Annotated in this window: 108 protein-coding genes, 2 tRNA genes, 1 pseudogene and 1 riboswitch (2 of these 112 cut by a window edge); of the genes and pseudogenes, 61 read left to right on the top strand and 50 right to left on the bottom strand. The window is 57.9% G+C overall.

Annotated elements, in window-relative coordinates:
* From GTU76_RS18020 to GTU76_RS17995, 6 genes are all read left to right on the top strand, one after another.
* Positions 1 to 293: the final stretch of a PA3715 family protein gene (locus tag GTU76_RS18020; RefSeq protein ID WP_016982776.1), read on the top strand. 436 nt of this gene lie to the left of the window's left edge; the window shows 293 of its 729 coding nt (coding positions 437–729); the start codon falls outside the window, past its left edge; the stop codon is at positions 291 to 293.
* A 4-nt stretch (positions 294 to 297) separates the two neighbouring features.
* A complete protein-coding gene (fos, locus tag GTU76_RS18015) occupies positions 298 to 714 on the top strand; it encodes a fosfomycin resistance glutathione transferase (protein WP_016982775.1) in 417 nt (138 codons plus the stop codon).
* A 60-nt stretch (positions 715 to 774) separates the two neighbouring features.
* Entirely contained in the window at positions 775 to 1413 is a 639-nt protein-coding gene (locus tag GTU76_RS18010; protein WP_180699228.1) for a LysE family translocator, read from the top strand.
* Between the two features lie 79 nt (positions 1414 to 1492).
* A complete protein-coding gene (locus GTU76_RS18005) occupies positions 1493 to 2842 on the top strand; it encodes a sensor domain-containing protein (protein WP_180699227.1) in 1350 nt (449 codons plus the stop codon).
* A gap of 116 nt (positions 2843 to 2958) precedes the next feature.
* Positions 2959 to 3114, top strand: a complete 156-nt coding sequence (locus tag GTU76_RS18000) for a KGG domain-containing protein (RefSeq protein ID WP_007911485.1) — start codon at positions 2959 to 2961, stop codon at positions 3112 to 3114.
* Between the two features lie 76 nt (positions 3115 to 3190).
* The gene (locus GTU76_RS17995) at positions 3191 to 3694 is read left to right on the top strand and encodes a DUF4142 domain-containing protein (RefSeq protein WP_016982771.1); all 504 of its coding nucleotides are present in this window, start codon (positions 3191 to 3193) and stop codon (positions 3692 to 3694) included.
* 44 nt (positions 3695 to 3738) lie between these two features.
* On the opposite strand, the gene GTU76_RS17990 is transcribed toward GTU76_RS17995, so the two are convergent.
* From GTU76_RS17990 to GTU76_RS17980, 3 genes are all read right to left on the bottom strand, one after another.
* Positions 3739 to 4149, bottom strand: a complete 411-nt coding sequence (locus GTU76_RS17990) for a low affinity iron permease family protein (protein WP_007911483.1) — start codon at positions 4147 to 4149, stop codon at positions 3739 to 3741.
* 121 nt (positions 4150 to 4270) lie between these two features.
* Entirely contained in the window at positions 4271 to 4810 is a 540-nt protein-coding gene (locus GTU76_RS17985) for an AidA/PixA family protein (protein ID WP_180699226.1), read from the bottom strand.
* Between the two features lie 125 nt (positions 4811 to 4935).
* Positions 4936 to 5439, bottom strand: a complete 504-nt coding sequence (locus GTU76_RS17980; protein WP_016982769.1) for an inclusion body family protein — start codon at positions 5437 to 5439, stop codon at positions 4936 to 4938.
* A gap of 375 nt (positions 5440 to 5814) precedes the next feature.
* Here GTU76_RS17980 and tam point away from each other — a divergent pair, with 375 nt between their 5' ends.
* Positions 5815 to 6585 (top strand): trans-aconitate 2-methyltransferase, encoded by a 771-nt coding sequence (gene tam, locus GTU76_RS17975; protein ID WP_175555118.1) that lies wholly within the window; start codon positions 5815 to 5817, stop codon positions 6583 to 6585.
* A gap of 43 nt (positions 6586 to 6628) precedes the next feature.
* Here tam and GTU76_RS17970 read toward each other — a convergent pair whose 3' ends face one another.
* Entirely contained in the window at positions 6629 to 7366 is a 738-nt protein-coding gene (locus GTU76_RS17970; protein ID WP_180699225.1) for a class I SAM-dependent methyltransferase, read from the bottom strand.
* 572 nt (positions 7367 to 7938) lie between these two features.
* Here GTU76_RS17970 and GTU76_RS17965 point away from each other — a divergent pair.
* Complete coding sequence (locus tag GTU76_RS17965) at positions 7939 to 8301, top strand: DUF6124 family protein (protein ID WP_180699224.1); 363 nt, start codon at positions 7939 to 7941, stop codon at positions 8299 to 8301.
* Between the two features lie 218 nt (positions 8302 to 8519).
* On the opposite strand, the gene GTU76_RS17960 is transcribed toward GTU76_RS17965, so the two are convergent.
* The 15 genes from GTU76_RS17960 to GTU76_RS17890 form a co-directional block, all read right to left on the bottom strand.
* On the bottom strand, positions 8520 to 9734 hold the full coding sequence (locus tag GTU76_RS17960) for an aldose 1-epimerase family protein (RefSeq protein ID WP_180699223.1): 1215 nt from the start codon (positions 9732 to 9734) through the stop codon (positions 8520 to 8522).
* 363 nt (positions 9735 to 10097) lie between these two features.
* The gene (locus tag GTU76_RS17955) at positions 10098 to 10505 is read right to left on the bottom strand and encodes a type II toxin-antitoxin system HicB family antitoxin (protein WP_180699222.1); all 408 of its coding nucleotides are present in this window, start codon (positions 10503 to 10505) and stop codon (positions 10098 to 10100) included.
* A gap of 36 nt (positions 10506 to 10541) precedes the next feature.
* Complete coding sequence (locus GTU76_RS17950; RefSeq protein WP_007911472.1) at positions 10542 to 10721, bottom strand: type II toxin-antitoxin system HicA family toxin; 180 nt, start codon at positions 10719 to 10721, stop codon at positions 10542 to 10544.
* Positions 10722 to 11035: 314 nt separating this feature from the next.
* A tRNA-Gly gene (locus GTU76_RS17945) sits at positions 11036 to 11109 on the bottom strand.
* Positions 11110 to 11267: 158 nt separating this feature from the next.
* Positions 11268 to 12152: an alpha/beta fold hydrolase gene (locus GTU76_RS17940; protein ID WP_007911470.1), complete on the bottom strand. Its 885-nt coding sequence runs from the start codon at positions 12150 to 12152 to the stop codon at positions 11268 to 11270.
* A gap of 317 nt (positions 12153 to 12469) precedes the next feature.
* A complete protein-coding gene (locus tag GTU76_RS17935) occupies positions 12470 to 13162 on the bottom strand; it encodes a pseudouridine synthase (RefSeq protein ID WP_180699221.1) in 693 nt (230 codons plus the stop codon).
* A gap of 33 nt (positions 13163 to 13195) precedes the next feature.
* Complete coding sequence (locus GTU76_RS17930) at positions 13196 to 13426, bottom strand: cysteine-rich CWC family protein (RefSeq protein WP_016982763.1); 231 nt, start codon at positions 13424 to 13426, stop codon at positions 13196 to 13198.
* Positions 13419 to 14906 (bottom strand): sensor domain-containing diguanylate cyclase, encoded by a 1488-nt coding sequence (locus GTU76_RS17925; protein WP_175555114.1) that lies wholly within the window; start codon positions 14904 to 14906, stop codon positions 13419 to 13421. Before GTU76_RS17925 ends, GTU76_RS17930 begins: the two co-directional genes overlap by 8 nt.
* A gap of 461 nt (positions 14907 to 15367) precedes the next feature.
* Positions 15368 to 17140, bottom strand: a complete 1773-nt coding sequence (atzF, locus tag GTU76_RS17920) for an allophanate hydrolase (RefSeq protein ID WP_180699220.1) — start codon at positions 17138 to 17140, stop codon at positions 15368 to 15370.
* 23 nt (positions 17141 to 17163) lie between these two features.
* Positions 17164 to 20811: an urea carboxylase gene (uca, locus tag GTU76_RS17915; protein ID WP_180699219.1), complete on the bottom strand. Its 3648-nt coding sequence runs from the start codon at positions 20809 to 20811 to the stop codon at positions 17164 to 17166.
* Between the two features lie 281 nt (positions 20812 to 21092).
* Complete coding sequence (locus tag GTU76_RS17910; RefSeq protein WP_175555111.1) at positions 21093 to 21734, bottom strand: urea amidolyase associated protein UAAP2; 642 nt, start codon at positions 21732 to 21734, stop codon at positions 21093 to 21095.
* Positions 21735 to 21745: 11 nt separating this feature from the next.
* Positions 21746 to 22471: an urea amidolyase associated protein UAAP1 gene (locus GTU76_RS17905; RefSeq protein ID WP_175555730.1), complete on the bottom strand. Its 726-nt coding sequence runs from the start codon at positions 22469 to 22471 to the stop codon at positions 21746 to 21748.
* A gap of 25 nt (positions 22472 to 22496) precedes the next feature.
* Positions 22497 to 23285: an ABC transporter ATP-binding protein gene (locus tag GTU76_RS17900; protein WP_180699218.1), complete on the bottom strand. Its 789-nt coding sequence runs from the start codon at positions 23283 to 23285 to the stop codon at positions 22497 to 22499.
* Positions 23282 to 24097: an ABC transporter permease gene (locus GTU76_RS17895; protein WP_077571513.1), complete on the bottom strand. Its 816-nt coding sequence runs from the start codon at positions 24095 to 24097 to the stop codon at positions 23282 to 23284. Before GTU76_RS17895 ends, GTU76_RS17900 begins: the two co-directional genes overlap by 4 nt.
* 18 nt (positions 24098 to 24115) lie before the next feature.
* Positions 24116 to 25183 (bottom strand): putative urea ABC transporter substrate-binding protein, encoded by a 1068-nt coding sequence (locus GTU76_RS17890; RefSeq protein WP_180699217.1) that lies wholly within the window; start codon positions 25181 to 25183, stop codon positions 24116 to 24118.
* A gap of 63 nt (positions 25184 to 25246) precedes the next feature.
* A riboswitch (guanidine-I (ykkC/yxkD leader) is annotated at positions 25247 to 25347 on the bottom strand.
* A 282-nt stretch (positions 25348 to 25629) separates the two neighbouring features.
* Between GTU76_RS17890 and GTU76_RS17885 the strand changes: the two genes are divergently transcribed.
* From GTU76_RS17885 to GTU76_RS30285, 5 genes are all read left to right on the top strand, one after another.
* Entirely contained in the window at positions 25630 to 25893 is a 264-nt protein-coding gene (locus GTU76_RS17885; protein ID WP_093438415.1) for a hypothetical protein, read from the top strand.
* Positions 25894 to 26073: 180 nt separating this feature from the next.
* A complete protein-coding gene (locus GTU76_RS17880) occupies positions 26074 to 26460 on the top strand; it encodes a hypothetical protein (RefSeq protein WP_016984717.1) in 387 nt (128 codons plus the stop codon).
* A 195-nt stretch (positions 26461 to 26655) separates the two neighbouring features.
* Positions 26656 to 27900, top strand: coding sequence for a glycosyltransferase family 4 protein (locus GTU76_RS17875; protein WP_180699216.1), 1245 nt, complete (start codon positions 26656 to 26658; stop codon positions 27898 to 27900).
* Between the two features lies 1 nt (position 27901).
* A complete protein-coding gene (locus tag GTU76_RS17870; protein WP_180699215.1) occupies positions 27902 to 28756 on the top strand; it encodes a hypothetical protein in 855 nt (284 codons plus the stop codon).
* A gap of 2 nt (positions 28757 to 28758) precedes the next feature.
* Positions 28759 to 34302 (top strand): calcium-binding protein, encoded by a 5544-nt coding sequence (locus tag GTU76_RS30285; protein WP_180699214.1) that lies wholly within the window; start codon positions 28759 to 28761, stop codon positions 34300 to 34302.
* Positions 34303 to 34370: 68 nt separating this feature from the next.
* Here the strand turns inward: GTU76_RS30285 and GTU76_RS17860 are convergent, their stop codons facing one another.
* On the bottom strand, positions 34371 to 35483 hold the full coding sequence (locus tag GTU76_RS17860; RefSeq protein WP_180699213.1) for an enoyl-CoA hydratase/isomerase family protein: 1113 nt from the start codon (positions 35481 to 35483) through the stop codon (positions 34371 to 34373).
* A 132-nt stretch (positions 35484 to 35615) separates the two neighbouring features.
* Between GTU76_RS17860 and ung the strand changes: the two genes are divergently transcribed.
* Positions 35616 to 36308: a uracil-DNA glycosylase gene (gene ung, locus GTU76_RS17855; protein WP_026000577.1), complete on the top strand. Its 693-nt coding sequence runs from the start codon at positions 35616 to 35618 to the stop codon at positions 36306 to 36308.
* Between the two features lie 119 nt (positions 36309 to 36427).
* Here ung and GTU76_RS17850 read toward each other — a convergent pair whose 3' ends face one another.
* Genes GTU76_RS17850 through GTU76_RS17830 form a run of 5 tightly spaced genes read right to left on the bottom strand, consistent with a single transcriptional unit; the run spans position 36428 to position 41809 of the window.
* Complete coding sequence (locus GTU76_RS17850) at positions 36428 to 37462, bottom strand: AbrB family transcriptional regulator (protein WP_016984710.1); 1035 nt, start codon at positions 37460 to 37462, stop codon at positions 36428 to 36430.
* Positions 37455 to 38969: a tripartite tricarboxylate transporter permease gene (locus GTU76_RS17845; protein ID WP_016984709.1), complete on the bottom strand. Its 1515-nt coding sequence runs from the start codon at positions 38967 to 38969 to the stop codon at positions 37455 to 37457. The genes GTU76_RS17850 and GTU76_RS17845 overlap by 8 nt, the downstream gene beginning before the upstream one ends.
* Position 38970: 1 nt before the next feature.
* Complete coding sequence (locus GTU76_RS17840) at positions 38971 to 39429, bottom strand: tripartite tricarboxylate transporter TctB family protein (protein WP_016984708.1); 459 nt, start codon at positions 39427 to 39429, stop codon at positions 38971 to 38973.
* Between the two features lie 56 nt (positions 39430 to 39485).
* On the bottom strand, positions 39486 to 40463 hold the full coding sequence (locus tag GTU76_RS17835) for a Bug family tripartite tricarboxylate transporter substrate binding protein (RefSeq protein ID WP_016984707.1): 978 nt from the start codon (positions 40461 to 40463) through the stop codon (positions 39486 to 39488).
* A gap of 53 nt (positions 40464 to 40516) precedes the next feature.
* Positions 40517 to 41809: an OprD family porin gene (locus GTU76_RS17830; protein ID WP_175555103.1), complete on the bottom strand. Its 1293-nt coding sequence runs from the start codon at positions 41807 to 41809 to the stop codon at positions 40517 to 40519.
* 235 nt (positions 41810 to 42044) lie between these two features.
* Between GTU76_RS17830 and GTU76_RS17825 the strand changes: the two genes are divergently transcribed.
* Positions 42045 to 42716 (top strand): response regulator, encoded by a 672-nt coding sequence (locus GTU76_RS17825; RefSeq protein WP_007898613.1) that lies wholly within the window; start codon positions 42045 to 42047, stop codon positions 42714 to 42716.
* Positions 42709 to 44094, top strand: coding sequence for a sensor histidine kinase (locus tag GTU76_RS17820; RefSeq protein ID WP_016984705.1), 1386 nt, complete (start codon positions 42709 to 42711; stop codon positions 44092 to 44094). The genes GTU76_RS17825 and GTU76_RS17820 overlap by 8 nt, the downstream gene beginning before the upstream one ends.
* A gap of 64 nt (positions 44095 to 44158) precedes the next feature.
* On the opposite strand, the gene GTU76_RS17815 is transcribed toward GTU76_RS17820, so the two are convergent.
* Complete coding sequence (locus GTU76_RS17815; protein ID WP_016984704.1) at positions 44159 to 44980, bottom strand: HDOD domain-containing protein; 822 nt, start codon at positions 44978 to 44980, stop codon at positions 44159 to 44161.
* A gap of 35 nt (positions 44981 to 45015) precedes the next feature.
* Complete coding sequence (gene ygfZ, locus GTU76_RS17810) at positions 45016 to 45957, bottom strand: CAF17-like 4Fe-4S cluster assembly/insertion protein YgfZ (RefSeq protein ID WP_175555101.1); 942 nt, start codon at positions 45955 to 45957, stop codon at positions 45016 to 45018.
* A gap of 150 nt (positions 45958 to 46107) precedes the next feature.
* Between ygfZ and GTU76_RS17805 the strand changes: the two genes are divergently transcribed.
* Both GTU76_RS17805 and GTU76_RS17800 read left to right on the top strand, forming a co-directional pair.
* Entirely contained in the window at positions 46108 to 46362 is a 255-nt protein-coding gene (locus GTU76_RS17805; protein ID WP_007911418.1) for an FAD assembly factor SdhE, read from the top strand.
* Positions 46346 to 46798 carry a protein YgfX gene (locus GTU76_RS17800; RefSeq protein WP_016984702.1) on the top strand — a complete coding sequence of 151 codons (453 nt, stop codon included), beginning with the start codon at positions 46346 to 46348 and terminating at the stop codon, positions 46796 to 46798. Before GTU76_RS17805 ends, GTU76_RS17800 begins: the two co-directional genes overlap by 17 nt.
* Here GTU76_RS17800 and nadB read toward each other — a convergent pair.
* Positions 46767 to 48383 carry an L-aspartate oxidase gene (gene nadB, locus GTU76_RS17795; RefSeq protein ID WP_016984701.1) on the bottom strand — a complete coding sequence of 539 codons (1617 nt, stop codon included), beginning with the start codon at positions 48381 to 48383 and terminating at the stop codon, positions 46767 to 46769. The genes GTU76_RS17800 and nadB overlap by 32 nt on opposite strands.
* Before the next feature lie 558 nt (positions 48384 to 48941).
* Between nadB and rpoE the strand changes: the two genes are divergently transcribed.
* The 4 genes from rpoE (at position 48942) to GTU76_RS17775 (ending at position 52759) form a co-directional block, all read left to right on the top strand.
* Entirely contained in the window at positions 48942 to 49523 is a 582-nt protein-coding gene (rpoE, locus tag GTU76_RS17790; protein ID WP_003172477.1) for an RNA polymerase sigma factor RpoE/AlgU, read from the top strand.
* Positions 49524 to 49553: 30 nt separating this feature from the next.
* Positions 49554 to 50141 (top strand): sigma-E factor negative regulatory protein, encoded by a 588-nt coding sequence (locus GTU76_RS17785; RefSeq protein WP_007911408.1) that lies wholly within the window; start codon positions 49554 to 49556, stop codon positions 50139 to 50141.
* Positions 50142 to 50149: 8 nt separating this feature from the next.
* On the top strand, positions 50150 to 51115 hold the full coding sequence (locus tag GTU76_RS17780; protein ID WP_016984700.1) for a MucB/RseB C-terminal domain-containing protein: 966 nt from the start codon (positions 50150 to 50152) through the stop codon (positions 51113 to 51115).
* Positions 51116 to 51325: 210 nt separating this feature from the next.
* Positions 51326 to 52759 carry a DegQ family serine endoprotease gene (locus GTU76_RS17775; protein WP_016984699.1) on the top strand — a complete coding sequence of 478 codons (1434 nt, stop codon included), beginning with the start codon at positions 51326 to 51328 and terminating at the stop codon, positions 52757 to 52759.
* Positions 52760 to 52841: 82 nt separating this feature from the next.
* Here the strand turns inward: GTU76_RS17775 and GTU76_RS17770 are convergent, their stop codons facing one another.
* Positions 52842 to 54275, bottom strand: a complete 1434-nt coding sequence (locus GTU76_RS17770; RefSeq protein ID WP_180699212.1) for a M48 family metalloprotease — start codon at positions 54273 to 54275, stop codon at positions 52842 to 52844.
* A gap of 98 nt (positions 54276 to 54373) precedes the next feature.
* Between GTU76_RS17770 and GTU76_RS17765 the strand changes: the two genes are divergently transcribed.
* Both GTU76_RS17765 and GTU76_RS17760 read left to right on the top strand, forming a co-directional pair.
* Positions 54374 to 54613, top strand: a complete 240-nt coding sequence (locus tag GTU76_RS17765; protein WP_016984697.1) for a sulfurtransferase TusA family protein — start codon at positions 54374 to 54376, stop codon at positions 54611 to 54613.
* 32 nt (positions 54614 to 54645) lie between these two features.
* Positions 54646 to 55716: an AI-2E family transporter gene (locus GTU76_RS17760; RefSeq protein ID WP_122600680.1), complete on the top strand. Its 1071-nt coding sequence runs from the start codon at positions 54646 to 54648 to the stop codon at positions 55714 to 55716.
* A gap of 138 nt (positions 55717 to 55854) precedes the next feature.
* Here GTU76_RS17760 and GTU76_RS17755 read toward each other — a convergent pair whose 3' ends face one another.
* Both GTU76_RS17755 and GTU76_RS17750 read right to left on the bottom strand, forming a co-directional pair.
* Complete coding sequence (locus tag GTU76_RS17755) at positions 55855 to 56328, bottom strand: peroxiredoxin (protein WP_016984695.1); 474 nt, start codon at positions 56326 to 56328, stop codon at positions 55855 to 55857.
* A 10-nt stretch (positions 56329 to 56338) separates the two neighbouring features.
* Complete coding sequence (locus tag GTU76_RS17750) at positions 56339 to 56899, bottom strand: glycine cleavage system transcriptional repressor (RefSeq protein WP_016984694.1); 561 nt, start codon at positions 56897 to 56899, stop codon at positions 56339 to 56341.
* Positions 56900 to 57228: 329 nt separating this feature from the next.
* Between GTU76_RS17750 and dapA the strand changes: the two genes are divergently transcribed.
* From dapA to GTU76_RS17725, 5 genes are all read left to right on the top strand, one after another.
* Entirely contained in the window at positions 57229 to 58107 is an 879-nt protein-coding gene (gene dapA, locus GTU76_RS17745) for a 4-hydroxy-tetrahydrodipicolinate synthase (RefSeq protein WP_180699211.1), read from the top strand.
* A gap of 17 nt (positions 58108 to 58124) precedes the next feature.
* The gene (gene bamC, locus GTU76_RS17740) at positions 58125 to 59240 is read left to right on the top strand and encodes an outer membrane protein assembly factor BamC (RefSeq protein ID WP_016984692.1); all 1116 of its coding nucleotides are present in this window, start codon (positions 58125 to 58127) and stop codon (positions 59238 to 59240) included.
* A gap of 6 nt (positions 59241 to 59246) precedes the next feature.
* The gene (locus GTU76_RS17735) at positions 59247 to 60008 is read left to right on the top strand and encodes an MBL fold metallo-hydrolase (protein ID WP_007911390.1); all 762 of its coding nucleotides are present in this window, start codon (positions 59247 to 59249) and stop codon (positions 60006 to 60008) included.
* Between the two features lie 28 nt (positions 60009 to 60036).
* Positions 60037 to 60750 carry a phosphoribosylaminoimidazolesuccinocarboxamide synthase gene (gene purC / locus GTU76_RS17730; RefSeq protein ID WP_008077821.1) on the top strand — a complete coding sequence of 238 codons (714 nt, stop codon included), beginning with the start codon at positions 60037 to 60039 and terminating at the stop codon, positions 60748 to 60750.
* Positions 60751 to 60833: 83 nt separating this feature from the next.
* Positions 60834 to 60923, top strand: a tRNA-Ser gene (locus GTU76_RS17725).
* Between the two features lie 372 nt (positions 60924 to 61295).
* Here the strand turns inward: GTU76_RS17725 and GTU76_RS17720 are convergent.
* A complete protein-coding gene (locus tag GTU76_RS17720; protein ID WP_246376070.1) occupies positions 61296 to 63296 on the bottom strand; it encodes an acyltransferase family protein in 2001 nt (666 codons plus the stop codon).
* A 350-nt stretch (positions 63297 to 63646) separates the two neighbouring features.
* On the bottom strand, positions 63647 to 65584 hold the full coding sequence (locus GTU76_RS17715) for an acyltransferase family protein (protein WP_016984690.1): 1938 nt from the start codon (positions 65582 to 65584) through the stop codon (positions 63647 to 63649).
* A 552-nt stretch (positions 65585 to 66136) separates the two neighbouring features.
* On the opposite strand from GTU76_RS17715, the gene GTU76_RS17710 reads away from it, so the two are divergent.
* Genes GTU76_RS17710 through GTU76_RS17690 form a run of 5 tightly spaced genes read left to right on the top strand, consistent with a single transcriptional unit; the run spans position 66137 to position 71734 of the window.
* Entirely contained in the window at positions 66137 to 68302 is a 2166-nt protein-coding gene (locus tag GTU76_RS17710) for a glucosyltransferase domain-containing protein (RefSeq protein WP_180699210.1), read from the top strand.
* A 26-nt stretch (positions 68303 to 68328) separates the two neighbouring features.
* Complete coding sequence (locus GTU76_RS17705) at positions 68329 to 69438, top strand: DegT/DnrJ/EryC1/StrS family aminotransferase (protein WP_180699209.1); 1110 nt, start codon at positions 68329 to 68331, stop codon at positions 69436 to 69438.
* Positions 69438 to 70382 (top strand): glycosyltransferase, encoded by a 945-nt coding sequence (locus tag GTU76_RS17700; protein WP_180699234.1) that lies wholly within the window; start codon positions 69438 to 69440, stop codon positions 70380 to 70382. The genes GTU76_RS17705 and GTU76_RS17700 overlap by 1 nt, the downstream gene beginning before the upstream one ends.
* Positions 70375 to 71319: a WxcM-like domain-containing protein gene (locus tag GTU76_RS17695; protein WP_016984686.1), complete on the top strand. Its 945-nt coding sequence runs from the start codon at positions 70375 to 70377 to the stop codon at positions 71317 to 71319. Before GTU76_RS17700 ends, GTU76_RS17695 begins: the two co-directional genes overlap by 8 nt.
* A gap of 1 nt (position 71320) precedes the next feature.
* On the top strand, positions 71321 to 71734 hold the full coding sequence (locus GTU76_RS17690) for a GtrA family protein (RefSeq protein ID WP_016984685.1): 414 nt from the start codon (positions 71321 to 71323) through the stop codon (positions 71732 to 71734).
* Positions 71735 to 71949: 215 nt separating this feature from the next.
* On the opposite strand, the gene GTU76_RS17685 is transcribed toward GTU76_RS17690, so the two are convergent.
* On the bottom strand, positions 71950 to 72141 hold the full coding sequence (locus GTU76_RS17685; RefSeq protein WP_016984684.1) for a YegP family protein: 192 nt from the start codon (positions 72139 to 72141) through the stop codon (positions 71950 to 71952).
* 277 nt (positions 72142 to 72418) lie between these two features.
* On the opposite strand from GTU76_RS17685, the gene GTU76_RS17680 reads away from it, so the two are divergent.
* The 6 genes from GTU76_RS17680 (at position 72419) to GTU76_RS17655 (ending at position 78111) form a co-directional block, all read left to right on the top strand.
* Positions 72419 to 73384: a glycosyltransferase family 2 protein gene (locus GTU76_RS17680; protein WP_016984683.1), complete on the top strand. Its 966-nt coding sequence runs from the start codon at positions 72419 to 72421 to the stop codon at positions 73382 to 73384.
* A 3-nt stretch (positions 73385 to 73387) separates the two neighbouring features.
* On the top strand, positions 73388 to 74098 hold the full coding sequence (locus tag GTU76_RS17675) for a class I SAM-dependent methyltransferase (RefSeq protein ID WP_180699208.1): 711 nt from the start codon (positions 73388 to 73390) through the stop codon (positions 74096 to 74098).
* Positions 74095 to 74481 carry a GtrA family protein gene (locus tag GTU76_RS17670; RefSeq protein ID WP_175555088.1) on the top strand — a complete coding sequence of 129 codons (387 nt, stop codon included), beginning with the start codon at positions 74095 to 74097 and terminating at the stop codon, positions 74479 to 74481. Before GTU76_RS17675 ends, GTU76_RS17670 begins: the two co-directional genes overlap by 4 nt.
* Complete coding sequence (locus GTU76_RS17665; protein WP_180699207.1) at positions 74478 to 76574, top strand: DUF6311 domain-containing protein; 2097 nt, start codon at positions 74478 to 74480, stop codon at positions 76572 to 76574. The genes GTU76_RS17670 and GTU76_RS17665 overlap by 4 nt, the downstream gene beginning before the upstream one ends.
* 87 nt (positions 76575 to 76661) lie before the next feature.
* On the top strand, positions 76662 to 77582 hold the full coding sequence (locus GTU76_RS17660; RefSeq protein ID WP_016984680.1) for a LysR substrate-binding domain-containing protein: 921 nt from the start codon (positions 76662 to 76664) through the stop codon (positions 77580 to 77582).
* A 163-nt stretch (positions 77583 to 77745) separates the two neighbouring features.
* Positions 77746 to 78111, top strand: a complete 366-nt coding sequence (locus GTU76_RS17655; protein WP_016984679.1) for a 5-carboxymethyl-2-hydroxymuconate Delta-isomerase — start codon at positions 77746 to 77748, stop codon at positions 78109 to 78111.
* Positions 78112 to 78114: 3 nt separating this feature from the next.
* On the opposite strand, the gene GTU76_RS17650 is transcribed toward GTU76_RS17655, so the two are convergent.
* Positions 78115 to 79050 (bottom strand): LysR family transcriptional regulator, encoded by a 936-nt coding sequence (locus GTU76_RS17650; RefSeq protein ID WP_016984678.1) that lies wholly within the window; start codon positions 79048 to 79050, stop codon positions 78115 to 78117.
* Positions 79051 to 79226: 176 nt separating this feature from the next.
* On the bottom strand, positions 79227 to 80420 hold the full coding sequence (locus GTU76_RS17645; protein WP_180699206.1) for a cyanate transporter: 1194 nt from the start codon (positions 80418 to 80420) through the stop codon (positions 79227 to 79229).
* 415 nt (positions 80421 to 80835) lie between these two features.
* On the opposite strand from GTU76_RS17645, the gene GTU76_RS17640 reads away from it, so the two are divergent.
* The 4 genes from GTU76_RS17640 to GTU76_RS17625 all read left to right on the top strand — a co-directional run bounded on the left by GTU76_RS17640 (position 80836) and on the right by GTU76_RS17625 (position 85099).
* The gene (locus tag GTU76_RS17640) at positions 80836 to 82485 is read left to right on the top strand and encodes a phosphoethanolamine transferase (RefSeq protein ID WP_180699205.1); all 1650 of its coding nucleotides are present in this window, start codon (positions 80836 to 80838) and stop codon (positions 82483 to 82485) included.
* Positions 82486 to 82637: 152 nt separating this feature from the next.
* Positions 82638 to 83771, top strand: coding sequence for a ribonuclease D (rnd, locus tag GTU76_RS17635; protein ID WP_180699204.1), 1134 nt, complete (start codon positions 82638 to 82640; stop codon positions 83769 to 83771).
* Complete coding sequence (locus GTU76_RS17630; protein WP_007911350.1) at positions 83768 to 84061, top strand: YcgL domain-containing protein; 294 nt, start codon at positions 83768 to 83770, stop codon at positions 84059 to 84061. The genes rnd and GTU76_RS17630 overlap by 4 nt, the downstream gene beginning before the upstream one ends.
* A gap of 105 nt (positions 84062 to 84166) precedes the next feature.
* Positions 84167 to 85099, top strand: a complete 933-nt coding sequence (locus GTU76_RS17625) for a D-2-hydroxyacid dehydrogenase (RefSeq protein ID WP_175555083.1) — start codon at positions 84167 to 84169, stop codon at positions 85097 to 85099.
* 121 nt (positions 85100 to 85220) lie between these two features.
* Here the strand turns inward: GTU76_RS17625 and GTU76_RS17620 are convergent, their stop codons facing one another.
* A complete protein-coding gene (locus GTU76_RS17620) occupies positions 85221 to 85814 on the bottom strand; it encodes a nitroreductase family protein (protein WP_016984674.1) in 594 nt (197 codons plus the stop codon).
* 280 nt (positions 85815 to 86094) lie between these two features.
* Here GTU76_RS17620 and GTU76_RS17615 point away from each other — a divergent pair, with 280 nt between their 5' ends.
* Positions 86095 to 86544 carry a YcgN family cysteine cluster protein gene (locus tag GTU76_RS17615; protein WP_016984673.1) on the top strand — a complete coding sequence of 150 codons (450 nt, stop codon included), beginning with the start codon at positions 86095 to 86097 and terminating at the stop codon, positions 86542 to 86544.
* 35 nt (positions 86545 to 86579) lie between these two features.
* Complete coding sequence (locus tag GTU76_RS17610) at positions 86580 to 87809, top strand: hypothetical protein (RefSeq protein WP_180699203.1); 1230 nt, start codon at positions 86580 to 86582, stop codon at positions 87807 to 87809.
* 95 nt (positions 87810 to 87904) lie between these two features.
* Here GTU76_RS17610 and GTU76_RS17605 read toward each other — a convergent pair whose 3' ends face one another.
* The 4 genes from GTU76_RS17605 to GTU76_RS17590 form a co-directional block, all read right to left on the bottom strand.
* Entirely contained in the window at positions 87905 to 88282 is a 378-nt protein-coding gene (locus GTU76_RS17605) for a YgaP family membrane protein (protein ID WP_180699202.1), read from the bottom strand.
* Positions 88283 to 88363: 81 nt separating this feature from the next.
* On the bottom strand, positions 88364 to 88834 hold the full coding sequence (locus GTU76_RS17600) for an RNA methyltransferase (RefSeq protein ID WP_007911337.1): 471 nt from the start codon (positions 88832 to 88834) through the stop codon (positions 88364 to 88366).
* A gap of 192 nt (positions 88835 to 89026) precedes the next feature.
* The gene (locus GTU76_RS17595; protein WP_007911336.1) at positions 89027 to 89398 is read right to left on the bottom strand and encodes a YajD family HNH nuclease; all 372 of its coding nucleotides are present in this window, start codon (positions 89396 to 89398) and stop codon (positions 89027 to 89029) included.
* Between the two features lie 48 nt (positions 89399 to 89446).
* Positions 89447 to 90133 carry a spermidine synthase gene (locus tag GTU76_RS17590; RefSeq protein WP_007911335.1) on the bottom strand — a complete coding sequence of 229 codons (687 nt, stop codon included), beginning with the start codon at positions 90131 to 90133 and terminating at the stop codon, positions 89447 to 89449.
* An 80-nt stretch (positions 90134 to 90213) separates the two neighbouring features.
* On the opposite strand from GTU76_RS17590, the gene GTU76_RS17585 reads away from it, so the two are divergent.
* Positions 90214 to 90498, top strand: coding sequence for a hypothetical protein (locus tag GTU76_RS17585; RefSeq protein ID WP_026000574.1), 285 nt, complete (start codon positions 90214 to 90216; stop codon positions 90496 to 90498).
* Here the strand turns inward: GTU76_RS17585 and GTU76_RS17580 are convergent.
* Both GTU76_RS17580 and GTU76_RS17575 read right to left on the bottom strand, forming a co-directional pair.
* On the bottom strand, positions 90495 to 90968 hold the full coding sequence (locus GTU76_RS17580) for a cyclic nucleotide-binding domain-containing protein (RefSeq protein WP_016984668.1): 474 nt from the start codon (positions 90966 to 90968) through the stop codon (positions 90495 to 90497). The genes GTU76_RS17585 and GTU76_RS17580 overlap by 4 nt on opposite strands.
* 201 nt (positions 90969 to 91169) lie before the next feature.
* Entirely contained in the window at positions 91170 to 93224 is a 2055-nt protein-coding gene (locus tag GTU76_RS17575) for a S9 family peptidase (RefSeq protein WP_180699201.1), read from the bottom strand.
* 236 nt (positions 93225 to 93460) lie between these two features.
* Between GTU76_RS17575 and GTU76_RS17570 the strand changes: the two genes are divergently transcribed.
* The 3 genes from GTU76_RS17570 to GTU76_RS17560 are packed head-to-tail and all read left to right on the top strand — an operon-like array spanning position 93461 to position 95305.
* On the top strand, positions 93461 to 93958 hold the full coding sequence (locus tag GTU76_RS17570; RefSeq protein ID WP_180699200.1) for an MFS transporter: 498 nt from the start codon (positions 93461 to 93463) through the stop codon (positions 93956 to 93958).
* A gap of 15 nt (positions 93959 to 93973) precedes the next feature.
* Entirely contained in the window at positions 93974 to 94750 is a 777-nt protein-coding gene (locus GTU76_RS17565; RefSeq protein ID WP_007911322.1) for a class II glutamine amidotransferase, read from the top strand.
* Positions 94751 to 94762: 12 nt separating this feature from the next.
* The gene (locus GTU76_RS17560) at positions 94763 to 95305 is read left to right on the top strand and encodes a DUF2937 family protein (RefSeq protein ID WP_180699199.1); all 543 of its coding nucleotides are present in this window, start codon (positions 94763 to 94765) and stop codon (positions 95303 to 95305) included.
* A 41-nt stretch (positions 95306 to 95346) separates the two neighbouring features.
* Here GTU76_RS17560 and GTU76_RS17555 read toward each other — a convergent pair whose 3' ends face one another.
* Positions 95347 to 96261, bottom strand: coding sequence for a LysR family transcriptional regulator (locus GTU76_RS17555; protein ID WP_175555079.1), 915 nt, complete (start codon positions 96259 to 96261; stop codon positions 95347 to 95349).
* 160 nt (positions 96262 to 96421) lie between these two features.
* On the opposite strand from GTU76_RS17555, the gene GTU76_RS17550 reads away from it, so the two are divergent.
* The 4 genes from GTU76_RS17550 to GTU76_RS17535 all read left to right on the top strand — a co-directional run bounded on the left by GTU76_RS17550 (position 96422) and on the right by GTU76_RS17535 (position 100144).
* The gene (locus tag GTU76_RS17550) at positions 96422 to 97708 is read left to right on the top strand and encodes an MFS transporter (protein WP_180699198.1); all 1287 of its coding nucleotides are present in this window, start codon (positions 96422 to 96424) and stop codon (positions 97706 to 97708) included.
* Between the two features lie 62 nt (positions 97709 to 97770).
* Positions 97771 to 98523, top strand: coding sequence for a 5-oxoprolinase subunit PxpA (locus tag GTU76_RS17545; RefSeq protein ID WP_016986804.1), 753 nt, complete (start codon positions 97771 to 97773; stop codon positions 98521 to 98523).
* A complete protein-coding gene (gene pxpB / locus GTU76_RS17540) occupies positions 98520 to 99224 on the top strand; it encodes a 5-oxoprolinase subunit PxpB (protein ID WP_180699197.1) in 705 nt (234 codons plus the stop codon). Before GTU76_RS17545 ends, pxpB begins: the two co-directional genes overlap by 4 nt.
* Positions 99221 to 100144: a 5-oxoprolinase subunit C family protein gene (locus GTU76_RS17535; RefSeq protein WP_175555075.1), complete on the top strand. Its 924-nt coding sequence runs from the start codon at positions 99221 to 99223 to the stop codon at positions 100142 to 100144. The genes pxpB and GTU76_RS17535 overlap by 4 nt, the downstream gene beginning before the upstream one ends.
* Before the next feature lie 92 nt (positions 100145 to 100236).
* Here GTU76_RS17535 and GTU76_RS17530 read toward each other — a convergent pair whose 3' ends face one another.
* Both GTU76_RS17530 and GTU76_RS17525 read right to left on the bottom strand, forming a co-directional pair.
* Complete coding sequence (locus GTU76_RS17530; protein WP_180699196.1) at positions 100237 to 101415, bottom strand: vWA domain-containing protein; 1179 nt, start codon at positions 101413 to 101415, stop codon at positions 100237 to 100239.
* Positions 101416 to 101427: 12 nt separating this feature from the next.
* Complete coding sequence (locus GTU76_RS17525; RefSeq protein WP_180699195.1) at positions 101428 to 102273, bottom strand: AAA family ATPase; 846 nt, start codon at positions 102271 to 102273, stop codon at positions 101428 to 101430.
* Between the two features lie 279 nt (positions 102274 to 102552).
* Here GTU76_RS17525 and GTU76_RS17520 point away from each other — a divergent pair.
* A pseudogene (locus tag GTU76_RS17520) lies at positions 102553 to 102810 on the top strand (DUF2442 domain-containing protein); the annotation flags it as partial.
* A gap of 7 nt (positions 102811 to 102817) precedes the next feature.
* On the opposite strand, the gene GTU76_RS17515 reads toward GTU76_RS17520, so the two are convergent.
* Positions 102818 to 103894, bottom strand: a complete 1077-nt coding sequence (locus tag GTU76_RS17515; RefSeq protein ID WP_180699194.1) for a DUF748 domain-containing protein — start codon at positions 103892 to 103894, stop codon at positions 102818 to 102820.
* 127 nt (positions 103895 to 104021) lie between these two features.
* Here GTU76_RS17515 and cysK point away from each other — a divergent pair, with 127 nt between their 5' ends.
* Both cysK and GTU76_RS17505 read left to right on the top strand, forming a co-directional pair.
* Positions 104022 to 104996: a cysteine synthase A gene (cysK, locus tag GTU76_RS17510; RefSeq protein ID WP_007911289.1), complete on the top strand. Its 975-nt coding sequence runs from the start codon at positions 104022 to 104024 to the stop codon at positions 104994 to 104996.
* A gap of 183 nt (positions 104997 to 105179) precedes the next feature.
* On the top strand, positions 105180 to 106118 hold the full coding sequence (locus tag GTU76_RS17505) for an aspartyl/asparaginyl beta-hydroxylase domain-containing protein (RefSeq protein ID WP_180699193.1): 939 nt from the start codon (positions 105180 to 105182) through the stop codon (positions 106116 to 106118).
* A gap of 272 nt (positions 106119 to 106390) precedes the next feature.
* Here GTU76_RS17505 and GTU76_RS17500 read toward each other — a convergent pair whose 3' ends face one another.
* Positions 106391 to 106924 (bottom strand): hypothetical protein, encoded by a 534-nt coding sequence (locus GTU76_RS17500; protein ID WP_180699192.1) that lies wholly within the window; start codon positions 106922 to 106924, stop codon positions 106391 to 106393.
* Positions 106925 to 107023: 99 nt separating this feature from the next.
* Between GTU76_RS17500 and GTU76_RS17495 the strand changes: the two genes are divergently transcribed.
* Together GTU76_RS17495 and GTU76_RS17490 are read left to right on the top strand one after the other, a co-directional pair.
* Positions 107024 to 107188, top strand: coding sequence for a hypothetical protein (locus GTU76_RS17495; protein ID WP_171057299.1), 165 nt, complete (start codon positions 107024 to 107026; stop codon positions 107186 to 107188).
* Between the two features lie 95 nt (positions 107189 to 107283).
* Positions 107284 to 108147 carry a DMT family transporter gene (locus GTU76_RS17490; protein ID WP_180699191.1) on the top strand — a complete coding sequence of 288 codons (864 nt, stop codon included), beginning with the start codon at positions 107284 to 107286 and terminating at the stop codon, positions 108145 to 108147.
* Positions 108148 to 108268: 121 nt separating this feature from the next.
* Here GTU76_RS17490 and GTU76_RS17485 read toward each other — a convergent pair whose 3' ends face one another.
* On the bottom strand, positions 108269 to 109177 hold the full coding sequence (locus tag GTU76_RS17485) for a DMT family transporter (RefSeq protein WP_175555071.1): 909 nt from the start codon (positions 109175 to 109177) through the stop codon (positions 108269 to 108271).
* 85 nt (positions 109178 to 109262) lie between these two features.
* Entirely contained in the window at positions 109263 to 110888 is a 1626-nt protein-coding gene (locus GTU76_RS17480) for a methyl-accepting chemotaxis protein (RefSeq protein ID WP_180699190.1), read from the bottom strand.
* A gap of 398 nt (positions 110889 to 111286) precedes the next feature.
* Between GTU76_RS17480 and aceK the strand changes: the two genes are divergently transcribed.
* Complete coding sequence (gene aceK / locus GTU76_RS17475) at positions 111287 to 113008, top strand: bifunctional isocitrate dehydrogenase kinase/phosphatase (protein ID WP_180699189.1); 1722 nt, start codon at positions 111287 to 111289, stop codon at positions 113006 to 113008.
* Positions 113009 to 113277: 269 nt separating this feature from the next.
* Positions 113278 to 113498 carry the beginning of an ATP-dependent RNA helicase HrpA gene (hrpA, locus tag GTU76_RS17470; RefSeq protein WP_180699188.1) on the top strand. Its footprint extends 3691 nt past the window's final position, so only the first 221 of its 3912 coding nucleotides appear in the window; the start codon lies at positions 113278 to 113280; the stop codon falls past the right edge of the window.

Genomic DNA, 113498 nt, shown 5'->3' with positions numbered 1-113498 from the left:
AAGGCAACAAGTTGCGCCCGGTGCTGGAAGGCTTGGTGATTCGCAAGGAGTTCGGCGAAGGGACGGATGAGTGTGCCACCGAAGACACGCAAATCCGCAGGACTGTTGATATCGGCGCGACGAGCCACCATGGTTTTGCCGATCTGATCGTCAGCTCGAGTGGTTCAGTTTACAAATCCTTCCTGTCGGGCAAGGAGTGCATCTCGAAAACGATCGATATGAAGAAAACTCGCGTCGTCCTGACCTACGACGGCCAGCAATACATCGTCCCCGAAGACCTCAGAGGTTACTGACCGTATGCTCACCGGCCTCAACCATCTGACCCTCGCGGTCAGCGATTTGCAGCGCAGTCTGGCGTTCTATCGCGATGTGTTGCAGCTGCGCGTCGAAGCCACGTGGGACGCCGGTGCTTACCTTTCGCTGCCGGGGCTGTGGTTGTGTCTGTCGCTTGATCCGCTGCGTTCAAGCGAACCGTGCGTCGACTACACCCATTACGCGTTTAGCCTCACTGCAGCCGATTTTTCAACGTTCGTGCAGACGCTAAAAGGCGCGAACGTGCGGGAATGGCGCGACAACCGCAGCGAAGGCGCGTCGTTCTACTTCCTCGATCCCGACGGCCACAAGCTCGAAGTTCACGTCGGCGATCTCGCTTCACGGCTGGCAGCGTGTCGGCAAAAACCGTACGCCGGCATGCGTTTTTACGACGAGTCATGATCAGACACATTTGTCTGTTATAGACTGGCGGCCACGTGTTCTGCCGCTTGCAGGTTTTCCATGACTCCATCGTTGCTAATGGCCGTGCTGGCCTCGGGTTTCATTTATGGCATTACGCCCGGGCCGGGTGTGCTGGCGGTATTCGGCATCGGCGCAGCCCACGGGCGGCGGGCCGGGGCGGGGTTTCTTTGCGGACATCTGCTCGGCGATGTGGTCTGGTGCAGCACGGCGCTGATCGCGATTGTCGGCGCTCGGGAAATCGGCAGCACCGCGTTTGATGTGCTCGGTGTGCTCAGCGGTGTGTACCTGTTCTGGCTTGGCTGGCGCGCGGTGCGCGCCCAGCGCAGCAACGGTGACGAACCGCAAGGCGCGGCGCGCAAGCCGTTCTGGCACGGCATTCTGTTTGGCTTGACCAATCCCAAGGCCTACCCGGTGGCGGTCGCGACCTTCACCGCGCTCCTGTCGAGCCGCGCCGAACTGCTCAACTGGTCGATGCTGCCGGCGCTGATTGCCCTGAGTTTCCTCGGCGGCTTGCTGGCCTACGCTATTCTGATTGGCGTGGTCGGCGCGCAACGGGTACGCACGCTGTATCAGCGTCACGAATTGTTGATCACCCGCCTGTGTGGCGTGATGTTTATCGGTTTCGCCATCAACGCGCTGGTGCATGCGCTGCCGGGACTGATGCCGAACAAGGCTTGAAGGTGTGTGCAGGGAGGCGCAATCAAGAGGTCAGGGATGGTTGATCAGTGCTGCATTACCCGGACACTCACGCCGAACCATGGAAAGCCGAAATTCCGCGCCGTTGGCGAGTTTTATCGACCTGTTGCTGGACGCCGTTTGCGCGGTCGACAAGCAAGGCCGCTTCGTTTTTGTCAGCGCTGCCTGCGAACGGGTTTTCGGCTATTCGCCTGAAGAATTGATCGGCCGACAAATGATCGAACTGGTGCACCCGGCGGATCGTCAGCGCACCCTCGCCGCCGCCAACGAAATCATGGGCGGCGAACCCAAGCTCAACTTCGAAAACCGTTATCTGCGCAAGGATGGCAGCGTCGTGCACATCCTCTGGTCGGCGCGCTGGTCGGAAGTCGACCAACTGCGCATCGCCGTGGCGCGCGACATCACCGAGCGCAAACAAGCCGAATCGCGCCAGGCTGCGCTCTATGCGATATCCGAAGCGGCCCATGCGGCGGAAGATTTGCTGGCGCTGTTCAAACGTATCCACCTGATTATCGGCGAATGGCTGCCGGCGATGAATTTCTCCGTGGCGCTGTACGATGAACACTGCGCACAACTGAATTTCCCCTATCACGTCGACGATGACGAATTGCAGCCCGAACGACCGGGCACCGTCACTGGACGTCTGTGTGCGGAAGTTATCCGTAGCGGACAGCCGATTCTTCTGACGCCAGACAGTGCAGATTCCCCGGCGGATTTCGCCGCGCTGGTGGCGGAGCAGAACTCGCCATGCTGGCTTGGCGTGCCGTTGAACTCGAAGAACGGCACCATCGGTGCCTTGATCGTCAAAAGCCTGCCCGGCGGCGAGCGCTACACCGAGCAAGACAAGGAACTGCTGCAATACGTTTGCGCCCAGGTCGCCACGGCCATCGAGCGCCAGCAATTGCACGCCCGCTTGCGGCGCATGGCGCAGTACGATCAACTGACGCAACTGCCCAATCGTGAATTGCTGCGCGATCGCTTGAAGGCTGCGTTGGCCGGCGCGCGCGAGCAATCCGGGCACATGGCCTTGTTGTATGTCGATCTGGATCGCTTCAAACAGGTCAACGACACCTTCGGCCATGCTGTGGGCGACATGCTCCTGCAAACCGTGGCCAACCGCCTCAAGGGCTGTGTGCGCGAAACCGATACCGTGGCCAGAATTGGCGGGGATGAATTTGTCGTGTTGCTGCACAGCGTTCAGGCCTCGGAAGATGCTGACGGCGTGGCGGAAAAAATCCGACAGGTTCTGGTCCAGCCGATGCGCCTCGATGGCCACAATCTGCACATCGAACCGAGCATTGGCGTCGCCCGCTATCCAGAACACGGCGGTGAGGAGCAGCAACTGTTTAGGCATGCCGATCAGGCGATGTACGCGGTGAAACGCTTGAACCATCACGCGTTGAATAGTTGATCCGGGGCCGCCGTTCGTCGCAGCGACTGCAATTTTTCTAAACCTTTGCTGGCCAGAAAATTCTCAATCTAGGCGGGCACCTGCTCGCCACGATCATTACCAAGAGGTAGAGAATCATGCCTAATTCAAGAAACTCGAACTCGGGAAACTTCGCCAACGATCGAACGAAGGCCTCTGAAGCAGGTCGCAAAGGTGGGAAAACCACCACAACGACCGTCGACAAAGAGCCAAAACCAGATATGGGCCGCAAGCCCGCTCAGAAATCGAAGTAGTCGGTGAAGGTAGTTTTGATTGAGAGGCGGGGGCGTAAGCTCCCGCTTGAATTTCGCAAGTGAGGAGGGCGCGACCATGAGCCGGATGGCCACCCGTATACGCAACATGAGTTTTGCATCGCTGTTGGGCCTGTGTGCCAGCAGCGCTTTTGCCCAGTCGCCCGCCGATTTCATCAACGATGCCTCAGCCAAGGGCATGGCCGACATCGAGGCCAGTCGTCTGGCCCACAGCAAAGCCGAATCGAAAGAGGTCAAGGACTACACCATCGTCGTCATCAATGATCGCACCACGGCCAACCAGCACCTGGCGAAAATCGCCAAGAAGCTCGACTTGCCGGTCGCGCCGCGTGAGGAACTGGCCGGCAAGGCTAAAGAATTGATGCCGCAAGTGACTGAAGGCGCATCCTTCGATCAGGCCTATGCCGCGAGTCAGGTCAAAGCTACTGAAGAGGCCATCGAGCAGATTCAGCAAGAGGCCCAGAACACTGACGTGCCGGAGATCAAAGCCTTCGCGGATGAGACGTTGCCCAAGCTGCAAAACCATCTGCAAATGGCTCGCCAGTTACAGGCCAGCCGTTAATCACAATCAAAAGACCGCTGCCGTGGACGGCGGTCTTTTGCTTTTCAGCACTCATTCAAATCCTGCTTCGACTTGCTCTTCTCGCCCAGCCCCTCAAGATTGAAAACCTCACCCTCGCCCAACGACCGGTAGTGCCTGCGCAGCGCTTCCAGTTGCTTAAGATCCAGCGCCTCCAGCCCAAGCATCGCGTTCTGCGCCTCTTTGGTCACTAACAGCAATTCATCGATCTTCAAATGCAGAATGTCGGTATCGCGGTTCTGTGTGTTCTGGATCAGGAACACCATCAGGAACGTGATGATGGTGGTCGAGGTGTTGATGATCAGTTGCCAGGTGTCGTTGTAATCGAAGATCGGCCCGCTCAAGCCCCACAATCCGATCAGGATCAATGCGCCCATGAAGGTCTTGGGACTACCGGCCACCATCGCGAGCTTCTGGGAGATTTTTGCGAATTTCATAGCCGTGTTCCTTATTGGTGGAGTGCTTGAAATTCAGACACTGACGGCTTTGGGAAAATTCTATTGATGTGCTGGATGTCCCTGAAAAACCGGCCTCCCGACCGGTTTTGGCATTGGTACTCTATAGCTTGATTTCAATGTCGACGGTCCAGTGGAAGTAACCCACCACCTCACACTGCTGATTGACCAGCATGAAACTCAATTCGCATTGCACCTCGCCGGGTTTCTTCGGCGTACAAGTCCAGAAATGGTCATCAGCCTTCCGACTACCCGGTGTTGTCGGGTCGTCCGGGTTGGGTGCGGGCACTGTCAGGTCGGTATGAATTTGCAGGTTCGGTTCGCAAAGCACGCCGCTGTCAGCCACTGCCATGCGGTACACAACCACACTGTGTTCGGCGATCAGGCTGACGGAGCGTCCACGAACGTGCAGGTCGCGGCCAATTTCGACCTGGATTGTTATCATGCTGTCATTTATGACTATTTCTTTCGAGTTATTACCTATGGCGAAAAAGATAAATCCATCGGTAATGCTCGTTGGCGCGGCAGCGTCCAGACTTGGGTTCGGATAACGCGCCAGCACTGATTCGGCATCGACGATCAGCATCACATTGTGTGCGTCGGTGACGGCGGATGAGGGTGACGGGATCGGTTCGCTGGTCATCATGGATTCCTTTCATGACGTTGGCACAAGACGACAGCCGCTTCGGTCAAGGCAAGACATCCTGTTCCGGCCGCAGCGGCAGCGGATCGGTCGAGCCCCTTGTCACCAAAGGGCTCGACACATCATCAGTTATGGATGGAGATGAATGGATCCCACGAGCAGCAGCCGATGATCTGGCAGTTGCGGTCGACGATCAGGAAGTGGAAGTGATAGGTCACGCGACCACAGTCCAGGGTTTCGGATGACCAATAGTGGTTGTCGACTTTCTGGCAGCTTGGCACGGATGGATTGCTTGTGTTGGGCACAGCAACACACGCTGTGGCCTTGCGTGGGGAGGGGGGCGAGATCAGGTTCTCCCCGGCATTGGGGATGAATTTGTAGAAAATCACCGCCTGTTCGAAGCTCTGCGACAGGCTGGTTTCACGCCAGCGAATCAGGTCGCCGACCTGAGCCTTGAGGTCCAGCTCGCCACCGGCCTGACCACTGACGACGTTATCCTGATTGGTGACCATGTACACATGTTTCCAATCGATCAGCGTGGGGTTCTTCGGGTCCTTGCTGATGTTTGGATACTTTTTCAGAATGGTTTCGGTGTCGATGGAAACCAGAATATCCGTCACTCGAGACATGGTGATGCTCCTTTTTCATAGTGAACGTCGGACTGCAATCCAGGCACGACGACGCTTGCTTGCCGTATGGCTTTTGCGAGCACACTACTGGGGGAACCCACTGATCACGAGAAATGAACAGGCCGTGCTCCTTGCACGAAATCGACTGATTCGGGTTCCTTCCGACTGCCGCTCCTTGACTATAGGTACGATTTTTTAGCTGTCAAAATCGCTTTTGTCTGGCTCGACGGACGGTCGCTCAATTCATGAGAACCAACCCATTGGCGATAAGCCGACGGGTTGGTCCGACACCCTTTGCAATTCAGTCGCTCTGGAACTGCCCGCGGCGCTGCCTGTATCGTGACGGACCGCTGAATGTCCCGACAGGAGAACGCAATGAGTTGGTCCGCCAAACAATACGTCGCTTTCGAAGATGAACGCACCCGCCCGGCCCGCGATCTGCTGGCGGCGATTCCCACGCCTGAAGCGCGATCCGTGGTCGATATCGGTTGTGGTCCCGGTAACTCGACGGAGTTGCTGGTACAGCGTTTTCCCGGGGCGAAAGTCAGCGGGCTGGACAGTTCGGCGGACATGATCGATGCAGCACGCAAGCGCTTGCCGCAGTTGCAGTTCGATGTGGCGGAGATTGATAAATGGGCGGATGAAGGCCCGTTCGATGTGATCTTCGCCAACGCCGTGCTGCAGTGGGTGCCGGATCACGCGTCGTTGCTGCCGGCGCTGGCCAGCAAATTGTCTGCCGGTGGCAGTCTGGCGATCCAGATGCCGGACAACCTCAATGAACCCTCCCATTGCTTGATGCGTGAAGTCGCCGCGAATGGCCCTTGGGCCAGCAAACTCGCGGGCGCAGCGGGCCAGCGTACCGATATGGCGAGCGCCGGCGATTATTTCTCGATGCTGCGGCCACATTGTGCGCGGGTCGATGTGTGGCGCACCACCTATCACCATCAGCTGTCAGGCGGGGCGGCGGGAGTGGTGGAGTGGTTCAAGGGCAGCGGGTTGATTCCGTTTTTGAGTCCGCTGACCGAGGCGGAAAAGGCGCAGTACCTGGAGCAGTATCTGGCGGAGGTGCGGAGGGCTTATCCCGCGCTGGCGGATGGCTCGGTACTGCTGCCATTTCCACGCTTGTTTATCGTCGCGACGCGCTGAAATAAATTGGCCCCTCACCCCAGCCCTCTCCCGAGGGAGAGGGCTAGGGTGAGGGCTTCTGCACCGCCACCAACATCATCATCGGCCGCTCCCGCTCTTCCGCCAGCGCCGGTTGCGCCGCGACCTCCGCTTCGCTCGGCCCCCATTCATTGACATGTCGAATCGAGAACCCCGCATCGATCAGCGAATTGAGCAATGTCCCGACCGTACGATGCTGCTTGATCACGCCCTCAGCCAGCCAGTTCGTCACCCGCTCACCCTCCAACTGATAGCTGTCCAGCGGCCAACGCTTGTTACCTTCAGCGTCAATCAACCAGCCCGGATTACGCGGTGCCATAAAGATTGGATGCTCAATGGAAAACACAAAGTGCGAACCCGGTTTCAGCGCCGCATACAGGTGCGCAAACAGCCCCGGCAAATCCTTGACGTAATGCAGCGCCAGTGAGCTGTAGGCCAAATCAAAACTACAGGTGGACAGATCGAGCTGTTCCAGATCGGCGCGCTCATAAAGAATGTTCGCCGCCGTCGTGGTCTCCCGCGCCCGCTCCAGCATCTTCTCCGAGACATCCAGCCCCAACACACTCCCCGCACCATTCTCGATAGCCCAACGGCTGAACCAGCCATAACCGCAGCCCAGATCCACCACGTTCAAGCCGTGCATGGATGGCAACAGCGCCCTGAGCGCCGGCCACTCCGGCGCCGCGTCGAGGCCGCCGATTGAGCGGTTCATCTGGCTGTAGGCCTGGAAGAATTCGGGATCGTCGTAGATGTTTTGGGTCATGGTGAAGTGCTCTTTTGAGTTCGGTCGTCAGCGGCAAAGTGGCCGCGATTGGAATCCCTCGAAAGTGATGGCGCGTATTCGTCGATGGCCGCGCAGGGGGAGGGTGGTGGCTGAAAGGGAAATGCTAGTCGGTCGAGAGGAAGGTGAAAATCGATGGAGTGTTGTGGATCTGTAATGTCAGAAAATTCTGCAAGGTTTTTGGCTGCTTAAACGCACTCGGTGGCCAGTGTTTATAAGCGCTCGGTGTTACGTCCTGATGCCTACAAATCCTTGCGCCGTTGCCTACCGCTACGCCAGAATCCGCCGGCTTGTGCGCTTGGAAGGCGGTCGGTAACTTGGTTCGCATCACTGATTTCCAGTGATCGGGTTTAGTAGCCCGGCATCCTCAATCTAAATAGCTGCATGAGTACCACTCAGTCAGGCGAATGCTTGCACCTGATGGTGGCTGTGCGCATGGCGCCCTCGGGTGCGCCGGATTTGGATTGGGGTCCGGTCTACTAACTTGCGCACAGCTGCCACCCATCCGTTTAGTAGCGAGATCGGTTGCGGCCTTACTGAAAGGTCTCAATCCAATGTTCAAAGTTACGCCAAATCCGCCGGAAACCGATCCGGCATCCCCCTACGAATCGCCCAATTCAAAGAAATTCCACGAAGCCGCCGAACGCGCCCTCGACCACTACCTCAGCCCCACGGCCAGAATCATGGGTTCCAGTCACGAACCCGAACCGATGTACCTCGCCAACCCGAAATACGACACCGAATCCCTGCTCGCCAACGCCAGCGAAACACTCGGCTCTGCCACCACCATGCTCAACAACTTCGCCGCGTTGCTGAATACCTCACACCGCAAGACCGCACTCGGTATCGCGCAGGTTGTGATGTTGGGCGAATTGGCGGTGAATCAGGCCCTTGATAAGGTCGTGCCGGGTGAGTAATCGCAAAGTGGTCGATTTGTAGCAGACACAAAAAAACCGGCTCTAAAGGCCGGTTTCTTGTAGTTGCGCCTACAGACATTCGCGATTCAGGGCGCCAACATCCGCAACGCCGCCGAAGTCAAAAACGCCGAACGATTCTTCTCTTCCGGATGAGGGTGCACGTGAAGATCGATGCGCTCCAGCAGGTAGCCCATCGGCCGACAATGCCTTGGCCGGTGTCACCCCTTGGTCAGATCAACCAACGGCGTCTGCCGCACCTCCGTCTCGCGCCCACCCTGAATCTCGCTCACCTGCTTCAAGGCCTTATCCACCGCCGTCTTGTCCGCCAACAAGCTGTAGCTGATGCGGAACTGCTTGTGTTCCTTCGGCCCAATTGTCGGCACCAGGTTCAGTGGCCGCTGATAACGGCGGTTGTAGGAAAAACTTGTCCCCGGCTCCAGCCCCGTGACATAGCCCTGGCCTTGGGTATCGGTGTTTTTCCACAGGGAAAACACCGGCAGTGTCTGTGTATTGAAGCCAACCGAAACGCCCAGGCTGCCGGCCTTGTTATGCAACACGGTCAACGTATCGCCCTTCGCATCGGCATACGGCACCACGTTGTAAACCGTTTCGTCGTAGTCCTTGGTCGGTGCGCGGTAGGTTTGCCATTCGGGTAGATCGCCCTTGGCCTTGTCGTTGAACGGCGACACTTGCTTCACCGGCGCGGCGAAACGAGCGCCCTGCTCCAGGAACGGGGTGCTGAAGTTACTGTGATACAGCGCCTGGTATTCCTTCGGATAGTCGCCGTTGTTGGTCAGGGTGTCATTGAGGGCGAACACTACGCTGCCGGGTTCGGTAACCAGTTCCGTCGCGACGGAGAAGTCGACCTTCTTGAACGCCTGCTCTTTCAGTTCACCGCGCAGGGTGATGGCGTAGGGTGGTGTTTCATCGATGTGCAGGGTGACTTTGTTTGCGGGAATGTTGGCGGCTCGACCGTGCAGGGTCAGCAGTTCGCCGTTGTCGACGCCGGGGTGGCCGACCCATTCGTATCCGCAGCGGGTGACCAGTTCATTGAAACCTTCCAGCCAGCCCAAACCACCGCGGCCATTGAGTTCGATGAAGGACGGATTGACCACTTCCTTGACCGGCGAATCCCAGCCCATGCGCACATTGCCGACCGAGGCCTGCAAGACATTCATTCCCCGTGTCGGCACTACCGAGAGTTTCATCGTACCGTTATCGATGTCGACAATGCTGACGCCCTCCTGCCGACCGCCGTGCAAGGTACGCAAAGTAACGTTGAAGGGTTTATCGGTTTTTATGCCGAGTTGCTGGCTGGTGATCTGCCAGTTCTGGGCAGCTTTGTCGGTGTCGAGCAGAACGTAATCCCAGGCCATGGCGTGGGAGGCAGCGGACAGTGCGCCGAGGGCAACAACGAGTTTGAGCGGGGTCATGGCAGCAGCCTTTCTTGGAGTTGTGCGCTTTTTATAAACTGGGTGAAACGTTTCAGCAAGCTTAAATGGCGACGCGACGCTGGTGTATCGTGTTTCTGAAAGGTTCCACGTTCACCAAATGAGCACCTCAAATCCCGGACACAAAAAACCGGCTCGATACAGACTGTGTGAAAACACGCTTTTGTGCTCGCTGCAGACGAAAAAGGGCCTCTCAGCCCTCGTGCCTTAAAGCTGTCGCAGCAAGAAGCGAGCGTTACCAAATAACCGCTGCTCAAGGTTGCCAAAGGGGGGCTCGCAGATGGATCTTCGGCATCCCATCATTTCGGGATGCGCCTGCATTCGCTGCTTTCCAAGGTTCAGGATTCAACCCTGCTGCAATACCTTCAACGCTGCCGAAGCCAGAAACCCGGAACGGCTTTTCTCTTCCGGGTGATGCAACACATATTCATCAATCCGGTTGAGCAAGTGCCCAGGCAGGGTGATGTTGAGCTTTTGGGCTTTGCCCAAATACTTGAGCACATCGATATCCACCACGGCCCATGCACAACCGGCGTATTTCGGGTTGGCCACGTGCAGGCTCAGTTTGCTGGCCGCTGGAATGGGAGCGCCGTCGTCCGCGAGAATCTCGAAATGACCTTCGATGGCTTCGCGAGCCATGGCGACGGCATCGTCCAGATCCTCGCCGGCGGAAAAGCATCCAGGAATGTCCGGGACTTCTACACCCCAGGCGTGATGGTCATCGCCAATTGAAATCGCAATCGGGTAGAGCATATTCGTTGTCCTCCATGGCGCAACTGACTCAGAGAGTCAAAGCAGCGCCTGCTGCAAAATACTGATGGCCGTTTTCTTCAGCAGATCCTTTTTCGGATGTGGCACGGTGACCAGTCCTGGTTTGCTCGGATGCTTGAAGTGATGGTGACTTCCTTTGATCCGTACCAGATACCAACCGTCTGCGACGAGTTGGCCGATTAAAAAACGGCTATTCACAACACCTCCCTGTGGTGTGCTTGGTGGGTACTATACCCATTGAACTAATATGATCAACACTATAACCACCGGTCGGCCGTCGTCCTCTGACGGGCGGGGTCGCTTACCGCAGTCTAGGTAAGGCAGGTGCGATGGCGAGGTGGGTGTGTTACCGGGTTTTGCTTATGTTCATGTGGCGGTGTGTTTCTGAAGGGTTCTGCGCTGCCCAAGTGGCCAAACTCAAATCCAAGGCACAAAAAAACCGGCTTTATAGGCCGGTTTTTTCTGTTCCTGCATCCCCCGTCAAAAAACACAACGTGAGACCCATATTCGAGTGGAGCGGGTAGAGGGAATCGAACCCTCGTCGGAAGCTTGGGAAGCTACTGTTCTACCATTAAACTATACCCGCTCAGAGCGGCTGACTTTGTACCAGACTCGGCCACGGATTTGAAGTTTTTCTTTTACTCATGAACGCTTTGAATCACTGAAAACGGTCAATCGCGGGCGAGCACTGCGGTGAGAAAAGCAAAATCTCAATCCCGCAGTCCCGCGCGCAACGACTCTCTTTCAAATAGCCAATGCATGTTGATCCTGAACAAACGAGTAACGCGTTCGGCTGGTCTGCTGTGCCGGTTTCAGAAAGCCAAGCAAGGCGTTCTGGCTGTCGCGGCACGCGGCCTTGTGTTCCATGTCGAGGAAGTGCCCTGTGGCCTGCAGCGTAGTGAACGTGCTCTGCGCCACGTGGTTGCCGAACAGGCGTGCGTCTTCGGCAGCGGTGTATTCGTCCCATTCGCCGTTTAGAAACAGCACTGGCACGTTGATCTTTTTCGCTGCGTTCAGATAGCACTGCCGATCGCTGTGCAGCACGTCGCTGATGTGGAAGTGCATCTGCCCGTATTCGTGCTCGGCGAGGCTGCTGACGTGGCGATAGTTGAAGCGTTTGAACAGTGACGGCAGGTGTTTGCCGATGGTGCTGTTGACCAGATGGCCGACGCGGTCGCCGTCGCGCTGGCCGAGGTAGTCGACGCCGCGTTCGAGGTAATCGAGCATGTGTGCGTTGATCACTGGCGAGAACGAACTGATCACCGCCCGTTCGATGCGCCGTGGCTGATGGGCGAGAGCGACCAGGGTCGCGGCACCGCCCCAGGAGAACGACAGCACGTGTTCGGCGGCGAAGTGGTCAATCAGCTCGAGCAGAATCTGCCCTTCGACGTCCTTGGTCAGGTGTTTCTCGTGGCGGTTGTGCGCTTTTGATCGGCCCGCGTAAGGCTGGTCATAGCAAACCACGTTGAATTGCGGGTGCAGGTTTTTCACAGTCTGTGCAAACGACGCAGTCGTGGCCATCGAGCCGTTGACCAGGATGATGGTCTTTTCTGCGGCGTCTGCGCGATAGAACTCCGTGTAAACCCGATACTGACCCTGTATATCCAGCACAGCGATTTCTGGCCTCATGTCATAAGACTCCTGGCAAGCAAGCGGGTATGCGCGCAAATAGAGATTGCACGAGCTTTGTGACAGGTAGGCATACGCCTGGAATTTGCTTGGCCCATGTCGATCCGTTACGGCAGGTCGACGGGTATTGTTATTGGCGGGCAGTCTGCCGGCTGAGGCGGAGCCTTGAAGGCTCTCTACCGGCAAAAAGTTTCTTAGAGGTATGTTGTGACTCATCGGTCACAATCTGGCCGACGTCCTGATTCAAGCAGGGGAGTCGGGATCGCGCAAGTGCCGCTGGTAAATTGTTCGACAACTTCTGCTGAGCGGTCGCCGGCTTAGAACAAATGGATCTCTTCGGTGCGCAAAGCGCGGTACTCGCCCGGTTTTAGCGCGTTATCGAGCAACAGCGGGCCCATCGATTCGCGGTGCAGGCGCAGGACTTTGTTGTTGAAGAAACCAAACATGCGCTTCACCTGATGGTAGCGACCCTCGACGATGCTCAACCGCGCCGAGCGGGGGCCTATCAGCTCCAGCTGCGCCGGTTGCGTGGTCAAATCCTCGAACGCGAAGTAGATCCCTTCCGCAAAGGTGATCGCATATTGCGCGCCAATTTCTTGCTCGGTCTCGACGTAGTAGACCTTCGGCAGTTTGGTCTGCGGTTGGGTCAGGCGTCGCGACCACGCGCCGTCGTTGGTGATCAACATCAGGCCGGTGGTGTTGAAGTCCAGGCGTCCGGCGATGTGCAGATCGTCCTTGTCCGGCTCATCGATCAGGTCGAGCACGGTCGGATGTTGCGGATCGCGGGTGGCGCTGACGCAGCCCGGCGGCTTGTGCAGCATGAAGTAGCGCGCCGCTTTGCCGACTTGTAGCACTTCGTCATCGACTTCGACACGGCTGAATTCCAGCACTTCGCTGTGCGGATCGCTGACGACTTTTCCGTCAATCCGCACGCGCTTTTCCACCAGCAACAGACGAACCTGCTGACGGTTGTAGCGGGGCAGGTTGCTGAGGAAACGGTCAACGCGCATGTTCAGTGTTCGATGAATGAAGGGCCGCGCATCTTACGGGATCGGCCGCCTGGCCGCTTGCAGTTGCGCCTCGACCTGCGCGCAACGCGGGCACAGGCAGGATTGGTTGCGCAGTTCTGGCGGCAGCGCTTCAAGCACGGCCGGATCGATGCTCACGCCATAGCACCAGCATTCGCGGTCGGCGGTGCGCGGGTCGGCCAGGCTGCAGTCGTTGCGGGCGCCACAGGCCGGACAAAGGTCGGGTTTAACGTCGGAATCAGGCATAAGTCGAGTGAGGCATTTCCACGCAGGTGCGGTTGCGGCCGGTTTGTTTGGCTCGGTACATCGCATGATCGGCCCGCGACAGCAGGCTGTGCAAGGTGTCATCGCGTTGCAGCGTGGTGGCGCCGATGCTCACTGTCAGATTGAGGCGATGGCCGTCGTAGGCATATTCGTGTTGTTCGACGTGCTGGCGGATCTTCTCGGCAATTTTCTGACCGGTATCGCCGTCGGTGTCCTTCAGCAAAACGATAAATTCCTCACCGCCCCAGCGGCAAACAATGTCGGCATGGCGCAGGCAACTTTGCAGATCGCGAGCGAAACCGATCAACACCTGATCACCGGCCATGTGCCCGTAGGTGTCGTTCAACACTTTGAAGTGATCGAGGTCGAGCAGCAACGCGGTCAGTGGTTTGGTTTCGCGTTGTGCTTCGTGCAGGGCTTGTGCGGCGAGAATGTCGAAGCCTCGGCGGTTGGGCAGTTCGGTGAGACTGTCGAGAATGGCCTGCGCCTGGATTTTGCTTTGATAGCGTTTGATCACGCGGTTGAGCAGCGCTAGCACAATCAGGGTCACCAGCAGGCAGATCAGCAGATTCAGATACAGCGACTGACGGATTTCACTCAAGGCGCCGTCTTCGCGTTTATCAACAAACAGATACCAGTTCAGCTCCGGAATAAACCTCACGTTGAGGAAATGCCCCTGACCGTGGGCGGAATATTCGTAGCTGCCGCTGTGCGGTTTCGGCAGTTGGCTGACCAGACTCTTCATGCTCTCCAGTTCACTCAGGCTCTGGCCAATGTGCGCGCTTTCCGGACCGCCGTCGGCGCCGGTCAATACCAGTCGGCCGAAGGTGTCGACGAAGTACACGCTGCGTTGATAGCGCTGTTGATATTTGTCGATCAGCTTGATCACCGCGTCCACGGTCAGGCCGACGCCCGCCGCGCCGATGAAGCGATTGTGGTAGTCGTAAACCTTGTAGTTGATGAAGAAGGTCAGGTTGTCCTTGTTGGCCAGGTCCGGGTCGACGTTGATCTCGTACGGGTCCTTCATGTCGCGTACGCGGAAGTACCAGGCGTCGCGCGGTTCATCGACCTTGACCTGCTTGAGCACGCCTTTGGCGTGGTAGTAGGTGTGGCTGGCGTTGGAGACGAAGAACGCGGTGTAGGCGCCGTAATGGGTCATGACTTCGTCGAGGTAGCGGGTCATCTGCTCGGGATTCTGCTCGCCGTTGACCACCCAGTCGCGCATGAAGGTGTCGCGGGACATCATCGAGGAAATCAGGATCGGCCTGACGAGGTCTTTCTGGATTTCCGAGTAGACCGTGTCGGACGTCAGCGGCAGCTCGGTGTTGACGATGTTGTCGCGGATCGACGCGCGCGAGGCGTAGTAGCTCAGTAGGGACGTGGCAAGGAAACCGGCGCCGAGCAGGGCGATCAGCGTCAGTACCAGCGAGCGTTGCGAGTAGAGGGGAGAACGAAGCGGCATGGCAGATCCGTTGGCAGTGGCCCGATGGCATGCATTCTAGTGGGATGGCCGGGAAAAGACTGCGGGATTTATGCCTGAAATGGCGGGGGAAATGACGTAGAGGGTGTGTCAGAAGGATCGCTCCCTCACCCCAGCCCTCTCCCGGAGGGAGAGGGGGCTAGATAGTGGTGATTTCAAAACCCGAGTTCGACGGGTTATCACTGAATGGCAATACCCTCACAGACACCTCGGTCAGTTCCCTCTCCCTCCGGGAGAGGGCTAGGGTGAGGGCTGGTTTCTGGATCAGCTCCAAGTTTCAAGATACGCCTGCCAGCCCTCTCCTGAAGGTAGAGGGGGCTGAATTGTGGTGAATTCAAAAATTGTGTTCGGCTCGATATCACCGAATGGCAAGCATCTGACAGACACCTCGGTCAGTCCCCTCTCCCTCCGGGAGAGGGCTAGGGTGAGGGCTGGTTTCTGGATCAGTTCCGAGTCTCCAGATACGCCCGCCAGCCCCCCAAATAGCTGATGTCCAGCGCACCCTCCAGTCCATACGGCTCACAAATAAACCCGCTCTCCCAACGACCATCCGCCAGTTGCACCTTGCCCAGTCCCAGCGGTGCCGGAATCCCGGTCAGGAACGAGCCCAACTCACTGCTCGGTAATTCCCACACTTCCACCGCAATCGCCACACCGCCATCCTTGACCCGCACCATGCCCGGCCGCAGCGGCGGGCCGCCGGCCAACGCATACAGTTGATAATCCGCTGAGCTCAACGTCGTCTCCAGCAAGCGCCCACCCCGCTGTGTCAGTTGCCAGTTCAACGCCAACCCTTGCAGGTGCGCGCCACACACCACGATGCGTGCACGATCATGGCGCGCAATGTTTACAGGTGTGGGCAGTGCCGGGTCCTGCTGACGCTGCAGCGCATCCGCCACGCTCAGCAGATATTGATCGGTGAAGACCCGACCAAACAACGTCACACCCCACGGCAAACCGTTGGCCATGAACGCGCTCGGCACGGCGACCGCAGCGTAGTCGAGCAGGTTCATGAAGTTAGTGTAGTAACCCAGTTCGGAGTTGCGCAGCACCGGTTCGGCGTGCAGTTCGGCCAGTGTCACCGGGCGGCCGATGGTTGGTGTGAGCACGCAGTCGAGGCCTTCGAGGGCCTGATCGCACAGCGCTTTCAAAGCTTGCAGCCGATACTGCGCGCGGAAGGTCTGCACGCCCGTCACCGCCGGCGCTTTGGCCAGCACAGCGCGGATCACCGGTAAAACGGCCTCGGGATTTTTCTCCATCAACTCACCCGCCACGCTATAGCGTTCGGCGACCCACGGTCCTTCGTAAAGCAGGCGTGCGGCTTCAAGGAATGGCGACAGATCCAGCTCGACCGCTTCGCCACCCAAGGCCTTGAGCCGGTCGATGGCATCGCCAAACAACAGCGGGCCTTCGACGCAACCGAAAAACTCAAGATCCTGCGCACGCGGCACACCGAAACGAAACGCCCGTGGCGTACCAAACGCCGAGCCGTCATTCCACGATGGATTACGGCGGCTGTATTCGTCGCGCGGATCAAGCCTGGCGGTCAGCGCAAGCAATTGACTGGCCTCACGCGCCGTCGCGGTAAACGTCGTCACGCAATCGAGCGTGCGACACGCCGGCAGCACACCGGCGGTGGAAATCAGACCTTTGCTCGCCTTCAATCCGACCAGATTGTTCAGCGCCGCCGGCACCCGACCGGAGCCTGCGGTGTCCGTGCCCAAAGCAAAACTCGCCACACCCAGTGCCACCGCCAGCGACGAACCGGCGCTGGAACCGCCGGACGGATATTCCGTCAGCACGCTGTTCGGGCACGCGCCATACGGCGAGCGGCTGCCGTTGAGTCCCGTGGCGAACTGATCAAGATTGGTCTTGCCCAGCGGTATCGCCCCCAAGGCGATGAACTGCTCGACGATGGTCGCCGAGCGCTCCGGCACATAAGCAAAATCCGGGCAGGCAGCGGTGGTCGCAATACCGGCCAGATCAATGTTGTCCTTGATCGCAAACGGCACGCCGTACAACGGCAGACTGTCGAGGTCGCGACCGTCTAGAGCGGCGAGATACGGCTCCAGTTCGTCGGCGCTGAGCAGGTGGATGAACAGGTGATAATCCGGGTTCAGCGCGGCGGCTTTCTCGCGCAGTTTCAGCAGCAGCTGACGTGGAGTGGTGTCGCCATTGCGATAGGCCTGGCGCAGAACATCGAGTTGCAGATTCATGAGTTGATCCTTTCCAAATGGTTTTAATCGAGTGCCAACACCACGACCCGTTGTCCGGCGCGTACCGCCGAACCGGGTTGCACGCGAATCTCGCGCACCACCCCGGCCATCGGCGCGAGTACCGGGATTTCCATCTTCATCGACTCGAGAATCACCAGCACATCGCCCGCTTCAACGCGGCTGCCGGCCTCGACCTGCACCTGCCAGAGATTGCCGGCGATGTGGCTGTCGATGCTGTGTTCACCGTCGGCCAGTGGCGCGTCTTCGCTGGACTCCGGCACGGCGTCTTCGCTGTCGAAATGCGCCTGACCGCTGGCGATCCAGCGTTCGCGCTCGGCGTTGAACGCGCCCTGTTGCTGGGCGCGAAAGGCACTGATGCCCTCGGCTTCGCGATTGAGAAAAGCCTGATAGTCGGCAAGGTTGAGCTGGCTGTGTTCGATGTTCAGATCGAAGCGCCCCAGCGGAAAATCACGGCGGATACGCAGCAGCTCGTCGGCGCTGACCGGGTAGAAACGGATCTGATCGAAGAAGCGCAGCAGCCACGGTTTGCCATCGAACGCGGCGACTTCGCGATAGCGATTCCACATCTGCAAGGTGCGCCCGACGAACTGATAACCGCCCGGGCCCTCCATGCCGTACACGCACATGTAGGCGCCGCCGATGCCCACCGAATTTTCAGCGGTCCAGGTGCGTGCCGGGTTGTATTTGGTCGTGACCAGGCGATGGCGCGGATCCAGCGGCGTGGCCACCGGTGCACCGAGGTAAACGTCGCCAAGGCCCATCACCAGATAGCTGGCATCGAACACCGTGCGCTGCACTTCGTCGAGATTGGGCAGGTCGTTGATGCGGCGGATAAACTCCAGGTTACTGGGGCACCACGGCGCGTCCTTGCGCACGGTGGTCATGTATTTCTCGATCGCCAACTGGCAGGCCGGGTCGTCCCACGACAGCGGCAAATGCACGATGCGTGACGGCACTTGCAGGTCATTGGCTGCGCACACCGCGTCCCATTCGCCGGCGATGATGCCGAGCAGATCGGTGAGCGGCAGTTGCTCCGGCAGGTAGTGGATTTGCAGCGAGCGAATGCCGGGGGTGAGGTCGATCACACCGTGCAAGGATTTGCTTTCCAGCGCTTGCATCAGGGCGTGGGCGCGGAAGCGCAGGACCAGATTGAGTTCCGGCTCCCCGATTTCCAGCAACAGATGAGTATCCCCGGAGACCCGTGCAACAAGCCGCCGATCCTCCTGACCCAAATTCAACACAGCAGGTGACACCAAACCCTGTGGGAGCGAGCTTGCTCGCGAATGCGGTGTGTCAGACACATCAATGTTGACTGACACGGCCTCTTCGCGAGCAAGCTCGCTCCCACAGGGGAGATCCCATTTCAGGGCGAGATCGCGGGCGGTCTTTAGATTGACGGGAATGAACTGGATTTTATCGCCCGCCTTGAGCTGCCCCAGTTGCCACAAATCCGCTTCGATCACCGTTACCGGACACACGAACCCGCCCAGGCTCGGGCCATCCGGGCCGAGGATCACCGGCATGTCGCCGGTGAAATCCACCGCGCCGATGGCATACGGATTGTCGTGAATATTCGACGGATGCAACCCGGCCTCACCACCGTCCGCGCGCACCCACTCCGGTTTCGGCCCGATCAGGCGAACACCGGTGCGGCTGGAGTTGAAATGCACTTCCCACTGGGTTTCAAAGAATGTGTTGATGTAGTTTTCGGTGAAGTATTCCGGCGCAGCATGCGGGCCGTAAATCACCCGAATCTGCCGCACCGCCGGCAACGCGGTGATGTGCTGTTCGGCCAGTTGCTGACCAGCACTGCGGTCCGTCAGCGCAGGGATATGCAACACATCACCGGCGCGCAATGCGCGACCACCATGGCCTCCGAACTGGCCAAGGGTGAACGTGCTTTTGCTGCCCAGATAATCCGGCACCTGCAAACCGCCGCGCAGACACAGATAACTGCGTGCCCCGGCGCCGCCGATGCTACCGAGGTGCAACGTCGCACCCGCCGGGATCAGCAGGGCGGTATTCATCGGCACGCTTGCACCTTCAAGCGTCAGGGCAATCGGCGCACCGGTCACCGCGACCACCGCTGCACAATTGAAGCGCAACAGCGGCCCGCTCATGGTGATTTCCAGTGCCGCCGCACCTTCAGCATTGCCGAGCAAGCGATTGCCCAGACGCAATGCGCGACTGTCCATCGGCCCCGACGGCGGCACGCCGACCGCCCAATAGCCGAGGCGACCAGGATAGTCCTGCACGCTGGTTTGCGTGCCGGCGCTGAGCACTTCGAAGGTGTTGGCGCGATAGACCAGACCTTCCAGGCAACGCGTCCACGGCTCACCGCTGGCGAACGGCGTGTCGAGGAGAATCTGTCGCAGGTAATCACGGTTGGTTTCCACGCCGTACAACAGACTCTCGGCCAGCGCTTGATGCAACTCGGCACGCGCCTGTTCGCGGCTCGGCGCCCAAGTGATGACTTTGGCGATCATCGGATCGAAATACGGCGGGATCTCGCAGCCAGCCTCGACCCAGGTATCGATGCGCAGTTGAATGCCGTTGGCCGGGGGAAATTGAACCGCCGTCAGCAAGCCCGGGCTTGGCTGAAAATCACGCCCCGGATCTTCCGCATACAGCCGCGCCTGAATCGCATGGCCTTCAGGTTTCAGCTGGCGATACAACTCACTTAGCGGTGGCAATTCACCTGCCGCCAGCTCAACCATCCAGCGCACCAGATCGACGCCCCAGACTTGTTCAGTGACGCCATGCTCCACCTGTAACCGCGTGTTCACTTCGAGAAAATAAAAACGCTGCGCCTCGCTGTCGAAGACGAATTCAACCGTGCCGGCGCTGCGGTAGTTCACCGCTTTCGCCAGTTTGATCGCCGCTGCGCACAGCGCATCGGCCATGCCATCCGGCAGGTTCGGCGCCGGGGTTTCTTCGAGGACTTTCTGATTGCGCCGCTGCACTGAGCAGTCACGCACGCCGAAGGCGATGACCTCACCGCGACCGTCGCCGAACACCTGCACCTCCAGATGCCGGGCGCGCTGGATGTATTTCTCGATGAACACCCCGGCGTCGCTGAAGTTGTTCTGGCCGAGACGTTTTACCGCTTCGAAGGATTCGCTCAATTCGCTGGCACTGCGGCACACACGCATGCCGATGCCGCCACCGCCGGCGGTGCTTTTCAGCATCACCGGGTAGCCAACCTGTTCGCCGGCGATCAGCGCGGCGTCGAGGCTGTCGAGCAGTTCGGTGCCTTCGAGCATCGGCACGCCGTGCTGCTTGGCCAGGGCGCGGGCGGTGTGCTTGAGGCCGAACACGCGAAGTTGCTCCGGCGTTGGGCCAATGAAGGCGATGTCCTGCGCTGCGCAGGCTTCGGCGAACGCGGCGTTTTCCGAGAGAAATCCATAGCCGGGATGGATCGCCGTGGCGCCGCTTTGTTTGGCAATGGCGAGGATCTTTTCGACGGCCAGATAAGTGCCGGCAGCAGCGCCTTCACCGAGGCTGTGGGCTTCATCGGCGTGCAGGAGGTGCAGGCTGGCGGCGTCGGCTTCGGAATACACCGCCACGCCTTTGACCTGCAATGACGCAAGGGTGCGCAGGATGCGGCAGGCGATGGCGCCACGATTGGCAATGAGGACTTTTTCGAACATGGCATAACCCCTGAAGGGGAAGCGGGCCGTCCCGCCGTTTTTCGACAGACATCCGGGCCGTCCCGGATGAAAAAACACCGACTTCAAATCACTACAGATCCCCTGTGGGAGCGAGCTTGCTCGCGAATGCGATGTGTCAGTCAGCATTGATGTTTCTGATGCGACGGCTTCGCGAGCAAGCTCGCTCCCACATTTTGATCAGGGTTGTTTGGGGGATTTCAGGCACTGCCCGGAACGCGCCTGGCACAGGGCAAACAACCAACGGCGCAACCGGCTGATTTTCAGTTCCATACCAGCAGCTCCGCAGGTGTCGGGTTGTAGGCGTTGCATGGGTTGTTCAACTGCGGGCAATTGGAAATCAACACGATCACATCCATCTCGGCACGCAAATCGACGTACTTGCCCGGCGCCGAAATCCCGTCCTCGAAGGTCAGCCCGCCATCCGCCGTTACCGGCACATTCATGAAGAAATTGATGTTCGGCCCGATGTCACCTTTGCCCAGTCGCCCATCATGGGCGCAGGCGCGCAGGTAGTTGTCGCGGCAGCTGTGCATGTAGCGTTTTTCCAGGGCGTAGCGCACGGTGTTGCTCTCTTGCGCGCAGGCGCCGCCGAGGGTGTCGTGGCGTCCGCAGGTGTCGGCGACGATGGTCAGCATGGCGTGGCCGAGGTTGGAATACAGCACGCTGCCGGTGCTCAGGTAGACGCTGTTCTGCCGACGCAAGGTGCGCTGCACATCGTAGCGTTCCTTGGGATTGGCGAGGCTGTAGAACAAAGTGTCGATTGCCTGGTTACCTTCCAGATCGAGAATGCGCAGGGTCTGGCCGGCCTTGACCTCCATCAGCCACGGCTCACCGGCCGGGATCGTGGCGCGGTACACCGCTGCGTCGGGTTGGTTTTGCGAAGTGGCGATAGCAACTGACATGGCAGCGATCCTCAGGCGAACAAACGGTCGGTGTTGATAAAGCCGCGCTCATTTTCCGGGCGCGAGGTGCGGCAGTGTTCGGCGACGCTGGCGTCGGCATTCATCCAGCTCAGCTTCAGTGGTTTCGGTGCGTATTCCGGCGCCGGATCCATCGGGTGTTGCAGCGCGGTGAGCACCACCAGCGTGTCCATCGGCGCGTACAGTTCGATGTAGTCGCCGGCCTTGGAATTGCCCTCGACGAAGTGGAAGCGTCCAGCCTCATCGACATTCACCCGGCTGAACAGATTGAGGGTCATCAACAGATCGGAGAGGCCCAGCCCCCACTTGCCGAGTTCCACCAGCAGGTTGTCAGTGCCGTTGCGGAAGAAGCCGTTGCGCAGTTCCTGATAGCGGCCCTGGCCGTACTTTTCTGCGACCTCTTCGGCGCAGAGCACGCCGCCGAGGCTGTCGCTCCAGCCGCAGGTATCAGCAGTGATCGCGGCGAGTACGCGACCCATGTCCGAGTACAGGCAGTGGCCCGTGGTGAGCTTGGCGGTGTGTTGGCATTTGAGGCTGTCGGGCAGGTTCAGCCGTTCGGTTTTTTCATTGGCGTTGAGCAGGGTCAGGCTGACGTTGGCGCCGCCGCGCAGATCGGTCAGGCGCAGCAATTGGCCGCGCTTCAACACGAAGGAACGGTGGCCTCCGCCGGGGAGCATTTCTTCGGCGAAGGGTGGGAACAGTTGGGTCGAATCGGTCATCGGTTTATTCATTGAAGAAGTCCTCTCAAGCGGTGCGAAGGGCGCCTGCCAGTGGCAACGGCAGGGCGTCGACGGCGGCGCGTTGGGCGCGGCGGTCGCTGTTCAAAGGGATGTCGTAGGTGATGCGTGCGCCATAGGCGCCGGGGGCGTGCGGGTCGAGACGCACCTTGTCGAACACCAGCAGACGGGTGCCGAGGCTGAAGCCTTCGGACAGGTCATGAGTGACCATGAACACCGTCAGTTTGGTCTCGCGCCATAGCTCCAGCAGCAAGGCGTGCATGTCTTTGCGGATGCCCGGATCGAGCGCGCCAAACGGTTCGTCGAGCAGCAACACCCGTGGTTTCATGATCAGCGCCTGGGCTATCGCCAAGCGTTGCTGCATCCCGCCGGACAACTGCGCCGGGTACTTGTCCAGCGCATGGCCGAGGCCGACCTTGTGCAGCAACGCCGCTGCCTGTTCGCGTGCCTCACGTTTGGCGCTGCCGAACAACCGCCCCAGCAACGGCGCACGCGGCAGTTCGAGGCCGAGGGCGACGTTGTCCAGCACGCTCAAATGCGGGAATACCGAGTAGCGCTGGAACACCACGCCACGGCTGGCATCCGGCTCGCTGGCCAGCGGTTGACCGTCGAGCAGAATCTCGCCGCGACTTGCCGTTTCCTGGCCGAGCAGCAGGCGCAGGAACGTCGATTTGCCGCAACCGGACGCGCCGACCAAAGTGCAGAATTCACCCTCGTTGACGCTCAGGTTCAAGCCTTCCAGCACCACTTGATCGGCGTATTGCTGCCAGACGTTTTTCACGGTGATGAAGCTCATTTGGCCGCCCCCTCATACCAAGGGAAGGCGCGACGGGTCAGGTACTTCAGGCCCCAGTCCATCAGCCAGGCGAGGAGGGTGATCCACACCACGTACGGCAGAATCACGTCCATCGCCAGATAACGCCGCACCAGAAATATCCGGTAGCCGAGGCCGTCGGTGGAGGCGATCGCTTCGGCGGCAATCAGGAACAGCCACGCCGAACCAAGCATCAGCCGCAACGAGATCAACAAACGCGGCAACAGTTGCGGCAGCACTACGCGCAGCATCAATGTCCAGGTCGAGGCGCCGAGGGTCTGCGCCTTGATCAGCAGTTCGACGGGAATTTCCCGCGCGCGTTGTTCGAGATCGCGAGCAAGCGCCGGGGTAATGCCGATGACAATCAGCATGACTTTCGACAACTCGCCCAGACCGAAAACGATGAACAGAATCGGCAGAATCGCCAGCGGCGGCACCATCGACAGCACCGTCAGCAGTGGCGACAACGGTGCGCCGAACAGCGGCAGTGTGCCGGCAGCGATGCCCAGGCACAGCCCGGCGAGTGCAGCGATGCCGAGACCAATGGCCAAGCGCCGCAGACTCGACGCGGTGTCCTGCCACAACAGGTAGTCACCGGTGCGGCTGTCGGCATTGAAGGCCAGGCGTTTGACCGCATCAGTCATCTGCACGGCGCTGGGCAGCAGTTTGTCGTTGGGGTTGTCCGCCAGGCGCTCGGCCGAGCCCATGAAGTAGGCAAACAGCAACAGGGCGAACGGCAGGATCACCAACAACAGGCGACTCGGGCGATCCGGGTGGCGATTGATCAGGCGCATGGCCAAATCCTCCGTGGCTTACAGCTTGGCGTCGGCGGCCATCTGCACGTAGGTCGGATCGAAACGCAGCTTGAGGTTGCCGGTGTCGCCACTGGTCACGCCGTTGGCGAAAGCCATGCCGACCGCGCTGGTGTCTTTCGCGCCTTCGCCGAGCAAGCCGTGCTGGAAGGAGAACTCGGCGACCTTGCGCATGGTTTCCGGCAGCTGTTTGCTGGTGGCGAAGTTCAGCGCTTCGCTGGGTGTGGCGAACAATTTGGTGGTGTCGAGTTGCGCCTGGAATCCCGCCAGATCGGTGCCCGAGGCCTTGGCCATATGCTCCAGCGCGGCTTTGCTCGCAGCGTTCTTGGCGTTCATCAGCTCGACCACTTCGAACCACGCGCCGGTCAACGCTTTGCCCAGCGCCGGGTTGTCTTTGAGGGTGGCGCTGTTGACCACCATCATGTCCATGATCTCGCCGGGGATCTGGCTGGAGTTGAACACTTCGGTCACGCCCGGCTTGGCCTTGATGTCCGAGAGCATCGGGTTCCAGGTAGTGACGGCGTTGACCTGTTCGGTGTTGAAAGCGGCGGAGATATCGGCGTCGGAAGTGTTGACCACTTTCAGGTCTTTTTCGGTCAGATCGACCGAGTCCAGCGCGCGAGCCAGCAGGTAGTGCGAGACCGACAGTTCGACCAGGTTGACGTCCATGCCCTTGAGATCGGCGACTTTCTTGCCGTCGCCCTTGAGGACGATGCCGTCGTTGCCGTTGGAGAAGTCGCTGACGATCAGTGCAGTACTGTCGACGCCGCCCGCCGCTGGAATGGTCAGTGCGTCCATGTTGGTCATGGTGCAGCCGTCGAACTGGCCGGCGGTGTACTGGTTGATCGATTCGACGTAATCGTTGAGCTGTACGACGTCGATCTTGATGCCGTACTTCTTCGCCCATTTGTCGACAATGCCCTGGCTGCCAGCGTATTCCCATGGCATCCAGCCAGCGTAAATCGTCCAGCACACGCTGAAGTGGTCTTTCTGGGCGGCGGGGGCTTGGCTGCTGATGAGCGTGGCGAACGCGGCGGCGAGCAGGGCGGGCAAACGTAGTCGGGTCATGGTGGATTCTCCAGTTGATCAAGGGCGGACAGGAAGGCAACGCGGCACCGCGAACGGTGGCTTGTCTCCCGGGCTTTTGTCCCGCCGTGTAACCTCAACTGGAGGTCGCCAACTCTCGGACCAGCCACTCGCGATTGCGAGCCGGAACCCTAGTCAGCCATTGCAAATTGTGGTGCCGCGAACCTGTGATGACTCCTGCACGGGTTTGCTAAAGCGAGACGCGTGCCAAGTCGCGTCAGGCGCTCTGGCACGGGCGCGCGGGTTGCCTAGGTTGGTGGCGAGGCTGCTGAGGCGCTTTGAGTTGGTGCGCGGCTGCACCGTGATGCAGCGTCTTTGCCGCTGATCCGATGGTTTTGGCGTGTTGGCACTCGGCATGGCTTTGCCAGTCAAAACAGATGTCAGCCGGTCTGTGCCGACTGCTGTCGCGGGTCTTTCAGGAGGCCGCCATGCTTATTCAAAAAACATTGCGAAGGGTGCTGCTGGGAGCGGTGCTCGGTTTGGGTCTGTCCGGTTGTTATTACTACGCCGGACCCTACGATGCTTATCCGTCTACCTACTACTATCCCGGCTATTACTCACCTTATTCCTACGGTGGTTATTACGCTCCGCGCTACTACGGCGGCGCGCGTTATTACCACGGTGGCTACGGCTATCGAGGCGGTTACGGACGGGGTTATCACGGCGGCGGATATCACGGTGGCCACCATTGATCAGCGGCTGAATGACAGCGTTTTCCAAATGAACAGGATTTCATCAATCACTTGTTTCAACTTGTTGCAGGAACGCACCAGATGCCGAAAACGCTGTCTGATTTTTCGACAGTCACCGATTAAATGACTGTCGCCTGCCAGCGTCGCTGGTGTGGCCAACCCGCGGTCCAGGAGGCCGCCATGTATAGACGAATTCTTCTACTTGCTGCGTTGATGTTTTCCGTTGCCGGTTGCGTCCCGTACTCCTACGCGGACTCGTATTACAGCTCAGAGGTCTACACATCACCTGCCCCGGCCTACTACAACACGGGTGGCACGTATTACGCGCAACCACGCTACTACCAGCCAGCACCGCGTTACTACCAGCAACCGCGCTATTACCAATCGGCGCCGCGTTACTACCAGCCGGCTCCACGTTATTACGAAAGCCGTCGCTGGCACGACAATGATCGCGGGCGTTGGGATGGCCATCGTCGCGGCGGTTGGGATAACGATCACCGCGGTCGCGGCAACTATGACCGACACAGTGGACGTGGCGACCACAACGGACGTGGCAACCGCTGGTAGATCCACGCAAATGAAAGCGGCGCAATTAGCGCCGTTTTTTTATGCCCGTCGAAAAATCGTCCCATTAGCCATCTCCTAGGGCATTCCCAGACGCTTCCTACAGTTTCATTTCCTTGCATTTGTTAGCGTCTGTTCGTGCCGATCAAGGTGAGCAAAACTCAGTTCAACAGCGGCGAATAAAAGGACGATGCCGCTATGAAGCTTCTTGTTATTCACCAAAACTTTCCGGGCCAGTTCCGTCATGTGGTGCTGGCGGCGATTGACAGGCGTTATGAGGTTTTGGCGATAGGTCGGGATACGGCGCCGGGTATCGCAGGGGTGAAAATATATCGATACCGCGCTGCCAGCCGAGCACCGGGCGGTATTCACCCCTACCTGACCCGTTACGAACAAGCGGTGACTGATGGACAGAAGGTTTTTGAAATTCTGAGCCGGCTGAAACATTCGGGTTATCGGCCGGACGTGATTCTCGCTCATCCCGGATGGGGGGAAACGCTCTTCGTCAAGGATGTCTATCCTGACGCGCCACTTATTCACTATTGCGAATATTACTATCGGGCGCAGGGCGCAGATTCCGGGTTCGACCCTGAATTCCCGCGCGCAACAAGAGAGTCATCAAGGCTGCGAGTGCTCAATTCGCTGCATCTTTTGAATCTCGAGCAATGTGACATTGCCATTGCGCCCACGCGGTGGCAGCGCAGTCTGTTTCCGGCCGCTTATCAGTCGGCCATTCGGGTTATTCACGAGGGCGTCATTCAAGGTTCTTGCTTGGCGAAAGTTGGGGGCGTCAGGTTGCCCAATGGCGCCGAACTGAGAGCCGGGCAGCCGATCGTTACTTATGTCGCGAGGAATCTTGAGCCTTATCGCGGGTTTCACAGTTTTATGCGAGCGATCCCGCATATTCAGGCTGAGTGTCCCGATGCGCAGATAGTCATAGTCGGCGGTGATGACGTCAGTTATGGGGGTAAGCCGGTTGGCTATGCAAATTGGCGCAGCAGGATGGAGGCAGAGGTAAGTTTCGATCATTCCACCGTTCATTTCACAGGGAAGCTTCCTTACCGGACTTACCGGGCAGTTCTGGAATGTTCGAAGGTTCATGTTTATTTGACGTATCCGTTTGTTTTGTCGTGGTCGTTACTGGAGGCGATGGCGTCTGGGTGTGTGGTAGTAGCGTCGGATACGGCTCCGGTAAGGGAGGTGATCGTTGATGGTCACAATGGGTTGCTGGTGGACTTCTTCGATCATCACGCTATTGCCAAACGTATTGCCAGGGTTCTTGATTCCGTTGATGAGTACGACAGCCTTCGCCGCGCCGCGAAGTTGACGGCGAGCAGATTTGATCTGGAGTACGGCACGAAACAATACTTTGAGGTATTTGAAAGCGCGATGTTCGGGCATCTTAAGAAACAGCCTGCTCGTCAGTTTGACAGGGAGATTTGAAATGCTCCGGATGTCGCGCAAGCAATGGGTTAAATGGTTTAAGAAGTTGTTGAAATACGGCTTGTTTATTTATGCCTGTTATTGCGTGGTGGATTTTTATATCCGTGAAGAACAAGTCGCCGAGGCGATGGCAATCTATTACGCGGATCAGGAGGCCTGTCAAAAGAAGCTGGCGAGCATGAAGCAGGTGCCCATACTGGGCGGCAGCTATGTGGATAAGACTCTGGTGCCGGAGTTTTATGTGGGCATGCCTGAATTGTCGAATAAGAAATCGTGCCTTGCCAATACGCTCAAGGGGCATTTCTGGTGGACCGGGACGGGTCTCCGCCGGTACCAGGATCAGAGCCTGAAGTCGATTCCTGAAAGTTGGCGTCTTTATAAATTGACCGCCGGGCTTTATACAAGAAAAGAAACTACCGAACCCCATGAGCGGGGCTATCGGCACGTCAACTGGCCGGATGAGTTGATTGTGAAGTTGAAAAATTATCCTGGGCTGGAGCTTTGGCTTAATGCACCTCCGCCGCATTTCAAGAATGTGGATTCCGTTCGAAAGTTTGTCATGGCGGACTGGCCTCGGCGTGATGGCACCCCTCGATTGATAAGCTGTAACGGCTTGATTCGCCCGGCTGCTGAGGAAGAACTGACTGATGAGAAATTGGCAAAGCTCAGCAGAACCGAATTGGAAAACCTGGATTTTGGAACTTTGAACTTTTTTTGCACTGTGGAGTTACACAGCTTTGACTTTTCCGGTGGGCACGGTCGGGTAAGTCTCGGTCTATCGTCATTACGCGAATCACCTGAAATGCTTAAGTTTCTCAGTAGCTATCTTTCACGCTCTGTTATTACAAGGAAGTAACGATGAGTTATGTTTTTAATGATCTGGAAAAATCAGAAATTTTAAATGCAGCAAATATGTGCAAGGGGCTGATGTTCGATTCTGAGGATATTGAATATCTTGCGCTGAAATTAACAGGGGCTAGCTGCGCTCCCCTGTATAAAAAGCTATTCGATATTATCGGTGGAAAAGTATCCGAAGTTACCGCTGTAGACAAAGACGCCGGAAAAATTCTGAAAAGCGCCAGGCTCTGGCTTGCCGTGGCCATTGATGCCAACGGTGGAAACGGTGCCTACTCCGCCCTGATTCGCGGTTATACCTCGCGGCAAGGTGAACTGAGATTGAATAAAATCTTCAGTGAAGACCTGATGCAGCTGTCATCGAATCAGGTCGCCGCCAATTTCATCAATACCCTGATCGACGGATCCCTAGCGGGTCGACTGGCACCCTGGACGGTTCCGTCCATCAGCCAGATTGCAGAGATTGATGCCAGTGCGATCGGCAAGGCACTGTTCAGTGAGGCTTGTGGAGAGAAGGATACAGCCGTGAGCCATAACGCCGGTTGGTCCGGGACCGTCGGATTCAGCCTGTTGGGTGGAGCGCCGCCCTATGAAACCTGGAGATTGATCTCCGCTGGTGATTCTCAGGGGGAAGATGGCGGCCCGCCGACTCAAGCAAAAGCCAACAGGCTCGATGACTATAAAAACATTCTGTTCGCCATCGATTCATACAGTGTCGGCCTGCGGGCGGCGATCAGCAATTTCGGCGTCAACCCATTGCAAAGTCTGCTTTCGGTGGTGCCGGAGCAAATCAATATCGCCCTCGCCAGTGGCAGCCTCAATCCGCTGATTCAGCATGTGGTGAAAGGCACGCCGGTTTCCGTCGTGGTCGACCTGATATTGCGCTATGGCCAGAACGAATTCCTCGACATGTTCAAGCGCACCTACGACGGCGATTCAGCAGCCCCACCTACCACCGATGAAACCTTCGCCACCAACGCTTACGCCTTCTTCTCGGCATTTTCACCAGAGCAGTCCCAAAGCATCGTCACCCGATCAATAGGTGAATACGGAAACGCGAATTCATGGGCAAAACTGGCTGGCGAGTCGACCCCCATCGGCATGTCGTTGCGCAATTCCCTGAAGCAACTAAGCGAAATCGTCATTGAACGCGATGACGGTTATCCCGGACGCGGACTGGAACTCTACGATCCGCTGACCGGCGAAGGTTTCATCACCGCGCAATGGCTCGCCGATCGTGCGCAGATGTTGGCCCGGTTGATTGCCCGAACCCAGGGCTCGTTTGCAGAACAATCGCTGCAGAAGTTTTCCTACTCCGATCTTGCTTCAGCCAAACAGGTGCCGATGACCACCGGTGTGTTGAACCCGCTGGTCATGTTCGGTGATGACGGCGCGCGGTCTTTCGCGGGCGGTGCGAACACTGATCATCTGTATGGTGGCGCGGGCAATGACACGATCAACGGACTGGCAGGTCACGATGTCATCGAGGGTGGACGCGGCAACGACTTGCTTGCCGGAGGCGACGGCAATGATGCGCTGTACGGAATGGCCGGCGATGATGTTCTGGTCGGCGGCAAGGGTAACGACTCTTTGATCGGTGGCGAAGGCAGCGACCGCTATGAGTTTTCCAGCGGTGATGGCATCGATGAGATCTTCGATGCCAACGCAAACGGACAGCTGTGGATCAACGGCGCGCCGATTCCTTCACTCAAACGCCGCGCCCCTTTGAGCGATATCTGGTCTACCGAGGATCAGGCCATCACCCTGACCCTCATCGAAGAACTCACTCAACCCACGCTCAACATCAAATATGGTCTGAACGATCTGGTCGTTATCAAGAACTTCCGCCCGGGGATGCTGGGTATCCGACTTCCTGAATACCAAGGTCATACGGTCTCTGCTCTCGATCTGGTTCTCCAGGGCGACTGGAAAGCGAAAGATACCGACCCCAATGTTCCCGGGGATCAGTTCTCATACGATGAGTTGGGCAACGCCTTGCTATTGGCCAACGTAAAACAGAGAAACAAGGCCGATGTGCTTTACGGCTCAGCCAAGGACGACATCATTCTCGGACTTGGCGGTTCTGATCGATTATTCGGCAAGGCCGGAAACGATCAGTTATTTGGGGATAAACAGACGACGCTCGAAAAGGCCATGGCTGCTGGCGACTCTAAAGGGAAAGCAACTCGCGGCGATTGGCTTGATGGAGGGGCAGGCCACGATTTGCTCATCGGTACGGCATCCCAGGACGTGCTTCTGGGCGGTAACGATCGGGATACGCTGATTGGAGGTTCGGGAGATGACGTTTTATCAGGGGATGAGACGACCGGCGCGCTGGAGCAGAAATGGGGATTCAAACGCGTCGACATGCTTATAGACGGTGGTGTCACCAGTCACCGAACTGTCTTGTCAAAGGCCTCCTTTAATAGTTCGACGCAGGGCGATAACGATGTTCTCTACGGCCAGGGCGGTCGCGATGTTCTCAATGGTGGATGGGGCGACGATCTGCTTGATGGCGGAACTGAAGATGATCTTCTTGGAGGGGATGGCGGGAATGACACGCTGGCCGGAGGAAGCGGTAACGACACAATGATGGGAGATAACCTCGACTGGGGCGGTGGCCTGCAAAGCAAACACCATGGCAACGATGTATTGGACGGTGGCAGTGGCGATGATTGGCTCGCTGGTAACGGTGGAAACGACGCGATTTATGGTGGTCCAGGCAATGACACTCTCAAGGGCGATGACGATGTACTGAACGGCGTTGCCGGTGACGCCGCACACTTTTTTGGAAGTGACCTGCTCGACGGTGGCGCGGGAGACGACACACTCTGGGGCGGTGGGGCGGGTGATCTGCTGTTCGGAGGTGAAGGTAACGACGCGCTGGCCGGGGATTATGCTGAGCATCCGGTTCGTTATCACGGTAATGACTTACTTGATGGTGGAGCGGGCGATGACACACTTCAGGGAATGGGTGGCTCCGATACCCTGATCGGTGGGGCAGGAGCTGACGCGATGGATGGCGATGTGTCCAACCTGCAGTCAGGTGGAATCAACAATGATTACCTTCAAGGCGATGAAGGGAACGATACCCTTTTGGGTGGCTTGGGCGCCGACACACTTTATGGCGGCGCTGATGATGACATTTTATCCGGCGACTACGAGCAGACAGCGGAGGCTGAACACGGCGCAGATTATCTGGACGGTGGTTCAGGTAACGATACCTTGCTGGGCGGTGGTGGCGACGACACGTTGTTGGGCGGGGAGGGTGTAGACCACCTTCGTGGCGATTCAGGCAATAACGTTTTTGATGGTGGTGCCGGTAACGACGTGCTGGAAGGCCATGGCGGTGCAGATGTCTACTATTTCGGCGCGGGTGATGGTCTGGATATTGTTACCGATACCGGCGGCCGCAACATCATCAGGTTCGGCGCAGGCTTTTGCGCACAAAGTCTGAAAGCCGACATTATCGAAGTTGCCGTCGGCACGGTATTGCGGCTGGCCAATGGCGCGGGCGACGCGATACTCATCAAGAGTCACGAGCAGTGGAAGGATTCCACATTCAGTTTCAGCGATGGTGTTGTACTTGGTTATGAGGATGTCCTGCGCAAAACATTGCCGCCGATAAAGGTGCCCGAGTCACCTGTACCGGAAGTTGTAACTGCCTCAGGAATCCAGCAAAGCAAAGTTGAAGATCCGGTTCAGCCAGACGATTTAACCACCGCGGCGCAACGTCCTGTGGCATCTGATCACCCCGTTGACTGGACTGAAAAATTCCTCGCGCAAATCAAATCCAGGCGCTACGCCCGCAAACATGCCACAGGTTTCACCTTGAGTGATCAAGGCGTCTGGGTTCGCAGTCATATCACGACTAGCGACACCGGTTACATCACTCACACCGAGCTGAGCGATGACAGCGTCGAAGCGGGAACACTGTCTGAAACGCCGCCATGGATGAAGGTTGATGCGGGGCATGCCGTGGTCAGTGACAGGCAGTCGAAAACCACAACCCGTGTCGAACATAAACAGGTGAAAGCCGATGGGGCGATAGCCTCTTCTAGGCAGGCGCCTCGCTATTATCGATCCGGCTCGGCCACCGGCTTTTCATTCAATACGGGAGATGTATTGGTTGAAGACCGTAAGGAATCCGGCGCGCTTGAGGGCTGGTACATCTATCCGGCAGCAAGCTTCGGTTCGGGGGAAACGGTGCCCAAGGCATTTCGCTGGGATGTCACAACTGAAACGATCAAACGCAAAATCGTCTCTGGCGACGATGTCGGCGGGCGAGTCAACGTTGAAGTGGAAAACGTTTTCCACGGCGGCGCGGGAGACGATCTGATTGTCGCTTATGCAGGCTCCCCACTTGACTACGGCACTGTCGGCGACAGAACACCGGGCGCGTTTTTATCCGCAGGTGCAGGTGACGATACCTTGCTGGGCTCCGAGGGCGCCGACTATCTGGTCAGCGGGGCAGGGGATGATTGGCTTTATGGTGAAGACGGTGCCGACACCTACATCGTGCAAGCGCACGCCGGAGCAACTACCACGATTGCGGATGTGCCGAACCCTGTTTTCCACCGAGCAGAAGTTGGCGCAGCGGGGTGGAAAGACGAGTACGGGTTGATCGATCAGGACACGGTCGTCCTTCCAGCAGACGCGCAGCGCGATGCACTGCAATTGAGCTGGGGTGCTGCGCTGATAGAAACCACACATGTCGAGCTGGAACCCAACCCAGTTCGCGGGGCACACCGCAATCCGCCAAGAGCGAAAATGCTCCATCCGACACTCGATATCAATTGGGGTGGGATACAGAAAGTTCGTATCGTCTTGCCCCTCAACGGTGACCTTGAGGGGGCCGGGATTGAGCTCTTGAATTTCGCCGATGGGGCGGTCGTGAGTTTGAAACAACTCTTGGAGTCAAGTCAGCTGGGCCCTGCGCCCGAGACTTTTCATACGGGTGTAACCGTTAACAATTCAACGCGTTTTACGTCTCTGCGAGACGGAAGGGCGCTGCCGTTAGTCGGTGGTCGAGGCAACGACACGATAAGCGGCGCGGGGGAAATCCGAGGCATGGAAGGGGATGACGTGCTCACGGGCAGCCCCGGTGATGATCTGCTGTTGGGTGGGCCGGGCAATGACACGCTAACCGGCGGCGCCGGAAATGATATCTACCGATACGATGGCCTCGGCAGGGACGTGATCATCAATCGCGGAGAGGGCTTTGACGGGATCGACTTTTTCGAACGCAGGCTGACGATCGACAACTTGAAGTTTCACCGTGAGCGCGATGATCTGGTGATCGTGGTGGATTACGGCATGGCACCGAAAATCCGGGTTTCCAATCATTTTTCCGCAGGCGAAAGCGCTATCGGCTTCATAAGAGTCAGCGAAGGAACAGCGACTCAAGACTACAGCGCGATGCAGATTGCTGAACGTCTGCATCCTCTTCCGCCATTGAGGGATGTCGAAGACATTTTGATAAAGGGCGACGAAGAAGCGCAGCGGGCGTTGACGGAGATCATTCAGTTTTACGAGCTGAATGTCTGAGTCGTATGGCGACCGATTGAGCCAGCTCGCGATGGGAATCCAGTCGTCATCGCGAGCATCGCGTCAGTTCAATACTGCGTCAGATCCGCCAACGGATGCCGCCCCTCCCAGACCTTGTGAAAGTGCGCCTCGACTACCGCATCCGGCACGTTATTGATATCCGGCCAATGCCAGTGCGGCTTCTGATCCTTGTCGATCAACCGTGCACGAACCCCTTCGCTGAATTCCGGATGCCGGCAGCAATTGAGACTCAGGGTGTATTCCATCTGAAAAACTTCCGCCAGCGACATGTGCCGGGCGCGGATGATCTGTTCCCAGACCAGATGCGCGGTCAGCGGTGAGCCTTCGCTCATGGTTTTCGCCGCGCGGGCGATCAAGGAGTCGCTGCTGTCGCGTTGCAGGCTGATGGCTTTCCACGCACAGGTGACGTCACTGACATCCAGTAATTCATCAATTTGCTGACGACGCGGCAGCCACTGCGCTTCGGGCATCTGCGCCACGGCTTCCTGTTGCAACGCCTTGAGCAGGCTGTTGAGTTGCACGTCGGTCTGTTCCTGCCAATTGAGCTGCAACAGGCCTTCGATCAGTTGTGGTTGTTGTTCGTCGAGCAGGAAGCGGTCGGCCAGATCCAGATCGATCGCATCACGAGCGTTCATGTGCGCACCGGTCAGGCCGAGGAACAAACCGAGCTTGCCCGGCAGCCGGGCGAGAAACCAACTGGCGCCGACGTCCGGATACAAACCAATGCTGATTTCCGGCATCGCCAGACGGCTGCTCGGCGTGACAATCCGCGTACTGGCGCCTTGCAGCAGGCCCATACCGCCACCGAGCACGTAACCATGGCCCCAGCAGATCAACGGTTTCGGATAGGTGTGCAGGCTGTAATCCAGGCGATATTCCGCGCTGAAAAACTGCGCGGCCAGTGGCGGAACTTCACCAGGATGGGCGCGACAGGCCTCAACCAGACTGCGCACCTCGCCGCCGGCGCAGAAGGCCTTGGCACCGTTGCCGCGCAGCAACACACAGACGATTTGTGGATCCTTGGCCCAGGCGTTCAGTTTGTCGCTGAGGGCGTTGATCATCGGCAGGGACAGCGCGTTCAGCGTTTTTTCAGCATCCAGGCTGGCGATACCGATGCGGGCGCCGTCGGTGCCGGTGAGTTCTTCGAAGTGCAGATTCATCGTGACCTCGATCGGGAATTTGAACGATCAGTATGATCGTTGTGTGGGAAAGTGCCGGATCTGTGTCAGAGCAATTGACAAGCGTGGTCGGCTTTCCTAGGGTTCGCCCCATTGTTTTTGCCGGGTATGACCATGACTGCTGACGACCGTATCAAACTCGAACCGAGCTGGAAGGAGGCACTGCGTGCTGAGTTCGACCAACCTTACATGGCAGAGTTGCGCCAGTTTCTGCAGCAGGAGCGGGCGGCCGGCAAGGAAATCTATCCGCCGGGGCCGATGATTTTCAACGCACTGAATTCGACGCCGCTGGATAAAGTGAAAGTGGTGATCCTCGGCCAGGACCCGTATCACGGCCCGGGTCAGGCCCACGGTTTGTGCTTTTCGGTGCAGCCGGGCGTGCCGGCGCCGCCGTCGCTGGTCAACATCTATAAAGAGTTGAAGCGCGACCTCAACATCGACATTCCCAATCACGGTTACCTGCAGAGCTGGGCCGATCAGGGCGTGTTGATGATCAACACCACCATGACCGTCGAGCGCGCCAACGCCAATGCGCATAAAGACAAGGGCTGGCAGTTTTTCACCGACCGGATCATTGAACTGGTCAGCGAGCGCCAGCCGCATCTGGTGTTCATGCTTTGGGGCGCCCATGCGCAGAGCAAGCAGAAGCTGATCGATGCGACCAAGCATCTGGTGCTGACGTCGGTGCATCCGTCACCATTGTCGGCATATCGCGGGTTCTTGGGTTGTGGACACTTCAGCCGGACCAACAAGTTTCTCGAGCAGAATGGCGAGACGCCGATCGAGTGGCGTTTGCCGTCGATTTGATCGGTTGGCTGAGCGGGCCCCTTCGCGAGCAAGCTCGCTCCCACATTGGTTTTGCGGCGTTCACATGACCAATGTGGGAGCGAGCTTGCTCGCGAAGAAGGCAACTCGGTCTTGCAGACTTACTCGGGATTACGATTCCAGTACTTGAACAACGGCTCCGCCAGAAACAGCACAAACAGCAACCGCATCACCTGCATCGCCGTCACCAACGGCACCGACAATTGCAGCGTCTCCGCCGTCAGACTCATCTCGGCAATCCCGCCGGGCATCATGCCCAGCGTCAGCGAACGCAGATCCAGATGGGTCAAAGCACTCAACCCCAACGCCGCCAGTGTCGCAATCAACATGGTCAACGCCGTGCCGATCAATGTCCGCCCCATGAATGAAGGCGCACGGCGGAAAAACTGCCGATTGAAGTGACAACCCAGACCGCTGCCAATCAACCACTGACCAATCTGACTGCCGCCATTGGGCAAACCAATGTGTAAATCCCAGCCAATGCTCACCGCCGCACTCACCAGCAACGGTCCGAACAGCCACGGATTGGGTTGGCGCAAACGCTGCCAGAGCCAGGCGAGCAGACCGCCCGCCGGAAACAGAATCGCCAGCCAGTACCAATCGACGCTGCCAGCGTGAGAAATCGGGTTGCCATCGCCGAGCAGGTACTTGAACGCCGCCGGCACACACAGCACCACCACCAGCACCCGCAAACTTTGCCCCGCCGCGACGTGGCTGAGCATCGCGCCGTTACGGGCGCCGAGGTTGACCATCTCCCCGGAACCGCCGGGCATGCTGGAAAAAAATGCTGTGGCGCGATCCTCGCCGGTGCGGCGCATCAGCCAGACGCCGACCACCGCCGACAAACTGGTGACCAGCGCACCGAAGAAGATCAATCCGAAATGACTGAGCACCTGCTCCATCACCACCGGGGTGAAGTGCAGGCCAATCCCGATGCCGACGATCCACTGACCGCACTTGCGGCCGCCAGGGATTTCCGTCAGTTGCCACGGGGTCAGGCAGCGCACGAGGATGATCGCCAGCAACGAGCCGACCATCCACGGCAGTGGCCAGCCGATCTGGCTGGCGAGGTAACCGCCAAGCAGACCGACCAGCGGGGTTCCCCACCAGGATTTCAGTGAAGCGCGATCAAACATCGGCAATGGCGCGACGCGCGACCGAACGTTTGCGCCAGATGCGGATGATCGGCATCAGCAGCATGATCGCCGTCAGCACCCAGACACCGAGGGTGATCGGGCTCGACCAGAGGATTTCCAGCGCACCGTTGGAGATCGACAGGGCGCGACGCAGGTTCTGCTCCATCAACTCACCGAGGATGAAGCCCAACAGCAGTGGCGACAGCGGGAAGTCCAGCTTGCGCAGGATGTAACCGAAGATGCCGATACCGATCATCAGGAACAGGTCGAACGTAGTGGCGTGCACCGCGTAGACGCCGATCCCGGTGATGATCGCGATCACTGGCACCAGTGCCCAGTTCGGCACGGCAAGGATGCGGGTGAAGATGCGGATCATCGGGATGTTGAGGATCACCAGCATGATGTTGGCGATGAACAACGAGGCGATCAGGCCCCAGACGATGTCCGGTTGCTGCTGGAACAGCAGCGGACCCGGGGTGATGTTGTACAGCGACAGGGCGCCGATCATCACCGCCGTGGTGCCCGAGCCGGGTACGCCGAGGGTCAGCATCGGCACCAGCGCACCGCAGGCTGCGCCGCCGATCGCGGTTTCCGGCGCGGCGAGGCCACGGGGGTCACCTTCACCGAACTTGCCGCTGGCGCCGGCCAGACGTTTTTCGGTCATATAGGCCACGGCACTGGCGAGGGTCGCGCCGGCACCCGGCAACACGCCCATGATGAAACCCAGCACGCCGCAACGGACGTTGACCACGAATACCGAGGCCGCTTCCTTGAAGTTGAACATCATCCGGCCGGTGGCTTTCACCGCTTCCTGGCCATGGTGGGTTTTTTCCAGCAGCAGGAGAATTTCGCTGATCGAGAACAGACCCAGCACCAACACGACGAACTGAATGCCGTCGGTCAGGTGAATGTTGTCGCCGGTGAAGCGGTACACACCGCTGTTGGCATCGATGCCGACCGTTGACAGGAACAGACCGATCAACGCGGCAATGAATGTTTTCAGCGGACGGTCACCGGCCATGCCGCCGAGACAGACGATCGCAAACACCATCAGCACAAAATATTCCGCGGGGCCAAAAGCAATCGCCCATTTCGCCAGCAACGGTGCGAAGAGGACCATGCCGCAGGTGGCAATGAACGCGCCTATGAACGAACTCCACGCCGACAGCGACAGCGCCACACCGGCAAGGCCTTTGCGGGCCATCGGGTAACCGTCGAGGGTGGTCATCACGGTGGAGGCTTCGCCTGGAATGTTCAGCAGGATCGAACTGATCCGGCCGCCGTATTCGCAGCCCAGATACACCGCTGCCAGCAGGATCAACGCCGACTCCGGTGGCAGGCCGAGGGCAAATGCGATCGGGATCAGCAATGCTACGCCGTTGATCGGGCCCAGGCCCGGCAACAGGCCGACGACGGTGCCGATCAGTGTGCCGCACAGCGCAGTCACCAGGTTGTACGGGCTCAGCGCGACGCCGAAACCCTGACCCAAATAGCCAAGAGTATCCATATCAGTTCTCCAGAACGCTGAGCAGGCCGAGAGGCAGCGGAACGTCCATTACACGGTCGAACAGCAGGTAAAGACCGATCGCCATCAGGCTGATGATCACCACACTCGGTAGCCAGCGGCCGCCGTACAGGCGAGCCATCGGAACGCCGGTGATGATGCTGGCGATGATGAAACCCAGGGGTTCGAACGTGCCGGCGAATACCAGCAGCAGGACGACGCAAGCGGCGATCTTGATCAGGGTTTCGCGATCCAGTGGCGGCTCGTCATCGCTGTGTTTGATCGGTGCCGGGCGGAACACCATGTACAGCAGCGCCGCGCCCATCAGGCCGAGCATCAGCAGAGGGAAGGCGCGCGGGCCCACCGGTTCGTAGGAAAAAGCCGCTTGGTACGGCCACGCCATCAGTGCCAGGCCGGCACAGACCAGCAACAGCACTGAGGCGAAAATGCGTTGAATAAGCATGGGAGCTCCTGTGCCGCGTCCCCGTCATCGGGAACGCAGCCGCTAGACAGAGGCGATCACTGGATCAGGCCGAACTCTTTGGCCAGCACTTTGTAGTCCGCCACCTGCTTCTTCACGTAGGTGTCCAGTTCCGGGCCGGTCATGGCGAACGGGAACAGTTCACGCTGATCGCGCAGCTTGGCGAAATCCTCGGAGGCCAGCAGTTTGTCGAACGCGTCTTTCCACCAGGCGTAGTCTTCATCGCTGACTTTTGGCCCGAGGTAGAAGCCGCGTACCACTGGCCAGACAATGTCATAGCCTTGCTCGCGAGCGGTCGGGATGTCTTTCATCTCCGGCTCGTCGAGACGTTTGTCGGCGAACACCGCGAGCAGGCGCATGTCACCGCTCTGGATGTGCGGCATGGAGTCGGAGATGTCGGTACTGCCGACCTGGATGTGCCCGCCGAGCAGGGCCGTGGCGATTTCTCCGCCACCTTCGAGCGCCACGTAACGCAGGTCACGCGGGTTGATCCCGGCAGCCTTGGCGATCAGTGCAGTTTGCATCCAGTCCTGGCTGCCGACGGTGCCGCCGGAGCCGATCACCACGGAGCTTGGATCTTTCTTCAGTGCCTGAACGAGATCGTCGAGGGTCTTGTAGGGCGAATCGCTCTTCACCGCGATGGCGCCGTAGCTGGTGCCAACCGCTGCCAGCCAGCGCACGTTGGTCTCATCGAAGCGACCGAACTTGCCCTGAGCCAGGTTCAACAGCGAACCGCTCGACCACGCCACCAGCGTGCCGGCATCGGCCGGACGTTGCGCGACCACGGCGTTGTACGCCACCGCGCCGACACCGCCGGGCATGTAGGTCACGCGCATCGGTTTGGTCAGCAGTTTCTGGTTGACCAAGGCGCTCTGCGCCAGTTTGCAGGTCAGGTCGAAACCACCGCCGGGGGAAGCCGGGGCGATACATTCCGGACGTTTCGGTTCGGCCATCAGTTGGCCGGCAAACAGGATGCAACTGGCGGCCAGTGCAACTTTACGCAGTGACAGGTTCATTCGATTCTCCACGGGCATTGTTGTTATTCGACGTGTTTTTCACTTACGGGCATTTACCAAAGTGCAACGCTATAGCTCACCAGCAAACGCACTTCGTCTGCATCGCGAGCCGAGTAGTTGGAGCGGTAAGTGGCATTACGCAAACGCACGGCGACATCCTTCAAGGCGCCGCTTTGTACTACATATTTGATCTCGGTGTTGCGTTCCCACTCTTTGCCTTCTTCACCGTTCTTGAGCTTGATGTTGTCACCGCTCAAGTAGCGGCTCATGAAGCTCAGGCCTGGAATGCCAAGTTTGGCGAAGTCGAAGTCGTAGCGAGCCTGCCAGGAGCGTTCTTCAGCACCGGCGAAGTCGTTGATCTGCACGAAGTTGACCAGGTACGGGTCGCTGCCATCGACATAAGGGAAGGCGCTGTCGCCAGACATGTGCTGATAACCGGCGCTGAACTTGTGGCCGCTCAGCGCATAGCTGACCAGACCGTTGAGCGAGCGGTTGTCGATCTCGCCACCACGGGCTGCGCCCTGGTCATCACTGACGGCAAAACGCAGGTCGGTGGCAAACGTGCCTGGGCCCATCGGACGTGAGGCCACGAGACCGAAGAAGTGCTGGTTGTAGACTTCGTCGAGCTGGGCGAAGTGGTAACTGCCGGTGATCTTGTCGGTGAACTTGTAGTCCACGCCGCCAAAATCAAAGTGCTTGCCGGCAGCGGTGCCAGCAAAACGGCTGTTCTTGTTGTTGAGGGCGATGTCCTCGAAATCGGTGCTGTCGCGATCCTTGGCTTTCTCCAGTCGACCACCGGTGAAGGTCAGGTTCTTGATCTCTTTGGAGGTCAGCAAGCCACCTTCAAAGGTCTGCGGCAGGATGCGCCCGTCGTTGGGCTTGAGGATCGGCAGTTCAGGAATCAGGCTGCCGATTTTCAGCTCGGTGGCGGAAATTTTTACTTTGCCGGTCAGGCCGACTTTCGAGTACTCGTCTGCCGCGCGCCCATCGTCGTGGGTCGGCAGCAGGCCGGTGCCGGTACGGTCCGGGCTTGAATCGAGTTTGACGCCGAGCATGCCTAACGCATCGACACCGAACCCCACGGTGCCGTCGGTGTAACCCGATTGCAGATTGAGCATGAAGCCCTGGGCCCATTCATCACGCTTGGATTGCTGGGCGCTGGTGCCATCGCGAAAGTCGCGGTTGAAATACATGTTGCGGGTTTCGAAAGTGGCGCTGCTGTCTTCGATGAAGTCGGCAAAACTCAACGGCGAAAAACCGGCAAGAGCGGCGGCACTGGCAAGGGCGGTGTGGCTGAAACGGGAAGGGCGAGCAGGCACAGGTGCCTTGGTCTGCATGGACGGCATGCGGGGTACTCCGTTTATTGTTCTTATTGGTCGAAAACGCTTCGTGGCGTTTTTCTTTACGCTGTGTGGCATCAGCGACGGCAGTCGGAACTGTCCGTGGGCCGACTCTAACGGGCTAACCTTTCGCTAACCTTTCAGCAGACTTTCACGGCTTTCGGGCTTCACAGCGGCGGTTGCGGCTGTAAACTCCGCGGCAAAGCGTGGCGCCGGCCATCCCTGAACGAGGTAAAAATCCATGCGTGTCCTGCTCGTCGAAGACCATCTGCAACTGGCCGAAAGTGTCGCTCAGGCGCTCAAGAGCACCGGTCTGACCGTGGATGTGTTGCACGATGGCGTGGCCGCCGATCTGGCCTTGAGCAGCGAGGAATACGCCGTGGCGATCCTCGATGTCGGCTTGCCGCGCATGGACGGTTTCGAGGTGCTCGCGCGCTTGCGCGCACGCGGCAAGAATCTGCCGGTGTTGATGCTGACGGCGCGCAGCGATGTGAAGGATCGCGTCCATGGCCTCAATCTCGGCGCCGACGATTACCTCGCCAAGCCTTTCGAGCTGACTGAACTGGAAGCACGGGTCAAAGCCTTGCTGCGCCGCAGTGTACTGGGCGGCGAACGCCAGCAGCGCTGCGGCGTGCTGGCCTACGACCTTGACACCCGGCGCTTCACCCTCGGCGAGGAATTGCTGACGCTGACGTCCCGCGAACAAGCGGTGCTGGAAGCACTGATCGCCCGCCCAGGTCGGGTGATGAGCAAGGAACAGTTGGCCGCGCAGGTGTTCGGCCTCGACGAAGAAGCCAGTCCCGACGCGATCGAAATCTACGTGCACCGTTTGCGCAAAAAACTCGACGGCCAACCGGTGGCGATCGTGACTTTCCGCGGCCTCGGCTATCTGCTGGAAAGCCGCGATGCATAAGCCCAGCAGCCTGCGCTGGCGCTTGCTGTGGAACCTCGCATTGCTGCTGGTGGTGTTGATGCTCGCCAGCGGTTTGAGCGCGTACTGGAATGGTCGTGAAGCTGCCGACACGGCCTACGACCGCACGCTGCTGGCCTCGGCGCGGACCATCGCCGCAGGCCTGTCGCAACGTGACGGTACATTGAGCGCCGATGTGCCCTACGTCGCACTCGACACCTTCGCTTATGACAGCGCCGGGCGGATTTACTATCAGGTCAACGATATCCATCAGAAGCTGATTTCCGGCTACGAAAACCTCCCCGGCCCTCCACCGGGGACGCCGCGCACCGACAGCTATCCCGCGTTGGCGCGTTTCTACAACGCCACCTACAAAGGGCAGAACGTGCGCGTGGTCAGCCTGCTGAAAGCAGTGACCGAACCGAACATGAACGGCATGGCGGAAATCCGCGTCGCCGAAACCGACGAGGCGCGGGTGAGCATGGCGCGCAGTCTGGCCGCCGATACCTTGCTGCGTTTGGGCATGCTGGCGATTGGCGCATTGTTGCTGGTGTGGTTTGCGGTCAGTGCCGCCTTACGACCGCTGGAGCGGTTGCGCACGGCGGTGGAAGAGCGTCAGCCCGACGACTTGCGCCCGCTGCCATTGGTCGAAGTGCAGCATGAACTATGGCCGCTGGTGCGCGGGCTCAATCACTTCACCGAACGACTGCGCGGTCAGTTCGAACGGCAGGCGCAGTTCATCGCCGATGCGGCCCATGAACTACGCACACCCTTGGCGGCGCTGAAGGCGCGACTTGAATTGGGGCTGCGTTCAAACGAACCCGAGACGTGGCGCACGACATTGGAATCCTCGGCGCAAAGCACCGACCGCCTGACCCATCTGGCCAATCAATTGTTGTCACTGGCGCGCGTCGAAAACGGCGCGCGGGCGATTGCCGAGGGTGGTGCGCAGTTGCTCGATCTGAGCCAGTTGGCCCGAGAGCTGGGCATGGCCATGGCACCACTGGCGCACAAGCGCGGGGTAGCGCTGGCGCTGGAGGCGGACGAACCGGTGTGGTTGCGCGGTGAGCCGACGCTGCTGAACGAACTGCTGAGCAATCTGGTGGACAACGCTTTGGCGCATACGCCACCGGGCGGTAACGTGATATTGCGGGTGACGGCGCCAGCGGTGCTTGAGGTTGAAGATGACGGGCCGGGCATTCCGTTGGAGGAGCGCGACCGGGTGTTTGAGCGGTTCTACCGGCGTAATCAGCAGGTGGCGGGTTCTGGCCTGGGCTTGGCGATTGTCGGCGAGATCTGTCGGGCGCATCTGGCGCAGATCAGTCTGCATGATGGTGAGCAGGCGGGGTTGAAGGTGCGGGTCAGTTTTATCGCCGGGTGATTCTGCGGTGTTCTTGCCGGCCTCTTCGCGAGCTTGCTCGCGAAGGTCGCGCCTCGGTCTCGGATCAGTAAAACATCGTCCGCGACTCTTCCAGATCTTCACACAGCGCTTTGTTTTCCGGATCAATCCCAAGCTTTCTGAACGCCGGAACTGTCATTGGATCAATCCGCGCAAACGGATGATCAGTGTCCTTGTGGCAGTACAGACTGGCCACTTGCACCAGATCGACATAGTCGATGGCAGTCGAATCGCGCTTGAAGTCTTGATAGCGCCCCGGCAGTTCCACCAGCCGCTCAGGGAACTCCCAGACCCGCAGCAACTTGTCGCCAAGCAGCGGGTGAATATGGTCGATTACATGATTGAGGCTGACCGGATCCGACAACAGTTCGTAGTGATCCTCGGCGTAAGTCAGAATCGGCAGCACGCCGATCTGATGCACCAGCCCACCGAGCGCGGCCTGATCAGGTTTTAGCTGTGTGTAGCGGCGGCACAATGCATAACTGACCCCGGCAATCTCCAGGCTCTTGCGCCAGACTTCGCGCATCTTCTGTTCGACCACTTCTGAGCGGGCGTGGAAGATCTGCTCCATCACCAGACCAATCGCCAGGTTGCTGCTGTAGTTGATGCCTAATCGGGTGATGGCGGTGTGCAGGTCGGTGACTTCCTGTGCAGCGCGCAGCAGCGGGCTGTTGACCACTTTGATCAGGCGCGCCGACAGCGCGGTGTCACGGCCGATCACTTTGCTCAGGTCGCTGACGCTGATTTCCGGGTCTTCAGCGGCCTTGCGAATCTGCAGGGCCACTTCCGGCAACGTGGGCAGAACCAGGTCATCGTTATCGATGGCCTCAACCAAATCCTGTTGGACTTTTTCCGCCAGTTCGCTCATTTAAACTCTCTAGGGTGTTGCAACAAATGCTGCGATCAGCGCTGGATTTCGCGGTCGCGATCCAGTTCGTAAGGCAGGTCGAGCAGATGCAGCGCGGGACCTTCGAGGGTGCCCAGATGCAAATCACCGGCTTCGGCTGCTTCGGCCTGCAGCACCGCCAGGAGTTCAATGTTTTGCCCGGCCTTGGCGGCCAGCACCACTTCGCCGATGGAGCTGTTGTGGCTTGGCGCGAACAATTGCGTGCCAGGCTCCGGCAACTCGGCAGCGTCCAGGCTCAGGTGATACAGACGACGCTTGAGTTTGCCCAGGTACTGCATGCGCGCGACGATTTCCTGGCCGGTGTAGCAGCCTTTCTTGAAGCTCACGCCGCCGACGGCTTGCAGGTTGAGCATCTGTGGGATGAACAGCTCGCGGGTGCTCGGCATGACCTGGCCGATACCGGCACGGATCTGGCCCAGCAGCCATTGATTCAGCTCGGCTTCAGACAGGACTGCGGACAATTTGGCTTTGATCGCGTCAGCCTGATCGGCCGGCGCCCAGAGTTCGGCGCGATCCGGCGAGACGCGAATGGCGATCAGGCCTTCGCTGCGCACGACGCTGTCGGTTTCTGCCGGCAGGTCCAGACCGAGGCTGGTCAAGGCACTGTCGCCATGTGCCAGGCCGAAGCGCACCCAGGCGGCGCTTTCGTCGGTCAGTTTCGACTTGGAGAACACCGCGTACTTTTTCAGGTCCGCCAGTTGCGGCTCCAGCAGCTCGCTGGCCATCGCCAGCACCACGCCGTCACCTTCGAGCAGAATGCGGAAGCTCGACTGCATCCGGCCTTTCTGCGTGCAACGTGCGCCAAGGCTGGCACGGCTGTCGCTCAGGTAATTAAGGTTGCAGGTCAACTGGCCTTGCAGGAATTTTCCGGCATCCGCGCCGCGAACCGCGAGAACGCCTTCATGAGACAGGGTGCAGAAAAAAGCAGAATCGGCCATGGGTCATCGCAGGGTAAATAGACTGGGGCACATCATAAGGGTGCGTCGGTGAAATGGGTAGTTGATAAAGGATCGGTGGTGCCCGACCAAAGCCGACTGTGCGACCCGCGTGGGGGCTGTATACTTGCCGGCAAATTTGAGGAGGGCCCCATGGTCGAGCAAGTTGAACTGAATCGCCTGTTTTGGCACAGCCGTCGCGGCATGCTTGAGCTTGACGTGTTGCTGGTGCCGTTCGTGCAGGAGGTTTACGCGACGTTGAACCAGGTGGATCGCGATCTGTATGTGCGTCTGCTGACGTGCGAGGATCAGGACATGTTCGGCTGGTTCATGGAGCGCAGCGAGTCTGAAGATCCGGAACTGCAGCGCATGGTTCGCATGATCCTGGACCGTGTCCAGCCCAAGTAACACGTTCGAATGCCGCTGGCATGCCTCGTGGCAGTTGCTGGCGGCGTATCTGTTGGCCCAGGCGTTCGCGCTGGGCGCATTGTTTCTGCTGTCGATTCCACTCTGGGCCAGTTTGCTTGGGGCGTTCGCGTGCCTGCTTCACGGGATTTGGGTGCTACCTCGGCAGATTCTGCTCAATCACCGTCGGGCCTTTTGCGGATTGCGCCGGGACGCCGATGGCTGGCAGTTGTGGAATCAGGCGGACGGCTGGCAGGCGGTACAGCTGCGCCCGGACAGTCTCGCGTTACCGCTGATTGTGGTGCTGAGATTCAGATTGCGCGGCGAATGGCGGGTCAGATCGATCTGCGTGCCACGGGACTCGCAAACGGCGGATCTGCACCGACGTCTGCGAGTACGACTCAAGTTCAGCCGGCGTAGGTGGGCGGCACCAGAATAGTGTCGAGCGCCTCGGGCAGCATGTCCGGATAGTCGAGGGTGTAATGCAAACCGCGACTTTCCTTGCGCTCCATGGCTGAGCAGATCATCAGTTCGGCGACCTGCGCCAGGTTGCGCAACTCGATCAGGTCGCGGCTGACTTTATAGTTGCTGTAGAACTCGTCGATCTCGTCCAGCAGCAGACGCACGCGGTGCTGCGCCCGTTGCAGGCGCTTGTTGGTGCGCACGATGCCGACGTAGTCCCACATGAACCGCCGTAACTCATCCCAGTTGTGCGCGATGATCACGTCTTCGTCGGAGTCGGTGACCTGGCTGGCGTCCCAGGCGGGCAGGGCGCTTGGCGCGGCGACGTCGTCCAGTTGCGCGAGGATGTCGGCTGCTGCCGAACGGGCATAGACGAAACATTCCAGCAGCGAGTTGCTGGCCATGCGGTTGGCGCCGTGCAGGCCGGTGAAGCTGGTTTCGCCGATGGCATACAAGCCCGGCACATCGGTGCGACCTTGTTGATCGACCATCACGCCACCGCAGGTGTAGTGCGCGGCGGGTACGACCGGAATAGGTTGTTTGGTGATGTCGATACCGAAACCGAGGCAGCGCTCATAAACAGTGGGGAAGTGCGTCTTGATGAAGTCTTCGGGCTTGTGACTGATGTCGAGATAGACGCAGTCGACACCCAGGCGCTTCATTTCATGGTCGATCGCCCGGGCGACGATGTCGCGCGGTGCCAGTTCGGCGCGTTTGTCGAAGCGATACATGAAGCGCTCGCCGTTCGGCAGCTTCAGGTGTGCGCCTTCGCCGCGCAGAGCTTCGGTAATAAGGAAGCTTTTCGCTTGTGGGTGGTACAGGCAGGTCGGGTGGAACTGGTTGAATTCCAGGTTCGCCACCCGGCAGCCGGAGCGCCAGGCCATGGCGATGCCATCACCGCAGGCGCCGTCGGGGTTGCTGGTGTAGAGGTAAACCTTGGCCGCGCCGCCGGAGGCCAGAATCACAAAACGTGCGCCGTAGGTATCGACTTCACCGGTTTTGCGGTTGAGTACGTAGGCGCCGAGGCAGCGCTCGCCTTCCATGCCTAAACGGCGTTCGGTAATCAGATCAACGGCAACCCGCTGCTCCAGCAATTCGATGTTCGAACGCTCTTTGGCCTGAGCCAGCAAGGTTTTGAAGATTGCCGCGCCGGTAGCATCGGCCGCATGGATGATGCGACGGTGGCTGTGACCGCCTTCGCGGGTCAGATGAAATTCGAATCCGCCATCTTCAGTGCCGGATTGATCGTCGCGGGTGAAGGGCACGCCTTGGTCGATCAGCCACTGGATGGCTTCGCGGCTGTGCTCCACAGTGAAACGCACGGCGTCTTCATGGCACAGACCGCCACCGGCGTTCAGGGTGTCATCAACATGGGATTCGACAGTATCAGTGTCGTCGAGCACGGCGGCGACGCCACCCTGGGCCCAGAAGGTCGAACCGTTGGCCAGATCGCCTTTACTCAAAACGGCAATGCGCAAATGACCCGGCAGGGTCAGCGCGAGACTCAAACCGGCAGCACCGCTGCCAATGACCAGAACATCGTGTTGGAATTGTTGGCTCATTACAGGATTCCGCTCAAAGCGACCCGGGTCGGGGGTGGCGCAAGACAGCTGGATCGGCGAGTCAAGACAGCCACACAGCCCACTAGTATATAGAGGGGTGGGGCGGCACAATAGCCGAGCCGACATGGCATTGTGAAACTACTGCGTAGGAAAAAACCGCGTGCTTCGTCGGAAGTTTTTTTCACCCTTTTGGGTAGAACACGACTGTATCGGCGCTGAAACAGGATTTTTCTGCCCTGGGTTGCCCAATGTCCGGGCGGTGCGGCTATAAATAATTGGAACTTTTGCCAAAGGCCCAAGATCAATAGTCGGTGCCAGAAACAAGGGACGTGTCGGCTTCAGTGCGGAATCTGCGGTTGGATTCCTGCCCGGCGAAACCGATAACAAGATTATTCGCGCAGCCGGTTTATCCCGCGCTGCGTTTTTCGTGCGTGCCAAATCAGAGCCCGCAGGAAACTTGCCTGGAGGGGGAGAACTTTTGCGAAAAGCCCGAGTCTATGTTTGCAAGTCTGGTCGTTTAGTTATGCAAGTCTCCTTCGGGCTTATCGAGGAGTGTTCATGCTAACCCAGGAAGAGGATCAGCAGCTGGTCGAGCGCGTTCAGCGCGGCGACAAGCGAGCTTTCGATCTGTTGGTGCTGAAGTATCAGCACAAGATTCTCGGGTTGATCGTGCGTTTTGTGCACGACACCCATGAAGCCCAGGACGTGGCTCAGGAAGCCTTTATCAAGGCGTATCGAGCACTTGGAAACTTTCGCGGCGACAGTGCGTTTTATACGTGGCTGTACCGTATTGCCATTAACACGGCAAAGAATTACCTGGTTTCACGCGGCCGCCGGCCGCCGGATAGCGATGTAAGTTCCGAGGATGCAGAGTTCTACGATGGCGATCACGGCCTCAAGGATCTCGAGTCACCAGAACGGGCACTGCTGCGGGATGAGATCGAAGGCACCGTCCATCGAACCATTCAGCAACTGCCAGAGGATTTGCGTACGGCTTTAACTTTACGTGAATTCGATGGTCTGAGTTACGAGGACATTGCGAGCGTCATGCAATGTCCGGTGGGTACCGTGCGCTCCCGGATTTTCCGCGCTCGGGAGGCCATCGATAAAGCCCTGCAGCCGTTGTTGCAGGAAAACTGAGACAGCGGCGACAGCCAAGAGAGGAACGCCATGAGTCGTGAAGCCCTGCAGGAATCGCTGTCCGCAGTGATGGATAACGAAGCGGACGAACTGGAATTGCGTCGAGTGCTCAATGCACTGGACGACGTAGAAACCCGTGAGACCTGGGCTCGTTACCAGATCGCTCGGGCAGCCATGCACAAGGATCTGCTGCTTCCGCGTCTGGATATCGCTGCGGCAGTATCTGCTGCACTGGAAGACGAAACGGCTCCGGCCAAAGTATCTCGCAGCCCATGGCGCAACCTCGGTCGCCTGGCTGTTGCGGCCTCGGTGACTGTTGCCGTTCTGGCTGGTGTTCGCCTGTACAACCAGGACGAAATCGCTGGCGTCGAACTGGCTCAGCAATCCAATCAGCCAACCCTGGCGACCCCACAGGTCAAAGGTCCGGCTGTTCTGGCAGGCTATAGCGAGAGTTCGGAAGCCACTGGCCCGATGGCTAACGGCGTACTGCAAGGTCAGCCAGGCTGGCACGATCAGCGTCTGCCAGGTTACTTGCGCCAGCATGCTCAACAGGCTGCACTGAAAGGTACTGAAAGCGCGTTGCCTTACGCACGTGCTGCAAGTTTGGAAAACCGTTAAGGAGGATCATGCGCGCCATACCTCTACTTTCGCTTCTGCTAAGCGGCTGGTTCATTGTTCCAGCCCACGCTGATGAGGCCCAGGACTGGTTGACCCGTCTGGGCCAGGCCGAGCAGCAGCAAAGCTTTCACGGCACATTCGTTTACGAGCGTAACGGTAGCTTTTCTACCCATAACATCTGGCATCGCGTCCAGAATGGCCAGGTCCGCGAGCGTTTACTCCAGCTCGACGGCTCTGCGCAGGAAGTCGTGCGCATTGATGGACACACTCAATGCGTCAGCGGCACCCTGATTGCCGGGCTGGGGGATTCTCCCAACTCAGCCGCTCGTCCTCTCGATCCGCAAAAGCTGAAAAACTGGTATGACCTTGCCGTCATTGGCAAATCGCGCGTGGCTGGGCGAGACGCGGTGATTGTATCGCTGACGCCTCGCGACCAGCATCGCTACGGTTTTGAGCTGCACCTGGACAAGAAAACGGGCTTGCCTTTGAAGTCATTACTGTTGAACGACAAGGGGCAGTTGCTCGAACGCTTCCAGTTCACCAGTCTCGATACTGACGAAGTCCCGTCGGACAAAGATTTGCAGGCCGATGCCGACTGTAAAGCGATTACGCTCGACAGCGACAAGGCTTCGGCCGTCAAGACCGCTCAGGTCTGGCATTCTGAATGGCTGCCGCCGGGTTTTGAATTGACCAGCAGCACCTCGCACAAAGATCCGGAAACCAAGACTCAGGTCAACAGCTTGCTGTATGACGATGGTCTGGCGCGTTTCTCGGTGTTCCTCGAGCCGTTGAACGGTGCAACAGTGACCGATACGCGGACTCAACTTGGCCCGACCGTTGCCGTTTCTCGTCGCCTGACTACCCCCGACGGCGAAATGATGGTCACGGTGGTTGGCGAGATTCCGATTGGCACCGCCGAACGAATTGCTCTGTCGATGCGTAATACCGATGGCGCTGCAACCAGCAAGCAGTGAGCTGATTTCAGTCATTACCACTTCTTCGTCGAGACGTAGATGAAATGTTTGCTGAGCATTTTCATTTGCAAATACCCCGAAAATTTTTTATAGGTCAGAGCCTCACGGCTCTGGCCTTGTTTGTTGTTGCCGGAACAAAAATGCCGGTCGGTGGTTTACGGTGTTCCTTGCTCCATATCGCTTAACCCTGCTCGTCGTAACGGGAGCTGTATGTCGATACCAAGTTTGAAATCTTATCTCTCCATTTTCGCCACTGTGCTGTTGCTCGGTCAGGCGGTGCCTGCTGCGCAAGCGGCCGATCTGCCTGACTTCACCCAATTGGTCGAACAAGCTTCGCCAGCCGTGGTGAACATCAGTACCACGCAGAAACTGCCGGATCGCAAAGTGAACCAGCAGATGCCTGACCTGGAAGGCCTGCCGCCGATGCTGCGCGAGTTCTTCGAACGTGGCATGCCGCCTCAGCAGCGCTCGCCGGGCGGTGGTGGTCGGCAGCGTGAAGCGCAGTCGCTGGGTTCGGGCTTCATCATTTCTCCGGACGGTTACATCCTCACCAACAATCATGTGATTGCCGATGCCGACGAAATCCTCGTCCGCCTCGCCGACCGCAGCGAAATGAAAGCCAAACTGATCGGCACCGACCCGCGCTCCGACGTGGCTTTGCTGAAAATTGAAGGCAAAGATCTGCCGGTGCTCAAACTCGGCAAATCCCAGGACCTGAAAGCCGGTCAGTGGGTCGTGGCAATCGGTTCGCCATTCGGTTTTGACCATACTGTGACTCAGGGCATCGTCAGTGCTGTCGGCCGCAGTCTGCCAAACGAAAACTACGTGCCGTTCATCCAGACTGACGTGCCGATCAACCCGGGTAACTCCGGTGGCCCGCTGTTTAATCTGAACGGCGAAGTGGTCGGTATCAATTCACAGATCTACACCCGTTCCGGCGGCTTCATGGGCGTGTCGTTCGCGATCCCGATCGATGTGGCGATGGACGTTTCCAATCAGTTGAAGAGCGGTGGCAAGGTCAGTCGTGGCTGGCTGGGCGTAGTCATCCAGGAAGTGAACAAGGATCTCGCCGAGTCGTTCGGTCTGGATAAACCGGCCGGCGCGCTGGTTGCGCAGATTCAGGATGACGGCCCGGCAGCGAAGGGTGGCCTGCAAGTTGGTGACGTGATCCTGAGCATGAACGGCCAGCCGATCGTCATGTCTGCTGACCTGCCACATCTGGTCGGCGCACTGAAAGCTGGCGCCAAAGCCAATCTGGAAGTGATTCGTGAAGGCAAGCGCAAGAACGTCGAGCTGACCGTCGGCGCCATCCCGGACGAAGACAAAGAGCTGGATGCACTGCCGAAGTCCGGTACTGAAAGCACCAGCAATCGCCTCGGTGTTTCGGTAGGCGAACTGACTGCCGAGCAGAAGAAAACCTACGACCTCAAAGGTGGTGTGGTGATCAAGGAAGTGCAGGACGGTCCTGCGGCGTTGATCGGTCTGCAGCCAGGTGACGTGATCACGCACCTGAACAACCAGGCCATCGGTTCCAGCAAGGAGTTCGGCGAGATCGCCAAAGCGCTGCCGAAGAATCGTTCGGTGTCGATGCGCGTACTGCGTCAAGGTCGTGCCAGCTTCATCACCTTCAAGCTCGCTGAATAATCCAGCGCTAAGGTAAAAAAGAAACCGCCTCGAAAGAGGCGGTTTTTTTATGCCTGAAGCTTTTGTCTGGACGGCAGGAGGCTTAGCCCATCATGTCCTTGACCATCCGCTCCTGTTCCATCAGCTCACGCTGGCGGGCATCGATGCGTGAAGACAGCGGGAAGTTGCTGCCCGCCTTGCGCTTGGCAAAATCGAGTTGCTGGATCGCCTGGCGATAATCGCCAACCAGCGCGAAATACTCGGCCCGCGCCTGGTGCAGGCCAATGATGTTCCCCGACAAGCCACGGGTTTCGGCAACCTGATACCAGACATCCGGATCATCCGGGCGGGATTTGAGTAACGCTTCCAGCGCCTTCTCGGCATCCGGCGCGCGATTCTGTTTCAGCAGCAGATCCACTCGAACCTGATTCAGCGGATAGTTGCCCGGATACTGTGTAAGCAACCGGTCCACACGGGACTGTGCATCCGGCAAACGATTATTGGTGATGTCCAGATCGACCTGGGCAAGGTTGTAGATGATTTCGTTCGGCGACGTCGCCAACAATTGCTTGAGGTTCTCACGCGCCTCATTCAATTGGCCGCCCTTGATCTGCGCAATCGCCAGACCGTAGCGCGCCACGTCGTTTTTCGGATTTTCATCCAGTTGCGCACGGAAGCGCTTGGCGCCCAGGCCGGGAGTTTCTTCGTAAATCAGTTGCACGCGTGCGCGGATCAACTGATAGCGCTTGGAGTCTTCGATACCGCCAGGTTTGGCCTGCTCGGCACGGTTGCGGGTGTCGGCAATACGCGATTCGGTGACCGGGTGAGTCAGCAGGAATTCCGGGGGCTTGGCGTCGAAACGATACTGACGCATCAGACGTTCGAACATGGTCGGCATTGAGCGTGGGTCGTACCCGGCCTTTTCCAGATTGAGGATGCCAATGCGGTCGGCTTCCTGCTCATTTTGCCGGGAGAAGGTCCGTTGCGACTGAATCGCCGCCGCCTGGGTACCGGCGATGGTCGCGATCCCGGCGTCGCCGCCGCCGGCCGCGGCAATAACGATCCCGGCCAACAAAGCCGCCATCATCGGCACCTGCATCCGCTGCGAAGCCTCTACACCGCGAGCGAAGTGGCGTTGCGACAAATGCGCCAATTCGTGCGCGAGTACCGAAGCGTATTCACCTTCGGTCTGCGCATTGAGAAACAGACCGCCGTTGACCCCGACCACGCCACCTGGCGCCGCGAAGGCGTTGAGCTGCGGGCTGTTGATCAGAATGAATTCAAGGCGCCGGTCAGTGACCTGGCTGGTCTCCACCAGCTTGTACACGCTGGATTCGACGTAGTCCTTGAGCTGCGGATCGTTGAGCTGTGAAACCTGGCTACGCAACATCGCCAGCCAGGCGCGGCCGAGCTGATATTCCTGTTGCGGCGAGACAATGGCAGAACTGGCGTCGCCGAGTGACGGCAGATCGTCGGCAAAGCCTGGTGAGGCGAGCAGGCAAGCGAGCGTCAGCAGGGTAGGGCGCAGAAAAGTCATGCACAAAGCCTTAGAAGACAAAGACCTTACTGTAGCCGGACACCGGAGCCGCGACCAGATATTCTAGGCAGCTCGACGACCCGAACCGGAGTGACGCAATGACTGACGCTGTAGCCCATGACGCGGAACTGGACGCCAGTGGCCTGAATTGTCCGTTGCCGTTGCTCAAGGCAAAAATGGAACTCAACAAGCTCGAGAGTGGCGCCGTTCTCAAGGTGATCGCTACCGACGCGGGCTCGCAGCGCGACTTTCGCACCTTTGCCAGGTTGGCCGGTCATACCCTGCTGCGCGAAGAAGACGAAGCAGGCGTTTACCGTTACTGGTTGAAAAAGGCCTGAAACCGACAGCGTAAAAGACCTAAGGATTATTGATGTTCAAAGTGTTACGCGACTGGATTCAGCGCTACTTCTCCGATGAAGAAGCTGTAGTGCTGGCGGTGCTGCTGTTTCTCGCCTTCACCGCGGTTCTCACCCTCGGCGGTATGCTCGCGCCGGTGCTGGCGGGGATGGTGCTGGCGTATCTGATGCAGGGGCTGGTGGTCACGCTGGAACGCCTGCGCGTGCCGGGTGGTGTGGCGGTGGGGCTGGTGTTTGCACTGTTCATGGGCGTGTTGATGCTGTTTATCGTCGTGGTGCTGCCGTTGCTCTGGCATCAGTTGATCACCCTGTTCAATGAACTGCCGGGCATGCTCGCCAAGTGGCAATCGCTGCTGCTGTTGCTGCCGGAACGTTATCCGCATCTGGTGTCCGATGAGCAGGTGTTGCAGGCGATCGAGGCGGCGCGTGGCGAGATCGGCAAGTTCGGCCAGTGGGCGCTGACGTTCTCGCTGTCGAGTCTGCCGCTGCTGGTGAACATCATGATCTATCTGGTGCTGGTGCCGATTCTGGTGTTTTTCTTCCTCAAGGACCGGGTCATGATCGGCGAATGGGTGCGTGGCTACTTGCCGCGTGAGCGTGCGTTGATCACCCGGGTTGCGCAGGAAATGAACCGGCAGATTGCCAACTACATTCGCGGCAAGGTCATCGAGATCGTGATTTGTGGTGGCGTGACCTACATCGCATTTGTGGCGCTCGGATTGAATTATGCGGCGCTGCTGGCGTTGCTGGTCGGTGTGTCGGTGGTGGTGCCGTACGTTGGCGCGGTGGTGGTGACCGTGCCGGTGCTGTTGATCGCGCTGTTTCAGTGGGGCTGGAGTGATCAGTTCATCTATCTGATGGCGGTCTACGGGATCATCCAGACACTGGATGGCAATGTGCTGGTGCCGCTGTTGTTCTCGGAGGCGGTCAATTTGCACCCGGTGGCAATCATCTGTGCGGTGCTGTTGTTTGGCGGGTTGTGGGGATTTTGGGGCGTGTTCTTTGCGATCCCGCTGGCGACCCTGTTCAAGGCAGTGCTGGATGCGTGGCCGCGCAAGGAGCCGGTGGTGGCGCCGCTGCTCTAGTGGTTGATCCAGATTATTCGGTGAAGTCAGGGCCCATTCGCGAGCAAGCTCGCTCCCACACTGGATCTGTGGCGTTCACAAGTCCAATGTGGGAGCGAGCTTGCTCGCGAAGGCGTCAATGAGGGCGACGCAAAGCCATCAGGCTTTATTCAAGTCCTGCGCAGCTGCCAAAACAGCATCCACATGCCCGGGCACTTTCACACCGCGCCATTCCTGACGCAGCACTCCGTCCTTATCAATCAGGAACGTGCTGCGATCAACGCCCAGGTATTCCTTGCCGTACAGCTTCTTCAGCTTGATCACGTCGAACAGCTGGCAAACGGCCTCGTCCTTGTCGCTGATCAGCTCGAACGGAAACTCCTGCTTGCACTTGAAGTTCTCGTGGGACTTCAGGCTGTCGCGTGAGATACCGAAAATCTCCGTGTTGGCAGCCTTGAACGCGGTGTATTGATCGCGAAAACCCTGGCCTTCGGTGGTGCAGCCCGGGGTGCTGTCCTTCGGGTAGAAGTAAATCACCACTTGCTTGCCCTTCAAGGCAGACAGGCTGATGGTTTGCCCGCTAGTGGCAGGTGCTTCGAAATCCGCAACAGGTTGGTCGATGACAACGGCCATGAAAGCTTCCTTACATTGGGTTCTGTGGGCGCCAAGGCTCGATCAGGGCATCCAGGTTCATCGCGTCAGCAAAATCGAGGAACTGATCGCGCAGCCAGCTGATCTGGGTGCCGGCTGGCAGCGTCACGGTGAACGTGGCGTTGAGCATGGTGCCGCCGGTCTGTGGCGCCTGATAGGTGTCGCAGGTCAGGTTTTCCAGTTCGACGTTGTGATCCATGAAGAACTGGCACAGCTCATTGATGATGTCCGGACGATAAGCCGAACTGACGTAAGCCACGTAAGGCAACGCCTGCGGACGATTTTCCAGTGCCGCACTACGCACGACGTTGACGGTGAAGGCGTGCTTCTTGGCAAGACCCGACAGGCTGCCTTCCAGGCGCGCAAGAGCGTCCCAGCTGCCAGAGATCTCGAGGATCAGCGCGCTGCACTCGCCGTGGCGGGTCAGGCGGGACGTAACCACGGCGCAGCGATTTTCATGGCTGGCGCGGCACAGGACGTTAGTCAGCTCCATGGGGTTGGCGCCGAGGGCACTGATGACAAGGAATTGTTCGCGAACTGTGGGGGTGGACATGCAGCATTCCTAAAGCGATGAGCGGTCGGTAGGTTACGGACGCTGGCGGCCGGGGCCTGCCTGTTCTGGCTGTCCATTGCGATAGACCCGGCAAGCGCTCGCGGCTCGCTCCACTATAGCGGGAGCGCGTCGATGCGACGCAGGAACGGGGTCTGGGAGGCCGAAAAGGGAGGCTGGAACCCGACGTACAAGCTGATCGGTACCGATCAAAGTCTGAAGGGTAGCGAAAAGCGGCGCCAAGGGGAATGGCGGCAGCGCAGTACTTCGCTTGTGCAAGCATCTTGGCGCCAGTACCATTACCGCTCTCTTTTTCCGGCAGGAGCGGTTTCATGATTGCGGGCAGTATGGTGGCACTGGTCACTCCCATGGATGCACAAGGGCGTCTTGACTGGGACAGCCTCAGCAAACTCGTGGACTTCCATCTCAAGAACGGCACCCATGCCATTGTCGCGGTCGGTACTACCGGCGAGTCGGCAACCCTTGATGTAGAAGAGCACATCGCCGTCATCAAGGCCGTGGTCAAACAGGTTGCCGGGCGTATTCCGGTCATCGCCGGCACTGGCGCCAACTCGACCCGCGAAGCCGTCGAGCTGACCCGCAACGCCAAAGAAGCCGGCGCCGATGCCTGCCTGCTGGTCGTTCCGTACTACAACAAGCCGACTCAGGAAGGCCTGTACCAGCATTTCAAACACATCGCCGAGTCTGTCGACATTCCGCAGATTCTCTACAACGTTCCTGGCCGCACATCGTGTGACATGCAGGCCGAGACCGTGATTCGCCTGTCCACCGTGCCGAACATCATCGGCATCAAGGAAGCCACCGGCGACCTGAAACGCGCCAAGGCGATCATCGATGGTGTGAGCAAGGATTTCATCGTGCTGTCCGGCGATGATCCGACCGCCGTTGAGCTGATCTTGCTGGGCGGTAAAGGCAACATCTCCGTGACCGCCAACGTCGCGCCGCGCGAAATGGCCGACCTGTGCGAGGCCGCGCTGAAAGGCGACGCCGACACCGCACGGGCGATCAACGAAAAACTGATGCCACTGCACAAAGACCTGTTCATCGAAGCCAACCCGATTCCGGTGAAGTGGGCTTTGGTTGAAATGGGCCTGATGCACGAAGGCATCCGCCTGCCACTGACCTGGCTGAGCACACCTTGTCACGAAACGCTTCGCACGGCCCTGCGCCAGTGCAGCGTCCTGGTTTAATTGAGGAAGTACAACGCATGAAGCGAATGGCCGGACTTTCCGCACTTGCCTTGATTATCTCCAGCACCAGCGGCTGCGGATGGGTCTGGGGGCCGGAAGGTTATTTCCGCGACCGTGGTAGCGATTACCTGCAAGCGCAACAGACTGCACCGATGCAACTGCCGCCGGAAGTCAGCACTTCCAAGCGTCTGGATCCGCTGTTGCCGATCCCGCGTAACGTTGCTGATGACACCGAGAAGGGCGAATACATTGTGCCGCGTCCTCAGCCGCTGTCGGCCGTTGCCGATGCCAGCGATTACTCGCTGCAGAAGAGCGGTGATTCGCGTTGGGTCGTGGCCCAGCATCCGCCGGCCGAAGTCTGGCCAGTGGCGGTGCAGTTCTTCCAGGACAACGGTTTCCGTCTGGACGAGCAGCGCCCGCAAACCGGCGAATTCACCACCACTTGGCAGCATTCCGATGAACTGTCCGCGTCCATGGCCAAGCGCCTGAGCGCAGCCGGCATTGCCAGTGACAGCGAAACCCGTGTGCGTGTGCGTATCGAGCCGGGCGTGCAGCGCAACACCAGTGAAATCTACGTGGTCAGCGCCGAGCGTCCTGCCGGCAGCACCGCCGACGTCGCCTTCACCAACCGTTCGGTCAACACTGGCCTGGACGCAGCACTGGTCGACGACATGCTCGCAAGCATGAGCCGGATCTCCGAGAAGGGCGGTTCGGTGTCGATGCTGGCCTCGCGTGATTTCGACACGCCAAGCCGTGTCAGCCTCAGCGAAGACGGCAGCGGTAACCCGGTGTTGAACGTCGGTACCGATCTTGATCGTGCCTGGTCGAGCGTTGGCCGCGCGCTGGAACAAGGCGAATGGCGCGTTGAAGACATCAACCGCAGCCTCGGCCTGTACTACATCAACCTGGCCGAAAAAGCCGAGAAGAAAGACGACAAGCCTGGTTTCTTCAGCAGCCTGTTCGGCAGTGCGCCGAGCAAGGAAGAAGTTGAAGCCCGTGCCGAGCGTTATCAGGTTCGCCTGAGCAAGGTTGGCGAGAACATTCAGGTGACCGTCGAGAAAAACATCAACACCGTCGCGCCGGCTGAAGTGGCACGCAAAGTGTTGAGCGTGATTCAGGACAACCTGGGCTGATCAACCATGCGTTTTGCCGTTCTCGGCAGCGGTAGCCAAGGGAACGGCACGCTGATCGCCAGTGCTGATACGTACGTGCTGGTGGATTGTGGTTTTTCCCTGCGGGAAACCGAAAAACGCCTGTTGCGCCTGGGTGTGAACCCGGCGCAACTGAGCGCGATACTCGTAACCCACGAACATGCCGACCACGTGCATGGCGTGGGTTTGCTGTCTCGGCGCTACAATCTACCGGTCTACCTCAGTCGCGGCACACTGCGCGGGATGCGCAAACCGATTGAACCCGCAGGCTTCCTGGCCGGCGGCGAGCAACTGCAGATCGGTGCACTGAACATCGGGGTCATTGCCGTGGCTCATGATGCGCAGGAACCGACCCAGTATGTCTTCAGTGATCACGAGCAGCGGCGCTTCGGCCTGCTGACCGACCTGGGTTCCTACTGCGAGCGGGTGCTGGACGGTTATCGGGACCTCGATGCGTTGATGATCGAGTCCAACCATTGTCGCGACATGCTGGCCCGTGGTCATTACCCGTACTTTCTCAAGCAGCGGGTGGGCGGCGAGCTGGGGCATTTGAACAACCATCAGGCGGCATTCCTGGTGTCGGAGTTGGGCTGGCAGGGCTTGCAACACCTGGTCCTGGCCCATCTGAGCAGCAAGAACAACCTGCCGCAGCTGGCCCGGCAATGTTTTGTCGACACCCTCGGGTGCGACCCGGACTGGCTGCAACTGGCCGATCAAGATTCAGGGCTCGACTGGCGCCACATCGCCTAGCCCACCTACTTAGCAAGCGGAGCCCATCATGGAAAAACGTGAAGAACTCTACCGCGGCAAAGCCAAATCGGTTTACAAGACCGACGACGCTGACCGCTTGATCCTGCTGTTTCGCAACGACACCTCGGCGTTCGACGGCAAGCGCATCGAGCAGCTCGACCGCAAAGGCATGGTCAACAACAAGTTCAACGCCTTCATCATGCAGAAACTCGAAGCGGCCGGCATCCCGACCCAATTCGACAAACTGCTGGCCGACAACGAAGTCCTGGTCAAGAAGCTGGACATGATCCCGGTCGAGTGCGTCGTGCGTAACTACGCCGCCGGCAGCCTGGTCAAGCGTCTGGGTGTGGAAGAAGGCCTGAAGCTCAACCCTTACACCTTCGAACTGTTCCTGAAGGACGATGCCAAGGGCGACCCGTTCATCAACGAATCCCACGTCGTGGCGTTCGGTTGGGGCACTGCCGAGCAACTGGTTCGCATGAAAGAACTGTCGCTCAAGGTCAACGAAGTGCTGACCAAGCTGTTTGACGACGCCGGCCTGCTGCTGGTCGACTTCAAGCTTGAATTCGGCGTGTTCAGCGACGGCTCGATCGTCCTCGGTGACGAGTTCAGCCCGGACGGCTGCCGTCTGTGGGACAAGGACACCAAGAAGAAGATGGACAAAGACCGCTTCCGTCAGGGCCTCGGTGACGTCATCGAAGCCTACGAAGAAGTCGCCAATCGTCTGGGTGTACCGCTTTAATCGACGCAAGCATCTGATAGCACGAAGAAATTTTCGAAAGAGGGTTTGCTTTCGGTAAAAGTGTTGTTATGATGCGCGCCGTTGGAGAGATGCCAGAGTGGCCGAATGGGACGGATTCGAAATCCGTTGTACCTTCACCGGTACCTAGGGTTCGAATCCCTATCTCTCCGCCATTATTGAACAAGACGAAGCCCCCGTAATCATTGCTGATTACGGGGGCTTTTTCGTTTCCGGGCTTTCGGCCAGGGGCGTGTTCAGCGAGTTGAGCGGTACGTCTGGGTATTTGCGGTCGGGTAGCCGTCACGGAGCGATTGGAGGTGGCCGGCCGTGCCTTGTGCGCTTCTTAAGCAGCGTTGTGCGCCTGACGCTCCTGCTCGACGCTGCTGTCGTCGTCCACGGATCATGCCAACCGTCCAACGGCACGGCTCAAGGCCTCACAAAGCCAGGCGGCTGCTCTGGCCATCATCCCGTTGCGCATCGGGGCAGATGGGCTTGCGTGCGCAGAGCGGCCTATCCGGGGGCGTCTGCCGGACAGGCCAACAGTTTTATCGGTGAGTGACTCCGCTGCTATCCTCTGGCGAAAACTCGCTGAGGATGGACTGACGGATCCGGCTGATCAGGTACTCAGACCCGGACTTCGTCAGATGCCCGGTATCTACGGCAGTCAGATCGCTGTTTTTTGGTCCGACATTGGTCAGGCATCCGTTTTGGTTGCACATGGCCTCATAGGCTGAGACATAGCGAACGCCGAGTTTCGGAATGTGCTCTGCAAAATATTGATCCCATAACTTGGGCTCGGGTCTGAGCCCGGTGCTCGTATACTTCTCCATCAACGAACCCATTGGTTGCGTCTTGAGATAGTTGACGACTGTCTGAGACAGGGTGTTCTCCCATTGTGGGACGGGACCAATCAAGACAATTCTGCTGTGAGGGGATGCCTTTCGAATTCGTTCGACCGTACTGGCAAAGGCTCTCACTGATTCATCTGGCGTTGAAGGTGCGTTTGCTCCCGATACCATCCAGCTCATGACAATCACGTCGGGTTTGCTTGATGCGGCCAGCGAAATGGCATAAAGGTTATCAGCAAGCACCGTCTTGTTATCTGCGGCAAGTTTGCTTTCGTCCAGAAACGGAGGCGCATTGCCCACTGTGACTTGCTCGATTCCGAACTCGCCGCTCTCGGAAAGCGCCCGTATCCCAGGGTAAAGCGCGGCTGCGTATGAATCTCCCCACAACATCAACAGCGGGCGCTGGTCGCTGAAACAAGCAGCAGGGCGCTTGAAGTTCTCAGGCATCGGCATACTGATGTGGCAAGTGTGCACTCGTACGCCTTCGCCGAACTGAAAGTAGGCATATACATTGGTTATAGCGCCAAGCTCTCTGAGATTTTCCGGCACTCTTGAGGCAATACCGTCTTTCAGGTTGGTGAATAACCCTACTGCGCCCACGGCAAGCAAAGTGCTGAAAATCAGCGCAGCCGCGGGGGTCTCTGGCTGCATTCGCTTCACTGGCTTTTCCACCAGCATGAAGCTCAACCAGCCGAGCAGGATACTTGCCCCGACGGCAAGCGCTCTGATCAGGTCCGGGTACTCAACTACAAGAGGATTGGATTCCAGGTTGATTGCCGTCAGCAAAGGCCAATGCCAAAGGTAAACCGGATAGCTGATCAGTCCCACCCACACCGCTGGCTTGCTTGCCAGCACCCATCGGTTCACAACGCCATTAGGGCCTGCAAGGATCAGCATTGCAGTACCCACTGCGGGTATCACTGCCCAGTAGCCAGGGAAGTGCAAGGAGCCATCGAAATAGCACAGGGAGAATATGAGAAGCGCAGCGCCAGCTACCGATAGAATGTTTTCCAGTCGTAATCTGTCGGCCACCAGACGGTAGCCGTCCGCGTGCTTGAATGTCAGCCAGGCAATCAGGCTTCCTATGCCTATCTCCCAAAAGCGTGAGGCGGGAGAATAGAAGGCCGCCGTCATGTCGTGATTGATCAGATAGATGCCTGTGGCAAATGAAGCGAGAACTATCGTTGCGTTGAACCACATGAAGTTGATGCGAGCCCTGAACGCTATCAGGGCGAGAATCGGCCATAGCAAATAGAATTGCTCTTCAATGGCAAGCGACCAAAGATGCAGTAAGGGTTTGGTCGTAGAGGCTGCATCGAAGTACCCCGCTTCGTGCCATAACGCGAAGTTCGAGCCAAAGACTGCGCCGGCAGCAATGTGTTTGCCCAGTGCCATGAACTCGGCGGGAAACATCTTGAACCAGCCATACAGGTAGCACGCAACCAACACAAGAATCAGTACGGGCAGGATTCGCTTGATCCTGCGCACGTAAAAATCAATAAAGCTGAATGTACCGCGTTCGAGGTTTTTGAAAATAATCGAACTGATCAAAAAGCCCGAGATAACAAAGAACACGTCTACACCAATGAACCCGCCAGGCAGTGACTTCTCGAAGGCGTGGAACAGCACCACGATAAGTACTGCAAAAGCCCTGAGGCCGTCGATATCGGGTCGATAGGCAAGGTGTACAGGCTTCATGCTTGACGCCTGATATGAGGCGTCAAATATCCTTGTGGTCATGCGCGTAATGTCCGGTATTCAGCTAAGGCTGTCGTAGATTGGTAGGTATCGGGGCGGCAGGGAAGCTACCAGAACTGAGCGTTTCGGGAAACGGAAAAGTCCTACAGGCGGTTCAACTGACCGGGCTGGCTGCAGCGATCCCCTGCGAAAATGCTTTCTGCTAGACGGGGCGCGGCCTCGGCAGTGCTTCTGAGTCATCGGTGTGCAATGCCCGAGTTTTTATGCGGGCGCAAGGACGCTGGAGGGCTGGTCAGAGTGCAAGGGTCGGTGCGCACTCTGATCAGCCGGGCTCTACCGTTGCGTGCGAGCTATCTCGAAAGCCTGCCAAGACTGAATAGTTTCTCAGCCAGATACTTTGAGCCCTCAATATTGAGGTGGTTAGTGTCGCGATAAAGCAATTTTCCATCTGCCGTCATTTTGCAAAGCTGCGTATCGCACAGCAGATCGTCGATGTGCAGGAATTTTACTTCTGGGTTTTCTTTGAGCGCCGAGGAAAGTATGGTCGAGTAGTATTTTTTCTGATTCTGATAATCGGAAACACTCATCTCGCACGTGCTCGTACCGCTACTGAAGCGACGCCCGTACTTGCATTTTTCGGGGTCGAACGGGAATGCGGGAATATCATCCATTACATAGATATGCTTGCCCGTATTAACCAGCATCTTTAGCGTTTGATCCAATTGTTTTTCAGGTTCAATCAATCCCGGGGCAATTTTATCTATCCACATGGCGCTGATGAAGATGCTGTCGATGTTGCTGTCTCTTGCAACCCGCTGCAAGGGTGCCGTGAACGCCGGGCTTGCCAGTGATGGAAGTTGCGGCTGGATAAACGAGCCAACGTTGGTGTCGCTAAATTGCGCGGCAAAGCCTGGCAGCCAGTGTTCGGCATGGCTATCGCCAATCAAGAGAATTTTGATAGGGGTGTCTGGCTTCGACTGATAGCAACGGTAACCATAACTCGTATCCAAAGAAGAGAGCTCGCGAAGTTCAATGTCTGAACATCTGCTCAAGTGTTTGCTTATATAAGTCAAATAAGGATCTCGGCCGAGATCGTTTGGGTACTTCGCTATCGGGTTGGCGCCCGTTCTTTCAGGCAGTCCATCTTTGCTGAAAACAAAGGTAGCGGCTACTGCAATTGCCAGCATCGAGCACCATAACAGTCTGACTGACTTTGTTCTGGAGATGGCGCCGGTTCTTATAGGTGTTTCGATGAATTTGTACGTCAGCCACGAAAGCGTCAGTGCAAGCAGTACCGCTGCAATTCTGATGCTTGCAGAGGCGGTAGCGCTTTCGATGATTCGCGGGAATGACAGGAGTGGCCAATGCCAGAGGTACAGCGGGAAGCTGATCAGGCCGATGCCGACCATCATGCGGTTGGAAAGTATCAGTCGGTTAATAACGCCCTGAGGGCCGGCGGCGATCAGTAGGGCGGCTCCGGTCACCGGTACCAAGGCAAGTACCCCGGGAAATACGTGGTTGCTGGTGATAGTCACGAATCCGGCGATAATCAGTGCGGCGCCGAGGATGGAAAGTGCGTTGGCTAACCTGGAAGACGGCTTCCAGTGGTTTGGCTTGCAAGCCAGTAAAGCACCGGCTGATAGCTCCCAGACACGCGTCAATGGTGAATAGAAGTCTGCGGTAGGGTTGTGTGTTGCCTGGAACAGATTCAGTGCGAACGAAAGAACGATGGTCGCGCAAATTGCCAGTGGAACATGGGTGCGAGCACGGGTAAACAATAGCAGCAGCAGGGGCCATAGCAGGTAGAACTGCTCCTCAACACCGAGGCTCCATAAGTGCAGAAGGGGTTTTGCTTCAGAGGCTACATCGAAGTAGCTGGTTTCACTCCAAAATACCAGGTTGGATACGAAGCCGGCTCCGGCCAATGTATGTTTGGCCAGCGATCTGTATTCCTCGCCGAGTAATGCGAACCAGCCAAATGCCAGGCAGGCAGCAAGCACGACAATCAGTGCCGGGAATATTCGAATGATTCGCCTTGCATAGAACTTTGCAATTGAGAATGTGCCGGATTGCAACTCTCTCAAGAGAATCGACGAAATAAGAAAGCCCGAGATGACAAAGAATATATCGACGCCTATAAAGCCTCCCTGGATAAGGGAAGGAAAAGCGTGATATAGAACGACGGCAATCACAGCAATTGCGCGAAGTCCGTCAATGTCTCGGCGATACGCAATGTTTTTATGGATTGCAGGTGTTTTCAGGTGCTGCTCAGAAATCAGTGACGTCATCGCCCCGTTAATCCCCAGTACATAGCTTCGATGCGAAGTGGTGTAGCGTAACCGCAGACCCCTTATGTAAAAAGATATTTCTCATTCGACCGGGAAGTCGAATTCGGGGTGCTGTGTGTCTGAGGGTGCTGCTCTACGGCATTTTGTGCGCGCGGGGCGGGCCCTGATCGCTGAGGGTAGGCCGAGTCGTGGCCGCATTGAGGCCATTGCTCGTTTGATCGCGGACATTCTGTGCGAGAGCAAATTTACCTCGGTACGAGCGGGCTCGCTTCCGATCGTGGTCTGCGCTTCCAGCACGTTTGTCGCTGGGCAAAGGGCCGTCACGCGAGCGGTTTGGTCGTGAAAATGCAGTGTGCATGCCCTGCGATAAGGCTATAAAAGTTGGCCTTTACCGAAGGGGCGGGCGCTCAAAAATAAATAATCAGGTTAGTTTTGCGGGCGAAACCGCCGTAGATTTCTGCTGATTTAATCTCTATAATGCCGCCCCGAAAAGTACTTTGTTTTTATGCTCTTATATATTTATTGTGTTGTTCGGTAAAAGGATAAATGGATTTGAAGTTTCCGGAAAATTACAGTCTGTCCCTGCGGTCTGTATGGATGGGCTTTATTATATTGTTTATTGTTTTGACTGTTGCGGTCAGTGGGCTTGTGTATTTTTCGTCGCTGGGGCGTGCGTCGCTGAATATCGAAATGCAATCCAGGATTGCAGATAATTCTGAGATATTTTATGGCATTGATGGCGCGTATTCTCAGGAAAACAGTGCCCGTGAGCCAGTGGTGGTTGGGGAGAATAAGTTAAAGTTTTTGCTCCCGCATCGGGTGTCGTCGTTACGTTGGGATCCTTTGTCTATTGGTTCTGATGTCGATGTTTCAAGAGTTTTTGTAACCGTATATGGTTTTAAGGTAGGCGTTGGCAAGATAAAGATTTCGCCGATGAATGATGTGGTAAAGAGCGTTGACTCTGAAGGCGAAGGCTTTGTAGTTGTCATGAGGGAATCGGTGGATGATCCTCAGGCAAATCTGGAAATGGATTTTTCTAGAGTGCATCGGTATCTGCTTATTGGCAGTTTGTTGGTGGGGGCGATTGCCGCAGGTTGCATAATTGTATTCTTTAAAATTTTAATCAATCTACGGTCTTTTTTTCTATGGTTGGATGATGCTCTTTCGAGAGCGTATTTGAGGTTTCGTAGAGATGATTTCAGTTTGCGGGAGACAGGCGCTTTAATTCTCTATGGTGCAGTGCTTTATGTTTATTTTTTGTCGACGTTCTCATTTTCAATTGACGATGAAATGGCTGCGCTTCGTCAGGATCAAAGCGTATGGGTGTCTCAAGGTCGCTGGTTCGTTTATTTAATTGAACGGTTTATTTTTCCTCAGGCGTCCGTTCCGTTCGCTCCCTATCTGCTATTGATCGTTTCAATGGCGCTGTCCTATTCATTGTTGCTCAGGGCTCACCGTTACACGCCGGGATGGAAAGCGTATCTTGCTTTCCCTGTTTTTTGTGCCTTCCCCGTCTGGTGGTTTATCGCGGAGTTTGCGTCCAACATCCCATCGCTGGCGTTTGGTCTTTTATTTGTTTGCCTGAGTATATATTTATTGTTTTCTGCGGATGGAAAAGTACGCCTTGGTTTCCGTGGGCGTGCTCTTGACTACGCATGTGTGGTGACTCTTTTAGCCTGCGCTATAGCGACTTATCAATCCTTTATTCTAATGTTTGCCACCATGGCGTTTGGCGTGCTGGTGACGCGGGTTTTAGACGGTGATAAAGCGCTTAATATGAGTTTCAAATATGTAGCAGTCAGGTGTCTGATTGTATTTGCAGTGGCGTTTACTTCGGTAGTCTTGTATTTTTTAATTAATTCCGTTGCTCAATATTATATTGCAGCAGATAGTGGTTACACGAGTAATTTTGTTGATCTCGCGGCGATAGTGGCAGATCCCGTCGGAGTTTTGCGTGGCGTATTCGTAGAAGCGAACTTGATCTATTCCGGTAGTGCCGATCGCTACGGTGCGGATATATCCTTTTCAATTGCCGTCATTTTGGTGGCGACGATATTCCTGATTGACTATGGCCGCCGTAGAGCAGTATTGATATTGCCTCTGTGGGTCGGTGTATTGGCCGCTCCGTTTGCACTGATCTTTATGTCGGGCGGGCATCCTTTGCCTTTGCGCACGATGATAGCGCTTGCTTATGTCTATTGGCTGGCATGCATGATCTTGCTTTCTCACCGTCGTGCATTACTGACGATATTGGCGGGCGCGCTGGTTGTGATCTATGAAATTCAGCTCGTCGGTGTCAACTCCCAGTACATTGCTTCGGCAACCATAACGCAGAGCAAAGACAGAATGCTGGCCGAAGAGATATATCAGCGTATTGGTAGTTTAGGTGGGAGCTTTGATCAAATCCCCGCTCCGAAGATCGACGTTTATGGGGGGAGGGTATCCTCTAACGTCTATGCGAACGGTTGGTCTTCGACCATGCAGGGGTCGTTCTTTGCCTGGGATGGAGGGAATCTGCGACGCATGCTTTACTATTTTGAGGTGATGGGCTACGGAAAGTTACCTTTTCTGGAGCAATCTGAAAGGATTCCTTTGACGCCAATTTTTGAAGAAATGCCTGTTTGGCCAAGCGCAGGTGCAGTCAAGAAGGTGGGTGATTACTACTTGGTACGACTGGGTAAAGCACCCGATACTGTTCATGCCAAGTTTGTAAAATAGTACTAATAGCATTAGCGGGGAACTGTATGGAACGCCTTGATCCTGTTTTATTTTTCTCTACCAAAAAGGCCAACCAGTCTCTGGACTTAAAAAAAATCACCGGCCGTGTTCTGGACAGTAATTGGTATGTGCTTGGTGAGGAAGTCGCAGGTTTTGAGTCTGAGTTTTCCAAGTATATCGGCGTCGACCATTGCATCAGCGTAGCAAATGGATCTGACGCCCTGGAACTTGCCTTGCGTGCATTGGATGTCAAGCCTGGCGATAAGGTAATTACCGTTGCCAATGCTGGTTTCTACAGTAGTGGAGCCATTCATTTGCTCGGTGCCAGTCCTGTTTATGTCGATGTTGATCCGGAAACATTAACGCTTTGCCCGAAAGCACTTGCTGACGCAATGCTTTGCAAGCCAGCAGCCGTTATCGTTACTCATCTCTACGGTCAACTGGCTGAGATAGAAGAGTTGGTGAGGATAGCGAAATTCTATGACGTTCCTGTCATTGAGGACTGCGCTCAAGCTCATGGAGCGATGCGGGGCAAAAAACGGGCGGGGAGTTTCGCAGACATCGGGTGTTACAGCTTTTACCCAACCAAAAATCTTGGTGCTCTGGGTGATGGCGGGGCGCTTGTTACGAATGATCAAAAACTGGCGTCACGTGTTCAGAGTCTGAGGCAGTATGGGTGGGCCAAGAAATATGAAGTGGCTATATCCGGCGGTCGAAATAGCCGGTTGGATGAAATCCAGGCAGCGGTACTGCGTGAAAAGTTACCTCACCTTGATCAGTGGAATCAACAGCGACGTTCGATCGCGGCTCGTTATAATGACGCGTTCTCAACGCTGAATATAAAGCTGCCGATAATGAGGGGTGAGGAGTACGTTGCGCATTTGTACGTGATTCGAACCGAAGACAGAGCAAGGCTTACTGGTTTTCTGAAAGAACAGAATATCGGCACCGATATTCATTATCCTATACCTGATCACCAGCAACCTGGATATAAAGTTGAAGGTGTGAAACCGGTATTGCCAGAGACTGAGTTATGTTGCAATACAGTCATGTCGTTGCCGTGTTTTCCAGGCCTGACTGAAGAGGAAGTTCAACGAGTTATCAATGCAGTTACTTCCTGTTTTGGTAGAGGGTAATAGCCTTGTTAAGCTTGATTATTCCTGTATATCTTAATGAAGACTCACTGGGCTCGTTGTTGGAAGCAGTCGGTGATCTTGATCTGAAACTTGAACATGATTTTGAAGCTGTGTTTGTCGTAGATGGCAGTCCGGATCGCTGCTATGAAATATTGCGTGATGCATTGAGCCAGCGTTCATTTCGATCGCAATTAATCTTGCTGTCGAAAAACTTCGGTTCTTTCATGGCAATTCGCACTGGGCTTCAGGCGGGCAAAGGTGATCGATTTGCTGTGATGGCTGCCGACTTGCAAGAACCGCCCGAGTTGGTGTTGCAGATGTCCGCAATACTGGCTACCAAAGATATCGATGTGGTGGTTGGTGTACGTGAGTCACGGGAAGATCCAATGCTTTCTCGTATGGCTTCGAGTATTTTTTGGTGGGTTTACAGACGGTATGTTATTACTGATCTGCCTCCTGGCGGGGTGGATATGTTCGGTTGCAATAAGGCGTTTCGTGATAGTTTATTAACTTTGAACGAAGGCCATAGCTCGCTTGTTGCTCAAATTTTCTGGCTCGGATTTCGCCGGGAGATAGTCACCTATTCAAGGCGTAAACGTGAGCATGGAAAGTCGGCCTGGACGTTTCGAAAGAAACTGAATTACTTGATGGATAGTGTTTTTTCGTTCACCGATTTACCTGTCCGGCTTCTTGTTCGGTTGGGTATGACGGGGTCACTTGTCGCCATGCTCCTCGGTGTCGTTGTATTGATTGCCAAGATCTCTGGAATGATCAGCGTTCCAGGTTATGCCATGACAATTTTGATTATCAGTTTTCTCGGCAGTCTAAACTTGCTGGGAATAGGCATTGTTGGCTCGTATGCCTGGCGTGCTTATGAGAATACCAAAAACAGGCCGTTGGCTATCCCTATGAGAATCGAGAGTTTTGGATCGGAAAATGAGTGAGCAAAGAGAGTATTTCGTTCATAGCCATGCCCTGTGCGAGTCCTCCGATATTGGCAAGGGTACTCGAATATGGGCGTTTGCTCACGTTTTACCGCAGGCCAAAATTGGCAGTGAATGCAACGTCTGCGATAACGTTTTCATCGAGAATGATGTGGTCATAGGCGATCGCGTAACGCTAAAGTGCGGCGTTCAAGTATGGGACGGTATAACAATCGAGGACGATGTTTTTGTGGGTCCTAATGTGACCTTTACCAATGATATTTTTCCAAGAAGTAAACAATACCCTGCGGCGTTTACTCGCACCATAATTCGCAAAGGCGCTTCGTTGGGGGCGAACTCTACAATTCTTCCAGGCATTGTTATCAATATGAACGCGATGGTCGGTGCCGGTGCGGTAGTGACTCGTTCTGTGCCCCCCAACGCGATAGTAGTGGGCAACCCTGCAAAGATTATCGGTTATGTCGACACCAAGGAAACCACACTTGGGAGTGAGAACCATGGCAAACCTCTCCCGGAAGAAGTCAGTGCAACTTCAGTCAACGGAGTTACATTGCACTCCCTGAAGGAGGTGACGGACATCCGCGGTCGCTTGTCTGCTGGGGAGTTCGAACGTTCGGTGCCGTTCAAGCCATTGCGGTACTTTTTGGTATATGACGTCCCGACTGCTGAGACTCGTGGCGAACATGCTCATCTTAACTGTCATCAGTTTTTGGTGGCGGTGAAGGGGGTCGTGCACGTAGTAGCGGATGACGGAGTCAATCGCGAAGAAATCGTACTGGATAGCGCTACCGTAGGGATTTATCTGCCTCCGATGACTTGGAGCATACAATATCGATATTCCGCAGATGCCATGCTCATGGTATTTGCCTCTGATTATTATGATGCAGATGATTACATACGCGATTACGACGAGTTTATAGGATTGGTCAGGGGTTAATATGGGCCGATTTGGGTTTCGACGTTTTGTGCAGAATCTGAGTCAGCTCAGATTCGCCAGGTTTTTGCTGTCTGGTGTTGCAAATACGGTTGTAACTTATGCTATTTATATGCTTCTGCTTTTGAAGTTTTCCTATCAGATTAGTTACGCGGTTTCATACATGATAGGTATTCTCTTTGCTTTTTTTATGAACTCGCAGTTTGTGTTCAAGACTCATCAGGGTATTCGCTCCCTGTTGCGTTTTCCACTGATTTACCTGGCCCAGTATCTGGGCGGTGTTGTGATCTTGTGGGTCTGGGTCGAAGTGCTAGGATTAAATCAAGTTGCCGCACCGCTGGTTGTAGTGATTGTCATGCTCCCGATTACCTATATTCTTACTCGTTATGTATTCCTGTCTGGAAAACGCTTTACGTAATACTGAAAATTGCCCCGCGTTATTCGGGACTAAAATCGTCCGGGATCAACGTCAGTGGCGCCTGGCGAGGCGACTGTTTGTCTTGCGCTTATTATTTAGCTCGGTCAATTCCCAGGTGCTGAACCAGGCCGGATTGCCCCTACACCAAATAAGCGCAGGGGCTTGAATTGTTCTGACAAAAAAGCCTTTAGCACGGTTGCGCGTGCACTTTGTCGTTATATCTCCTTGACTGGGGTCTCCCCCTGCACAGCCTTGATCAACCCGATCACGTGTAAACAATCCGCCTTGTTTACATAAGACTCACCACTGGCGATAGTCTCGTGGTTACCCGCCCTCAATCTCCAGCGCCATTGCCCTTTACCGGTGCTCGGGGTGCCTCTGGATTGCCTGTAAATCTCGAAATACATTCGTTTCGCTCCATGCGATTCATTTGTGCGTCAGCCTGTGTGGCGCATGGTCGCAAGCCTAGCGCAGAGGGTTTTTTTGGCTATCGGACATTTGTTTCCAATCGTTCGTGAATGTTTCTGAAGGGCGCGGGCTAGAGCGCATCAATAGGCCTCTGGATTGGCCAATATGACGCCGTTTGACCCTTGCAACGCCGCCGACGCTACTGCTTAATACGGGACGGCTCATGGCGTCGACAATCGTTCGACGACCGACAAACACTATAAAAAGAGCACTCCTTTGACTGAGCACGGAACGCAACAGGCCGGGCAGGTGACGTTATCGCTGGTGGTCCCCGTTTTTAACGAAGAGGACAGCCTCGACACGTTTTTGCTACGCATCAATGAAGTCTTTCAGGCGCAAGCGTCGATCGATCTTGAACTGGTCTTCGTCAATGACGGCAGCACCGATACCACGCTTGAGCGCCTGCTCGGGCATCAGCGACACGATGTGCGTCTGCGTATCGTCGACCTGAGCCGCAACTTCGGTAAAGAGGCGGCATTGTCAGCAGGCTTGCAGGTCGCGACCGGACAAATCGTGGTGCCGATCGATGCGGACCTGCAGGATCCACCGGAAATCATTCTGCACATGATCGAGCGCTGGCGTGAGGGTTATGAAGTGGTGCTCGGTCACCGCATCAGCCGCCGCAGCGATACCTGGGCCAAGCAGACGTCGGCCCACTGGTTCTACCGCCTGCACAACAGGATTGCCGAGCAGCCTTTACCCGAAAACGTCGGCGATTTTCGCCTGATGGACCGCTGTGTGGTCGATGCCTTGCTGACCCTTCCCGAATCTCGACGTTTCATGAAAGGCCTGTTCGCCTGGGTCGGGTTTCGCACCACCCACGTCGATTACGAACGTCCCGAACGCGTGGCGGGGAAAAGCAAGTTCAACGGTTGGCGGCTGTGGAATTTCGCCCTGGAAGGCATCACCAGTTTCAGCACGGAACCATTGCGGGTCTGGACGTATGTGGGGGCGCTGGTGTCGCTTGTGTCCTTTGCCTTCGCCATTTTCATTGTTCTGCGTACGTTGATTTACGGCATCGACATGCCGGGTTATGCCTCGCTGATGGTTGCTGTGACTTTTCTCGGAGGCCTGCAATTGATCGGTATCGGCGTGCTCGGCGAGTATCTGGGCCGCACTTACATCGAATCCAAACGCCGACCGGTTTTTCTGGTGCGTCGCGTCTATGACCCCAAGGACTGACACATGGATCTCAAGGAAACCGATATCCTCGGCGATAGCATCAACGAGCATTGGTATTACTGCTCCAAAGCTGCAGCCACCACGCGATTGCTGGGTGATGTGCCAATCAGGCGAATCCTCGATGTCGGCGCGGGCTCGGGGTTTTTCTCGCATCATCTGCTGACCCACACCGCAGCCAGTGAGGCGTGGTGCGTGGATATCAGCTATAGCGCCGACTCCAGCGCGACCACCGCCGGCAAACCCGTGCACTACCGTCGCGGGATTGAAATGATCGAGGCCGATCTGGTGCTGTTGATGGACGTACTGGAGCATGTCGATGACGACCTCGGCCTGCTCAAGATGTATGTCGATAAGGTGCCATCGGGCAGCCGCTTTCTGATGACCGTGCCGGCGTTCCAGTTCTTGTGGAGCGGGCACGATGATTTTCTCGAACACAAGCGCCGCTACACCCTGGCGCAGTTCGAAACACTGGCGCGCGCTGCCGGTTTGTCGGTGCAGCGCGGTGCGTATTATTTCGGCGCGGTGTTTCCGATTGCTGCGGCGCTGCGATTATTGCCACAAGGCGCACAAACCCAGCCACCGCGTTCGCAACTCAAGCGTCATCATCCGCTGGTGAACACGTTGCTCAAGACACTTTGCAGCCTTGAATTGCCGTTAATGGGTATGAACCGTCTGGCAGGTTTGAGCGTTTTTGTCCTGGCGCAAAAACCGTGACCTCAGCTGAAAAATCAGCGTTGATCCAGCGGGGTTTGCGTTTTGCCGTGACCGGGGTGTTCGTCACCGCTTTGCATGCGTTGGTCGCGGTGCTGTTTATCCATTTCATCAGTGCGCCGCCGCCCCTCGCCAACGGTGTGGCGTTCGCCGTGGCGACAGTGGTGTCGTATGTGATCAACACTACCTGGAGCTTCTCGGCCCGGTTGCATGGGCGGACCCTGGTGCGGTTTCTGCTGGTTTCGGTCTGTGGTTTTTTTCTGGCGATGTTTGTCGCCTGGGCTGCGCAAATGGCCGGTCTCCACTATTTGCTGGGCATCGGCGCGGTGGCGCTGACGATCCCGGCATTCACCTTCGTACTGCACAACTTCTGGACGTACCGATGAGGGAGTTGAACAAGCATCCGGCCCTCGCGCTGCTGCCGTTGTTGCTCGGTGTGCTGGCGTTTTTTCTGGTGATCGGCCCGCGCGCCCTGGACCCGCAGAACATCGCTTGGCTGAAGGACGGTGACCCGGCGACGCATTACTTGGGCTGGGTGTATTTCCGGCACTCGCCCTGGACGTTTCCGCTCGGGCTCAACCCTTCTTATGGACTGGAGTTGGGCAGTGCGATCATTTTTTCTGACTCCAATCCACTGCTGGCACTTGTTTTCAAACCGTTCAATGGCTGGTTACCGGAAACGTTCCAGTATTTCGGCTTTTGGTTGCTGGCCTGTTTTGTCCTGCAAGCGTGGTTTGCCTGGAAGCTGCTCGGACTGATCAGCGACAACCCCGTGCTGCGCCTGTTGGGCACCGGTTTGCTGGTGTTTTCACCGCCGATGTTTGTGCGTACCGGTGGGCATCTTTCCCTGGCCGGCCACTTTCTGATTCTGGCTGCTTTGTATCTGGCCTTGCATCCGGCGCTGACGCGACGGCGACTGGCATGGGGTGCCTTGCTCGCAGCCACCGCGCTGGTGCATGCCTACCTGTTGGTCATGGTGGCTTTGATCTGGATAGCCGATCTGTTTGGCAAAGTCATGCTCGGCACTCTGACTCGTCGGCAGGGGCTGAAGGAGTTCGGCGGTCTGTTCGCCCTGGTCAGCGTATGTTGCTGGCAGGCGGGTTATTTCAGCATCGTCGACGGCGCCGGTGGTGGCGGTTTCGGTTGGTATCGGATGAATCTGATATCCCTGTTCGACGCAGAGGGGTGGTCATACGTGCTGCCAGGCTTCGCGACGGGCGGCGGCGACTACGAGGGCTTCAACTATTTGGGCCTCGGGGTGCTGCTGCTGGTACCCGCCGCGGGTTTTGCCATGCTGCGCAGCAATATTCGCGTTAAAGCGTTGCTGAGTCGTTGGCCATGGCTATTGTTGGCGATGCTCGGGCTGACGGTATTTGCGTTGTCCAATCAAATTGGCCTGGGCGCTCACACGTTCAGTTATCCGCTGCCGAAAACCGTTGAGGGGCTGGCGAGTATCTTCCGTGCCTCGGGCCGGATGTTCTGGCCGGTGTTCTATGCCATCGTTTTACTGATTACGTTTCTGGTGGTGCGTGGCTATCGACCGGCGTTCGCCATGGGGCTGCTGGCGCTGGCGCTGGCGACCCAGGTCGTCGACACGCGAATTGCCTGGGCGGGGTTGAGAGCGACAAAAATGGTCCCGCAAACTTCGGCCTGGGCCAGCCCGATGCACGATCCGTTCTGGAACAGCGCGGCCGCTCACTACAAGAATATCCGTGCGTTGATCCCCAAAAACCAGTCGGATCAGTGGCAGGTCCTTGCCGATTTTGCCGCGGCTCATGGATTGAAGACCGATGCAGTTTATATGGGGCGCATGAGCCCCAAGGCGCTCGACAAGGCTCAGCGTGACGCGCAACGTCGGCTGAGTGCCGGTCAATACGAGGCCGATTCCCTGTACATCCTCGACGATGATTCGCTGGATCTGGCCATCCAGAATGTTCACAGCGATACCGATCTGCTGACCCGGGTCGATGACTTTGTCGTACTGGCCCCAGGCTGGAAGCGTTGCGATCAATGTGTGGCGATGGTCGATGAGGGGCGCTCGATGTCAGCTGTTCCGTTGAGCCAGCCCGGCCTGGTGCAAGCGTTCAATCGCAAGAGCCGGCAGTTGGTCAAAGGCTGGGCCGCTCCGGAAACGTGGGGCACTTGGAGTGAAGGGCAAGACGCCGAAATCGCGCTGCGTGTGGCGCCAGATACCCGCTCGATTGTCATCGACGTACTGGCTTTCGTCATGCCGCCCAAACTGACGCAACGGGTCATCGTCAGTGTCAATGGCGTTGAAGTCTTGTCGACTCGCCTGACCCAGGTTCAGGGCAATCTGCTGGAAATTCCGCTCAACCCGGCTGTTCGCGAAACGCTGGTCGATGGCCGGGTCGTGACGATCCAGGTGCATCTGCCCGATGCCACCAGTCCACGCAATCTGGGGTTGAACGATGATGCTCGGGTGATGGGGCTGGGGCTGAAATCGCTGACCGTTCGCTGAGGCCCGGCCGGTCGTGCAAAGGTTGATGGACGCCGGGCCCAAGGCCTTTCTACACTGCCCGTATTCCGGGGAGCAGGGGGGCAATGGATGAACCGCAATGAACTACGCAAGGCCGACATCAACCTGATGGTGGTGTTCGAAACCTTGATGCTTGAACGCAATGTGACCCGGGCGGCCGAGAAGCTGTTTCTCGGCCAGCCGACCATCAGCTCTGCACTCAATCGCTTGCGCACTATGCTCAACGATCCACTGTTCATCCGCGTCGGCCATCGCATGGAACCGACGGCCCGTGCCGAAGATATCTTTCGCCATCTCAAGCCAGCGCTGGATTCGCTATCAGTGGCGTTGAGCCTGACCCGTGATTTCGATCCAGCGGTCAGTACCATGACTTTCCGTATCGGTCTGTCCGATGACGTCGAATTCGGCCTGCTGCCGCCGCTATTGCGCGCACTCCGTCAGGAGGCACCGAACGTGGTGTTCGTGGTGCAACACGTCGATTACTGGCGGATTCCCGATCTGCTCGCCGCTGGCGACATTACTGTTGGCATCAGCCAGACCCGAGGTCTGCCGGCCAACGCCAAGCGCAAACTGTTGCGCCATATCCAACCGAGCATACTGCGCGCCGACGCCAGTGATACGCCGCTGACGCTGGATGAATATTGCGCGCGTCCGCACGTACTGGTTTCGCACACGGCCAATGTCAGTGGTTTCGCTGATGAGTGGCTGGCGGAGCTCGGTCGCACTCGCCAGGTGGTGCTGTCGGTGCCGCAATACAGCGCGTTGCCGGCGCTGTTGGCGGGTACGGACCTGATCGCCAGTCTGCCGGATTACACCGCGGCGGCCATGGCCACTTCCGGATTACTGTTCAAGGAACCGTTTCCGTTCAAGACGCCGACTCTGGATCTTTCCATGGTCTGGCTCAGTCATGTGGACAGCGATCCGGCCGAGCGCTGGTTGCGTTCCAGGCTGGAGCAGTTCATGAGCGAGCGACCGCTGAGCGCATCCTGATGATCATCACATACCTTGTGGGAGCGAGTTATCAGGCACCTTAAGTGTCGCTGAACGACCGCATTCGCGAGCAAGCTCGCTCCCACATTGGAAAGTCCCCGGGAGGGTAGGGCAGAGCTGTGCTATATGTACGACCTTTCTGCCAACCCACCGGGGACCTGTAATGCCACACCTGCATATGGAATACACCGCCAACCTGCCGCAGTTGAACGCCGACGTCGCATTGATCCGGCTCAACAACACGCTGGTGGGCTCCGGTCAGTTCGCGGCGGAGTTCGATATCAAAAGTCGTGCGGTGAAAGTCGAGACTTTCAAAGTCGGCACCGCCATGGCCGAGCGCGCCTTCGTCTATGTGAAGCTGGCGCTGCTCAGCGGGCGTTCGCCGCAGATCAAGAAGCAGTTGTCAGAAAGTCTGTTGGCGGTCTTGCAGGATCTGTGCGAATGGCCGGCTGGTGTCGAGGTGCAGTTGTGTGTCGAGCTGGTCGACATGGATCGCGAGTCTTACAGTAAGACCGCCATCGGCGCGTAGGACTCAGGCTGCTTCGAGTTCGCTGCAGACCTTGACCACCTGCTCGCGCAACCAGAGGTTGGCGCTGTCCTGATCCACGCTCTGGCTCCACTGCATGTCGAGGGTAAAGCCCGGCAAGCCGTTCGGCGCCTCACAGTGATTGAACACCGCCTCGTTGGTCAGCAAACGCTGGATGCGGCGGGGCAGGGTGAGGATGAAGTCGGTCCCGGTGATCATTTTCAATGCCGCGCTGTAGCTGTTCGAGCGCGCGACGATCTGGCGCTTTTGCGCCTGTCGCGCCAGCCAGCCGTCGACCATGTTGGTGGTCGACGTCCACGGCGTCGGGAACACGTGTCGACGTTCGGTAAAGGCCTGCAGGCTCAGGCGCGGCTCCAGTGGCGTGGCGCGTTTGTCGAAGACGCAGACCAGATCATCCTCCAGCAACATCCGTGATTTCAGGTCGGTGTGATGGCGGTGGAAGTTGGGGCCGAAACTGATCACCAGATCCAGGCTGCCGTCGCGCAGCTCATCCGCCGGGACGTCGGTCTCGAACTTGTGCATGTTGACCATGACCGGCAAATCGTCGAAATCGAAACGCTTGAGCAGGCGCGGCAGGATCAGTTGCTCGAAGTATTCCGGGGCGCAGATGTTGAAGGTGACGGCTTGTTGGGTCGGGTCGAACGTGGGGGCACCGGCGTGGCACAGGTTGATGCTTTCGAGGATCTTCTGCACATGGCCGTACATGGTGCTGGCCTTGTAGGTCGGACGCATGCCGGTGCGAGTGTTGATGAACAGTTCGTCTTCGAAACTGGTGCGCAGTTTTTTCAAACAGTAACTGACGGTGGACTGGCTGACGTACAGGGCTTCTGACACGTCGGTAACGCTGCTTTGCTCATAAACAGCGATAAACACCATGAGATCCTGCATGTCGAGCTTTCGTAGCAAGTTACTGTTCAGCATCCGTTCCGTCTCGCTGTGCTCCTTGCGCTGAATCCGCGCAAACGTGTGCGAACGATCCTAGCGGAACGATGGTGCCAGGACAAAGCCCTGTAGGACGTTTCACAGTCAGTTGTGGGACAGAAAGTTTTACGAACACGACGTCGCCGACAAAACCGCCGAAAAGTGGCCAGAAGCCTTTATCTCGACGAGGGAAAGTGTCGGGCGTAATGCCTGGGATCGAAGCGCCACACCATCAACAGCATCACCCCCATCACAGCCGTCAGCGACCACCAGGCCCATTCGAAGCTGCCGAGTCGGTCGCGGATCACTCCAGCCATTAGCGGTGAGAGGCCGGCGATCAGATAGCCAATGCCCTGCACGAAGGCGGTCAGGCCGCCGGCGCGTTGCGGGTTGTCGAGATGATCGAGCGAGACAATCAGGCTCATCGGAAACAAACCGCCAATACCCAAACCCAGTAGGCACGGCCACAGCAGGCTGTACGTTTGCGGGCTGAGGATCAGGCCGCAAAACCCGGCGATGATCAGTATCAGTAACGCCATCAGAATCACCCTGCGATCCCGGCTGCAATTGGCGATCGCCGGCACCACCAGGCCGGAAATTACCTCCATGGCCGTCAGAAAACCTAACAGTAGCCCGGCGTTTTGTTCACTCCAGCCTTTTTCCACGTAGTACGGCGCGAGCCAGGCCAGCACACAGGTGTAGGACGCGGTTCCCAGACCAAAGAAGATGGCCAGCAACCAGGCACGGGAATGGATGAAGAACGAATCTTTGCCGGTTATCGCCGTCACCCTGGAGGACAACTGGCGGCGTTGCGACCACCAGAACGCCAACGCCAGCAACGCCAGGATCGCCCAGATGCTCAAACCGCTGCGCCAGCTCCCGGTTTGCACCATCACCAGCGGCGCGAGCGACGCGGCAAGCGCCGCGCCACCCATGATCGACGTGACGTACAGACCCATGCACAGCGCGACGTTGTCAGTGAAGCGCGATTTGATCAGCGCCGGCATCAACGCCTGAATCAGTGCTATGCCGACGCCGGCCAGCACTGCGCTTGCAATCAATTGGGCAGCAGAGTCGATAAACAGCCGTGACAACGTCGCCACGGCGATGATCAGCAAGGACAGCAATACCGTCCGTTGCTCACCCAGCCGTTGACTGATGCCAATGCCGAAAAACATCGCCAGCCCCATCGCCATCACTGGCAGCATGGTCAGCAGTGACGCGACGCTGAAGCTCAGCGGGATGTCAGTGCGCATGGCCGACAGTAAAGGTCCGACCGCCGCCATCGATGGACGTAGATTGAGGGCGACGAGCATGATCGCGAGCATCAGCCAGACAGCGGGGCGAGCGGTGGCGCGGAAGTTTTCCATCATCAGACCTTTGAGCGGGGCGGATGATTAAGCGCGGAGCGGTCTAGTCCGGGCAAACCAGAAAACCCACTGCTGTATTTAAAAAGTCGATAACACCGCCATCCCCTGTGGGAGCGAGCCTGCTCGCGAAAGCGGATTGTCTGCCACCGAAAATATTGGATGTGCCGGTCTCTTCGCGAGCAGGCTCGCTCCCACAATAAACAGCCGTGCTGTTTTTTCTGAATCAGACCTGAACCATTCTCAAATACTTCACAAGTTTCATCGGATTGCCAACAGCCAACTAATCGTTGGCGTCTTTTTCACAAAAAATTGATGGTTGCCTGCTTAAAGTTTCTCGTGCCTTAGTTAATGAAATTTTCACAATTGAAATTTCTTTCATGGACCGAGGCTCTTCTTTTCAGGAATCGCCCTTTCTATGTTGAAGTTAAAAGCCGTACGCCCGGAATGGGTGACGTTGATTGCCAGTGCCTTTCTTTTAATTGGCTGCAATTTTGTCCTCTGGCAACACCTGTTCGAGATCACCGCCGCCGATGGCAAGGGCATCGCCATGCGCGTGGCGTTCGGGGTGATGATCCTTGCGGCATTCAATATCGTGCTGACGGTTCTGGCTTTTCGGCCGTTGCTCAAACCGCTGTTGACGCTGATATTTCTGATCAGCGCCGGGGTGGCTTATTTCATGAGTCAGTATGGCGTCATGATCGATGCCGGCATGTTTCGCAACTTTGCCGAAACCAATGCAACGGAAGTGCGTGATCTGCTCTCGCTGAAGTTGTTTGCTTATATTCTGTTGCTCGGTGTATTACCGTCCTGGTTGTTGTGGAAAGTTCCAGTCAACTATCGTCGTTGGCACCGTGAGTTGATCAGCAAAGTTATTGTCGGTGTTGCTTCGGTGGCGGTGATTGGCGGGGTGGCGCTGGCCAACTATCAGGGTTTATCTTCACTGTTTCGCAACCATCACGAAATTCGTCTGATGCTGGTGCCCAGTAATTACATCGGTGCTTCGGCGGGTTATCTACGTGAGCAAGTGGCCTCGGCGCGGCAGCCATTCATCAAGATCGGTGAGGACGCCGAGCGCAATCCTGAGGTGAAGCTTCAACCGCGTAAATCCCTGACGGTGCTGGTGGTGGGGGAAAGTGCTCGAGCGGAGAACTTCGGCATCCTTGGTTATAACCGCGATACCACGCCGCAACTCGACAAGGAAGCCGGGCTGATCGCCTTCACTGATGTGCATTCCTGTGGGACAGAAACGGCCGTATCGGTTCCGTGCATGTTCTCCAACATGGGCCGCAAGGATTACGACGCCAGCAAGGCGAAGAATGAAGAAGGTTTACTCGATGTGCTCAAGCGTGCCGGGATCGACGTGATCTGGCGTGACAACCAGTCGGGCTGCAAAGGCACTTGTGATCGAGTCACGCTGCAAGATGTCAGCAACCTGAAGGACCCGGCGCTGTGCGCCAACAGCGAATGCCGCGACGAAATCCTCCTGCAAGGCCTGCAAGGTTTTATCGACCACTTGGACAAGGACACCGTTTTAGTCCTGCACCAGATGGGCAGCCACGGCCCGGAATACTTCAAGCGTTATCCAAAGGCATACGAGCACTTCAAGCCCGTGTGTGAAAGTAATGCGCTGAATAATTGCAGCCGCGAAAGTATCGTCAACGGTTACGACAACACGCTGGTGTACACCGACCATGTGCTGTCGAGCCTGATCGATGTATTGCGTAGCAATCAGGACAAAGTCGATACCGCCATGTTGTATCTGTCGGACCACGGCGAGTCACTGGGTGAGTACAACTTGTTTCTGCATGGCACGCCTTACATGCTGGCGCCAGAACAACAGAAGCACGTGGCGATGCTGGCGTGGTTCAGCGACAGCTATCAAAAGGCCTATTCGGTCGATACCCATTGCCTGCAAATGAGCCGCGACAAACCGCTGAGCCAAGACAACCTGTTCCACTCGATGCTTGGTTTGCTGGAGGTGAAGAGTTCGGTCTATCAGCCGGATCTGGACATGTTCGCCGGTTGCCGTGGCGCGGTGATCGACGGCGTCTTGGCCAAAGACTGAACCTCATCCGCTACATAACAGGCCTTTCGTCTCCACCTGTCAGACTATTCTTTCTCTTTGGCAGGACATTTCGTCACAGCTCTTGCCCTTCGCAGGCGCGTAAATCGCCGGTGGCGATATATACTGCGCGCCATTCTTCAAGGGAGAGCCGTGTGGCCATCGATATTCACTGGATTCGCGACAACGAAAGCCTCGCGCAGTTTTGCGCCGAGTGGCAGCAGCTGCCCTTCGTTGCCCTCGACACCGAATTCATGCGGGTCGACACCTTCTACCCGATTGCCGGCCTGCTGCAGGTGGGCGACGGTAAACGCGCCTACCTGATCGACCCGTTGACCATCAACGCCTGGCAACCGCTGGCCGCCTTGCTGGAAAACCCGGCGGTGCTCAAAGTCCTGCACGCCTGCAGCGAAGACCTCGAGGTGCTGTTGCGCCTGACCGGCAGCCTGCCGGCACCGATGTTCGACACGCAATTGGGCGCGGCTTATCTGAACCTCGGTTTCTCGATGGGCTATTCGCGGCTGGTGCAGGAAGTGCTCGGCATCGAACTGCCGAAGGGCGAGACCCGTTCCGACTGGTTGCAGCGCCCGTTGTCCGACACGCAAATCAGCTACGCCGCCGAAGATGCCGTGCATCTGGCGGAGGTTTTCGTACAGCTGCGGCCGAAACTGTCTGACGACAAATTCGCCTGGGTGCTGGAGGACGGTGCCGAACTGGTCGCCAACCTGCGCCGCGAAACCGACCCTTACGAGGTCTATCGCGAGGCCAAACTGGCGTGGAAACTCTCGCGTGCGCAACTGGCGGTATTGCGCGAGTTGTGTGCTTGGCGTGAAAAAGAGGCTCGCGCCCGCGATCTGCCGCGCAACCGCATTGTTCGCGAGCATTCGCTATGGCCGCTGGCCCGCACGCAACCGGACAACCTTGCAGCGCTGGGCAAGATCGAAGACATGCACCCGCGTACCGTGCGTCAGGACGGTCAATTTCTGCTTGATCTGATCAAACGCTCTGGCAGTGTGGGGCCTGATCAATGGCCGCCCGCTGTCGCGGAGCCATTGCCGATCGAGGCGGCTGCGTTGATCAAACAACTGCGTGCATTGGGCCAGGCTGAGGCCGAGCGTCTGGGCATCGCGCCGGAACTGATGTTGCGCAAGAAAACCCTCGAAGCCCTGGTCAAAAGCGGCTACCCCGAGGGTCCTTACCAATTGCCTGAGTCGCTGCGTGGCTGGCGCCGCGAACTCATGGGCCAGAAGCTGCTCGACAGCCTGGCCACCGCCGGAGAACAGCCTTGAAACGTATTTGTTCCATCTACCAAAGCTCCAAGCGTAGCGGCATGTACCTTTATGTGCTGAAGAGCGACGCGCTGGAGCGTGTGCCGGAAGCGCTGATGTTGGCGTTCGGCAAGCCGAAGCATTCCTTCGATCTGGTGCTGTCGCCCGAGCGCAAACTGGCCAGCGAGGACATCGTCGTGGTCCTGGAAAACCTCGACAAGCAGGGCTACCACCTGCAAATGCCGCCGGCCGAGGACGAGTACATCGAGCACTTGCCCGAAGAGTTGCTGCGACGCAACGATCCGGTCTGATCTGCGAGGCTCTGTTCTGAGTCTCGATTTACCCTGGAACTGTTTTTACCGCGATGGCCGGCCAAAATCCGGCGGCCGTCTGCACGGTTTGCGAAAGGTTTGAAGATGCGCGTTCTGATTGCTGAACACGACCACGCGATATACGCCCGGCTGCTGCGTCAGGCAGCACCCGAGCTGGAAGTACTGACCAGTGGCGACTCCGCCGAACTGGCCCGTCAGGCCGCCGATTGCCCGGTGTGGCTGGGCCAGCCGGATCTGCTGGCGACCCTGTTGCGCCAAGGGCATCAGCCACAATGGCTGCAATCGACCTGGGCCGGCATCACGCCGCTGCTCGCTGACGGCTTGCGCCGCGATTATCGCTTGACCCGTGCGGTAGGGATTTTCGGTCAGGTGATGGCTGAATACGTGCTGACGTACATTCTTGGCCATGAGCGCGAAGTGCTGGCGCGACTGGTCAGCCAGGTCGAGCGCAAGTGGGACAACCGCAGCGGCCAGAGTCTGGTCGGACGCAAAGTGCTGATCGTCGGCACGGGCGACATCGGCCAGAGCGTGGCGCAGTTCCTGCTGCCATTCGGCATCGAGTTGTACGGCATTGCCAGCACTGCCCGCGAGCAAGCGCCGTTTGTCGAGGTCGGTTCGATGGCCGATCTGCCACGCCTGGTGGGCGAGGTGGATTACGTTGTAAACCTGCTGCCGAACACCGAGCACACCCACGATATCTACGATGCGGCGCTGTTCAAGCAATTCAAGCCGACCGGGTTGTTCATCAACGCTGGACGCGGTGTTGCGGTGGTTGATGCCGATCTGGTGGAAGCGTTGAAGGAAGGGCATCTGGCGGGGGCGGTGATCGACGTTTGCCGTCAGGAGCCACTGCCGCAGCGGCATCCGTTCTGGACCGCGTGGGGCTTGCTGCTGACCGGGCACAGCTCGGCGCCAACGTCACCGGCATTGATGGTGCAGCTGTTTGTCGAGAACCTGAGGGCGTATCAGGCGAGCGAAGCGTTGCGCGGGGAAGTGGATTTCGATCGCGGCTACTGACGGCGGTAAAAAATGTAGGAGTGAGCCTGCTCGCGATGGCGGTGTATCAGACAGCATTAATGTTGACTGACACGGCCTCATCGCGAGCAGGCTCACTCCTACAGTTGTTTTACGGTGTGGTTTAGAGGGTGAAGTCGCCTTCCGCCGCCAGTTCGTTCAGCGGACGGCGCGGGCTCGGCTCTTCACGGGCTTGCAGGTATTCAGCCAGCGTTGCCTTGTCGCCCAGTTTGCCGACGGCCACGGCCGCGTGCAGCGCATAACCTTCAGGAATGTTCAGCTCCTTGCGCGTCAGCTCCTGATCGAACCCGGCCATGCCGTGGGTGTGCCAGCCGCTGATGCTCGCTTGCAGCGCCAGATGACCCCACGCAGAACCCGTGTCGAAGGTGTGCCACAACGCTGGGCTTTCTTCAGTGGCGCCCGGTGCAGTGAAGGTGGTTTTCGAAATCACGATCACCAGCGCCGACGCATGTTGCGCCCAGCTACGGTTGAATTCATTGAGCAGACCCAGATAACGCTCCCAGTTCGGCGTATCGCGACGCGCATAGAGGAAACGCCAAGGCTGCGAGTTGTACGCCGAAGGGGCCCAGCGCGCGGCTTCGAAGAAGCTCAGCAGGGTTTCTTCCGGGATCGCTTCACCGGTGAAGGCGCGCGGCGACCAGCGGTCGGTGAATTGCGGGTGAATAGCGTAATCGGCAACGCGTGGGTTGGCACTCATCAAGAGATTCCTGGCTACGTTTGAGTAAGAGATTCGATTGCAAACCCGGCGGGATCAGTTGCGCTGAACGATGGGGTTTGGCGAGCCATGACTGTTCACCGGAATGCAACGCGGTCGAGCGTTAATGGCTTCCGGACAAGGCTCGTGACGACAGGCAAAGCTACGCGCCGCCACAAAAACTGACAAGTCCCGCACAACCGGCAGTCGCCAACGCTTGGCCCGCAAGGCCTTGGGCACTAGACTGGCGGCCTTTTCACCACCTGATGTTGATGCTTGAATCATGGCCGCCAAAGTCGAACCGTTCTGGATACGCAAAACCCTCGATCAACTGGATCACCAGGAATGGGAATCGCTGTGCGACGGCTGTGGTCTGTGCTGCCTGCAAAAACTCGAGGATGAAGAAGACAACAGCGTCTATTACACGCGCATCGCCTGCAAACTGCTGGACCTGAAAACCTGCCAGTGCAGCGACTATCCTGATCGCCTCAAATTTGTCCCGGACTGCATCCAGCTCACCCCGGGTCAGGCCGAGGAATTCAAATGGCTGCCGCCGACCTGCGGTTATCGACTGGTCAGTGAGGGCAAGGATTTGCCGTTGTGGCACCACCTGGTGTGTGGCGATCGCGACGCGGTGCACCATGAGCGTATTTCCCAGTCCGGGCGCATGCTTGCCGAAGGCAGCGTGCCGGAAGATGACTGGGAAGATCACCTGATTTTCCGCGCAGGTTAAACACCTGCTGTTCCAGGCTTTACCAAGGAGTGCGTATGGCTGTCGGATTGCCGCAAGCGTTGATGGTCGCGCTGCTGGTGTTGAGCGCGCCGGTCTGGGCGGCGAAGAAAGTCGATCTGGATTATCACGTGCGCCTGTTGCCACAGAGCGATCAGGCCGAAGTACGCCTGACCCTGGCCAAGGGTGAAGCGGTGCGCAGTCTCGATTTCGATCTTGGCGACGGCAGTCATTACAGCGACTTCAAGGCTGACGGTCAGTGGCTGCTGAGCCCAGGCAAACAGGCGCGCGGGGTCTGGCGCCCCGCCAGCGAAAAGTCCAGCCTGACCTACCGCGTACGCATCAGCCACGGCCGCAAGAACGGCAGCTTCGACACGCGCATGACCCCGACCTGGGCGTTGATGCGTGGCGACGAATTGGTACCGCCAGCCAAACTCGATCAGCAGGACGGCACTGAACTGGTTGCGCGCTTGCAATTCGAACTGCCCGACGGCTGGAAAAGCATCGAAACCGCGTGGCCACGCATCGGCAAAAACAAATTCCGTATCGATAACCCATCACGGCTGTTTGACCGTCCGACCGGCTGGATGCTTGCCGGCCACCTCGGCAGCCGCCGCACACGCTTGGGCGAAACCGAAGTCACCGTGGCCTCGCCGCAAGGGCAGGGTATGCGCCGAATGGACGTACTGACTTTGCTGACGTTCGTCTGGCCGCAGGTGCAGGCGGTTTATCCACGCCATCCGGCCAAATTGTTGATCGTCGGCGCCAACGACCCAATGTGGCGCGGCAGCCTCGGAGCACATGAATCCATTTACGTGAATACGCGATTGCCGCTGGTCAGCGAAAACGGTAGCAGCGCGCTGGTGCGTGAGCTGGCGCAGGTGTTCGGGCGGATCAACGACGAGCAGCGCAGTGACTGGATCAGCGAAGGCTTTGCCGAGTATTACGCGATTGAACTGGTGCGCCGTGCCGGTGGCATGAGCGATGAGCGTTATCAGAGTTTGCAGACGAAACTGGCCAGGGACAGCCAGAAAGTCACGACGTTGCGCGGCGAGCAGATCAGCCCGGCGCAGGTGGCGAAAGCAGTGGTGGTGTTGCAGGAGCTGGATGGCGAGATTCGCTTGAAGACGCGCAACAAGCGTTCGCTGGATGATGTGTTGCGTGGGGCGATGCATCTGGGGACGGTGAGTACCAAGGAGTTTGTGCAGCTGGCCGAGAGCGTTCTTGGCGAGTCATCCAAAGTGCTTGATACCGCATTGCTACAGTAAAGATCAAAAGATCGCAGCCTTCGGCAGCTCCTACCTGTGGAATGCGTTTTCCCTGTAGGAGCTGCCGAAGGCTGCGATCTTTTGCTTTTAAGCTATCAAACCCCGGCTTTCGGCGATTTCACCGAATCATTGCCGGTCACGGTAGCGGTTTTGGTCGCCGCCTCGGCGTTCGCCTTCAGCTTGCTCAACTCTTCCCCGGCCCGCTCGATCTTCGCCCGCACGTTATTCATGTCCTGGCGACTTTTCTCGAACAGGCTCTTCACCGAACTGTGCCCGGTAATCCCGCGCGCCATCGCCACGCCGCCAATCGCCACCTGAATCAAACCGAACACGCCGCCACGGCGCAGGCCTTTACCGACCATGATCACGCCCCCCGCGAGTGAGCCGATGCGCTCCCAGCCTTCGACGTTCTGCTCGGAATGGCTCTGGAACGGGGTAGATTCGATACGTTCGACGCGTTTGAGCTCGGTCATGATCTTTCTCCAGGCAATGAGTAATCGATAAACAAGCTGACTGCCGGAGCGGTCAGCTCGTTCCATCGAATATGCGGCGTTTCAGCGGAATTTTGGCCCGGAGCGGGTGTTCAAGCCCTTGGCCATGCGGTCGTAGAGTACGACGTTGACGGTCGCGGCGAGGTTCATGCAGCCGGTGGTCGGGATGTACACGACGTCTTCGCACCAGTCGCGGATCTCTTTGTCCAGCGAGCCGTCTTCGGGGCCGAAGATGTACAGGGCGCGATCCGGGTGGGTGTATTCCGGCAGCGGGCGGGCGCCCTCGACCAGTTCCACGGCGACCGGCACGCAGTTGAGCGGGAGGATCTTTTTCAGATCGTCGATGCCGATCAGCGGGATGTCGTAGTGCACGCGTTTGGTGTCGGTGACGAAGTCGGCGGCGCGTTCATAACGCTTGCCGGTGTAGAACACCGACGCCACGCCATAACAGCCTGCGGCGCGCATCACCGAACCGACGTTCTCCGGTGATTTGGGGTTATACAAACCAATGCAGCTGTACCGTTTGTCTGCCACGAGCGGGGTGCCTTCGGGAAAAAGAGGGCGATTATACGGGGATTGGGCGGTTGTGGTCAGATCATGGATTGGCGGTGCCTGAGCGGCCGCCTTCGCGAGCAAGCTCGCTCCCACACTGGATCGGTGTCATACACAAAACCACTGTGGGAGCGAGCTTGCTCGCGAAGGGGCCAGTCAGGCCAATGAAGAACTTTAATCTTCTTTCTTCATGAGGCCGGCGAGGGCAGCAAACGGGTTATGCGTCGCCTTGGCAATCTTCGGCGTGCTCAGCGAGCCTTCGCTGAAATACTGCTGATCGGTATAGCGCGAGTGTTCGTTGTCGTGGCAATACAGGCACAACAATTCCCAGTTCGAGCCGTCCTGCGGGTTGTTGTCGTGGTTGTGGTCGCGGTGGTGCACGGTCAGTTCGCTCAGGCGCTTGCCGGAAAACTCACGTGTGCAGCGGCCGCAGACATGCGGGTACATCTTCAGGGCCTTGTCGCGGTAGCCCATTTCCTTGTCGCGCTGGTTGTCGGCGAGGATGCGATCCAGCTTCGACGTATTGGTTGGAGTGGACGAACTCATGGGTTCACCTTTGTAAAAGACTAATGACGGTTATGCGCAGAGTTTAGCTCAGCCCTTGAGCTTCTCGGCAATCCAGATCGTGTGGCGCGTGCCCTTGTTGCCATGGGCGAAGACCTGGACTTCTTCGGCCTTGAAACCGGCCTTCTTCAATTTGTCGGAAAACAGCCGGTCGGCGCTGGCCGACCACACCGCCAGCACGCCTTTCGGGCGCAGGGCCTTGGCGCAGGCATTCAGACCAGCGGCGGAATACAGCCAGCTGTTGGCCTTCTGCGTCAGGCCTTCGGGGCCGTTGTCGACGTCGAGCATGATCGCGTCGAAGCCATTCGGCTCGCTTTGCAGCACCTTGGCCACGTCTTCCTGACGGATCACTGTGCGCGGATCGAGCAGCGGACGACCGGACTTTTCGCCGAGCGGGCCACGGTTCCACTCGACCACGCCGGGCACCAATTCGGCGACCACTACTTCAGCGGTCTTGCCCAGATGCTTGAGCGCGGAGGCGAGGGTGAAGCCCATGCCCAGACCGCCGATCAGCACCCGCGAATCCGGCCGGCCCGCGACCTTGCGGCAAGGAATTTCGGCCAGTGCATCTTCGGAACCGTGCATGCGCGTGTTCATCAATTGCCCGCCGTCGCCGCCCTGGATCTTGATGACGAAGTCTTCGCCATACTCGAACAGGCACAGGGCACCGCCGCTTTCAGGGATCGGGGTGGTGTCGAGCAGAACGAAACGTTTCATGGAAATCTCTACAAGGGGGAAGGCAAGCAGGCCCGTTGGGAGTAGCCTGAGCGCAGACTAGAGGCCAAACGGAGCCCTTGATGAAGCGCACCATTCTAACGGTCATTGCCCTGGCCGCGCTCTCGATTACTGCAGTGCAGGCGCAACAGACAATACCGGTCAGCCCGGCGCCGCAACCCGGCTCGCCCGGGACTGCGACACCGACGCCGTATCCGCAGATCACGCCGATCAACATTCCCAAGTCCGGCTCCGGCAGTGGCAGTCCACCGCTGGTGCCGATCGAAATGCCCAGCCCGCCGAGCAAGGATCAGCCGGTGCCGGGCATTGAACCGAGCGGCACCAAGGCAAAATCTCCCGGCGGTTAAACCTGTTGCGCCGCCAGTTGACCGTCGGCCATGCGCAGGCGTTTCGACAGCGAGACGGCGAGGGCGCGGATGATCTTGGCGGCGATCTTCGGCGCGTCGTTGAGCATTTTTTCCAGCGAATCCTTGCCGAGGTTCAATAGCTGGCAGTTAGTCGCGGCGATGCAGGTGGCCGAGCGGCGTTCACCGTCGAGCACGGCCATTTCACCAAACGCCCGACCGCTGCGCAGGGTGGCCATGGTGATCACCTGACCATCGGGCCCGGTTTTCTGCACGGCGACCTGACCGGTGTGGAGGATGCACATGAAACTGCCGGCATCGCCCTCGCGGAAAATCGCCTCGCCTTCAGCCACGGTGCTGATGCTGAAGTAGCCGGAAGCGGCCGCAAAGTCGGCCAGTTGCAATTGATCGAACAGGCCACAGTCCATCAGCCAGTCGCGGATTTCGTTGTTCAGGAAGGTCGGTTCTGACATGTCGTCACGGTCTTTTTATTGTCTCGGATTTCAGGCTACACACGGTCCCCATGTAGGAGCTGCCGAAGGCTGCGATCTGTTGATCTTGCCTTTGAAAAAATCAAAATCAAAAGATCGCAGCCTTCGGCAGCTCCTACAGGGATCTGTGGGGTATCGGCCTCTTGGGTCTGCAATTAAGACCCAAGTGACCGATGGAGTTCCTCAGGCCAGGCCCAAAACCTTGAAAACAAATGCGTATTCGAGTGCTACGTCACGTAATCCCTGATAACGCCCGCTCATCCCGCCATGCCCGGCGCCCAGTTCCGTCTTGAGCAGCAGCACATTGTTGTCGGTCTTGGTCGCGCGCAGTTTCGCCACCCACTTGGCCGCTTCCCAGTACTGCACGCGACTGTCGTTGTAGCCGGCGATCACCAGTGTCGCCGGATAATCCTGCGCGCTGACGTTTTCATACGGCGCGTAAGCCTTGATACGTTCGTAAACCTCCGGCTCCTCGGGATTGCCCCACTCGTCGTACTCGGTAACGGTCAGCGGCAGTTCCGGGTCGAGCATGGTATTGAGCACGTCGACGAACGGCACTTCAGCAATCGCCACGCCGAACAGGTCCGGACGCTGGTTAAGTACTGCTCCAATCAACAGACCACCGGCACTCCCGCCGCTGATCGCCAGTTTTTCGGCAGTAGTGATGCCGTTGAGGATCAAAAACTCGGCGCAGGCAATGAAATCGCTGAAGGTGTTGTGCTTGTGTTCCTGCTTGCCGGCGCGATACCAGGCTTCGCCCAATTCACCGCCGCCGCGCACGTGGGCGATGGCGAAGGCCATGCCACGATCCAGAAGGCTCAGACGGGCGTGGGAGAACCACGGATCAAGGCTCGAACCGTAAGCGCCGTAGCCGTAAAGATACAGCGGCACTGCTTTGCCAACCTTTTCGCGCTTCATCACCAGACTGATCGGCACTTGCGTGCCGTCTGGCGCAGTGGCCCACAGGCGCTGGCTGACGTAAGCGTCGGCGTCGAACGGGCCGAGCACCGGGGTTTCTTTCAACACCGCTTGTTCGCCACTGGCAAGGATCAGTTGGCGCACCTGCGCCGGGCGGTTCAACGCCTCGTAGCGCAGACGAATGCGGTCGCTTTCAAACTCCAGGCTGTTTTGCACATAGAGGCTGTAGGCCGCGTCCGGCAATTGCACGCGATACGGCGCCAGACCGTGTGGGTGAACTTCGATGATCGGCAGGCCGCCTTCGCGCAGACTCAGGGTCATGGCCTCGGTGTTGAGGCTGACGCCATCGAGCATCACTGTGTCGCTGTGGGGGATCAGGTTCTGCCATTCGGCTTCGGTCGGCGCGGTGCCGGTGTCCGGCGCCTGATACAGGGCGTAGTTGATGCCGTCGCGGTTGGTGCGGATAAACCACGTCCACACGCCATCGAGCAGGCCGTGATCGACATCGTATTCATGATCTTCGACCCGTGCCGCCAAGCAGGTGAAAGGCTGGTGCGGATGATTGGCGTCGAGCGCCCAGACCTCGCTGGTGGTCTTGCTGCCCAGTGACAACAGCAATTGCTGTTCGGAACTGGAACGGTAGCAGTGCAGGAAGAAACGCCCGTCCAGCTCATGGAAAACTTCTTCGGCAGCGGTGCCATCGAGGCGATAGCGGAACAGTTTGTGCGGGCGATGGGTGTCGTCGAGTACGCCGAAAAACAGCGTCAGGCTGTCATTGGCCCAAGTCATGCTGCCGTCGCACTCTTCGAATTCCAGTTCGCTGACTTTGTCGTTGGCCAGTTCCTTGACGAACAACGTGTAGATCTCATCGCCCGAGGCATCGACACTGTAGGCCAGACGCTGGTGATCAGGGCTGATGCTGAAGGCGCCCAGTGAGAAAAAACCGCCATTGGCCAGTTCATTCGGGTCAAGCAGCAATTGTTCGCGGCTTTCGTCGAGGCTCAGGCTGTCGTCTGCCGGGCGTGGGCAGCGGTAGTGCCGGGCATATTCGTCACCGGCGGTAGTGCGCGTGTAATACAGGTACGGGCCCCACGGCGAGGGCAGGGACAGGTCGGTTTCGAGAATTCGGCCCTTGATCTCTTCGAACAGCGTTTCGCGCAACTCGGCCTGATCGGCGGTTTGCGCTTCCTGATAAGCGTTTTCGGCCTTGAGGTAATCGAGCACCGCGTCGGTGTCGCGTTCCTGCAGCCAGGCATACGGGTCGGCACCGGGCGCCTTGTGGGCAATCGGGGCACTGTTGGCGTTGGCGGATTGGGGCATGGAAGGCTCTCGGACAATTTACGGAATAGGGTTTTCGCAGCGCTGGAAACCGTCGCATTCCCCTGTGGGAGCGAGCTTGCTCGCGAAAGCGTCCGGTCAGATGACATTTGTTTCACTGACCCACCGCTTTCGCGAGCAAGCTCGCTCCCACAGGGTTTGCTGCTGGCCGTCTGTTATTGGGACAAGCCTGAAGGGCGAAAAGTCGTTACTATAAGCGCCTCTTTGCCTGCCTTGCCATGGACACCATGACCGAGAACGACTATCTGATCGCCTGGGGCCTCTACGCCTTTGCCGCTGTGGGCTGCCTGTTGGTATGGATGCGCCTGACAACCTGGATGTGGCGCTGGTTGCGCGAGCCGCTGCGCGTGCTGATGGCGGTGTTGCTCTTCAGCCCGACCATCATTGACCCGGTCAAGGAAAAGGTCGCGCCGGCCATCGCCATCACCGCGCTGGATCTGGCCTTCAAGGTCGGCAACAACGCCTGGCGCGCGGTCTCCGATCTGTTCATGTACGGCATGATTGCGTTCGGCATCTACCTGGTTTTCGTGTTGATCCGCTTCCCGCTCGAACGTGCTTCGAAGGCGCGTCGGGAACAGGCCGAAGCCGCCAAGGCCGCCGCACGCGCCGATGACCGCGACGACGATCAACCGTTTGGCGGTGCCGGCGATGACCGTTACGGTCGCCCGCCAGTGCCGAACAATCCGCAGCGCATGCGGGTCGAGCCGCGTCTGTAACCCGAGAGTCCGCACATGTGTGAATTACTGGGCATGAGTGCCAACGTGCCGACCGATATCGTGTTCAGCTTCACCGGCCTGATGCAGCGCGGCGGCCGCACCGGCCCGCACCGCGACGGTTGGGGCATCGCCTTTTATGAGGGCCGTGGCTTGCGTCTGTTTCAGGACCCGGCCGCGAGTTGCGAGTCGGAAGTGGCCAATCTGGTGCAGCGCTATCCAATCAAGAGCGAAGTGGTCATCGGTCATATCCGCCAGGCCAACGTCGGCAAGGTCTGCCTGTCCAACACCCATCCGTTCGTCCGCGAACTGTGGGGGCGCAACTGGTGTTTCGCGCATAACGGCCAGCTCGCCGATTTCACCCCGATCAAAAGCTTCTACCGCCCGGTCGGCGATACCGACAGCGAGGCGGCGTTCTGCGATTTGCTCAACCGCGTGCGTGCAGCATTCCCGGAGCCGGTCGATATAGAAGAGCTGTTGCCGGATCTGGTCGCCGCGTGCGCTGAATACCGCAGCAAAGGCGTGTTCAACTGCCTGCTCAGCGATGGCGACTGGCTGTTCTGCTATTGCTCGACCAAACTCGCACAGATCACCCGACGTGCCCCGTTCGGCCCGGCGCGTCTGAAGGATGTCGACGTGATCGTCGATTTCCAGGCGGAAACCACGCCCAACGACGTAGTGACGGTGATCGCCACCGAACCGTTGACCGAAAATGAAACCTGGACCCGCTATGAACCGGGCCAATGGAGCCTGTGGCGACGCGGCGAATGCGTCAGCCAGGGCAAGACCGAATAAGGATCTACCCCGATGTTGCTCAGTTATGTACGGCTGGTGTTGTTTGCGGCGGGCCTGTTGATCGGTGTCCAGGTGCCGGGATTCATCAATGATTACGCGAAGCGGGTCGAGGCGCATTTGATCGAGGCGCAGACCGGTCTGCGCGGTTTTCAAGGCACTGCCGAGCAGTTTTTCAAAGGCGATATGCAAGCGCTGGTCGCGCATTACCGCGCCAGTGAAGATCCGATCTTCCGCAACGACGCCGACAGTCTGAACACCTTGCTCACGCGTCAAGTGGCGTTGGACAAGCAGTTCCAGGCGATGCAAGGCCCGTGGTACATCCGCTTCCTGCAAGTGGTATTGGCCGCTGATCCGGATATCCGCAAGGAAACCTGGAACGGTTACAGCTACCAGATTCTGCTGACTCCGGAAGCAATGATCTGGGGCATGAGCGGCGCGTTGCTGCTGTCGTTCGGCATCGAGTGCCTGTTCCGCTTGATTGACTGGGTTGTTCTCGGTGGCCGGCGCTTGCGCCAGAGTCGGCCGATCGAAGACCGCGACGTGCGCGGCCTCTGAGGTCAGCGCAGTAAGGATCGTTCCCACGCGCGTGGGAACGATCACAGTGTCAGGACGATGTAGTCAGTGCCCACCTTGGTCGCATATCCCTCCAGCACCTGCTGACACAACGTCACAATCTCCTCGACCCACTCAACCCCCACCCGCCACGACACCACCACCTGCAGATTCGGCGGTCGTTGATCGATGTCGAGCAAGGTCAATTCCCCCCGCGCCAATTCCTCAGCCACCAGCACCGGTGGCAGCACGCCAATCCCAAATCCATCACGCAATAATCGGGTAATCGCCGACACCGAATTCACGCAGTTCAAGCGTGGCGCCAGTACGCCGTTCGCCTGCATCAACGCCCAAAGGTCTTGATGCGGTCGGGAGTTTTTCGAGTAAGTGATGATCCGCTCCTGCGCCAGTTCGGCGAGGTCGGCATAGTCGCGGTTGTAGATCGAATTGCTCGCGACAATCCAGCCCAGAGGATGGCTGGCCAGCTCCAGGCTGCGTACGCTTTCATGGCGGATCAGATCAGTTTGCAGAACGATATCGAGAAAGCCTTTTTGCAGCTGATCGCAGAGGTTCAGCGAGGTATCCGCCACCAGTTCGATTTCCACCCGTGGATACAGGTCGGTCATTTGCGCCACCAACGGGCTGAGCCAGGTGTGGATCACCGTGTCCATCACGCCGATACGCACGCGCCCAACCTTGCTCGAGCGAGTCTCGATCGATTGCTTGAGCGCTGACATCGTGTCGAGCATCTGCTCGGCGTAGTCCAGCACTTTCAAGCCTTCAGGCGTCAGGCTGACACCGCGTGAATCGCGCAAAAACAGCTTCACCCCCAGCTCGCCTTCCAGCACCGCGATGCGGCTGGAAATCGACGCCTGGGTGGTGAACAGCTTATCGGCGGTCAGGCGAAAACTCTTCAGTCGGGCGACCCAGACAAAGGTCTCGAGAAACTTCAGGTTCATGGGCAAGGCTCGGGTGACAAATTTTTCTTATGGCTAAGGCGGGTTTTTATTCGTTGGACGCAGCAGGGCCGCGCGACGAAAAATCGACGCATCCGGTCCCCACGATAGGCGTCGTCGGGGCTACGAACAAGACCAATAAAAAAACCTGCGGAGATAAGCCATGCGTGCTCCCGACACCCTAGAAGTACCCAAGGCCACGGCGCGGCCGGGGCCGTTCGATTGGTATCGCAACATCAACCAGCAGGAGCGTCGCACGTTCTGGAGCTGCAAGATCGGCTACGGTCTGGACGGCATGGACACGCAGATGCTCAGCTTCGTCGTGCCGACGCTGATCGCGATGTGGGGCATCACTACTGGTGAAGCGGGGCTGATTCATACCAGCACGCTGATTGCTTCAGCGATTGGCGGTTGGGTCGCTGGGATTCTCTCTGACCGCATCGGTCGTGTGCGCACCCTGCAATTGACCGTGCTGTGGTTCGCCTTCTTCACCTTCCTCTGCGGCTTCGCGCAAAACTACGAACAGTTGCTTATCGCCCGAACCTTGATGGGCTTCGGTTTCGGCGGCGAGTGGACGGCTGGCGCTGTGCTGATCGGCGAGGTGATTCGCGCCAAGGATCGCGGCAAAGCGGTGGGCATGGTGCAGTCCGGTTGGGCACTGGGTTGGGGGCTGACGGCGATTCTGTACGCGCTGCTGTTCTCGGTGTTGCCGCCGGAAGACGCTTGGCGGGCGCTATTCATCCTCGGCATCGTGCCGGCAATTTTCGTGATTTTCGTGCGTCGTCTGGTCAAGGATCCGGAGATCTATCGCGAGGCCAAGGCCCAACAAACGCCAGAAAACCAATCGAAGTTCTACGAGATCTTCGCCCCCGGCATGCTCTTCACCACGTTCCGCGCTTCGCTGCTGACCACCGGCGCGTTGGGTGGCTACTACGCGATCACTTCCTGGTTGCCGACCTTTCTGAAAAACGAGCGCGGCTTGAGCGTGCTCGGCACGGGCGGTTATCTGGCCATGGTGATCGTCGGCTCCTACGTCGGTTACGTGATCAGCGCCTATCTGACTGATCTGCTGGGACGGAAAAAGAACTTCATCCTGTTCGCAGTCGGCTCGTTCACCATCGTTCTGCTCTATACGCAGTTGCCGGTGAGCAACGGTGTGATGCTGTGGCTGGGTTTCCCGCTGGGCTTCTTTGCTTCGGGGATTTTTAGCGGCATGGGCGCGTTTCTGACTGAACTGTTCCCCACGCGAATTCGCGGTTCGGGGCAGGGCTTTTGCTACAACATCGGTCGGGCGCTGGCTGCCCTGTTTCCGCTGCTGATCGGCCTGCTCAGCCAGACAGTACCGTTGAGCGTAGGTATTGGTGCTTTTGCCGCAGTGTCTTACGGCGTGGTGATTATCGCGGCGTTGAGCCTGCCGGAAACGCGCGGCAAGCAACTGGACGCGCAGTAACTGATAACCTGCGCAGCACAGTCCTACAGATAAAAAGACAAGCACCTACAGGAGTGTTCACCGTGAGCCGCCTGCTATTGAATTGCGACATCGGCGAGAGTTTCGGCAGCTGGACCATGGGTCTGGATGCCGAGGTCATGCCCTTCATCGATTGCGCCAACGTCGCCTGCGGTTTCCATGCCGGCGATCCGAGCATCATGCGCAAGACCGTCAGCCTGGCGTTGAGCCACGGCGTGCAGATCGGCGCACACCCGGCCTATCAAGATCTGGTCGGTTTCGGCCGTCGCTCCATGGCGTATTCGGCGCAAGAGCTGCAAGACATCCTGCATTATCAGATTGGCGCCCTCGATGGCATCTGCAAAGCCCAGGGCGGCCGCGTCAGTTACGTCAAACCCCACGGCGCGATGTACAACGACATGATGGCCAACCCCGCGCAACTGCGGGCGGTGATTCAGGCGGTGGCCGCTTACGACCGCAGTCTGCCGTTGATGCTCATGGCTACCCGTGACAATTCGGCTGCGCAGCAAATCGGCGATGAGTACGGCGTGACATTGTGGTTCGAAGCCTTCGCCGACCGCGCCTACGACAGCGCCGGCAAACTGGTCTCGCGACAACTGCCGGGCGCGGTGCATCACGATGCCGAAACCATTATCGAGCAAGCCCTGACCATCGCCCGTGGCGACAACCTCACCGCCAGCGATGGCAGCGCCTTGCGCCTGCACGCCAACACTCTTTGCGTGCACGGCGACAACGCCAGTTCGGTGGCCGCCGTGCAGCGCATTCGCGAGGCCTTGAACCAGCAGAGTGCATCATGAACCCAAGGATTGAAGTGGTGGCACTGGATTGCCTGATGTTGCGTCTGTTCGATGAAATCGCCGAAGCCAACATGCCGTGGATGCTCGCCGCCAGTGAGCGCTTGCGTACTGCATTCGGTGCGCAACTGATCGATCTGGTGCCGTCCTATACGACGTTGATGGTGCATTACGATTTGACTTCACTAAGTCCGGGTCAGGCGCGGGAGTTGATCGCCGAAGCGTTGATCGACCTGTCGCCAAATGCACGAACTGGCGGCCAATGTCATGTGTTGCCGGTCTGGTACGACCTTAGCGTCGGACCGGAATTGAGCTTGCTGGCCGAGCGCAGCGGCCTGGCGGTGGCGGAGGTGATACGTCGCCACAGTGGTCGCGAATATCAGGTGTTTGCTCTCGGCTTCGCTCCGGGTTTCGCCTTCATGGGCCTGGTCGAAGAGATTCTGGCGGCGCCACGCTTGAGCACTCCGCGCAAGAAAGTCGCGGCCGGTAGCGTCGGTATTGCTGAGCGCCAAACCGCTGCCTATCCCGTGGTATCACCCGGTGGCTGGAACCTGATCGGTCGCACTCCGGCCAAACTCTTCGACCGCAACCGTGATGGCTACAGCCTCATGCAACCGGGGGACACGGTGCGATTCGAAGCGGTCAGTCATGCCGAGTTCATCAATCTGGGCGGTGATGACACGCCACTGGAGGCGCAGGCATGAGCCGACTGAGGATTGAGGCGAGTACGCCGCTGTGCCTGTTGCAGGACGCAGGACGTTTCGGCGTGCGGCATCTGGGTGTGACCCAGGGCGGCGCGGCGGATTGGTGTTCGATGAGTTGGGCCAACTGGTTGCTCGGCAATGCGCTTGATGTGCCGGTGATTGAGGTCACGCTTGGCGGCTTTGCCGTAATCGCTGAGGACGACTGCTTGCTGGCCCTGGCCGGGGCGGATCTTGGCGCGCAGGTTGACGGGCAAGCGCTGGCGCCGTGGCACAGTTTCAAATTGGGCAAAGGGCAGAAATTGCAGTTCACGCAGCCGTTGCTTGGGGCTCGGGCCTATCTGGCGGCGCCCGGTGGTTTTGATGCACCGAAGGTGTTGGGTAGTAGCGCAACTGTGGTACGTGAAGAGCTCGGTGGGCTCAATGGCATGGGCTTGCCGTTGGCCAAGGGATCGACGCTGAGTTATCACGGTGAATCGCTATTGGTTCGCGAAGTGCCATCGGCGTTACGGCCGGATCTGAAATCGACTGCACCACTGGATCTGGTGCTCGGTGCGCAGATTGGCCAGTTCAGCGGGCAGAGTCTGTTCGATGCATTCAACAGTGCCTGGACGCTGGACAGTCGCGCTGATCGCATGGGCATTCGTTTACTGGGCAAGGCGCTTGAGTATCAGGGGCAACCGATGATTTCCGAGGGCATTCCATTAGGCGCGGTGCAAGTGCCGCCGGACGGCCAGCCGATTGTGTTGCTCAATGACCGGCAGACGATTGGCGGTTATCCGCGATTGGGCGCGTTGACGCCGATGGCGTTGGCGCGGTTGGCGCAGTGTCTGCCGGGGGCGCAGGTGCGGTTGCGGCCGGTGGTGCAGGAGGTTGCGCACCGTGAACACACCAAATATCTGCAGCGCTTCAAAGATAGCTAGAAGCATCGCGAGCAGGCTCACTCCTACAGGGGAACGCATTCCAAATGTAGGAGTGAGCCTGCTCGCGATAGCGTCCGTCCAGACAAAGCAGGTTATTTGGAAAGAAACCGCATCCCTTCCTCAAGCCCGCGCAATGTCAACGGATACATCTTATCCTCGATCAGATCCCGCACGATATTGGTCGATGAGGTATAGCCCCAGGTATCTTTCGGATACGGGTTGATCCAGATGAGCTTCTTGTACTTCTCCATGAAGCGCTGCATCCACACGTAACCCGGCTCTTCGTTCCAGTGCTCGACACTGCCGCCGGCCTGGGTGATTTCATAGGGCGCCATGGCGGCGTCACCGATGAAAATCACTTTGTAATCGGCGCCATACTTGTGCAACAGATCCTGAGTCGAAGTGCGCTCGGAGGTGCGGCGCATGTTGTTCTTCCACACCGATTCGTAAACGAAGTTGTGGAAGTAGAAGTACTCCAGATGCTTGAACTCGGTCTTGCAGGCCGAGAACAGCTCCTCGCAGATCTTCACGTGCGCATCCATCGAACCGCCGATATCGAACAGCAACAACAGCTTCACCGTATTACGCCGCTCGGGGCGCATCTGGATATTCAGCAATCCGGCGTCGCGAGCGGTGTGGTCGATGGTGCCGTCGATGTCCAGCTCTTCTGCCGCGCCTTGGCGGGCGAATTTGCGCAGTCGACGCAGGGCGACTTTGATATTGCGCGTGCCCAGTTCCACCGAATCATCGAGGTTCTTGTACTCGCGCTGATCCCAGACTTTCACCGCTTTGCCCTGACGTTTGCCAGCATCGCCGACCCGAATGCCTTCCGGGTTGAAGCCGCCTGAGCCGAACGGGCTGGTGCCACCGGTGCCGATCCATTTGTTGCCGCCGGCATGGCGTTCCTTCTGTTCTTCCAGACGCTTCTTGAACTCTTCGATCAGCTTGTCCAGACCGCCGAGTGACTGGATCTGCGCGCGTTCCTCGTCAGTCAGCGAGCGCTCGAACTCCTTGCGCAGCCAGTCTTCGGGAATCAGCGCCTGCAAGTGATCATCAAGCTTTTCGAGGCCATTGAAGTAGGCGCCGAACGCGCGGTCGAACTTGTCGAAATGGCGTTCGTCCTTGACCAGAATCGCCCGCGACAAGTAGTAGAACTCGTCCATGTCGGCGAAGGTCACGCGCTGTTTCAGCGCGTTGATCAGGTCGAGCAGTTCGCGTACCGACACCGGCACCTTGGCTGCACGCATTTCATTGAACAGGTTGAGCAACATGGCATCAGCCTCTTAGCGGGTGCCGCGACGGCTCATGAACGCCAGGCGCTCAAGCAGTTGCACGTCCTGTTCGTTCTTCACCAGCGCACCGGCCAGCGGCGGAATGGCTTTGGTCGGATCGCGTTCGCGCAACACCGCTTCGCCAATGTTGTCGGCCATCAGCAGCTTCAGCCAGTCGACCAGCTCCGAGGTCGATGGCTTCTTTTTCAGGCCTGGCACTTTGCGTACGTCGAAGAACACGTCCAGCGCTTCGCTGACCAGATCCTTCTTGATGTCCGGGTAGTGCACATCGACGATTTTCTGCAGGGTCGGGCGATCCGGGAAAGCGATGTAATGGAAGAAGCAGCGGCGCAGGAACGCGTCCGGCAGCTCTTTTTCGTTGTTGGAGGTAATGATGATGATCGGGCGTTTTTTCGCCTTGATGGTCTCGTCGATCTCGTAAACGTAGAACTCCATCTTGTCGAGTTCTTGCAGCAAGTCGTTGGGGAACTCGATGTCGGCCTTGTCGATTTCGTCGATCAACAGAATGACCCGCTCTTCGGACTCGAACGCCTCCCAGAGCTTGCCCTTCTTCAAATAGTTGCGCACGTCGTGGACTTTTTCATTGCCCAGTTGCGAGTCGCGCAGACGGCTGACCGCATCGTACTCGTAGAGACCCTGATGGGCCTTGGTGGTGGACTTGATGTGCCAAGTGATCAACTTGGCGCCGAACGACTCGGCCAGTTGCTCGGCGAGCATGGTCTTGCCGGTGCCTGGCTCGCCCTTGACCAGCAGCGGCCGCTCCAGGGTGATGGCGGCGTTGACCGCCAGCTTCAGGTCATCGGTGGCGACGTAGGCCTGGGTGCCTTCGAACTTCATCTGCTAATCCTCGAACGGTAACGCCGACCTGATGGGCAGGGCGGGGGCGAAATAATCGGATGCCCGACTATAACGCGCAGCCCGGTCGACTGTGAACGCAGACGGCTTATTCAGTCTCTGAATGGGGCGTCACATGTTGACTCAGTCTCGGCCGATGGCCAGTATTCAGGTATCGCCGATTTGGCGATAGCCTTCAGGATGTCCACTGAATCTGTGGCGAGGGAGCTTGCTCCCGCTGGGCTGCGAAGCAGTCCCCATCTGCCCGGAGGCGCTGAATTGATGTTATCCATGAAACGACCACGCTTGGCGGCAGTTACTGCGCTCTCTGATAGTCGGCTTGCACTCTGCTTTGTTGATGGTCGCGCGCTGACACTCGATTTGAGTCGAGATATTCAAACGTATAAGCAGTTGCAGCCCTTGCTTGATCCCCAAGTCTTTGCGACTGCCATCTTGGGCGATAAAGGTTGGACCGTTGAATGGCCGGCCCCGGATATTCAGATTGGCGCCGATACTCTATATCTGGATGCTTTTCCAGAAATGAACCCTAACCCGCATCAGGCTTCGGCCGCTCATATCGCGCATTGAAAGCCTGTACGAAACCATTACGCAAAATCTGCAAAAAAGCTTCGAACGCGCTGATGTTTTGCTGATGCACGTTACCGCTGAGTTCGACCTTGGTGGCGAACTGGTTTTTCGCCTGGTTCTTCAGCACGGTTTCCGTGCCGCCCACCAGTGCCTCCCAGACCGAACGGAAGATGCTCTTGTTGTTGTTTTCCACGTCCTGCTGCCAGTTGAACACTTCGACGTCGCGCAGCAGTGGTTTGATATAGCCGTTGACCTGGGCTTTTTTGGCTTGGGCTTCGATCACCACGTCACCGTGGCCGGCGTTGAAGTCGAACTTGCCGTAGGCCGAGGCGAAGTCGTTCATGCGTTTGAGTTCGATGTCTTTGGCGCGCAGACGGAATTCGAAGTCCTCGAAGTTGCTCAGAGGGTCGAACGTTGCGGTGGTTTCCAGCGGTGCGTGGCCCAACAGCAGGGCTTTTCCTTCGAAGCGGGCGTCGCGTTTGCCCTGTTTGTCGACCACGTTGGTCAGGTTGTAGATGCTCGCGTCGACGTTGGTGGCGTTCATGTTGACCGGCGGTTTTGAGTTGAAATTGCGGAAGCTGATCTTGCCGTCCTGAATCTGTACTTCGTCGAGAGTGATCGGCAGCAATTTGCCCAGTTGCGCGCGCCAGTCGGTGCCCTGACCGGTCTGGGAATTCTGTTTGTTGGCCCCGCCATCGACGAAATTGATTTCGGGATTGACGAATTTCACTTGCGCCACCACAGCATGGTCGTACCACAACGAATGCCAGCTGACCGCCAGATCGATCAGCGGTGCATTGACGAACGGCACCGGCACCTTGCCGTCGACCTTGACGATCTTCAGCCCGTTGATCTTGTAGGCGCCGCGCCATAGGGCCAGATCGACATCAGTGATCTGGCCCCGATAGTCACCCATGTCCGCCAGTTTGCCGTTCAGGTAGTCGCGCACCATGTAGGGCAGGGCGATGTGCAGCGCGATCAGCAACACAACGACGACGGCGAAAACCCCTAGTGGCCAACTGTAGCGACGCTTCATGACGGCAATTCCCTGACGATGTAAGCGATTGACTATTGCCTGACGCAGTCGTTCGACCCGACTGGACTGCGCCAGGCAACAGGCATACCTTGGAAGGCTGAATTCAATGCTGCATAAGGACCCAGCCATGAGCCGTATTTTCGCTGACAACGCCCATTCCATCGGCAACACGCCGCTGGTGCAGATCAACCGCATCGCGCCGCGTGGCGTGACCATTCTTGCCAAGATCGAAGGGCGCAACCCCGGTTATTCGGTCAAGTGCCGGATCGGCGCCAACATGATCTGGGACGCCGAAAGCAGCGGCAAACTCAAACCGGGCATGACCATTGTCGAGCCGACGTCGGGTAACACGGGCATTGGCCTGGCATTTGTTGCCGCTGCCCGTGGTTATAAATTGATGCTGACCATGCCGGCCTCGATGAGCATCGAACGCCGCAAGGTTCTCAAGGCTCTGGGCGCCGAACTGGTCTTGACCGAGCCGGCCAAAGGCATGAAAGGCGCAATCGAGAAGGCGGCCGAAATCGTCGCCAGCGATGCCGACAAATATTTCATGCCGGCACAGTTCGATAACCCGGCCAACCCGGCCATCCATGAAAAGACCACCGGCCCGGAGATCTGGAACGACACTGACGGTGCTGTCGATGTATTGGTTGCTGGCGTCGGTACTGGCGGAACCATCACCGGCGTCTCGCGGTATATCAAGAATACCCAGGGCAAACCGATCCTGTCGGTGGCGGTGGAGCCGATGTCGTCACCCGTGATCACCCAGGCGCTGGCCGGCGAAGAGATCAAGCCGAGCCCGCACAAGATTCAGGGGATTGGCGCCGGTTTCGTGCCGAAGAACCTGGATCTGTCAATGGTCGACCGGGTCGAGCAGGTCACCGACGAAGAGTCCAAGGCGATGGCTCTGCGCTTGATGCAGGAAGAGGGGATTTTGTGCGGCATCTCCTGTGGTGCCGCGATGGCAGTTGCGGTGCGTCTGGCAGAGACGCCGGAGATGCAGGGCAAGACCATCGTCGTGATTCTGCCGGACTCCGGTGAGCGTTATCTGTCGAGCATGCTGTTCAGCGATCTGTTTACTGAACAGGAGACTCAGCAGTAGTCCAGTTGATTCAGGTCAGCCAGGGTTCAGGATCGTTATGCTAATAAATGCTTTGTTGCGCAATTCTTAACACTGAATCTTGTGTAAGGCGGGTTTTGCCCGGAGCCGGTAGTGTTTATCATGGCCGGCTGCCATGCCGGGTAAAGGCATTGCGCAGCGTTGTCTTTATTCAAGGAGTCGTTGATGACCTTTTCGTTAGCCGCCAAGGTATTGGTGCTGCTGCTGTTTGTGGGCAGCATCCTCTATGTGCATTTGCGCGGCAAGGCGCGTTTGCCGGTTCTGCGCCAGTTCGTCAACCACTCGGCGCTGTTCGCCCCGTACAACGCCTTGATGTACCTGTTCTCCGGCGTACCGTCCAAGCCTTATCTGGATCGCAGCAAATTCCCGGAACTGGATGTACTGCGCGACAACTGGGAAACCATTCGCGACGAGGCCATGCACCTGTTCGACGAAGGCTATATTCGCGCGGCGGAAAAGAACAACGACGCCGGTTTCGGCTCGTTCTTCAAGAAGGGCTGGAAGCGTTTCTACCTCAAGTGGTACGACAAACCGCTGCCGTCGGCTGAAACCCTGTGCCCGAAAACCGTGGCTCTGGTCAGCGCGATTCCCAACGTCAAAGGCGCGATGTTCGCGCTGTTGCCGGGTGGCAGCCACTTGAACCCGCATCGCGATCCTTTTGCCGGCTCGCTGCGCTATCACCTCGGCCTGTCGACGCCAAACTCCGACGATTGCCGGATTTTCGTCGACGGCCAGGTCTACGCCTGGCGTGACGGTGAGGATGTGATGTTCGACGAGACCTACGTGCACTGGGTCAAGAACGAAACCGACCAAACTCGCGTGATTCTGTTCTGCGACGTCGAGCGTCCGCTGAGCAACCGCGTCATGACCCGCATCAACCGCTCGATCAGCGCCTGGCTCGGCCGTGCCACCGCACCGCAGAACCTTGATGATGAACGCGTCGGCGGGATCAATCAGGCTTACGCCTGGAGCAAGAACTTCAGTGACAAGTTCAGTGGCGTGGTCAAACAGTGGAAACGCCGTCATCCGAAAGCCTACCGTGTGATGCGGCCGGTGCTGGCGGTGGTGGTGTTGACGTTGTTGGGGTATTGGCTGTTTGGCTGAGGCTGGATGTTGTAATAAAAAACCGCTCCTTGTGAGCGGTTTTTTTATGAAGAGAAGGTGAACGAGGCGCCAGCGAGGACGCCTCCTGGCTCTTCTGCGGCTGGATTTACCAATGCTTCTCTGATTCGGTGCAACTCCCGTTCAGACAACTTTCCAGAAGAGCGTTTTCTATCAGCTTTAATCGATCTGGCGCCTGGCGCCTTTTTTTCAACGGCAGCCTTCATGGTGCCTCCGGCGTTGATCATTAAATGAGCAGTTGTCCGATACTAGTCTTACCAAATTAGCTTCACAAGCCTACCCTCCGAATCGAATTCAAAACCCAGCTGCCGGTAAAGAGAAATCACCCCTGGGAGAGGCTCCTGAATTTCAATTTGTGTACTGCCGATGATTCGCGCGAAGTGAGTCACGGCGGTCAAAGCAAATGTCGCTACTCGGCTTTTGAGAGGGTGATCGTCATCGGGCTTTCCTTCCAGGCGCACAATTTTCACTCGCAACCGGCTCTGATTAGGGTTTGCAAAGCAAAGTCCGCATAACTCCTGATCAAACCAGATTGCTAAATCGAAGCTAAGTGGTTCTTTGGCCTTCCACCTGACAACATCTTGCCAAGAGAAATGAGGATCAAACCATTCTTCATAGGCACTCAGCGCTTGAGCATCGATTGCTTCGAAACGAACTCTGGAGTGATCAACATCCACTATCCCTTGCAGCAACAAGTCTCTGTGCAGTTTTGCGAAAGTAACCCCAGCCTGTTTCCTGGCCTGTGATTTGTAAACCTGGTAGCGCAAATACGTCCGTTCCCTTGGCATGTGATCCCGTGCATTCCTTGTCCTCGATGGTTGGGTGTCGCAATTGCAATCCAGCCTATTCACCTCGCGCCCAACTGTCCCTGCCGGCCCTTTGCCCAAATGCCTGCATCCCTCATCAACGCGGTAGTCGATTCAGCGGTCAACGCTGGCGTCGTGCCGTGCGCGGATCAGCAGCCCAAGCAGATCAGTCATTACCCACCACCTGTCAGTAGCACGCCGGTGTGCGCAGTCGTATCGCCGCCGGGCGTTGGCGTTTCGGGCTGATCGGCAGTTTCTGCTGACCCCTGCGCCCGCCAGAAAAACCTACTGAATTTCAGCTTCGGCTGAGTTGGCTTCTTGCCTGACTACAGGTGGTATTCATGTTTGTCCTTTCGAAAAAATCTGCGCTCGCGGCTGCGTCCACGAGCCTGTTCGTTCTGCTGTGGAGCAGCGGGGCGATCTTCTCCAAATGGGGCCTGGCCCACGCTTCGCCGTTTGCCTTTCTGTTGATTCGCTTTGTGATCGCCCTGTGTGGGCTTCTGCTGTTGGCGCCGCTGCTAAAACTGAAGTTGCCCAAGGGCGGCAAACCAATGCTTTATGCGATCGCCACCGGCGTGGTGTTGTTGGGGGCTTATCAGATTTTCTATCTGCTGGCGCTCAACACTAAAGTCACCCCGGGGGTGATGGCGACCATCATGGGCGTGCAGCCGATTCTCACCGTGGTCTTGATGGAGCGGCAGCGCTCGGCCAGCCGCTTGTTCGGTCTGGCGCTGGGCCTGGTGGGGCTGATCATGGTGGTGTACCAGGGCATCGGTCTGGCCGGGATGTCCTGGGCGGGAATGCTGTTTGGTCTGCTGGCGCTGGCGAGCATGACGCTGGGTTCGATCATGCAGAAGCGCATCACCGACAATCCCCTCGGTACGCTGCCGGTGCAGTATCTGGCCGGGCTGTTGTTGTGCGGGATTTTCGTGCCGTTCCAGCCATTTCATTTTGAACACAGCACAGGTTTCATCGTGCCAGTGTTGTGGATGGGGCTGGTGGTCTCGGTGCTGGCGACGCTGTTGCTGTATCGGCTGATCGCGCGGGGCAATCTGGTGAATGTCACCAGTTTGTTCTATCTGGTGCCGGCGGTGACGGCGGTGATGGACTATCTGATTTTCGGCAATCGCCTGGCAGCGTTGAGTGTGCTGGGGATGCTGTTGATCATTGTCGGTCTGGCGTTTGTATTCCGTAAAACCAGCTAACAGATCGTCAGGTGGCGGCTTTTAGGCCGCCGATCGCAAGCTGGCTCACTCCTACAGGGGAACGCATTCCAATTGTAGGAGTGAGCCTGCTCGCGATAGCCATTTCAGCAGCGCCAGAAGTCTAGCGAGCTGTCACCTGCGAAGGTTTCACCACAGCAGGCTTCAACACCAGCCACAACGCCGCCGCAATCAACACCCCGCCGTAGACATGCGCCATCGACAGCGGCTCATCCAGCAACAACGCCCCCCACAACACGCCGAACGGCGGAATCATGAAGGTCACGGTCATCGATTTCACCGGACCGATCGAACTGAGCAGGCGGAAGTAAATGATGTAGGCGAACGCTGTGCAGCCCAGACCCAGGCCCAGCAGCGACAGCCAGACATTCCAGCCGCCCCAACTGACAGGCGGTGAAGTGATTACGCTGTACCCGAACAACGGCAACAGGAACAACGTCGCACCGAGCATGCTGCCCAGCGCCGACAAACGGCTGTCCAGTCCGCCGGCCTGATCCAGCCAGCGCCGCGCGAGGAATCCGGCAAAACCATAACAAGTGGTTGCGAGCAGACAGGCGACGGCGCCCATCAACAGCTGCAAGTCGAACGCCACGGGGCCGGCACGGGTCAGCACGCCAACACCGAATAGCCCGAGAAACACCCCACCCAACTTGGCTGCGGTGAGTTTTTCACTGAAAAACAACCCGCCAATCAGCACGCCCATCAGCGGCGTAGTGGCATTGAAAATCGCCGAATAGCCGGCCGGCAACACCTGGGCTGCGACCGAATACAGCGTCGCCGGAATTCCCGAGTTGATCACGCCCAGCAGCATCACGGTTTTCAGTTTGCCTTTGAAATCCCAGCGCACGCGCATCAGCCCGAGGATTACCAACAGGCCAACGGCTGCAATCGACACGCGAAAGAACCCGGTCGGGATCGTGCCAATCACCGGCGCAATAATGCGCATGAACAGAAAACTCGCGCCCCAGATGGCCGCCAGCGACAACATACGGAAAATATCGACAGGGCTCACGGCGGGTCTCCTTCCTTGATCGGGACGAGAGTGTTGCCGAGCGCCCTGACGATGGCAACCGCTATTCGGGCATTCAACTTTTTGCTCAGATCACAAAGCGTGTCACCAGACCGTTGAGATCGACTGCCAGACGCGACAACTCCTGGCTCGCCGCCGAAGTCTGAGTCGCCCCGGCGGCTGTCTGTGTCGAGAGGTCACGGATGGTCACCAGATTCTGATCGACCTCACGCGCCACCAAAGCCTGCTGCTCGGCCGCGCTGGCGATCACCAGATTGCGTTGGTTGATCTGCGAAATCGACGCGGTGATTTTCTCCAGTGCCTGGCCCGCGCTGTTGGCTCGGCGCAACGTCTGGCCAGCCTGCTCGGCACTGCTCTGCAACGCACCCACTGTTGCCCCGGTGCCTTGCTGGATGCTGCTGATCATCAGCTCGATTTCTTCGGTGGAATTTTGCGTGCGTTGGGCCAGCGAACGCACTTCATCGGCGACCACAGCAAAGCCGCGCCCGGCTTCACCGGCGCGTGCCGCTTCGATCGCCGCATTGAGCGCCAACAGATTGGTCTGCCCGGCAATCCCGCGAATCACCTCCAGCACTTTGCTGATGTCCTGCGCCTGAGTGGCCAGGCCCTCGGCTTGCTCCGATGCGCCGAGTACCGCATCGACCAGTTGCTGAATCGAGCTGATGGTTTCGCTGACCTGTACATGGCCGTGCTTGCTGTCTTCGTTGGAGGCTGCGGACGCTTCGGCGCTGGACACAGCGTTGGCGGCGACTTCGTCCACCGCCGTGCTCATCTGGGTGACTGCTGTAGCGGCTTGTTCGATCTGATCGTTCTGCTGTTGCAGGCCGCGGGTGCTTTGCTCCATCACCGAACTCATTTCCTCGGCCGCGGACGCCAATTGCTGCGCCGATTCGCTGATACCGCGAATGGTCGAGCGCAGATTGCCCTGCATCTCGGCCAAGGCGTCGAGCAACTGCGATGCCTCATCTTTGCCGCTACTGATGATTTCGCCACTGAGATTGCCGGCAGCAATGCGCCGCGCCACATCCAGTGCCTGATTGACCGGCGTGGTGATGCTGCGTGTCAGTTGCCAGGCCAACAGCAGCGTGGCAATCAGGGCGACCACGATGATGATTGCGACGATCCACAGTGCCCGTTGGTACATCGCGGCGGCGGCATCAGCAGCGGCATCGGCGCCTTGCTGATTGAACGAGATCATCTGCTCGAGTGCCTTGTCGAGTACCGTTCCCTGTGGTGCCAATTCATTGTTAAGACGCGTGTAGGCCTGTTCATTCTGTCCGGCGTCGATCTGGCCGATGATTTGTTCGAGGATGCTCATGTACTTGGCGGTGTTGGCATTCAAACCGTCGAGCATCACCCGTTCTTCCTCGCTGGTGAGCAGGGTTTTGTGATCGTTAAGGCGCTTGAGCAATTCTTCGCGCTGAGCCTTGATGATGCCTTTGCTTCTGTCGCGCACGGCAGGCTGGGTGCTGGTGATCAAGCGCAAGGACTCGAGACGGATGCTGGCGATGTTCGCCGCCGCGTCATGGATGCTCTCGATGCTCGGCATCCAGGATTCTTCAATCACCGTGGCACTTTCGCGCAGGGTTTTCATCTGGCCCAGCCCAAACAGGCCGACCACCACCAGCAGACTGGCTAAAACGGCAAAGCTCAAACTGGCGCGCAAACCTATGCGCAGATTCCGGATAGACATCAGTGTGCTCCTTGATCTTTTAAGGGGGAGGTCGTCCTCGTCAGCGAGGATCTTGTTATGAGGCGGGGGTGTTGGCGGGCTGTATATCAAAGTGCCACTATTTTGGTAAGACCAATCTGGAGTCGTCGCTGACGATCCGCGCAGTTGCAGCAAAGCCACGGGCTAGACACGTGTATTCGCTATTGGATCCGAAACCCAGAGAATTCGCGGGCTGGCGCAGGGCGGCAAGAAGAACCGCTCAGGCGTTAACTGACCGAACGGTTGATTAAAAAAACTTTGCAAAAACGCGGTTCGCGTACAACCCCGGCGCAGATTTGGCAGAAATTGCACTTCACCTGCGGCCGCTTCCGTAGCTAAGCTCAGGCACAGATTTCCCCACGCACGCCGAGGTCTTATCTATGCCGCAGCAATGGCCAGCCACCGACATCGCCCGGATGATCCTCGATGGCTTTGACGATTACCGCGAGCATTTCCGGCGGATCACCGACGGCGCCCGGGAACGCTTCGAACAGGCGCGCTGGCAGGAGACGCAAACGGCGTCGGCAGCGCGGATCAACCTCTACGAAGACAAGGTCGGCGAAACCATCGCCCGTCTGCGCGAGTATTTCGACGACGACACGCTGATGAATGTCAGCTGCTGGCCGTTGGTGAAAAGCGCCTACATCAGCGTCATCGACCTGCGCTTCGACGATGAGCTGTCCGAGACCTGGTACAACTCGATTTTCTGCGGGCTGTTCAGCCACGACCTGATCAGCGACGGTTGCATGTTCATTCACACCACGCGCCCGAGCCTGCGCCGTGCCCGCGCCGCGCAAACCCGTACCTACAAACCGCAAGGGCAGTTGTCGGGGATGCTCGCGAGCATTTTTGCCGACTATCGTTTCAGCGAGGATTACGCCGATCTGCCCGGCGATTTGCTTCGCCTCGAAGCGCAACTGCGCGAGAACCTGCCGGACTGGGTGTGCAAGGATCCTGAGCTCAGCGTCGAGTTGTTTTCCTCGGTGCTCTACCGCAACAAGGGTGCGTATCTGGTCGGACGCATCTACACCCGCGACGAGCAGTGGCCGCTGGTGATCCCGCTGTTGCACCGCGAAGGGCGCGGGATTCAGATCGATGCGTTGATCACCGACGAAGCCGATGTGTCGATCATCTTCTCCTTCACCCGTTCGTATTTCATGGTCGACGTGCCGGTGCCGGCGGAATTTATCGGTTTTCTGCGGCGCATTCTGCCGGGCAAACACATCGCCGAGCTGTACACCTCGATCGGCTTCTATAAACACGGCAAGTCCGAGTTCTACCGCGCACTGATCAATCATCTGGCCAACACCGATGACCAGTTCATCATGGCGCCGGGCGTGCGCGGCATGGTCATGAGCGTGTTTACCCTGCCGGGTTTCAACACCGTGTTCAAAATCATCAAGGACCGTTTTTCGCCGTCGAAAAACGTCGACCGCGCCACAGTGATCGAGAAGTACCGATTGGTGAAAAGTGTCGACCGGGTAGGGCGCATGGCCGATACCCAGGAGTTCGCCGATTTCCGTTTTCCGCTGAGCAAGTTTGATCCGGCGTGTCTGGAGGAATTGTTGGAAGTGGCGCCGTCGACGGTTTCAGTCGACGGCGACACCGTGTTGATCCGCCACTGCTGGACCGAGCGGCGAATGACCCCGCTCAACCTCTATCTGGAAAACGCCAACGATGCGCAGGTGCGTGAGGCGCTGGAGGATTACGGCCTGGCGATCAAGCAATTGGCGGCGGCGAACATCTTTCCCGGCGACATGCTGTTGAAGAACTTTGGCGTCACCCGGCATGGGCGGGTGGTGTTTTATGACTATGACGAAATTTGTTTTCTGACCGAAGCCAACTTTCGCCACATTCCGGCGCCGCGTACGCCGGAGGACGAAATGGCCTCTGAACCGTGGTATTCGATCGGGCCGCTGGATGTGTTTCCCGAGGAGTTTCCGCCGTTTCTGTTTGCCGATTCCGGGCAGCGCAAGTTGTTCGATCAGTTGCACGGCGAGTTGTATAACGCTGATTACTGGAAGAGTTTGCAGGAGGCGATTCGGGCGGGGAAAGTCATTGATGTCTTTCCGTATCGCCGCAAAGGCTTGGATAACGAATAAGCCAGAAACCCTCACCCCAGCCCTCTCCCAGAGGGAGAGGGGGCCGACCGAGGTGTCTTGGGTCAAACGCCGACCTGAAAGATGTTGGCGATTATGGATTCGGCAAAGCTCTTTCAGGTCGATGTACCTTTGAAGCATCCCCCAATCGGTCCCCTCTCCCTCGGGGAGAGGGCTAGGGTGAGGGCAGCAATCCCCCTGACACGCCACAAATCCGCCAAATCTGCGACAATCCGCCCCCTGCACATACAGACGACCGAATTGCCTACCCGATGACCGACGAATCGCCCTCCATCGACAAACTGCTGAAAAACCTCGATCACGCCATGCTTGCCGACCGTCACCGGCTGCGGCGGCAGTTGCTTGAGCTGCGCAAGAAACCCGACGAGGCCAAGCTGGCCCAGTGGGTGACGCGCATGCAGGCGTCCTGTGATCAGGTGCTGGCGCGCAAGGCGAGCCTGCCGGTGATTCGTTACGACGACAGTTTGCCGAT

This window comes from Pseudomonas crudilactis, from assembly GCF_013433315.1.
Taxonomy (GTDB): domain Bacteria; phylum Pseudomonadota; class Gammaproteobacteria; order Pseudomonadales; family Pseudomonadaceae; genus Aquipseudomonas; species Aquipseudomonas crudilactis.
The sequence above is the reverse complement of the archived record's forward strand: the minus strand, read 5'-3'. Positions and strand labels throughout refer to the sequence as shown.

Excerpts from the sequence above, each read along its gene's own strand:
- GTU76_RS17590 (WP_007911335.1), bottom strand. The coding sequence starts at position 90,133 with ATGAAACGTTTCGTTCTGCTCGACACCACCCCGATCCCTGAAAGCGGC.
- rpoE (WP_003172477.1), top strand. The coding sequence starts at position 48,942 with ATGCTAACCCAGGAAGAGGATCAGCAGCTGGTCGAGCGCGTTCAGCGC.
- GTU76_RS17785 (WP_007911408.1), top strand. The coding sequence starts at position 49,554 with ATGAGTCGTGAAGCCCTGCAGGAATCGCTGTCCGCAGTGATGGATAAC.
- GTU76_RS17595 (WP_007911336.1), bottom strand. The coding sequence starts at position 89,398 with ATGAGTTCGTCCACTCCAACCAATACGTCGAAGCTGGATCGCATCCTC.
- GTU76_RS17735 (WP_007911390.1), top strand. The coding sequence starts at position 59,247 with ATGCGTTTTGCCGTTCTCGGCAGCGGTAGCCAAGGGAACGGCACGCTG.
- GTU76_RS17645 (WP_180699206.1), bottom strand. The coding sequence starts at position 80,420 with ATGGAAAACTTCCGCGCCACCGCTCGCCCCGCTGTCTGGCTGATGCTC.
- GTU76_RS17970 (WP_180699225.1), bottom strand. The coding sequence starts at position 7,366 with ATGACCCAAAACATCTACGACGATCCCGAATTCTTCCAGGCCTACAGC.
- GTU76_RS17690 (WP_016984685.1), top strand. The coding sequence starts at position 71,321 with ATGGGCCGATTTGGGTTTCGACGTTTTGTGCAGAATCTGAGTCAGCTC.
- GTU76_RS17580 (WP_016984668.1), bottom strand. The coding sequence starts at position 90,968 with ATGTCAGAACCGACCTTCCTGAACAACGAAATCCGCGACTGGCTGATG.
- purC (WP_008077821.1), top strand. The coding sequence starts at position 60,037 with ATGGAAAAACGTGAAGAACTCTACCGCGGCAAAGCCAAATCGGTTTAC.
- GTU76_RS17925 (WP_175555114.1), bottom strand. The coding sequence starts at position 14,906 with ATGCCGCTTCGTTCTCCCCTCTACTCGCAACGCTCGCTGGTACTGACG.
- ygfZ (WP_175555101.1), bottom strand. The coding sequence starts at position 45,957 with ATGGCCGATTCTGCTTTTTTCTGCACCCTGTCTCATGAAGGCGTTCTC.
- GTU76_RS17965 (WP_180699224.1), top strand. The coding sequence starts at position 7,939 with ATGTTCAAAGTTACGCCAAATCCGCCGGAAACCGATCCGGCATCCCCC.
- GTU76_RS17995 (WP_016982771.1), top strand. The coding sequence starts at position 3,191 with ATGAGCCGGATGGCCACCCGTATACGCAACATGAGTTTTGCATCGCTG.
- GTU76_RS17805 (WP_007911418.1), top strand. The coding sequence starts at position 46,108 with ATGGTCGAGCAAGTTGAACTGAATCGCCTGTTTTGGCACAGCCGTCGC.
- GTU76_RS17675 (WP_180699208.1), top strand. The coding sequence starts at position 73,388 with ATGGATCTCAAGGAAACCGATATCCTCGGCGATAGCATCAACGAGCAT.
- GTU76_RS17815 (WP_016984704.1), bottom strand. The coding sequence starts at position 44,980 with ATGAGCGAACTGGCGGAAAAAGTCCAACAGGATTTGGTTGAGGCCATC.
- GTU76_RS18010 (WP_180699228.1), top strand. The coding sequence starts at position 775 with ATGACTCCATCGTTGCTAATGGCCGTGCTGGCCTCGGGTTTCATTTAT.
- nadB (WP_016984701.1), bottom strand. The coding sequence starts at position 48,383 with ATGAGCCAACAATTCCAACACGATGTTCTGGTCATTGGCAGCGGTGCT.
- GTU76_RS17780 (WP_016984700.1), top strand. The coding sequence starts at position 50,150 with ATGCGCGCCATACCTCTACTTTCGCTTCTGCTAAGCGGCTGGTTCATT.
- GTU76_RS17830 (WP_175555103.1), bottom strand. The coding sequence starts at position 41,809 with ATGCCGTCCATGCAGACCAAGGCACCTGTGCCTGCTCGCCCTTCCCGT.
- GTU76_RS17900 (WP_180699218.1), bottom strand. The coding sequence starts at position 23,285 with ATGAGCTTCATCACCGTGAAAAACGTCTGGCAGCAATACGCCGATCAA.
- GTU76_RS17685 (WP_016984684.1), bottom strand. The coding sequence starts at position 72,141 with ATGTATTTCGAGATTTACAGGCAATCCAGAGGCACCCCGAGCACCGGT.
- GTU76_RS17525 (WP_180699195.1), bottom strand. The coding sequence starts at position 102,273 with ATGAAGTTCGAAGGCACCCAGGCCTACGTCGCCACCGATGACCTGAAG.
- GTU76_RS17585 (WP_026000574.1), top strand. The coding sequence starts at position 90,214 with ATGAAGCGCACCATTCTAACGGTCATTGCCCTGGCCGCGCTCTCGATT.
- GTU76_RS17890 (WP_180699217.1), bottom strand. The coding sequence starts at position 25,183 with ATGACCCGACTACGTTTGCCCGCCCTGCTCGCCGCCGCGTTCGCCACG.
- GTU76_RS17935 (WP_180699221.1), bottom strand. The coding sequence starts at position 13,162 with ATGCGCGTTGACCGTTTCCTCAGCAACCTGCCCCGCTACAACCGTCAG.
- GTU76_RS17960 (WP_180699223.1), bottom strand. The coding sequence starts at position 9,734 with ATGACCCCGCTCAAACTCGTTGTTGCCCTCGGCGCACTGTCCGCTGCC.
- cysK (WP_007911289.1), top strand. The coding sequence starts at position 104,022 with ATGAGCCGTATTTTCGCTGACAACGCCCATTCCATCGGCAACACGCCG.
- pxpB (WP_180699197.1), top strand. The coding sequence starts at position 98,520 with ATGAACCCAAGGATTGAAGTGGTGGCACTGGATTGCCTGATGTTGCGT.
- GTU76_RS17575 (WP_180699201.1), bottom strand. The coding sequence starts at position 93,224 with ATGCCCCAATCCGCCAACGCCAACAGTGCCCCGATTGCCCACAAGGCG.
- dapA (WP_180699211.1), top strand. The coding sequence starts at position 57,229 with ATGATTGCGGGCAGTATGGTGGCACTGGTCACTCCCATGGATGCACAA.
- GTU76_RS17720 (WP_246376070.1), bottom strand. The coding sequence starts at position 63,296 with ATGAAGCCTGTACACCTTGCCTATCGACCCGATATCGACGGCCTCAGG.
- GTU76_RS17940 (WP_007911470.1), bottom strand. The coding sequence starts at position 12,152 with ATGAGGCCAGAAATCGCTGTGCTGGATATACAGGGTCAGTATCGGGTT.
- GTU76_RS17775 (WP_016984699.1), top strand. The coding sequence starts at position 51,326 with ATGTCGATACCAAGTTTGAAATCTTATCTCTCCATTTTCGCCACTGTG.
- GTU76_RS17655 (WP_016984679.1), top strand. The coding sequence starts at position 77,746 with ATGCCACACCTGCATATGGAATACACCGCCAACCTGCCGCAGTTGAAC.
- GTU76_RS17650 (WP_016984678.1), bottom strand. The coding sequence starts at position 79,050 with ATGCTGAACAGTAACTTGCTACGAAAGCTCGACATGCAGGATCTCATG.
- GTU76_RS17555 (WP_175555079.1), bottom strand. The coding sequence starts at position 96,261 with ATGAACCTGAAGTTTCTCGAGACCTTTGTCTGGGTCGCCCGACTGAAG.
- GTU76_RS17530 (WP_180699196.1), bottom strand. The coding sequence starts at position 101,415 with ATGTTGCTCAACCTGTTCAATGAAATGCGTGCAGCCAAGGTGCCGGTG.
- GTU76_RS17760 (WP_122600680.1), top strand. The coding sequence starts at position 54,646 with ATGTTCAAAGTGTTACGCGACTGGATTCAGCGCTACTTCTCCGATGAA.
- tam (WP_175555118.1), top strand. The coding sequence starts at position 5,815 with ATGAGTTGGTCCGCCAAACAATACGTCGCTTTCGAAGATGAACGCACC.
- GTU76_RS17480 (WP_180699190.1), bottom strand. The coding sequence starts at position 110,888 with ATGTCTATCCGGAATCTGCGCATAGGTTTGCGCGCCAGTTTGAGCTTT.
- GTU76_RS17885 (WP_093438415.1), top strand. The coding sequence starts at position 25,630 with ATGCTTATTCAAAAAACATTGCGAAGGGTGCTGCTGGGAGCGGTGCTC.
- GTU76_RS17870 (WP_180699215.1), top strand. The coding sequence starts at position 27,902 with ATGCTCCGGATGTCGCGCAAGCAATGGGTTAAATGGTTTAAGAAGTTG.
- uca (WP_180699219.1), bottom strand. The coding sequence starts at position 20,811 with ATGTTCGAAAAAGTCCTCATTGCCAATCGTGGCGCCATCGCCTGCCGC.
- GTU76_RS17910 (WP_175555111.1), bottom strand. The coding sequence starts at position 21,734 with ATGTCAGTTGCTATCGCCACTTCGCAAAACCAACCCGACGCAGCGGTG.
- GTU76_RS17750 (WP_016984694.1), bottom strand. The coding sequence starts at position 56,899 with ATGTCCACCCCCACAGTTCGCGAACAATTCCTTGTCATCAGTGCCCTC.
- bamC (WP_016984692.1), top strand. The coding sequence starts at position 58,125 with ATGAAGCGAATGGCCGGACTTTCCGCACTTGCCTTGATTATCTCCAGC.
- ung (WP_026000577.1), top strand. The coding sequence starts at position 35,616 with ATGACTGCTGACGACCGTATCAAACTCGAACCGAGCTGGAAGGAGGCA.
- GTU76_RS17875 (WP_180699216.1), top strand. The coding sequence starts at position 26,656 with ATGAAGCTTCTTGTTATTCACCAAAACTTTCCGGGCCAGTTCCGTCAT.
- GTU76_RS17625 (WP_175555083.1), top strand. The coding sequence starts at position 84,167 with ATGCGCGTTCTGATTGCTGAACACGACCACGCGATATACGCCCGGCTG.
- GTU76_RS17825 (WP_007898613.1), top strand. The coding sequence starts at position 42,045 with ATGCGTGTCCTGCTCGTCGAAGACCATCTGCAACTGGCCGAAAGTGTC.
- GTU76_RS17770 (WP_180699212.1), bottom strand. The coding sequence starts at position 54,275 with ATGACTTTTCTGCGCCCTACCCTGCTGACGCTCGCTTGCCTGCTCGCC.
- GTU76_RS17490 (WP_180699191.1), top strand. The coding sequence starts at position 107,284 with ATGTTTGTCCTTTCGAAAAAATCTGCGCTCGCGGCTGCGTCCACGAGC.
- GTU76_RS17615 (WP_016984673.1), top strand. The coding sequence starts at position 86,095 with ATGGCCGCCAAAGTCGAACCGTTCTGGATACGCAAAACCCTCGATCAA.
- GTU76_RS18005 (WP_180699227.1), top strand. The coding sequence starts at position 1,493 with ATGGAAAGCCGAAATTCCGCGCCGTTGGCGAGTTTTATCGACCTGTTG.
- GTU76_RS17620 (WP_016984674.1), bottom strand. The coding sequence starts at position 85,814 with ATGAGTGCCAACCCACGCGTTGCCGATTACGCTATTCACCCGCAATTC.
- aceK (WP_180699189.1), top strand. The coding sequence starts at position 111,287 with ATGCCGCAGCAATGGCCAGCCACCGACATCGCCCGGATGATCCTCGAT.
- GTU76_RS17840 (WP_016984708.1), bottom strand. The coding sequence starts at position 39,429 with ATGCTTATTCAACGCATTTTCGCCTCAGTGCTGTTGCTGGTCTGTGCC.
- GTU76_RS17560 (WP_180699199.1), top strand. The coding sequence starts at position 94,763 with ATGTTGCTCAGTTATGTACGGCTGGTGTTGTTTGCGGCGGGCCTGTTG.
- GTU76_RS17505 (WP_180699193.1), top strand. The coding sequence starts at position 105,180 with ATGACCTTTTCGTTAGCCGCCAAGGTATTGGTGCTGCTGCTGTTTGTG.
- GTU76_RS17985 (WP_180699226.1), bottom strand. The coding sequence starts at position 4,810 with ATGACCAGCGAACCGATCCCGTCACCCTCATCCGCCGTCACCGACGCA.
- GTU76_RS17610 (WP_180699203.1), top strand. The coding sequence starts at position 86,580 with ATGGCTGTCGGATTGCCGCAAGCGTTGATGGTCGCGCTGCTGGTGTTG.
- GTU76_RS17550 (WP_180699198.1), top strand. The coding sequence starts at position 96,422 with ATGCGTGCTCCCGACACCCTAGAAGTACCCAAGGCCACGGCGCGGCCG.
- GTU76_RS17895 (WP_077571513.1), bottom strand. The coding sequence starts at position 24,097 with ATGCGCCTGATCAATCGCCACCCGGATCGCCCGAGTCGCCTGTTGTTG.
- GTU76_RS17820 (WP_016984705.1), top strand. The coding sequence starts at position 42,709 with ATGCATAAGCCCAGCAGCCTGCGCTGGCGCTTGCTGTGGAACCTCGCA.
- GTU76_RS18000 (WP_007911485.1), top strand. The coding sequence starts at position 2,959 with ATGCCTAATTCAAGAAACTCGAACTCGGGAAACTTCGCCAACGATCGA.
- GTU76_RS17980 (WP_016982769.1), bottom strand. The coding sequence starts at position 5,439 with ATGTCTCGAGTGACGGATATTCTGGTTTCCATCGACACCGAAACCATT.
- GTU76_RS17880 (WP_016984717.1), top strand. The coding sequence starts at position 26,074 with ATGTATAGACGAATTCTTCTACTTGCTGCGTTGATGTTTTCCGTTGCC.
- GTU76_RS17845 (WP_016984709.1), bottom strand. The coding sequence starts at position 38,969 with ATGGATACTCTTGGCTATTTGGGTCAGGGTTTCGGCGTCGCGCTGAGC.
- GTU76_RS17500 (WP_180699192.1), bottom strand. The coding sequence starts at position 106,924 with ATGCCAAGGGAACGGACGTATTTGCGCTACCAGGTTTACAAATCACAG.
- GTU76_RS17835 (WP_016984707.1), bottom strand. The coding sequence starts at position 40,463 with ATGAACCTGTCACTGCGTAAAGTTGCACTGGCCGCCAGTTGCATCCTG.
- GTU76_RS17755 (WP_016984695.1), bottom strand. The coding sequence starts at position 56,328 with ATGGCCGTTGTCATCGACCAACCTGTTGCGGATTTCGAAGCACCTGCC.
- fos (WP_016982775.1), top strand. The coding sequence starts at position 298 with ATGCTCACCGGCCTCAACCATCTGACCCTCGCGGTCAGCGATTTGCAG.
- GTU76_RS17695 (WP_016984686.1), top strand. The coding sequence starts at position 70,375 with ATGAGTGAGCAAAGAGAGTATTTCGTTCATAGCCATGCCCTGTGCGAG.
- GTU76_RS17715 (WP_016984690.1), bottom strand. The coding sequence starts at position 65,584 with ATGACGTCACTGATTTCTGAGCAGCACCTGAAAACACCTGCAATCCAT.
- GTU76_RS17850 (WP_016984710.1), bottom strand. The coding sequence starts at position 37,462 with ATGTTTGATCGCGCTTCACTGAAATCCTGGTGGGGAACCCCGCTGGTC.
- GTU76_RS17860 (WP_180699213.1), bottom strand. The coding sequence starts at position 35,483 with ATGAATCTGCACTTCGAAGAACTCACCGGCACCGACGGCGCCCGCATC.
- GTU76_RS17535 (WP_175555075.1), top strand. The coding sequence starts at position 99,221 with ATGAGCCGACTGAGGATTGAGGCGAGTACGCCGCTGTGCCTGTTGCAG.
- GTU76_RS17515 (WP_180699194.1), bottom strand. The coding sequence starts at position 103,894 with ATGAAGCGTCGCTACAGTTGGCCACTAGGGGTTTTCGCCGTCGTCGTT.
- GTU76_RS17640 (WP_180699205.1), top strand. The coding sequence starts at position 80,836 with ATGTTGAAGTTAAAAGCCGTACGCCCGGAATGGGTGACGTTGATTGCC.
- GTU76_RS17930 (WP_016982763.1), bottom strand. The coding sequence starts at position 13,426 with ATGCCTGATTCCGACGTTAAACCCGACCTTTGTCCGGCCTGTGGCGCC.
- GTU76_RS17990 (WP_007911483.1), bottom strand. The coding sequence starts at position 4,149 with ATGAAATTCGCAAAAATCTCCCAGAAGCTCGCGATGGTGGCCGGTAGT.
- GTU76_RS17660 (WP_016984680.1), top strand. The coding sequence starts at position 76,662 with ATGAACCGCAATGAACTACGCAAGGCCGACATCAACCTGATGGTGGTG.
- GTU76_RS17605 (WP_180699202.1), bottom strand. The coding sequence starts at position 88,282 with ATGACCGAGCTCAAACGCGTCGAACGTATCGAATCTACCCCGTTCCAG.
- GTU76_RS17955 (WP_180699222.1), bottom strand. The coding sequence starts at position 10,505 with ATGCTCTACCCGATTGCGATTTCAATTGGCGATGACCATCACGCCTGG.
- GTU76_RS17570 (WP_180699200.1), top strand. The coding sequence starts at position 93,461 with ATGGACACCATGACCGAGAACGACTATCTGATCGCCTGGGGCCTCTAC.
- GTU76_RS17495 (WP_171057299.1), top strand. The coding sequence starts at position 107,024 with ATGCCTGCATCCCTCATCAACGCGGTAGTCGATTCAGCGGTCAACGCT.
- GTU76_RS17705 (WP_180699209.1), top strand. The coding sequence starts at position 68,329 with ATGGAACGCCTTGATCCTGTTTTATTTTTCTCTACCAAAAAGGCCAAC.
- atzF (WP_180699220.1), bottom strand. The coding sequence starts at position 17,140 with ATGAATCTGCAACTCGATGTTCTGCGCCAGGCCTATCGCAATGGCGAC.
- GTU76_RS30285 (WP_180699214.1), top strand. The coding sequence starts at position 28,759 with ATGAGTTATGTTTTTAATGATCTGGAAAAATCAGAAATTTTAAATGCA.
- GTU76_RS17905 (WP_175555730.1), bottom strand. The coding sequence starts at position 22,471 with ATGACCGATTCGACCCAACTGTTCCCACCCTTCGCCGAAGAAATGCTC.
- GTU76_RS17665 (WP_180699207.1), top strand. The coding sequence starts at position 74,478 with ATGAGGGAGTTGAACAAGCATCCGGCCCTCGCGCTGCTGCCGTTGTTG.
- GTU76_RS17565 (WP_007911322.1), top strand. The coding sequence starts at position 93,974 with ATGTGTGAATTACTGGGCATGAGTGCCAACGTGCCGACCGATATCGTG.
- GTU76_RS17765 (WP_016984697.1), top strand. The coding sequence starts at position 54,374 with ATGACTGACGCTGTAGCCCATGACGCGGAACTGGACGCCAGTGGCCTG.